We start from the raw sequence: 113867 nt of genomic DNA on the forward strand, positions 1-113867 counted from the left end.
TTTTCCGCGCCCCCGCGGCCCCACAAAACCGGGAGGGAAGAAGCCGGCTCAAAGCGATCTCGCGCGCCTCGGCGGAGCCGAGGCCTAAACAACAGTCCAGGTGTCCTTGCCGCGCAGCAGGCCCTGCAGGTCGGGCTTGCGGGCGGCGCGGGCCTCTTCCACCTGGGCGCGGGCGCCGTCGTCGTAGGTCGGGCGCTCGACCTGGCGCAGGATGCCCGTGGGGACGTGCGTCAGGTTCTGGTCGCCGAGGCGGGTGAGTGCGAAGGCGTACGACGTGTCCGCGATGGTCGGGTCGTGGACGACCAAGTTGTCCTCGCCGATGTCGCTCACCTTGGCGACGTCCAGGCCACCCCACTCGCTGCGGCGGACGCCGAACTCGCCCTCGGCGCCGAAGCGCATCGGCTCGCCCGCCTTCAGCGGGATGAGCCGGGAGGCGGCCTCGTCCTTGTCCTTCAGGACGTCGAACGCGCCGTCGTTGAAGATGGGGCAGTTCTGGTAGATCTCGACGATCGCCGAGCCGCGGTGGCGGGCAGCCGCCTCGAGGACCTCGGTGAGGCCCTTGCGGTCGGAGTCCAGCGCGCGGCCCACGAACGACGCCTCGGCGCCGATCGCCAGCGACAGCGGGTTGAACGGTGTGTCCACCGAACCCATCGGGGTCGACTTGGTGACCATGCCCTGGCCCGAGGTCGGCGAGTACTGGCCCTTGGTCAGGCCGTAGATCCGGTTGTTGAACAGCAGGATCTTGATGTTCACGTTGCGGCGCAGCGCGTGGATCAGGTGGTTGCCGCCGATGGACAGCGCGTCGCCGTCGCCGGTGACGACCCACACCGACAGGTCCGGGCGCGTGGTGGCCAGGCCGGTCGCGATCGACGGCGCGCGGCCGTGGATCGAGTGCATGCCGTAGGTGTTGAGGTAGTACGGGAAGCGCGACGAGCAGCCGATGCCCGAGATGAACACGATGTTCTCGCGCTTGAGGCCCAGCGTCGGCAGGAACGACTGCACGGCGTTGAGCACCACATAGTCACCGCAGCCCGGGCACCAGCGCACTTCCTGGTCGGACTTGTAGTCCTTGGCCTTCTGCGGTTCGTCGGTGGTGGGAACGAGGTCCAGACCGCCGAGCTGCGGCAGTCCGAGGTCGATGGCGGTCACTTGACGCCCTCCGGGATGGTGCTGGTGATGATGTCGGCGAACACGTTCTGCAGCTCTTCGGCCTTGAACGGCAGCCCCGCCACCTTGGTGTACGAGTGCACGTCCACCAGGAACTTCCCGCGCAGCAGCAGCGCGAGCTGGCCCAGGTTCATCTCCGGCAGCACGACCTTGTCGTAGGACCGGAGCACCTCGCCCAGGTTCGCGGGCAGCGGGTTGAGGTGCCGCAGGTGCGCCTGCGCGATCGGCATGCCCAGCTTCCGCACGCGCCGGCAGGCCGCGCCGATCGGGCCGTAGGACGAGCCCCAGCCGAGCGCGAGCACGCGCGCCTTGCCGCCCGACGGGTCGTCGACCGCCAGATCGGGCACGTCGATGCCGTCGATCTTGGCCTGGCGCAGCCGCACCATCTTCTCGTGGTTGTCCGGGTCGTAGGAGATGTGCCCGGTCCCGTCGGCCTTCTCGAGGCCACCGATCCGGTGCTGCAGCCCCGGCGTGCCCGGCACAGCCCACGCGCGCGCCAGCGTCTCCGGGTCTCGCACGTACGGCCAGAACTCACCGGATCCGTTGTCGGAGTTGGGTTCCTGCGCGAACTCCACACTCAGGTCCGGCAGGTCCTCGACGTTCGGGACGAGCCACGGCTCGGAGCCGTTGGCGATCGCGCCGTCGGACAGCAGAAGCACCGGCGTGCGGTACTTCAGCGCGATCCGCGTGGCCTCCAGCGCCGCGTCGAAGCAGTCGGCGGGGGAGAGCGGCGCGATGATCGGCACGGGCGACTCGCCGTTGCGGCCGAACATCGCCTGCAGCAGGTCGGCCTGCTCGGTTTTGGTCGGCAGGCCCGTGGACGGGCCGCCGCGCTGCACGTCGATGACCACGAGCGGCAGCTCCGTCATCACGCCGAGCCCGATGGTCTCCGACTTCAGCGCGATGCCCGGGCCGGACGTCGAGGTCACGCCCAGCGCGCCGCCGTACGAGGCGCCCAGCGCCGCGCCGATGCCGGCGATCTCGTCCTCGGCCTGGAACGTGATGATGCCGAAGTTCTTGTGCTTGGACAGCTCGTGGAGGACGTCCGACGCCGGGGTGATCGGGTAGGTGCCCAGCAGGATCTGCAGCCCGGACTGCTGCCCGGCCGCCACGATCCCGTACGCCAGCGCCGTGTTGCCGGTGATCTGCCGGTAGGTGCCCTGGTCGAGCTTCGCCGGCGCGACCTCGAACGTCGTGGCGAACGACTCGGTGGTCTCGCCGTAGTTCCAGCCCGCGCGGAAGGCCAGGATGTTGGCCTCGGCGATGTCCGGCTTCTTCGCGAACTTCTCGCGCAGGAACCGCTCCGTGCCCTCGGTCGGCCGGTGGTACATCCACGACAGCAGCCCGAGCGCGAACATGTTCTTGGACCGCTCGGCGTCCTTCTTGCCGAGACCGGTGTCGGCGAGCGCGCCCTGTGTCAGGGTCGACATGGCGACCCGGTGGACCTGGAAGGCCGACAGCGTGTCGTCGTCGAGCGGGTCGTTGTCGTACCCGACCTTCACGAGGTTGCGCTTGGAGAACTCGTCGGTGTTGAGGATGATCGTGCCGCCCTGCGGGACGTCGCGCAGGTTCGCCTTCAGCGCCGCGGGGTTCATCGCCACCAGCACATCGGGCCGGTCGCCGGGCGTGAGGATGTCGTAGTCGGCGAAGTGCACCTGGAACGACGAGACGCCCGGGATCGTGCCTTGTGGCGCGCGGATCTCGGCGGGGAAGTTCGGCATCGTCGACAGGTCGTTGCCGAAGGCCGCGGCCTCGGACGTGAACCGGTCGCCCGTCAGCTGCATGCCGTCGCCCGAGTCACCGGCGAACCGGATGACCACCCGGTCCAGCTTGCTGACTTCGGTCGACCTCGAGCTGGTCAGGGAAGCGCTGCTGTGACCGTTGCCGGCCGCGGTGCTTCCCGGACCGCCGTTCGCACTCGTGCTCATGGGTCAGGGAATCCCTCTCTCCCGACGTGCTGCGACCCCGGGTCGGCCCCCGGGGAAACGCCCGCCCGGCGATGTCGGCTGGATCACCAGGCCACCCCCGAGGCTACTCGTCGAGGACTCGGGAGTTCCCGAAGTGTGGGGTACCCGGAGTGGAAGCCTTCATCCCGTTACCGGCGGCAAGCGCCATTTGTTACCTGTAACCGATGGTAACGGGATTTCCGGGGGATCCGCAGTGACGCACGTCTCCCTCTGATGGGCCACACAAACCGGATTTCCCGGTCTGTGGCATGGACGATGCCACCGAATGGACTGGTCCCGCATCTGCGTCCCGGCATGTGGATAAGTTCATTCGAGTTCCCGATGAAGCCCGGTGGTTCGGACAGGTCCGCCGGTCAGCTCTGCGGGTTCGGCGGCCGTTCCAGCAGCCGCGACAGGACGACCGTCGAAACGGTGCGGTCGATGATCTCCAGCCCCCGCAGCCGCTCGAGCGCCGTCTCGAGGTGGTGGATGTCGGCGGCGCGCAGGTGCACGATCGCGTCGGCCGCGCCCGAGACCGTGTAGGCGGCCACGACCTCCGGCAGTGGTTCAAGCCGCGCGCGGATGCGTGCGGGCGTGACGTTGCCCTGGCAGTGCACCTCTACGAAGGCCTCGGTGCCCCAGCCGAGCGCCTCCGGGTCGACGACCGCCGTGAAGCCGCGCAGCACGCCGGTTTCCAACAGCCGGTCGACGCGGCGCTTGACCGCCGGGGCGGACAACCCGACGACTTTGCCGATCTCGGCGTAGCTGGACCGCGCGTTGGCCACCAGGCAGGAAACGATTCGCTGGTCGATGGTGTTCACACGCAATGTTTAGCAGGTATGTGCGCAGCGAACAGTGATTGATTGCGCGGTTAGGCCGACCTTACCCTTCAATCATGCAGGCAGAGTCTGTGCGGCGAGTGCCCACCACCCGCCGTTACCTGATGTGCCCGCCGCGGTTCTTCGCGGTGGACTACGTGATCAACCCCTGGATGGACCCGACCGCGCCGGTCAGCGCCGACGTCGCGGTGGCGCAGTGGACCGAGCTGCGCGACACCTACCGCCGTCTGGGCCACACCGTCGAGGAGATCGCGCCGCAGCCGGGCCTGCCCGACATGGTCTTCGCGGCGAACTCCGGCACCGTCGTGGACGGGCGCGTGCTCGGTTCGCGCTTCCGGGCGCCGCAGCGCGCGGCCGAGGCCGAGCACTTCCGCCGGTGGTTCGTGGAGCACGGCTACCGCGACCTGACGATGCCGGAGCGCATCAACGAGGCCGAGGGCGACTTCGCCTGGACGGGCAAGCTGCTGCTCGCCGGCACCGGCTTCCGCACCGACCCGGCCGCGCACGCGGAGGCGCAGGAGGTGCTCGGCGTGCCCGTGGTGTCGCTGAGCCTCGTCGACCCGCGGTACTACCACCTCGACACGGCGCTGTTCGTGCTCACCGAAGCCGATACTGGGACCGACACCACGGCGGCGCAGATCGCCTACTACCCGGAGGCCTTCTCGCCGGGCTCGCAGCGCGTGCTGCGGCGCCTGTTCCCCGACGCCGTGATCGCCACGGCCGCCGACGCCGAGTGTTTCGGCCTCAACGGCGTCTCCGACGGGCGCAACGTCGTGCTGCCCCTGGAGGCCGTCGGGCTGGGTGCGCAGCTGGCCGCGCGGGGCTACGAGCCCGTCTACCAGGACATTTCCGAACTGCGGAAGGCCGGCGGCGGGCCGAAGTGCTGCACTTTGGAGATTCGCAAATAACTTTGTGTAGATAGTGTAACTACTCCATTTGCCAATTCGATTAATCGACGTACAGGAGGTCCGACGCTCCGAACCGGGACGAGGTGCGATGGTCAACTTCACCGTGCACGGCATCGGCAGACCCCAGCGCGCGCTCGATCCGGGCGAAGACGAGCGCTGGATCACGGTGGAGCAGTTCGAGACCTTGCTGGACGTCGTCGCGAGGTGCCCTGAATCGCGGCTGACCTTCGATGACGGCAACATCTCGGACGTCGAGGTCGCGTTGCCGAAGTTGGTGCAGCGCGGGCTGCGGGGGGAGTTCTTCCCGCTCGCCGGCCGGGTCGGCTCGCGGGGGTTCGTGGATCGTGCCGGGTTGCGTGAGCTCGTCGCGGCCGGGATGGACGTCGGGTCGCACGGCTGGGACCGGTTCGGTGCGCGGCGGTTCGAGGAACGCGTGTTGCGGCGGGAGCTTGATGCGGCGCCGCGGTTGCTGGGGGAGCTGAGTGGGCGGGCGGTGTGCCGGTACTCCCTGTCCGGGCGTCGGGTGGACCGGCGCGTGCTGGGGCGGTTGAGGGCGGCCGGTGCGACGCGGGTGTATGCCGGTTCCGGTCCTGGTAGTTCGGGTGTTCGCGGCGGCGAGTGGTTGCAGAACCGCGTCGAGGTGCGTCACGACCTCGACCGCGAGTGGGCAGAGGGTGTGCTGGTGGGTCGGTACGGGCACCGCTGGCCGGGCCGGTTGACGGGACTTCTGACGTTCTGAGTCCGCGGTCCTTCGCGGGGCGGCTCACGGTGGTGCCGGGCGGGGGCCTGGTGCTGGGGGCGGTGCGTCGTCGGCTTGCGTTGGGTGGGTGGGGGTCCGCTGCGCTGAGCTGTGTACCGGTGTTCGGGACTTCGGTTTTCCGGTTTCGTGAACGGTTTCCTGGTGCACCAGCGGTTTCGTCAAGCGTTGCCAGCTGGTGGGAAAACCACTGACGGCCGGCCCTTGTCACCGTGCGCGCCCGGGTGCATCCTGTGCGCTACGCCGCAACCAGTAAGGAAACTTTCCTAACTAACAGTTTCTCTTGACTGACAGGGAGCCTCGATGAGGAAGCTGATCCTGTTCGCGACCATGGCGATCGCCGCCGCGGTGATGCCGGCGGCGGTGGCGTCGGCCTCGGCAGCGCCGGCGGGTCCGGACCACGCCCAGGTCGCCGCGGCACCGGCCGCGGGCCCGACGGCGGCGCAGCTACTGGCGAAGACCAACAGCTGCAACCAGATCTCGAACGGCAAGTACAAGACCGACGAGGACGCGGGCTCCAAGACCGTCGCGGTGTGCGACGCCAACGGGGCCGTGTTCTGGAAGGCCGACATGGACATCGACTGCGACGGGCAGCGCACGTCGCAGTGCAACGAGGACACCGACTGCTGTTTCCAGGGCGACACGGCGTTCCACCAGAGCGACGGAAAGCCGCTGAATGCCGCGACGCTGCCCTACATCGTCGTGCCGAGCTCCAGCGGCACGTGGAACTACTCGTCCTCCGGTCTCAAGGGCGGCGGTTCCTGCGCGGTGATCTACAACGGGAAAGTCGAATACACCGTCATCGGTGACACCGGGCCGACCGGGATCATCGGCGAGGCTTCGTACGCGACGGCCAAGGACCTCGGAATCAACCCCGACCCGTCCAACGGTGGCACCGACTCCGGCGTGACCTACATCTGCTTCAAGAACTCGAAGGTCTCGCCGATCGAGAACCACGGCACGGCCACGAGCACCGGGCAGAACCTGGCCGGCACGTTCGTGAACAACAACTGAACCTGACGGACAACGGCGCCGGGGAAGCTTTGTCGAGCTTCCCCGGCGTTTCGTCGATTCCTGGCAGAAATGGCGCTACGGCAACGAAAAATGTTGTCGAGACCACTACGAGAGGCCGAAAAAGCGCACAATCGATACGCAAATCCGGTTGCCATTTCTCCACTGGCCTGAACGGGTAACGAACTGCGTCCGCGCGCCGACCAAGGGATCAGCGAATGCGGGCGGAGGTTCAAGCGTGAGGATCAGTGTCTTCGGGCTGGGGTACGTGGGGTGTGTGTCCGCGGCCTGTCTTGCGGGGAACGGGCACGAGGTCGTCGGGGTCGACGTGAACCCGGTGAAGGTCGACCTGGTGACGCGCGGCAACGCGCCGGTGGTCGAGGAACGCATCGGTGAGCTGACGGCCGAGGTCGTGGCGTCGGGGGCGCTGCGCGCGACGACCGACGTGGCCGAGGCGGTGGCGGCGACCGACGTGTCGCTGATCTGCGTGGGCACGCCTTCGGCGCCCAACGGCAGCCTCTCGACCGAGTACCTCGAGCGTGTGGCCGACGAGATCGGCGAAGCGTTGGCGCACAAGGGGTCCCGACACACGGTGGTGTTCCGCAGCACGATGCTGCCGGGCACCTGTCTCGACCTGCTGGTGCCGATCCTGGAGAAGTCCAGCGGCCGCACCGCGGGCGTCGACTTCGGTGTGGCGGTGAACCCGGAGTTCCTGCGCGAGGGCACCAGCGTGCGCGACTTCTTCGACCCGCCCAAGACCGTGATCGGCGAGCTCGACACGGCCAGCGGCGACATCGTAGCCGAGCTCTACACGGGCCTGCCCGGCGACGTTTTCCGCGTGCCGATCCCGGTGGCGGAGATGACCAAGTACGCCGACAACGCCTTCCACGGCTTGAAGATCGGCTTCGCCAACGAGCTCGGCGCCGTCTGCCGCGCACTGGGGCTCGACTCGCACAAGGTGATGGACGTCTTCCTCGCCGATCGCAAGCTCAACGTGAGCCCCGCGTACCTGCGCCCGGGCTTCGCGTTCGGCGGTTCGTGCCTGCCGAAGGACCTGCGCGGACTGGTCTACGCCGCGCGCCGCGCCGACGTGTCGGTGCCGATCCTCGAGCACGTGCTGCCCTCGAACGAAGATCACCTGCAGCGCGCGTTCGACCTCGTCGCGCGCACCGGCAAGCGCAAGGTGGGTCTGTTCGGCCTGTCGTTCAAGCCCGGTACCGACGACCTGCGCGAGAGCCCGCTCGTCGAGCTCGCCGAGCGGCTGCTGGGCAAGGGCTTCGAGCTCAAGATCTACGACGCCAACGTGAGCCTCTCGCGGCTCATGGGCGCCAACCGCGAGTACATCGAGAGCCGGCTGCCGCACCTCGGTCAGCTGCTCGCGAGCTCGGTCGAAGAGGTGCTGGAGCACGCCGAGGTGTGCCTCGTCGGCACCGCCGACCCGGCCGTGCTGGCCGCTCTTCCCCACGGCGGCGAGCAGACGCTCGTCGACCTCGTCCGCCTCCCCGACGCCGAGGTGCGCCGGGCCGAAGAGGGATATGTCGGCCTTGCCTGGTGACAAGAAAAAAGCCCTGATCCTGGTCGAGAACCTCTCGGTTCCGTTCGACCGCCGCGTGTGGCAGGAGTGCCAGACGCTGCGCGACGCCGGCTGGGAGGTGCACGTGATCTGCCCGCAGGGCACGAAACGCGACACCGAACCCGAAGCCGTGATTGACGAGGTGCACATCCACCGCTACCCGCTCAAGGCGGCGACCGGTGGCCCCGCCGGCTACCTGCAGGAGTACGGCTCCGCGGTGTGGCACACGTTCCGGCTGGCCCGCAAGGTCGGCCCCGTCGACGTGGTCCACGCCTGCAACCCGCCGGACCTGCTGTTCCTCGTGGCACGGATGCTGAAGCGCCAGGGCGCGAAGTTCATCTTCGACCAGCACGACCTCGTGCCGGAGCTGTACTTGTCGCGCTTCGACCGTGGTCAGGACCTGCTCTACCGCGGCGTCTGCGCGCTCGAGCGCTCCACCTACCGCGCGGCCGACGTCGTGATCGCCACCAACGAGAGCTACCGCCAGGTCGCCCTCATCCGCGGCGGCAAGCGGCCCGAGGACGTGTTCGTGGTCCGCAGCGCGCCCGTGGTCGAGCGCTTCCACGAGGTGCCGGTGGAGCCGGAGCTCAAACGCGGCAAACCGCACCTGCTCTGCTACCTCGGCGTGATGGGGCCGCAGGACGGCGTGGACTACGCGTTGCGCGCGCTGGCTTCCCTGCGTGACGAGATCGGCCGCGACGACTGGCACGCCGTGTTCGTGGGCGCCGGCGACGCGTTCGACGACGTGGTGGCGCTGTCGAAGGAATTGGGCCTGGAAAACCAGGTCGAGTTCACGGGCCGCGTCTCCGACGCCGACCTGCTGCGCTACCTGTCCGCGGCCGACGTGTGCCTTTCGCCCGACCCGCTCAATCCGCTCAACGACGTCTCGACCATGAACAAGATCATGGAGTACATGGCGATGAGCAAGCCCATCGTCTCGTTCGAGCTGCGCGAGGCCCGCGTCTCCGCGGGTGAGGCCGCGCTCTACGCGCCGGCCAACGACGTCACCGAGTTCGCGAAGCTCGTCGCCGTGCTGCTCGACGACCCGGACGAACGCGTCCGGATGGGGGAACTCGGCAAGGCGCGGGTCAGCGGGCCACTGGCCTGGGCGAACTCACAGAAAGCCCTGCTCGCCGCGTACGAGCGGGCTGTGCGCTGAGCCCACGTGCTTCATCGCGGTTTGAACAAGGTTCGTGCGTTCGGTGTAACCAACGCCTCCAGCACGACGACGGGGTCAGTGACCGGTACGCCACTTTCGGAGGGGAGACCCCGGTTTTGAGTGACGACACGGTACGACTCTCGATGGTGGGACAGGTTCTGCGCAGACGCTGGAGGGCGCTGCTGATCCTGGTGGTCGTGGGGGCGGGCGTCGGTGCGGGTGCTTCTGTTGTGCTCTCGCCCGGTTACGAGACCACGGCGAGCGTGCTGCTGCAGGGCCCGCGCCAGGCCGACGAGCTGCTGACGCAGGCCCAGGTGGCCACCAGCTCGGTGGTGCTGGACCGCGCGGCTGCGGCGCTCGGCATGCGCGAGGCCGGTCCGGACCTCCAGAAGAAGGTCACGGCCTCGGTGGCGCAGGGCAACGTCGTGGCGATCAGTGCTTCGAGCGACAGCCCGGAGCACGCGCAGCAGCTGGCCGACCAGGTGGCCAAGGAGTTCGTGAAGTACTCCACGCAGCTGCTGTCCAACTCGGCCGGCTCGTCGGCCCAGCTCGCGCAGGAGCAGCGGGAGGCGCTGCGCCAGCAGGTGGCGCAGACCAACCAGCGCATCCTCGACCTGTCCCGTTCGGTGTCCGACGGCCAGACGGTGGAGGGCGTGCAGGTCCGCACGGAGCTGCAGGGCCTGCGCACCTCGCTGGAGCAGGCGATGAACAACCTCGACGCGGCCGACGCGGCCACGGGCGCCGGCAACATGGTCGTGATGGGGCCGTCGGAGAAGCCGACCTCGCAGGCTGCGCCCACGCTGCCGCAGCTCGCCGGGGGCGGCGCGATCCTGTTTTTCCTCATCGGCCTGCTCAGCTACCTCTTCGGGGCGCGCAGCGACCGCCGGCCACGCAGTGAGACGGAGATCGGCTCGGCGCTGGGCGCGCCGGTGCTGGCGAGCGTCGACGTGCCGGAGACCGGTGAGCCTGAGCGCACCGCCGGCTTCCGGGGCGCGCTGCGCCGGATCACGGGCAGCGACAAACCGTGGAACCTGCCGGAGGTGCCGGTTTCGGCCGACGAGTCCAGCCGTGAGGTGCGGTACCGCCGGGTGTTCGCCCGGCTGGGCACCGACCGCGACGGCGTGCTGCGGCTGCTCGTGCTCGTCGCCGCCGGCGACAGTGCGGCGCGGCGCGCGGCGACGCAGTTCGCGAAGGTCGCCGAGACCGAGCGCGTGCGGGTGGAGCTGACGATCACGGAGGTCACCGTGGGCTCCGGCGTGCAGCCGACCGTGCCCGACGGCACTGCCGGGGTGCTCGTGGTGCTCTCGGTCGGCAGCCGCAGCGCGTGGGAGCTCGTGGCGATCGCCGAGGCGTGCGCCGACGCGGGCCACGAGGTGCTCGGCGCCGTGCTCACGCGTCAGGTCCGTGTCACCGGGAAACCGCGCAGAGAACCCGCCTCGGCGGATCCACCCCAGGTCCCGGTGGACCGTGACGCGATGGCAGGTTCGTCATGACCAGTTCGCAGAGCTCCTCGCCACCACTGATCGACCTGCAGAGAATCGTCGTCGCGGTGCGCCGGCACCGCCGGCTGTGGGTCGCCTTCGCGTTGCTGGGCCTGGTGGTCGGCGGCGCGGTGGCCGTGCTGCTGCCGGCCCCGCCGACCGCGGTCACCAAGGTGATCGTGATCCACCCGGACGACTCGCCGACCGACAGCGGCACGCTGATGCGCACCGACGTCGCCGTGCTGGAGACCGCGAAGATCGCGTCGGAAGCGCTGAAGAAGGTGCACAGCACCGAGGCGACCGAAGACTTCCTGAAGGACTACACCGGCCTCGGCCTGACCAACAACGTCATGCAGGTGACGGTCACGGCCAAGACCAAGGAAGACGCCGTCGCCAAGGCGCAGGCGCTGGCCGACGTCTTCATCGCCGACCACGTGCAGCGCAACCAGGCCGCCGCGACCGCGCAGGCCAAGGCGCTGCTCGACCAGCGCACGCAGGCGCAGCAGGAGCTGGCGCAGATCGACTCGCAGGCCGCCACCGAGGCGGACAAGGGCAGCCGCGCGAACGCCGGCACGCTGGAGCAGCTGTACACGCAGCGCGCGGACCTCGTGTCGAAGATCGCCGACCTGCAGAACCAGGCGCAGCAGGCAGGCATCGGCACACCGCAGGTGGCCGCGGGCACGCAGATCGTGGACGCGCCGGCGATCCAGAAGGTGTCGTTGCTCAAGACGGTCGCCACCAACGGCGCCATCGGCTTCGCGCTCGGCCTCGCCCTCGGGCTGGCCCTGGCGATGGTCACCGCGCTCGTGCGCGACCGGCCGGTGCTGCGGCGCGAGGTCTCCGAGCACCTCGGTGCGTCGGTGATCGCGCAGCTGCCGTCGAAGCTGCGCGGCCCGAAACGGTTGTGGGCCAAGTCGAAGCCGGTGGTCGAACGCAAGCGCGTGGCCGTGACGCTCGTGCGGGCGGCCCGGGCCGAACGCGGGCCGCTGTCGTTGCTGGAGCTCGGCGCGCCCGGCGTGGCCGCGGGGCTCGCGGTGGACATGGCGGCGGAGCTGGCCGAGGACGGGCCGGTCGTGGTGATCGACGACCTGCCGCGCCACGACGCGAAGCGCCTGGCGGTGGCCGGCGACGTGAAGGTGGTCGAGGTCGGAGACCCGTCGATCAAGCGCGCGGTGTACCGGCTCGGCGTCGGCACGGTCGCGCCCGGCACGGCGTGGACGGACCTGGAGTACCTCGGCACGGAGACGGTGCTCGTCGTGCGCTCGGGCCACGCGAACACGCTGTGGCTGCACACCGTGGCCCGGCAGCTCGCCGACTGCGGCATCCCGATCCTGGGTGTGGTGCTCGTCGATCCGGACCCGAAGGACCAGACCGACGGGACGCTGTGGGACGGCCTGCACACCGCGTTGCGCGGGCGGGCGTCCGTGGTGGCGGCCAAGCAGACGGAGCGCCCCAGCGTGGCATTGGGTGCGTTGAACGCACCGAACGCCACATTGGGGTCGGGCGGGGAGACGCCGGCCGAGCCGCTGCGGAAGTTCGTGGAGCAGGAACCGGAGAAGCCGATCGACTGGCCGGTCGAGCACGACGTGAACGACGCGGCGACCACCATCGAGGCGTCGGTCGTCAAACCGGCCAAGCCCGCCGTGCCCGTCGAAACGAACGGCCACCTCGAAGCGCCGACCCGCCGGCTCAGCCCGGTGCCGCGCAAGCCCGAGGAGCACGCGCCGGAACAGCGCAAGTCCGAGCCCGGCAACTCCGAGATGCCGACCAAGAAGTTCGCGCCCGTCCAGTCCGGTCCGGAAAGCTAGAGAGGGTCACGAACATGTGCGGCATCGCAGGTGCCTACCACTGGCCGGACGGCGGCCCGCTCACCGATCGGCTCACGAAGTGCCTCGCGCACCGAGGGCCGGACGGTTCGGGGCGCTACGACCACCGCGCCGGCACCGGGGAAGTCCACTTCGGACACCGCAGGCTGTCGATCGTCGACCTGTCCGAGACGGGCGCGCAGCCGATGGTGGCCGAGGGGCTCGCGCTGACGTACAACGGTGAGCTCTACAACGCCCCGGAGCTGCGCGCGGAGCTGGAGGGCAAGGGCGTGCGGTTCCGCGGCACGTCCGATACCGAGGTGCTGCTGCGCGCGTGGCGCGAGTGGGGCGTCGACTGCCTGCCGCGGCTGCGCGGGATGTTCGCGTTCGGCGTCTTCGACGAACGCACCGGTGAGCTCACGCTGGTGCGCGACCAGCTGGGCATCAAGCCGCTGTTCTTCGTGCAGCGCAACGGTGGCGTCGCGTTCTCCTCGGAGCTCAAGGCGCTGGCCACCGAGCTCGGCGGCACGCTGGAAGTCGACAAAGCGGCGCTCATCGCGTCGCTGCTGTACTACTGGGTGCCCGACAGCCGCTGCGCGTACCGCGAGGTCGAGAAGCTGCAGCCCGGCACGTGGGTGCGCTTCCGTCCGGACGGCACGAGCGAGCGCGGCGCCTACTGGTCGCTCCGCCAGGTCGCCGAGGAAGGCGAGGCGTACCGGGTTCAGGGGGGTGGCGACGTCGACCTCCACGAGGTGATCGCCGACTCCACGAGCAAGCACCTGCTCTCCGACGTCCCGGTCGCCACGTTCCTGTCCGGCGGCCTCGACTCCAGTTACCTCACCGCGCTCGCCGCGCGGCAGCAGCCCGGGATCTCCGCGTACACCATCGGTTTCCGCGCCGAGGACGCCAAGTTCGAGGCGATGCCGGACGACTTGAAGTACGCCAGGATCGTCGCCAAGCAGTTCGGCGTCGACCTGCACGAGATCGAGATCGCGCCGCAGGTGCTCGACCTGTTGCCGCGCATGACCTACCACCTCGACGAGCCCATCGGCGACCCCGCGGCCATCAACTCGTTCCTCATCTGCTCGGCGGCGCGGGAGGCCGGCGTGAAGGTGATGCTGTCCGGGATGGGCGCCGACGAGATGTTCGCCGGCTACCGCAAGCACTACGCGAACCAGCTCGCCCTGCGTTACCAACGCGTTCCCGGCCTGGTGCGCAAGCCGATCGAAACCGTCGTGGACCGCCTGCCCGTCGCGTCTGCCAGCCGTGGTTACCGCACGGTGCGGTTCGCCAAGCGGTTCCTGTCGTTCGCGGAGCTGCCGGAGGAGACGGCGTTCCGGCGCAGCTACACGATGTACGACCGCGGCGAGCTGCTCGACCTCGTGAACCCGGACCTGGCCGCCGACGTCGACGACGTGCTCACCGAACACGCGGACACCTACCACGACCAGGCGCTGAGCGACTACGTCAACCGCATGTGCCTGGCCGACACGCGGATGTTCCTGCCCGGCCTGAACCTCACCTACACCGACCGCTCGACGATGGCCGCCTCCACCGAGGTGCGCACGCCGTTCGTCGACGTCGAGGTGGTCAAGGCGGCGTTCCGGGTGCCGGGAAACAAGAAGATCGCCGGCCGCCAGGGCAAGGCGGCGCTCAAGGAAGCCGCGCTGGCGATCCTGCCGAAGGAGATCGTCTACCGCCCGAAGGGTCTCTTCAGCGCCCCGCTGCGGGCCTGGATGAGCCGCGACCTGGCCCCGCTGGTGCGGGAGGTCGTGAACGAGGGCGTGCTCGTCGAATCCGGGTTCCTGCAACGGGAGGCCCTGCAGAAGCTCGTGGCCGAGGACGCCGCCGGGCAGCAGGACCGCGCGAAGCACCTCTGGCACGTGTTGACCCTCGAGTACTGGTACCGCGCCGCGTCTTCGACGACTATTCCGAGCAGCTAGGAGTGCTGTGAAGCAGGTAGTGCAGAACTACAAGAGCGGGGAGCTGGCCCTCCTCGACGTCCCCGTCCCGGCCTGCAAGCCGGGCGGCGTGCTCGTGCGCACGGTGTACTCGCTGATCTCGACCGGCACCGAGATGATGAAGGTGTCCGAGGCGAGCATGTCGATGATCGGCAAGGCGCGTTCGCGGCCGGACCAGGTCGCCAAGGTGATGCAGAGCGTCGCGACCAACGGCCTCGCCGCCACCTACCGCAAGGTCACCAGCAAGCTCGACTCCTACACGCCGCTGGGCTACTCGCTGTCCGGGGTGGTCGTCGAGGTCGGTGCCGGGTTGGATGGCGCAGGCGACGTGTCCGTTGGAGATCTCGTGGCGTGCGCCGGCAACGAGCACGCGCTGCACTCCGAGCTCAACTGGGTGCCCAAGAACCTCTACGCGCGCGTGCCCGCCGGCCTCGAACCGCGCCACGCGGCGTTCGGCACGGTCGGCTCGATCGCGATGCAGGGCGTGCGCCGCGGCGAGCCGCAGCTCGGTGACCTCGCGCTGGTGATCGGCCTCGGCCTGATCGGGCAGCTCGTGGTGCAGCTGCTGGTCGCCTCCGGCGTGCGCGTCGTCGGCGTGGACCCGGACCCGTCGCGGTGCGAGCTGGCCGAGCGGCTCGGCGCGCTGACCTGCGCGCACCCGGGCTCCGGCACGGTGGACAACGCCGTCGCGGAGCTGTCGGGCGGCCACGGTGTGGACCAGGTCTACCTGGCCGCGGGTGGCGCCTCGAACGACCCGGTGGAGCTGGCCGCACGGCTCGCGCGCGACCGCGGCCGCGTGGTCGACATCGGCAAGATCTCGCTCAACCTGCCGTGGAACGCCTACTACGAGAAGGAACTCGACGTCCGCTTCTCGCGTTCGTACGGGCCGGGCCGCTACGACCCGGAGTACGAGCTCGAGGGCCGCGACTACCCGATCGGCTACGTGCGCTGGACCGAGCGCCGCAACATCGAGTGCTTCCTCGACCTGGCCGCGCGCGACAAGCTCGATGTCGAACCGCTGATCACGCACACCGCCGACTTCTCGACGGCCGTGGAGACGTACAAGTCGCTGCAGGATGGTGACCTCAAGGCCGTCGCGGTGCTCTTCCAGTACCCGGACGGCCCGGAAGGCGAAGCCGACCCGGTGGTTTCCTCGGTCGCGCTGCCCGCGGAGACGGGCACCCGCGCGACTCCGCGTGGCCGCCTGCGCGTCGGGTTCGTGGGTGCCGGCAACTACGCGTCGTCGATGTTGCTGCCGCACCTGGTCGCCCACGACCGCGTGGCACTGTCCGAAGTGGTCACCACGTCGGCGCTCTCGGGTGCCAACGCCAAGCGCAAGTTCGGCTTCGCTCGCGCCACCACGGACCTCGACGCGCTGCTCGCCGACGAGTCGGTGGACACCCTGTTCGTGGTGACGCGCCACAGCTCCCACGCCGAGCTCACCCGCCGCGCGCTGCTCGCCGGCAAGGCCGTGTTCGTGGAGAAGCCGCTGGCGCTGTCGGAGAAGGAGCTGCGCGGGATCGTCGAGGCCATCGAGGAGTCGGGCAACAACCGGCTGCAGGTCGGCTTCAACCGCCGCTTCGCGCCGCTGCTCAACGAGGCCAAGGTGCAGTTCGGTCCCCGGTTGGGGCCGGCTTCGGTGCGCTACCTCGTGAACGCGGGCCGTCTGGAGTCCACCAGCTGGTACAACCAGGCCGACTCCGAGGGCTCCCGGTTCGTCGGCGAGGGCGGCCACTTCATCGACACGGTGAGCTGGTTCCTCGGCAGCGACCCGATCTCGGTCTACGCCACCGCGACCCCGGGCAACGACGACCTGCAGGTGCTGCTCCGCTACGCCGACGGCTCGACCGCGGCCATCAGCTACGTGACCAGCGGCTCCACGTCGTTCCAGAAGGAGACGTTGGAGGTGCTGGCCGACGGCAAGGTGCTGAAGTTCGACGACTTCGCCCGCGCCTCGGTGTACGGCAGGAAGCGCTGGGCCAGCTCGCGCATCCCGAAGGGCCGCGACAAGGGCCAGAAGGCCGAGATCGACGCGTTCGTCACGGCGCTGACCACCGGCGTCGCGATGCCGATCGGTGCCGAGTCGCTGGTGAACACCACGCTGGCCACGCTCGCCGTGAACCGCAGCCTCGAGACCGGCGCGCCGGTGCGGCTGGAGCCGAAGGAGGTGCTCGGCTGATGGATCCGGCCTGGTACCTGCGAAGACTTTCGGCCATGAGCCCGGCCGAGATGGCCGGTCGTGCCACCGACGCGTTGCGTAAGCAGCAGTGGCGTGGGGTCGCGAAGCAGAAACCGGAGTGGCTGTCGCACCGCACGTTCGCGGCGCTGCCCGAGCCGCTTCCCGAGATGAGCGTCGACCGGCGGCACGACCTCCTGCACGCCGCCGACCGGCTGATGGACGGGCACGCCGAGTACTTCGGCGTTGAGCGCACCGATCTCGTGGCGCCCGACTGGTCCTTCGACCCGAAGACCGGCCGACGCGCGCCCGCCGACGCGTACTCCTTCGACATCGCTTACCGCGACGAGGACGCGGTCGGCGACATCAAGCAGATCTGGGAGCCCTCGCGCCACCAGCACCTCACCGTGCTGGCGGCCGCGTACGCGCTGACTGGCGAAGACCGCTACGCCCACCGCGTGGCCGACCACCTGAAGTCCTGGTGGGCGGCCAACCCGCCGATGCGCGGCGTGCACTGGGTGAGCGGCATCGAGCTCGGCATCCGGCTCCTGTCGTGGGTGTGGGTGCGCCGGCTGCTCGACGGCTGGACGGGCGCGTCCGGCCTGTTCGAGGACAACCCCGAGGCACTGCACCAGATCTGGCACCACCAGCGCTGGCTCGCGGCGTTCCCGAGCCGGGGTTCGTCCGCGAACAACCACGTGATCGCCGAGGACGCCGGCCAGCTGGCGGCCGCGTGCGCGTTCGGCTGGTTCCCGGAGTCGGAGGGCTGGCGCGATGCGGCGCTGTGCTCGCTGGACACGCAACTGCAGGCCAACACGTTCGCTTCCGGGCTCAACCGCGAGCTGGCCACGGAGTACCACGGCCTGGTTCTGGAATTGGGTCTCGCGGCCGCGCTGGAAGCCGGCTCGGTCGTGCCGGAGTCGACCTGGCTCGTGCTGCGCCGGATGTGCGACGCGCTGGCGTCCATTGTGGACTCCCACTTGCGGCCGCCGCGCCAGGGCGACGCCGACGACGGCTACGGCCTGATCGTCGACGGCACCGGCACCAGCCGCTGGGCTTCGCTGCTCGCCACCGGCGACGCGTTGTTCGGCCGGCAGGAGTGGTGGCCGAAGGTGCCGGGCGGCGACGTGCGCACCAGGGTGTTCGCCTCGCTCGGCGGTGTCCCCGAGCTCACCGATCCGCGACCCCCGCGGCGGATGGACGACCTTTTCGACGCCGGCATGACGATCCTGCGCACCCCGGCCGAGAACACCGCCGAGCCGGAGATCTGGGTCCGCTGCGACGGCGGCCCCCACGGCTTCCTCGCCATCGCCGCCCACGCCCACGCGGACGCGCTGGCGCTGGAGGTCCGCCACGACGGCGTCGACATTCTCGCCGACCCGGGCACCTACTGCTACCACGGCGAACCCGAGTGGCGCTCCTACTTCCGCTCGACGCTCGGCCACAACACGTTGCAGCTCGGCGACACCGACTCCTCGGCGTCCGGCGGGCCGTTCCTGTGGACCCGGCACGCGCAGACCCGCACGCTCGCGGTCGGCCCGGTGCGCTGGCGCGCCGAGCACGACGGCTACGCGCCGGCCGTGCACCGCCGCTGCGTGGAGCTGGAGGACCGGACGCTGACGATCCTCGACGAGGTCGACGGCGACCTGACGCTGCCGGCGAAGCTGGCCTTCCACCTCGGCCCGCTCGTCGAGGTCACCCTCGACGGCAGCACGGCGCGGCTGAGCTGGCCCGGCCACACGGCAACCTTGGCGCTGCCGCCGACGTTGACTTGGACCGCGCACCGCGGCGAAACGAACCCGCCGCTCGGCTGGTACTCCGGCGGCTTCGGCCGGCGCGAACCGTCGACCACACTGATCGGCACTGGTCCGGCCGCGGAACCCTTGACCACCACGCTGAGTTTTTACCAATCCGACCAAAAGTAGGCCGACCCCCGCGCGGCACGTGACCGTTGCCGCGAAGCCATTCGGCCGTGGCTGTGGTCGGATTGGTAACAATCGGCACAGCAAAAGATCGAGAGGATCCACCCGGTGCGATCGACCAGCAGGCTTTTGCTGTTCCTGGGTCTGCTGTGCCCGCTCGTCCTCGCCGGGTGCACGAGCGCGCCCGACGACGACGCCGCGTCGAGCCAGGCCGCGTCGACGTCGGCGGCGCCGTCCGGGCCGGTGGCGGCGGTGTGCGACAAGATGCCGCCCGGACCCGCCACCGCGCCCGCGGGCGCGCAGGCCGTGGCGGTGACCGACGACTTCGCCGCGAAGGTCCGCGGCGCCGCGGCCGGCACTACGTTCTGGCTCGCGCCGGGCAGCCATCACCTCGGCGACGACCGGTTCGACCAGGTCCAGCCCAAGGACGGCGACGTGTTCGTCGGCGGGCCGGGCGCGGTGCTCGACGGGCGCAAGATCAACCAGTACGCCTTCACCGGCCACGCCAAGAACGTGAAGATCACCAACCTCACCGTGCAGAACTTCGTCGCCCCGCGCGATGAAGGCGTGGTCAACCACGACTCCGGCGACGGTTGGGTGATCCAGCACGCCACCCTGCAGGACAACGACGGCGCCGGCCTGATGGCAGGCAACAAGCAGCAGGTGCTCGACAACTGCCTGCGCCGCAACGGCCAATACGGCATGAACGCGTTCTCCGCCGACGACGACATCACCGGGCTGGTGGTGCGCGGCAACGAGATCACCGGCAACAACACCGGTGACTGGGAGAAGAAGATCGACGGCTGCGGCTGCACCGGCGGCATCAAGTTCTGGGCCGTCAACGGTGCCGACGTCGTCGGCAACTGGGTGCACGACAACCGCGGCACCGGCCTGTGGGCCGACACGAACGACAACGACTTCCTCATCGAGGGCAACCTCATCGAGAGCAACGACAGCGCGGCGATCATCTACGAGACCAGCTACAACGCCGTGATCCGCAACAACACGATCCGGCGCAACAACCTCGTCGACGGCCGCGACTACGCCGACCGCGGCGACTCGTTCCCGACCGCGACGATCTACATCTCCGAGTCCGGCGGCGAACCGCGCGTGAAGGCCCGCACGTCGAAGCTCGAGATCTACGGCAACGTGTTCGAGAACAACTGGAACGGCATCACCCTGTGGGAGAACGCCGACCGCTTCTGCAACAGCCCGGCCAACACCTCCAGCGGCGTCTGCACGAAGCTCCAGCCCGACACCGCCAAGTGCGCCGCGCCGGCGATCGCGCAGAAGCCGCTCTACGACGACTGCCGCTGGAAGACCCAGCGCGTGGACATCCACAACAACCGTTTCACGCTGCAGCCCTCGGCGATCGGCTGCGAGGAGACGTGCGGGCGCATGGGACTGCTGTCGAACTTCGGCACCTACCCGGACTGGTCGCCGTACAAGGGTGACGTGGTGCAGAACGCGATCACCTTCAAACAGGGCAACAGCTGGCACGACAACGCGTACGTGGGGCCGTGGACCTTCATCGCCACCGACATGAGCCACGTCCTCGGCATCGGCGAGTGGGAGGGCGCGCCCTACAACCAGGACGCGCGCACGACGTATGAGCGCGGCGGGGGAGGGTGACCATGGCGGTACTGGCCGACATCCGGCGACCGACACCGGCGGAGACCGGCGAGCGCACCCCGAAGCTCGTCGGGGCCGCGTGGGCGCTGCTGATCCTCAACACGCTCGGCTCGACCGGCGCGGAGACCGTGATCCCGATGCCGCGCGCGGTGAGCCAGCTCGTGACCATGGGCGCGCTGATGACAGCGTTCGTGATCGCGCTGGCGCTGAACCCGCGGCTGAAGATCCGGCCGAGCGCGTATCTGCTGCTGCTCACGCTGCTGCTGGTCACGAGCACCGTCGCGAGTCTGCACCTGGAAGCCGGGTTCGGGTCGCTGTTCCGGTGCTTCCGCTTCGGGGTGTTCCTCGCGACGCTGTGGCTGCTCACGCGCTGGTGGAACGGGTCGTTCACGTTCGTGCGCCACCACATCAAGATGTTCAGCGCCGTGCTGGTGTCGGTGGCGATCGGGCTCGTGATCGCGCCGGGCAAGGCCATGCCGGAGAGCTACGGCGGCCGGCTCGCGGGCGCGGTGTGGCCGCTGACGCCGCCGCAGGTCGGGCAGTACGCGGCCGTGATCGCGGGCCTGGCGGCGCTGCTGTGGCTGGGCAAGCGCACGACGATGACGAGCGCGTTGATCGTGATCGTGCCCTCGCTCGGGCTGCTCCTGCTCTCGCACACACGCACGGCGACGCTCGGTCTCGTGGCCGGGCTCGTGGTCGCGCTGCTGTCGCTGGCCATGACGAACTCCCGCGCGCGCAAGGTGTTCACCACGTTCGTGCTGGTGGCGGGCTTCTCCGTGGTGGTCCTCGGCGGGCTGCTGCAGGCGTGGTTCCTGCGCGGGCAGAGCGAGGAGAACTTCTCCAGCCTCACCGGCCGCGCGAAGGTGTGGGACGCGCTGCTGGCCGCGCCGCGCACGGTCAACGAGTACATCTTCGGCGTGGGACTCACCGACAAGTCCTACGACGGGCTGCCGATCGACAACAGCTGGCTCGCCGTCTACCACGAGCAGGGGTTCACGGGCATCGCGATCGTCGCGGCGTTCCTGCTGGTGCTGGTCGCCGTGGCCGTGCTGCGGCCGCCGTCGCTGGCGCGCGCGTGTGCGATCTTCCTGATCACGTACTGCATTTCCGCGTCCTACACCGAGGCCGGGCTCGGTGACGCGTCGCCGTACCTGCTGCACCTGGCGCTGGCCGCGTCGCTGCTGGCCCAGGGCACGGTGCGGGCCACTTCCGACGAAGAGTTCATTCCGAAGGGGCAGCCCGCATGAAGGTGCTCGTGGTCCACAACCGCTACCGCTCGGAGCAGCCGAGCGGGGAGAACAACGTGGTCGACGCCGAGACGGCTTTGCTGGCGGCCGGCGGCGTTCGGGTTTCGTTGTTCGAGCGGCAGAGCGACGACATCGCTGCGATGTCCTTGCCCCGCAAGGCTTTGGTGCCCGTGCAGGTGCCGTGGAACCGTTCGGCGCGGGCTGAGCTGACGGCTCGGTTGCAGGTCGAGCGGCCGGATGTGGTGCACGTTCACAACACGTTCCCGCTCCTGTCGCCCTCGGTGCTGGCGGCGTGCGCGGACGCGCGGGTGCCGGTGGTGGCGACGCTGCACAACTACGGCATGGTCTGCCCGCCCGGCACGCTCTACCGCGACGGGCGGATCTGCACGGACTGCGTGGGTGGCGCGCCCGTTCCCGCCGTTCGGCACGGGTGTTACCGGGGCTCGCCCGCGGCGACGGTGCCGATGGCCGCGAACCTCCTGCTGAACCGCTCGCGGTGGCGCAGCGACGTGACGCGCTTCTTCTGCATCTCCGACGCCCAGCGGCGGTTGCTCGTGGACGCGGGGATGCCGGCTTCGCGGATGACGGTGAAGCACAACTTCGTGACCGATCCGGGCGTTCGGCGGGTGGGCGATGGTTCGCACGTGCTGTTCCTCGGCCGGCTGACGGAGGAAAAGGGCGTGCCGCTGCTGATGGCGGCGTGGGACCTGCTCGGCGGTTCGCTCGGCTCGCCGCTGGTGATCGCGGGCACCGGGCCGCTTTCGGACGACGTCGCCGCTTGGGCTTCTTCACGCTCGGACGTCTCGTACGTCGGGCTGCAGGACAAGGCGGCTTGCCAGAAGCTGACCGCCTCGGCGGCCGCGGTGGCCGCCCCTTCGGCGTGGCTGGAGGCGTTCGGCCTCGTCGTGGTCGAGGCCATGGCCGCCGGCGTGCCGACCCTCGCACCCGCCCACGGCGCCTTCGAAGAACTGATCTCCGACGGTGTCACGGGCGTCCTTCACGAGCCCGGCTCCGCTTCGGCGCTCGCCGACGCCCTTCGCGACGTCCTCGCCGACCCCGAACGCAACCACAAGATGGGCGACGCCGCCCGCCGGCGCTACGACGAGGACTTCACCCCCGCCGTGGGATTCCGGCGGTTGGTCGAGGGATACGAGGCCACGATCGCCGCCTACCGCCCGGCTTGACACCGAGGTGACGAAAGCCGCCGTACGGTTCTCCTCGGCGGGTTGTCCGCTTGCTGCTCGGTCCGGTCAGGGTTCCGCGGGTGAAAGGGCGCTCGGCTCGATGAGAGATTCCGCTCGATGAGATCCGCCGTCCGCGCGGCGCCGCCCGCGCTGCCGGTGTCCGTGCGCACGCCGGTGTTGGTCGCCGCCGGCCTGGGTTTGGTCGTGCTGGTGGTCCTCGCCGTCCTCTTCGCAGGGGAGTCGCAACCCACCGCGTTCGACACCCCGCTCCTGCCTGGCCCTGACTTGCTGCCGGATCCTTGGTGGTACCTCGCCACGGCCGTGGACTTCGTCGGGGAGCCGGCGGGCTCGGCGATCGTGATCGTGCTCATCACCGGCGGCGCGCTGCTCGCCCGCCGCCCCCGCACGGCCGTGCTCACGCTGGTCGGCTGCGGGCTCACGGTGGCGGTGACGTCGCTGCTCAAGCCCATCACCGGCCGCACCATCCACGGCCACTTCCTGTCCTACCCGAGCGGCCACACCGCCTTCGCGACCGCCCTGGCGCTGATCGGCGCGTTCGTACTGGCCGACCGCCTGCACCGCGCCGCCGCCATCACCCTGACGCTCACCCTCGCGCTCATCTGCGGCGCACTGATGGCCTGGGCCGAAGTCGGCCTCGGCGCCCACTACCCGACCGACACCATCGGCGGCTTCGCGGCGGCGCTCGCCATCATCCCGGCCACCGCGTTCGCCATCGACCGCGTCGCCGTGCGGCTTTAGGCCCTGTTCTCCTCAAGCCTGCGCCGCTGCGAGCCGCACGCGGAGGCCGTCGACGAACAGCTCCAGGCCGAACGCGAACCGAGCCTCGGGGGCGGCCTTGCGCACGCTGTCCATCGCGTGGTGCAGCCGATCGTCGGACCCGGCGCCGCGCGCCCGGTCGCCGGAGCGTTCAGCTTGCTCTTCGATCGTGTGGCCGAGCACGTAGTGCAGGAGCGCGAAGACGACCCAGCCAGCGCGTTCGATCGGCAAGCCGGCGTCGGCGAGGGCACGGAGGGCCGCTTCGCCGCCGCGGACGATGTTCGGCTCCACGACGGAGGTGCCGGCGACCACCCGCGCCCCGTCGCGGTGCGCGAGGAGGGCGCCGCGTGCGCGGTGGGCCAGCTCGACCAGTTGCGCGTCCCACGGACCGTCATCGAACGGCGTGTCCGTGATCGCGGCCGTGATCCGGTCGGCCATCGCGCCGAGCAGCGCGTCCTTGTCCTTGAAAAGCTCGTGGATCGCGTCGGTCCGAACGCCGAGGCGGGCGCCGATCTCGCGCATGGTCAGCCCGTCGAGTCCCTCGGCGTCGAGGAGTTCCAGCGCCGCCGTGACGAAGTCCGTGCGCTTCAGCGGCATGTCACCAGTCTGCGCCTGAATCGACCGCGTCAGAACTTGCTGCCCTGGTCCTGCCCGTACGGCCCCGCCTGCCACTGCTCCGGCGTCAGCACCCGGCTGGTGTCGTGGGCGACGAACATCCACGGACCCGAGTACGTGTTGTCGCTGAAGTGGTTGTTCTGGTCGAAGGTGATGGCCTGCTGCACCACGCCGCCCTTGTACGGGGACCAGTCGGGGTAGCTGCCGTAGTTGGACAGCACCGCCATGCGGCCGCAGAACTGCGTGCAGCCCAGGTGCGCCGGGTCGAAGGTGAACGTGTTGTCGTGCACCGTCACGTTCTGTGTCTTCCAGCGGCAGTCGTCGTACAGCGGCTTCTGCGCGATGCCCGGCGCGCTGCACTGGGCCTTCGTGGCGAACGGCGTGCAGTAGCCCGTGGACGTGTTGGCCGGGCTGTTGCAGAAGCGGTCGGCGTTCTCCCACAGGGCGACGCCGCCCCAGTTGTCCTCGAAGGTGTTGCCGCCGATGTCGATCTGGTGCGTGCGCGCGCCCAGCCGGGGTTCGCCGCCGGACTCGGAGAGGTAGATCGTGGCGACGGGGAAGTTGTCGCCCTTGGCGGCGCGGGCGCGGCCGGCGACGAGGCCGTTGCGGCGGAACACGTTGCCGCTGACGGTGAGGTTGTGGCTGATCTCGTAGAACAGCGCCTCGGCGTCGTTGTCCTCGATCACGTTGTCCTGCACGAGGAAGTCGTTGTCGTTGGTGTCGGCCCACAGACCGGGGCCGTGGTTGCCGTGGACCCAGTTGCCGGTGATGTCGGCGCCGTTCACGGCCCAGAACTTCACGCCGCCGCTGCAGCCGCAGCCCGGCGCCTTGGTCTCCCAGTCGTCGGTGTTGTTGCCGGTGATCTCGTTGCCCTCCAGCACGAGCCCGGTGATGCCGTCGCCGGCGCGGTAGGCGTTCATGCCGTACTGGCCGTTGTCCTTCAGGCAGCTGCCCCGGACTTCCTGCCGGTCGCCCGCCATCAGCGCGGCGCCGCGGTTGTCCTCGACGGTGCTGTCCTCGATGACCCAGTGCGTGCCCGAGTCGTGGTTCACCACGCCCTGGTCCTGCGGCGCGGCGAAGCCCCGCACGGTGAGGCCGCGGATCGTCACATCCTTGGCCTGTCCGGTGAACGCGGCCTGGTTGACGCCGCGGCCATCGAGGACGGCGCCCGGCGCGCCGAGGTAGGTGTCGCCGTCCTTGGGCTGGACCTGGCCGAACGCGTCGGTGCCGAGCGTGTGCGTGCCGGGCTTGAGCCAGAACGTGGTGCCCGCCGGGCTGTCCGACGTGCGCTGCGCGAGCTCGCTGTCGTGCGCCGGGTCCACCACCACGGCCCCGGACGGCGCCGATGCGTACTCCGTCACCGTCGTGCCGCACACCGCCGCGGGCCCGGCCGAGGCTGTCGTTGCGGCTGCGGCTTCACCCGCGCCACTCGCCAGCAGTACGAGCCCCACCACGACGGCCACGGATCTACCCATGGCCCCACGCTACGGTCCGCCGGTACGCCCGTAACTTCCCTGATGGGGTCCGCCGACTGCCCCGACGAGTGAATCTTCCTTGCCCGACAACACATTTCCGCGAAATTGCGCACTTGGTGGATCATTTCCGAAGTGGACTGATCAGCTCAGGTCCGTCGAATCGTTGATCCGCTGAAGCGAGCCTCCCGTGCCGTCGCCCTTCACCTGTGGCACGCCCAGCAGGTCGCCGATCCCCGCCGACCTCGGCGGCAGGTCGACGCCGCCGACGTTGACGGGTGAGGCACCGTTCCACGTGTGCGGTTTGCCGTGCGCCTCACCGATCTCCATCACGTACTTGCCCGGGTTCTGGGCCTGGTGGTGCTGCACCGACTCGGCGCCGTAGGAGTTGAACATCGCGTGGCGCTGGAACAGCCCGGCGCCGCCGTCGAGGTCGCGCCGCGCCGGGTTGCCGCCGATGCCGACCACGTCGACGCCCTCCTTCTTCGCAGAGTCGATCACCTGGCCCACCAGCTTGCCGTTCGGACTGGAGTCGAGGTACTTCTTCAGGTCCGGGTGCATCTCGCTGCCGGGCGGGGAGTTGAGGTAGTCCTTGACCATGCCGTTGTGCGCGTCGTCGCGCAGGCTTTCCAGGTAGACCTTGTTGACGCCGTTGTTCTTCAGGTCGCCCATGTTGTCGCGCATCATCTCGAGGCCCGGGTGCTTGCCGTCGTGCTTGCCGCCGACGACCACGCCGTCGTACTTGTCCAGCAACGAGCCGGTGGCCTCGTGCTTGTCCATGACGGGGCGCAGCCGGTCGTCCACTTCCTGATCGCGGCCCGCGTCGCGGTGGTCCTGCTTGTTGTTCTCGGTCACCTGGTTCGCCGTGTGCTGGTCGCGGCGGTCCTGCTGCTCCCAGAAGTTCCTCGTGTTCGGGTCGTTGCGGCCCAGCGCATCGACGGCCTGCCGGTCCTTGGACACCGGTGAGACCAGGCCGTCGCTGCGCGCTTGTTCGTGCAGCTTCCCGCCGAGCCCGCGGTTGTTCTCCAGCATCGTCTGGGCGTCGCCGTTGAGCGTCAGGCGCTGCTTGTTCGGGTTCGGCACACCGGCCTTCTCCGCGATGTCGTTGAACTTCTGCTCGTCGCGGATCTTGTTCGGCGTCCGGCCGGCCTTGCCCGACTTGCGCGGCCCGCGCAGGTTCAGCGAAGGTCCGTCCGGCGTGCTGTGCGCCTGGTCGAACGAAAGCTTGCACGGCGCCAGCCCGAGCGGGTCGGTCCAGCCGACGGGGTCGGCGACGTACGCGTACGGGTTCGTCGCCGGGCTCAGGCCCGACGGGTCGGGGCTGAGGTAGCGCGCCGCGGCCGGGTCGTAGTAGCGGTGGAAGTTGTAGTGCAGGCCGGTTTCGTCGTCGTGGTACTGCCCGGCGAAGCGCAGTGGCGTCGGCATCGGACCGGTCGCGGCGCCCCACGCGGTGAGCGTGCCGTGCCAGACCAGGCCCTGTTCGGCGTCGAGCAGCTCGGTCGGGGCACCGGCGAGGTCGGTGACGACGCCGCGGAGGCGGTGGTCGCGCCATTCGCCGCCGGCCTGGTGAAGCACGCGTTCGGTCTGTGTGAGCACGCGGCCGCTGCCGGGTTCGGTGTGCCAGACCAGGGCCCGCACGCCGTCGGTGACCTGCTCGGCGAGCTGTTCACCGTCCCAGGTGAACTCGGTGCGGGTGCGCAGGGTGCCGGCGGCGTCGAGGAGCTCCTTGGCGGCACGGCGGCCGAGTGCGTCGTAGCGGTAGCGCCAGTGGTGGCCGGCCGGGGTGTGCACGGCGACGAGCCGCTCGTGACCGTCCCACTCGTACCGCCATTCGTTGCCTTCGGTCCGGCGCAGCACGAGCTTGCCGTCTGGGTCGTACTCGTACTCCGCGGTGTCGTCGCGCTTGAGCAGGCTGCCGGCGTATACGCGGTTGCCGGGCTGCACGAGGTTGCCCGCCGCGTCGTAGCCGTAGGTCTCGCGGCTCGCCGGGCCCTCGACGGCCAGCGGACGGCCGATCGGGTCCAGCCGGAGCTGCCGCCGCCCGGTCAGCGCGTCGTCGACCGCGGTCACGGTGTCGTCGTGGCGGTAGTGCAGCGAGCGCTGCTGCAGCGGCCTGCCGTCGGCAAGGGTCTGCGTGACGAGCCGGTCGCGCGCGTCCCAGCCTTGGCGCAGCTGCACCTTCCCCAGCCGCCGCTCGACTTCGCGGCCTTCGAGGTCACGCACGGAGGTGAGCTCACGGCCCGCGGTGAGCAGCGCGATCGGCCGGCCCGCCGCGTCGTGGCGCCATTCGGCACGAGCGCCGGTCGGCGTCGTACGCGAGGTGCGTCGGGCCGAAGCGTCGAAAGTGGACGAAAGCAGGCGGCCGTTCACGGACTCCTCGACCAGGCGCCCGGCTGGGTCGTAGGTGCGGCGCAGGTCCGCGTCCTCGTTGACGGCCCGGACGAGCCGGCCGGCGGGGTCGTACTCGTAGGTGGCGACGGCGCCGTCGGCGTCCAGCCGCACGATCCGGCCGGCCGCGTCGTAGCCGAAGCGCAGCACACGGCCGCTCGCCGAGGTCTGCTCGACCAGCCGGCCCGCGGCGTCGTAGCGGAAGGCGCGGCGGCGGCCGTCGTAGTCGGTGTCGGCGGCGAGCCGGCCGGCGGCGTCGTACTCGTAGCGCCACTGCGCGCCCAGCTCGTTGCGCACGCCCGTGACGCGGGTTTCGGTGTCGTAGCTCAGTTCCACGCGCGAGCCGTCGACGGCGGTCAGGGCCACCGGCCGGTCGAACCCGGAGTAGTCCGTGCGCGAGACCGTGGTGGCTTCGCGGGTTTCGCGGAGGTTGCCTTCGCCGTCGTGGCGGTAGGTCACGCTCGTGCCGTCCGGGCGCGTGACGCTCAGCCGCTCGCCCTCGACGGTCCACGCGGTGCGCGTGGTCGCACCCAGCGCGGTGGTCTCGGCGGCGGGGCGGCCGAAGCGGTCGAACACGGTGCGCTGCGTCGCGCCGACGGCGTCGGTCACCGCGATCGGCAGCCCGGCGGCGTCGTACTCGTAGCGGGTCACCTCGCCGAGTGGCCCGGTGACGCTGGCCGGCAGGCCCGGCCGCGCGTAGGTGAAGCGGGTGCGGGCGCCGAGCGGGTCGACGGCCGCCGCGACGTCACCGTCCTCCGTGTACTCCCGCAGCCACACCGCGCCGTCTGCTTCGACGACCTTCACCGGGCGGTGCTCGTCGTCGTACTCGGCGGTGGTGCGCGAGCCGTCGGCGGCGACGATCTCCACGAGGTCGCCGGCCTCGTCGTAGTGGTTGCGGGTGGTGGCGCCGAGCGCGTCGGTGCTCGAGAGCAGCCGGTCGCGGTCGTCCCACTCCATGCGCGTGGTGAAGCCGAGCGGGTCGGTGACCGCGACGACCTGGAACGCGTCGTTGAGGTCGAACACCGTGGTGGCCCCGAGCGAATCGACGGCCGTGGTGCGGCGCGGCTCGTACGCGAGGCTGTAGCGCAGATCGCCGTCGCGGCCTTCGGCGCGTACGCAGCGGCCCTGCGCGTCGTAGGAGTAGCGGTACCACATGCCGTTGCGGTCTTCCCAGCTCGCGAGCCGGCCCTCGGCGTCGTAGCCGAAGCGCAGCGGGAGGTCCGAGGAGTTGCGCACCTCGGCCAAGTTCGCGCGCTCGTCGTAGGCGTAGCGCACGAGGACGACCGGCGCGCCGCCGCTGAGCAGCGTGAGCTCCGTTACGCGGCCGTCGTCGGTGGTCACGCCGACGTGGTGGCCCGCCGAGTGGGTGAGGTCGGTCAGCGTGCCGGCGTCGTCGTAGGACAGGCGGAAGTACTGGTCGCCGGTCATCGTGCTCACGGTTACCAGGCGCCCGGTCGCGCCGGAGAACAGCAGCGCGCGGCCGCGGTCGGCCTGGGTGAGCACGTAGGAGCCGTCGATGGCGCGCGTCAGCGGCCACGCCGGGCCGGTCACCGGCAGCACCTCGCCGCCGACCACGGGCTTCGGGTACTCGAGGAAGGTGCCGTCTTCGGCCGCGAAGTGCACGGCGTCGCCGTCGGCTTCGAGCCGCTGGTCGAGCGTCGAGGCCCACGAGGAGCCGAAGGCGCGCCCGATCCGGTACGACGACAGGTGCGTGCGCGAGAGGACCAGTGGCAGCGTCGCGTCCAGCCGGACGTCCTCTTGAGTGAGCATGACCCGGCCCGTGGAGACGTCGATCGGGTCACCGCAGGCGAGGCGGTCGGCCGTCGGAGTGTCGTTCGAGCGCGGGGTGGTGTTGGTGTCCTTGATCGAGCTCTGCTTGGTGGTGGTGTCCTTGGCTCCGCCGCCCTTGCCGGCGCTGCTGCCGCCGCCGACGCCGCGGTCGGCCGGCGGCGGGTCGAGCGGCGGCGGGTCGCTCTTGGCCGGATCGGTTTTCGCCGGCGGCGGGGTGCTCTTGGCCGGCGGCGGGGTTTCCCCGGCGCTCGACGCGTGGGTCGAGTCGTCGCCTGATTTGCCCGCCTTGCCCGGGGGCGGCGTGTAGTCCGTGCCCGAGCCGCTGTAGCCGGATCCGCCCGAGCCGGCGTCGTCGGCGCCCTTCGAGGCGGGTGGCGGCGTGTAGTCCTTGGGGGTGCCCTCGTAACCGGAGGCGTGGGTGCCGTCGTCGCCGCCCTTCGAGGCGGGTGGCGGGGAGTAGTCCTTCGGCGTGCCCTCGTAACCGGAGGCCTTCGTGCCGCCGCTGTCGGCGCCACCCGACTTCACCGGCGGCGCGTCCGGCGTGCCGCTGAGGTCCTTCGTCTTTGCCGGCGGCGTGATCTTGCCGCCCTTGAGCCCCTTCAACGCCTTGCCCGCGTCCTCGAACAGCGTCCCCGCCTTCTTCAGCAGCGGGATCAACGCCTTCAGCGCCTTGACCAGCTTCGTCACGACGTCGGTGATCTTCGACGCGGTCTTCGCGACGGCGTTGATGACCTGCGGCACCACCCACGTCAACCCGATCCCGAGCGTGAACACCACCTGCAACGCCCAGCTGATCATGTGCCCGATCAGGTCGGCGATGATGTCGCGCACCAGCGCGCGCACCGCGCCGACGACCTCGCCGGCCGTCTTCACACCGCTGGCCGCGCCCTCGGTGCCCTTCTGCGCACTTCCCAGCAGTGCCGCCAGATCCTGGCTGCGCTGGCGGTACGCGTCCGCCGCGGACCCCGTCCACGACTGCAGGTCCGCCTGCACCATGTCCTGCAGGTCCGACGCCACGGCCTCCAGCTCACCCGCGACGTTCTTCCAGGTCTCCGACTGCGCGGCGATCTGGTCCGCGTTGCCGGTCAGCCCGTTGAGCGCTTCCTTGAGCGGCCCGACGTGCTCCATCAGCCAGCCGACGCCCGCCGCGAGGATCGCGCCGAACGGGTCCATGGCCATCGACAGCGCGTCGAGCGCCGTCCCGACCGCTCCCATCGCCACCGACGCCCAGTCGCCGGTCTCGATCGCCGTCTTCAGGTCGTTGGCGTCTTCAAGCAGCGTGATGCCCGAATACGCCTTCGTCGAGTCCTGTGTCGGCGCGATCAAGGGATTGCTCATGAATGAGACACGGTGCCAGAAACCCCTGCGGTTCACCTCACGTTCAACCGAGATGTCGATCACTCCGGCCGCGGAAAACCACGTGACACCCTTGGACCCGGCAGCGAGGCTGTCGCCCGTGCCCGACGACTTCACGCTCTCCCGCCGCTCCGCGATGCGCTGGAACGCCCCGCTGGACGAAACCCACGCCGCGTTGTTGCTCGACCGCCTCGACGTCACCGACGGCACCGTCGTCGACCTCGGCGCCGGCTGGGGTGAGCTGCTGATCCGCGCGGTCGACGGCACGGCCGCGCGCGGCATCGCCGTGGACACCGACGAGGTGGCGATCGAACGCGGCCGCCGCGCGGCGAAGGAACGCGGCGCGCAGGTCGAGTTCGTCGAGCAGGACGCCGCGTCTTGGCAGGGCCGGGCCGACCGCGCGCTCTGCATCGGCGCGTCCCACGCCTTCGGCGGCACCCGCCAGGCCCTGGCCGCCCTCGCCGGCGTCACCGACCACCTGCTCTACGGCGACGGCTGCTGGTCAGCCGACCCGACGCCCGCCGCTCACGAAATCTTCGGCGACGACGTCCTCCCGCTGCCCGGCCTCCTCGAAGCCTGCCGCGACACGGGCTGGCGCGTGCTCCACCTGAGCACCGCCGACCAGCGCGAATGGGACGACTTCGAGTCCACCTCCCGCGCCGGCCGGCTTCGGTGGCTGCTGGCCAACCCCGACGACCCGCGCGCCGCCGAGACGCGCGAGTGGCTCGACACCCGCGAACGCGAGTACGTCACCGCCTACCGGGGAGTGCTGGGGTTCGCCTACCTGGTGCTCGTCAAGTAACTCAGGCCTTGCGGCGGAACACCGGCTTCACCGGCCGTCCGCCGAGCCACGGCGACGGGTCGCCCGCGTCCAGCGCCTTGCGGTAGACCACGCAGGCCCTGGCCACCGCCTCGACGGTGTGGTCGATGTCGGCGTCCGTCACGGCCGCGCTGACCACGAACGACGGGCCCAGCACGCCGCCCGTCACGAGCTGGCGCAGGAACAGCGTGCGGTAGTCCTGAGACGGCGCGCCGGACGCGTCGAGCGTGCCGAAGACCAGGTTGCTTTCACGGCCGCGCACCACCACGTGGTCGGCCACGTTGTGCGCCGCGGCCACCTCTCGCACACCGGCGGCCAGCCGCGCGCCCAGCGCGTGCAGGCGGGCGGTGACGTCCTCGGCCTCGTAGGTGTCCATCACGGCCATCGCCGCGGCGAGCGAGTGCGTCTCGGCGCCGTGGGTCGTGGACAGGAGGAACACGCGCTCGCGCTGGTCGCGCAGGCCACCGAGCTCCATGAACTCGCGCTTGCCGGCCAGCGCGGACACGGCGAAGCCGTTGCCGAGCGCCTTGCCGAACGTGGACAGGTCCGGCGTGACGCCGAACAGCCCCTGCGCGCCGTGCTCCGAGAAGCGGAAGCCGGTGATCATCTCGTCGAAGATCAGCAGCGCGCCGTAGCGGTGGGCGAGGTCGCGCAGACCGGCGAGGTACCCGGAGGGCGGGTCCTGCTGCGTCGCGGCTTCGAGGATCAGGCACGCGACCTGCCCGTCGTGCTGCTGCAGCAAGGCCTCGGTCGCCGCGAGGTCGCCGTACGGGAACCGCACCGTCAGGTCCGTGATCTCACCCGGGATGCCGGCGGGCATGGCCGTGGTGCCGATGAACCAGTCGTCAGTGGAGAAGAACGCGTGGTCGGCGCACAACGCGACCAGCGGCCGCCCCGTCACGGCACGCGCGAGCCGCACGGCGGCCGTCGTCGCGTCGGAACCGTTCTTGGTGAACTTGACCATGTCCGCGGTCGGCACGTTCTCGAGGAACCGCTCCGCGGCCTCGGCTTCCACAATCGACGGACGCGCGAAGTTGCTGCCCCGCTCGATCTCGCGGCGCACGGCTTCGGTCACGCGCGGGTGGGCGTGCCCGAGGCTCACCGATCGCAGGCCCGAGCCGTACTCCACGTACTCGTTGCCGTCGACGTCCCACACGTGCGCGCCGCGGCCGTGGGAGATCACGGGCGCGAGGTGCTCGGGGTACTGGTCCTCACCCTTGGCGTAGGTGTGCGCGCCGCCGGGGATCACCCGGTGCAGCCGCTCGTTCGCGGCACGGGAGCGGGGCAGGTCCATTGTGGTCACCTTCTAGGTCTGCAGCGCCTCAGCCAGCGAGGGCGCGGTCTTGTCGCGTTCGGACATCAGCGTGGGCGGCAGCGGCCACGGAATCGCGAGTTCGAGATCGTTGTAGGCGATACTGACGTCTTCGTCCGGATTGTGCACGCGATCGATGCGATACGAGACGTCAGCGATATCGGAAAGTGCTTGAAACCCGTGCGCGCACCCGGCCGGGATGTAAATGCTCACCTGGGTGTCGCCGGAAAGCCGGAACGTTTCCATGGCCCGGAAAGTCGGCGACTCCGGCCGCAGGTCCACGACCACGTCGAACACCTCGCCGAACGAACACCGCACCAGCTTCGCCTCACCGGCGCCCGAGCGCAGGTGCATCGCCCGCACGACGCCCCGCACCGACCGCGACACGCTGTCCTGCACGAACGCGTCCGGGTCGATGCCGACGGACCGCGCGACGTCCGCGTCGAACGTGCGCGAGAAGAACCCGCGCTCGTCGCGGTGCGGGGTCGGCTGGAAGAGGATCAGGCCGGAGATCGCCGGCACGGGAATGGCTTTCATCGGGCCTCCGAAACGGGGAAGAGCGTGGACGAGAGCACGGCGAACTGGGATTTCAGACGTTGCTTGTTGTCCTCATTGCGTTCGTCCAGCGTCGCTTTCAGTTCCGAGGCGCGGCTTTCCAGCTCCTCGAACTGCGCGATCAGCCGCGGTACGTCCACCGACCGCGCTTCCTGGCAGAACTCGCCGAGGCCCATTTCCGCCATCAGCACGTCGTTCTTCTTCGCGTAACCGATCGCGACGGTCGGTTTCCCGGCCTTCAGCGCGCACAACACGTTGTGATACCGAGTGGCCACGACCGTGCCCACGCCGGCCATCGCGGTCATCAGTTCGCCCAGCGACCCCGGCGGCTCGGCCGTGACCAGCGGCGAGTCCAGCGCGGCCACGATCTCGTTCACCACCGCGAGGTCGGCCCGGTCGCCGATGAACAGCCGCACCGGCCGCCGGTCGGCCACGAGGTACCGCACGAACTCCGTCAGGGAATCCACATAGGACCGGTAGATCTCCTCGCCCCGCGACCGGTCCTGGTTCCCGCCGTAGTAGGCCATCACGCCGACTCCCACAGCCCGGGGATCTTCGTCCGCGACCGGCGTCGGCAACGCGAACGCGAGGTCCGGGTACACGCCGTCACCCGCGGTTCGCACGCCCATGCCCGCCATGGCCGAACGCGACAGCTCGTCGCGGTAGGACCGGTACGCGGCGAGCTGCGCCGCCTGCCGCACCAGGAACCGCGTGGCCGGCATGCTGATCCGGTCCGCGCCCACGCTGACCAGCGCAACCTTCGTGCCGAACAGCCGCCCCAGCAGCGAAAGCAGGAACAACGCGTAGGGGAAACCCCACGGCCGCAACGGGAGCGTCGCCTCCAGCACACCCATGCCCGGCACGATCACCACGTTCTGGCGGCGCACCCAGAGCGCCGTGCGCACCACGTCGACGAGCTTGCCCAGCGCCTTCGTGGCGATCGCGCGCACGCCGGCCGCCGTGCGGTACTCGTCGGAGTACCAGTTCAGCCGGACCGCGGGCACGCCGTAGCGGGCCTGCACGACCTCCGGTCCGCCGCAGAACGCCGTCACCGCGGCGTCCGGGTGTTCCACGCGCAGGAAACCGAGCACGGCTTCCAGCGACCCGTCGTTGCCGAGGTTGCCCGCGCCCAGGAGCCCGAACACACCGACGCGTGTGGTCACGAAACCCGCCGTTCGCGCCCGGCCACCACGAGGTCGACGGTCATCGACAGCTCGTCGGCCGCCACCGGTGCGCGGTCCTCGACTCGCTCCCCGCCGCCGCCCGGGCGCGCCCGGCTCGTGAACCACTCGACCAGCGCGAGGTAGCACGCCCGGCGTTCGCGCGATGACAGCGGCGCCGTGCGGATGCCGTGCACGTAACCCCACACGTACTCGGCCAGCAACCGCGCCGTCGGGTTCGTGACCGGGTTGCCGCGCTTCGGGTCGAGGTTCGCGCACCGCGAGCGCTTGCTCGGGTTCGCGCGCTCGGCGCGGTCCGGGTGGTCGCGGCGGAAGTACAGCAGCTCCGGCACCTGGTGGAACGGCCCGTGCAACGCCAGCTCGGCCACGTACGTGCGGTCGGCGTGGTGGTAGCTGTCCATCGGCGTGACGCGGCGCAGCACGTCGGTGCGCATCACGCCGTAGAAGTCGTCGCCGCCGGGTTCGAACAGCAGGCTCTTGAACCGCGTCGACGGCCGCGGCGCGTCGGTCTTGTGCACGTAGTCCAGCGGCACGGTCACCGCGCCGTTCCCGTCGATGATCGCCTGGTGCGAGTGCGCCACGATGACCTCGGGCCGCTCGTCGAGCACCGCGATGCACTTGGCCAGCAGCTCGCGCCCGTAGAGGTCGTCGTGCGAGGCCCACTTGAACAGCTCGCCGCGCGCCATGTCGAGCAGCACGTTGTGGTTCGGCGTCGCGCCGACGTTGCGGGCCTGGCGCACGTAGCGGATGCGCGAGTCCTTCACCGCGTACTGGCGGCAGATCTCTTCGGTGCCGTCGGCCGACGCGTTGTCGGAGATGACCAGTTCGAAGTCCTCGTACGTCTGACCGAGCAACGCGTCGAGCGCCTCGCCCAGGAACTCCTCGCCGTTGTACACGGGCAGACCGATGGTCAGCCGGGGAACCGTGCTCATCCCGTTCTCATTTCTGTCATTCCGTCTGACGCCGAATGAAGCTCTTCATGGCTGAACGAACCCGACACCGGGTGGAACTCGAGGGAATGCTCGCCGGTGCGCTGCGCCGGCGTGGTGGGCAGGTTGTCGGCGATGGCGAAGTGGTCGCGCAGCGCGATCCGCAGCTGCCACCACCACACGGCCGAACCGGTGATCGTCGCGATCGCGACGCCCCACTCCGACCCGGCCGCACCACCCAGCGCGGCGCCGATCAGGCCGAACACGACGTAGAACACCGAAGCGATCAGCTGTGAACGCAGGCTGCGCTTCGCCGTGCCCAGCGCCCGCAGACCCGCCGTCGCGCCCGTCGTGAAGCTCGCGCCGACCACGGCGAACGTGACCGGCAGGATCAGCAGCGACGAGGTGTCCCACAGCGAACCGAGCACGAACCGGCCGGCCTCGGCCGGGATGAGCAGCAGCAACCCGAGGCCCCACGCCAGCGCGGCCGCGGCCTGCACGCCGCCGAGGACCACGCAGAAGTGCCACAGCCGGTGCGGCGAGCGCTGCAGCACCCGCGCGCCCTCCGCCACCGTGACCAGCGAAAGCCCCATCAGCAACGCGAGGAACGGCCCGAGCAGCTGCTCCGCACCGCGCACCGTGCCGACCGCGGCGAGGCCGGCGACCGCGCCCAGCCCATACGCGCGCAGCTGCGAGGACCCGCTGTTGCTCACGTTTTCCAGTAGGTAGCGCACGCCCAGCTCGCGGTGGTCGCGCAGCCATGAGCGCACCCCGCCCAGCCGCGGCAGCACGCTCGTCTGCACCCACCCGAACGCCGCCGCGACACCGGCCGAACAGCCCCAGGCCAGCAGGAACGCGACCACGGTGCCGTACCGCGCGCCGATCACCAGCGCCGGGAACAGCGCCACGGCCTGGATCCCGTCGTTCACGAACGCCTTCTGCCCGGTGCCCGCGGCGAAGAACCCGAACCGCCACGAGTCCTGCACCAGCAGGAACGGCAGCACCACACCGAGCGCCACGAACGCGCCGCCGAGCGAACCGCCCACGAGAAGTCCGAAAAGGACACTCACGATCCCGCTCGCGACACCCACGAGCAGCGCCGTGCCCACGGCCTGGCCGAGCGCCTCGCGCCAGCGTGACCTGGAGCCACCGGAGAACCGCACCATCAGCGGGTCGGTGGCCAGGCCACGTGAGACGTTGAGGATCACGCCGTAGGTGACCCACGCGATGCTGAACAGGCCGAACGCCGCCGCGCCCAGAGACCGCGCGACGTAGAGGCCCACCACGAAGTTGGTCAGGCTCGACACGGCCTGGTCGCCCAGGCCCCAGCTCAGCCGCCCCGCCATGGCGCGGACGGCCCGCGAACGCAGGATCCCGGGCACAGGCCTCACTCCTTGAGCAGGCCGGCGACCTGCAGAGCCTGGGCGGCGGTGGCCACGGCGCCGAACGGCAGGTTCGCGCGTTCGGCGATGTCGAGGAGGCTGTGCTCGCCGTCGGAGTAGGACAGCACCCAGAGCATCGCCAGCTGCGCCTCCTTGGCGTCGCTGCGGCCGCCGAGCGAGTCGTACAGCCCGCGCTTGCCGAGCTGCGGCTCGCCGTAGGGGCTGAGGTTCACGTAGCGGCGGTTGCGCTCCAGCACGGAGAACGCCGTCTGCAGCGTGTCGAGCGTGTCCTCCATGGCCTCCGGCGAAACGAAGGCCGGGTTGTCGGCCGACGTGTGGTACTCGGGGTAGCCCGCGTACGGCGTGCGCGTCAGGGATCCGACGCCGAGGTTGAAGCCGGGGGAGCAGAACTGCCGCTCGTCGTAACCGTAGGGCGAGAACTCGCGGATCTCGTGCGGCTTGTCCTTGAGCACGTGGGCCATCACGCGGTCGATGTCCGCGTCACCGCGGCGGCTGCGCTTGTACGTGAGCGAGCCGCGGTCACCCGCGCAGGCCAGCACCACGCCGTGCTTCACGCGGTCGACGTGCTCGGCGTTGCGCGCGAGCCACGTGATCGCGCCGATCGTGCCCGGCATGAACAGGAAGCGGTACGTGAAGTACGGCTTCTCGACAGCCAGCTCCTGCGCCAGCGACACGGCCACCGCGATGCCCGCGAGGTTGTCGTTGGCCAGCGACGGGTGGCAGACGTGGCACGACACGATCACCTCGTCGCTCACCTCGCCGGGCACGACGTGCTCGCCGTAGGTGAGCGAGCCGTCGGCCAGCGTCGAGTCGATCTTCACGTGGTAATCGCCCTCGGGCAACGCGCCGAGCACGTCCTGCGCGACGCAGAAACCCCAGGTGGGCGAGTAGTAGCTGGTGCGGTAGGGGACCCAGGAGGGGCTTTCGGGCAGCGTGTGCAGGCGCCCGCGCAGCTCGGCGAGGCTCATCGTCTCGTCCACCGGCACGCTGTAACCGACCACGTGCAGGTTCGACTCGCGGAAGTCGATCACGCGCCGGCCGGAGGCATCCGCGACGTACGCGTCGCGGATGTTCCACTCCTGCGGCACGGTCCAGTCCAGCACCTGCGTGCCGGTGGGCACCTCGTGCACCCGCAGGTCCAGGTGCTCACCGACGATCGCCAGCGTCTGCCGGACGCCGTCCCCCGTGATGCTGCGGCAGAGCGGGTACAGCCGCTCCACCAGCGCGTGCATCTCGCCCCCCGTGAGCATCAGCGCTGCCGCAGCGTGTCGTCGACGGCCCCCTCGGCCTGCCGGTCGGACAGCCAGTTGAGCCGCGTGAAGCGACGCTCGAACTGCTGCTTGGTGAGCTCGTAGGCGCGGTAGGCGTCGATCAGCTGCAGCGCGCCGTCCTTCACACCCCACTCGCACTCGAAGCCCGGGATCGCCTCGCGGAAGCGCGAGAAGTCCACGCGGTACGAGCGCGGGTCGGCGCCGGCCTCGCCGGTGATCCGCAGCTTGGAGCCCGGCACGGCCTCCACGACCTCCTGCGCGATCTCCGCCACCGTCACGTTGTTGCGCTCGGTGCCGATGTTGAACGCCTTGTTGTGCACGGCCTCGCGCGGCGCGTCGAGCACGGCGGCGAAGGCGCGGGCGATGTCACGCGCGTGGACCAGCGGCCGCCACGGCGTGCCGTCGGACAGCACGAGCACCTCGCCCGAGAGGTAGGCGTGGCCGACGAGGTTGTTGAGCACGATGTCCGCGCGCAGCCGCGGCGAGAAGCCGAACGCGGTCGCGTTGCGCATGTACACCGGCGTGAAGCCGTCGTCGGCGAGCTGGGAAACCTCGTCCTCCACGCGCACCTTCGACTCCGCGTACGGCGTGACCGGCCGCAGCGGCGCGTCCTCGTCGACCAGGCCACCGCCGCCCGAGGCGCCGTAGACCGAGCAGGTGGACGCGTAGAGGTACCGGCCGACGCCGGCGTTCTTGGCCAGCTGCGCGAGCCGGACCGACGCGTGGTGGTTGATGTCGTAGGTGAGCTCCGGCGCGAGCGAGCCCAGCGGGTCGTTCGACAGCGCGGCCAGGTGGATCACCGCGTCGAAGCCCTCGACGTGCTCGGGCCGCACGTCGCGCAGGTCCACGTTGATCGTCGGCAGGTCCTTCGGCGCCGGGCCCAGCAGGCAGCTGGCGAAGAGCCCCGAGTCGAGGCCGACGACGTCGTGCCCGGCCTCGGTGAGCACCGGTGCCATCACCGTGCCGAGGTATCCCGTGTGCCCGGTCAGCAACACCCGCATGTCAGTCAGCCCCTCAGGTCGAGAACGAGTTTGTTCACTTCGAACGCTTCCGCGTACCGCTGCTGGCACTCGATGCCGCGGATGCGGGCGAGGCCAAGGAAGGCCTCGCGGTCGTACCAGGGGCGGTGCCGCTGGGAGGCGTAGTGCTCCTGCAGCAGCCGCACCTTCTGCTCGGCCAGCTCGTCCGCGAGCGGGACGTAGGCCGGGAGGCGGCCGAGGTCGCCGTCCCACTTCACGATCTCGTAGCCCAGCGCCAGGTACCCGCGGTAGACCGTGGGCACCAGCTGCGCGAGGCCGCGGTGGTCCTGGTGCGCGTCGGCCGTGCGCGGTGCGAAGACCACGTCCGGGTCGGTGCGCTGCTTGAGCTCTTCCAGCGCGTTCTTGACCTCGTCCCAGTGTGCCGGGAGGCGGCCGTCTGGGAGCTTCAGCACCGTGACGTCGAGGTCCGCGCCCGGGCAGAACGCGGCGAGCGCGGCCCGTTCCTCGGCCTCGCGTTCGGTGCCGCCGCCCGACAGCACCAGCGCGTCGACGCGGAGACCGGGACGCTGCTCGCAGATCGTGAGCAGTGTCCCGCCGGCGCCGATGGCGATGTCGTCGCAGTGCGCACCCAGCACCACGACGCTGTCGAGCTTTTCCGTGCCGAGCTTGATCACGCGTGCACCCGGTCCCGTTCCCACAGCGCCCACGGCCGCTCGCCGCGGGTGTAGCCCTCGTCGAGCGCGAAGCGTTCCTTCACGGTGTCGGTCGGCTTCCAGAACCCGCGGTACGGGTAGGCCAGCAGCCGTCCGCGCTTGGCGAGCTCGCCGCAGCCGTCGGCGACGAGGTCGCCGTTTTCCGGGATGTGGTCGAAGATCTCCTGGCGCAGCACGAAGTACCCGCCGTTCTCCCACAGCGGCATGTCGCTGACCGGGGTGATCGCGCCGATGAGGCCGCCCTCGTCCATCTCCACGCAGTGGAACGAAGACTGCGGCGGCACGACCATCATCGACGCGCCGGCGTCGGTCTGCTCGAAGCGCTCGACCATCTTGTCCAGCGGCGCGTCGGTGAGCACGTCGGCGTAGTTGGCGAGGAACATCTCGTCGCCGTCGAGGTATTCGCGCACGCGGCGCAGGCGCTCGCCGATCGGCGACTCGATGCCGGTCTGCACGAAGGAGATGGTCCAGTCGGAGATGTCGGTGCTCAGGAGTTCGGGTTTTCCGTCGCGGAGCACGAAGTCGTTGGACGTCGTCTCCTTGTAGTTGAGGAAGAACTCCTTGATGTGGTGGGCGCCGTAGCCCAGGCACAGCACGAACTCGGTGTGGCCGAAGTGCGCGTAGTAGCGCATCACGTGCCAGATCAGCGGTCTCGGGCCGACCATGGCCATCGGCTTGGGCACGTCGGAGGCGTCTCCGTTGCGCATCCGCATGCCGTAGCCGCCGCAGAACAGGACTACCTTCACTGTTTCACCTCGACGATCTCGAGACGCGGGATCGGGAACACGAGCCGCCCGCCCCATTCGTCTACATAGGACAGTTGTTCTGTGAGTTCCTTCCTGAGGTTCCAGGGAAGGACGAGGACGTAGTCGGGCTTGTCGGCCGCGATCCGCTCGGGTTCGAGGATCGGCACGCGGGTGCCCGGGGTGTACCGGCCGTGCTTGTACGGGTTGCGGTCGACGGTGTAGGCGAGCACGTCGGGGCGGATCCCGCAGTGGTTCAGCAGCGTGTTGCCCTTGCCGGGTGCGCCGTAGCCCACCACGGTCTTGCCCTCCTTGGCCGCCTTGACCAGGAACTCCAGCAGGTCGAGGCGCACGCGCGTGACGCGCTCGGCGAACTCGGTGTAGCCCGACAGCTCGTGCAGGCCCGCGGCCTTCTCGCGCTCCAGCACGTCGACCATCCGCGCGCTCGGCTCGCCGGCGACCTCCATCGGTCGCGCCCACAGGCGGATCGAGCCACCGTGCGTCGGAAGCAGCTCGACGTCCACAACGGACAGTCCGCCGACCGCTAGCGCCCGGCGCGCGGATTCCACGGTGTAGTACTGGAAGTGCTCGTGGTAGATCGTGTCGTACTGGTTCTCGCTGATCAGCGTGAGCAGGTGCTGCACCTCGATGCTGACCCAGCCGTCGTCGGCCACCAGGGCGCGCAGGCCGTGGGTGAAGCCGATGATGTCGGGGATGTGCGCGTACACGTTGTTCGCCGCGACGAGGTCCGCGGGCCCGTGTTCCTCACGCACGTCGCGCCCCGTCTCGGGACTGAGGAACGCCGTCTTCGTCGGCACGCCCTTGTCGCGCGCCGCCTGCCCGACGTTCACCGACGGCTCGATGCCCAGGCACCGGATGCCCCGCTCGACGACGTGCTGCAGCAGGTAACCGTCGTTGCTCGCCACCTCGACCACGAACGAGCCGGACCCCAGCCCGAGCCGCTCGGCCGATTCGGTGACGTACTGCTTGGCGTGCTCGACCCACGAGGTCGAGTACGACGAGAAGTACGCGTAATCGGTGAACGTGTCCTCGGGAGTGATCAACGGGGGGATCTGCGCCAGCCAGCACTCCGTGCAGACCTGCAGGTGCAGCGGGTAGGTGTTCTCGGGCTCGACCAGCTGTTCCGCGGTCAGGAACCGCTCACACGGCGGGGTCGCTCCGAGATCGACGACACTCACCAGAGCTGTCGAACCGCAGAGTCGGCATGTGGTCATCAACGGGCTCCTCGGCTCGCGGCTTGCGTGCTAGACACGTCGATGACCAGCGGGGGGTCGTTACAGCGAGCGTGTGAGCGGCGGACCACCGTTTTCCGAATGAGATGTGCTCGGCCCGGTTCGCAGCGCTTTTCCCGGCTTGTTCGCCTGGTGGGAGCAGGGGATTGGCGTGGTCTTTACCTTGCCCGGCGGCGTGTGCGGAGAGTAAACGTCGCGCCGGGGTGCGTGGGTTTTTCCCGCACCCCGGCGAGGGATTGTGACTGTGTTGCGGCGGTCGCCCGGGCCATCAGCACGTCTGAACCACCACGCGAGATCGTGCCGACTTCTGGACTGAGCGATTTCGCGCGGCCCGAGGGGCCGCGCGAAATCGGGAGGGAAGAAGTCGGCTCGAAGCGATCTCGCCGCCTCGGCGGAGCCGAGGCAAAATTACAGAGTTGGGATTATGTCGGTGCCGAACTTCTCGATCACCCGTGGATCGGGCACGCCCGGGATCCACCCCATGGCGGCGTGGACGCCGAGCTCGGCGAGCTGCCCCAGCTCGTCGAGGAGCTGCCCGGTCTTCTCGCCGTTCTCGCCGATGTCGAGCCACAGCGCGACGGTTTTGGTGATCTCGTCGTAGTCGCGGCCGACGGCGGCGCAGTGCTGCTTGAGCACGTCGAGCTTGTGCGGCAGGTCCGGGCCCGGGAAGAGGTTGCAGACGTCGGCGTACTGCGCGACGAACCGCAGCGTCTTTTTCTCGCCACTGCCGCCGATGAGGATCGGCGGGTGGGGGCGTTGCAGCGACTGCGGCGAGTTGAGCAGGCGCTCGGCCTCGAAGTGCTTGCCGGAGAACGCGTCGTCGCCTTCGGCCCACATCTGCAGGACGTAGCGCAGGGCGTCTTCCAGCTGTTCGAAGCGCTCCTTGAGCGGCGGGAACGGGAAGCCGAGGCCCTTGGCTTCCTCTTCGTTCCAGCCGGCGCCGATGCCGAGGATCGCGCGGCCGCCGGAGAGCACGTCGAGGGTCGTGACGGCCTTCGCGAGCAGGCCCGGGTGCCGGTAGATCACGCCGCTGACCAGCGTGAGCAGCTTGACCCGCGAAGTGTGCGCGGCGAGGAACCCCAGCGTCGTGTACGCCTCCAGCATTTCGCGCTCGGGCGGGCCGTAGCGCGAGATCTGGAAGCAGTGGTCCATCACCGACAGGTACTCGAACCCGGCCTCGTCCACGGCTTTGGCCACCGTGGCGAGGTCGGGCCCGAGTGCCGCCGGACCGTTCGGCCAGGTCAGCTGGGGGAGTGCAATCCCAGTTTCATGCGAGCTTCTCGACCGCCGGGATGACGTCCTTCGCGAACTTCTCGATCACCGACACATCCGGCAACGTCGGGATGCTGCCGATCGCCGCGTGGAAGCCCAGGCCGTGCAGACGCTCCAGCTCCGCCAGGAGCTCGCCCGTCTTCTCGCCGTCGGGGCCGATGTCGAGGGTGTGGTAGACGGTCTTGGTGATCTCGTCGTAGTCGCGGCCCTCGTTCTCGCAGTGCTGCTTGAGCACGTCGAGCTTGTGCTCCAGGTCGGGGGTGTTGAAGATGTTGCACGCGTCGCCGTACTTGGCGACGAAGCGCAGCGTCTTCTTTTCGCCGCCGCCGCCGATCATGATCGGGGGGTGGGGGCGCGTGATCGGCTGCGGCGAGTTGAGCAGGCGCTCGGCCTCGAAGTGCTTGCTGGAGAACGCGTCGTCGCCCTCGGCCCACATCTGCAGGATGTACTGCAGGTTCTCCTCGAGCAGCTCGAAGCGCTCCGCGGTGGACGGGAACGGGAAGCCGAGGCCCTTCGACTCCTCCTCGTTCCAGCCGGCGCCGATGCCGAGCACCGCGCGGCCGCCGGAGAGCACGTCGAGGGTCGTGATGGCCTTCGCGAGCAGGCCCGGGTGGCGGTAGATCACGCCGGTGATCACCGTGAGCAGCTTCGCGCGCTCGGTGTGCGCCGCGAGGAAGCCCAGCGCCGTGTACGCCTCGAGCATCTCGTTCTCGCTCGGTCCGACGCCGCGGATCTGGAAGAAGTGGTCCATCACCGCCAGGTACTCGAAACCGGCCTGGTCGGCCGAGCGCGCGACGGAGGCGAGGTCGGCGCCGAGCTTCGACGAACCTCCTGGCCAGGTGAAGTTGGGGATCTGCAGTCCGAGTTTCATATGACCGAACGTATACCTGGAGTTACACCAGGTGCGCCGTCAGAAATTGCGGATGACGGAAACGGTTCCGTGCAAGGGATCCGTCACGTAAACGGCGCGCGAACGCTGGTCGACGGCCACGTCGCCCGGGTTCACGCCCAGGCTCAGTTCGCCTGTGAGCACGCCGGCTTTGCCGTCCACTCGGGACAGTCCGTTCTGGCCGCCGTTGGTGTAGATCGTGTCGGTGCCTTGGTGCACGGCGATCGCCGAAGCTTCGCTGCGCAGCAACACGGTCTTGCTCTGCTCGCGGGTCACGGCGTCCACAATGGACATGTGGTGGATCGCCGAGTTGGCCACGAACACGGTGCCGCTCGCCTCGTGCACCACCACACCCGTGGGCGACGCGCCGACCCCGGCGCTGCTGGTGAACTTGCCGGCGTCGATGTCGTACACCTCGACCGAGTCGGTGGTGGGGCTCGTGCAGTAGGCGATGCGCCGCCCGGTGTCGAGCGCGATCCCCGCGAGGCTCGGCTTCGGCGCCGCCACGATCCGCTGCGTGGTGAGGCTCAGGGTGTCGAGGATGGCGAGCGTCCCCAAGGTGTCGCTCACGGCGTAGACCTTGTTCGCCGCCGAGTCCACGGCGAGCGACGACGCGCCGGCGCCCGCGCCGACGACGCTCATCGTCTGGTGGCTGAGCGCGTCGAGAGCGATCACGGTGCCGCCCGGCGGGTTGGCCACGTACACGCGGTTGGCGGCCGAGTCCACGGCGACGTCGCTGGGCTTGCCGCCGACCGTGATGATCGTGGTCACGCGCCCAGCGGCCGGGTCGATCACGGCGACGGAGCCGGAGTTCGAGTCGGTCACGTACACCAGCCCCGTGACCGGATTCACCGCGACGGCCGTGAGTGCCCCGCCGACGTCGACGACGCTCACCTGCTCCGCAAACGCGGTCGCGGGCAGGCAGGCACCTGCTACACCCGCGGTGGCCAGGGCGAACAGCCCTCGTCGGCTCAGTTCGGGACCGTGCATCGCCCACCTCCGCCGAGGATGATCACTTTCCCGACCCTAACCCGGCGGTGGATCATGCGAAGGAACTTCGGGTCGCCCGATCGCGTTGTTTCCGGTGAGTAATCACTCCTGAGAGCGGACGGAGGCGAGCCGCGTGCACAAACACCAGAACGGGCTGAAGACGGCATTGCTGCTCGGTCTGCTGTCGGCGATCATCATCGCGATCAGCAGCCTCTTCGGCCGCGGCGCGCTGATCATCGGCCTGGTGCTGGCCCTCGGGGTCAACGCGTATGCCTACTTCAACTCCGAGAAGCTCGCCCTGCGTGCCATGCGCGCGCGGCCCGTGTCGGAGGTCGAGCAGCCCGCGACGTACCGCATCGTGCGCGAGCTGGCCACCACCGCGCGCCAGCCGATGCCCGCGCTCTACCTCAGCCCGACGGTCGCGCCCAACGCGTTCGCCACCGGCCGCAGCCCGCAGCACGCCGCCGTGTGCTGCACCGCGGGCATCCTCGACCTGCTCAACGAGCGCGAGCTACGAGCGGTCCTCGGCCACGAGCTGTCGCACGTCTACAACCGGGATATTTTGATCTCCTGCGTCGCCGGCGCGCTCGCCAGCGTCATCAGCGTGCTCGCCAACCTGGCCTTCTTCTTCGGCGGCAACAGCCGCGACGGCAACCCGTTCGTGTCCCTGCTGCTCGTCCTCATCGGCCCCATCGCGGCGTCGGTGATCAAGCTCGCCGTCAGCCGCTCCCGCGAATACCAGGCGGACGCCTCGGGCTCCGAGCTCACGGGCGACCCGCTCGCACTGGCCTCGGCCCTGCGCAAACTGGAGGCGGGCACGCGCGCGGCACCTCTGGCCCCCGAACCGGCCGTCGTGTCGCAGTCGCACCTGATGATCGCCAACCCGTTCCGCCCGGGCGCGGGGCTGTCGAAGCTGTTCTCCACGCACCCGCCGATCGAGGACCGCATCCGCCGCCTGGAAGCGATGGCGCGGGGCTTCTGAGCGGAGCTACGCCCCGGTCGCACCCAATGACTGCGCCACACTCATCACGTAATCCCCATAACCAGACTTCGCCAGCTTCGTCCCCAGCGCATAACACTCGTCCGCGCTGATGAAGCCCATCCGCGCCGCGATCTCCTCCAGACAGGCGATGCGCACCCCGGTGCGGTGTTCCAGCACCTGCACGAACTGCCCGGCCTCCAGCAGCGAGTCGTGCGTGCCCGTGTCGAGCCAGGCGAAGCCGCGGCTGAGCTCGATGAGGGCGGCGCGGCCTTCGCGCAGGTAGGTGAGGTTGACGTCCGTGATCTCCAGCTCGCCGCGGTGCGACGGCTTCAGCGCGCGCGAGATGTCGACGACCCCGTTGTCGTAGAAGTACAGCCCGGTGATCGCGTTGTTCGAGCGCGCCTTCACCGGCTTCTCCTCGATCGACACGAGCTTGCCGGACCCGTCGATCTCGCCGACGCCGTAGCGCTCGGGGTCCTTGACGCGGTATCCGAACAGCACGCAGCCGTCGAGGTCGGTCGACGCGTCCTGCAGGGTGCGCGAGAAACCCTGGCCGTAGAAGATGTTGTCGCCCAGGACGAGGGCCACGGAGTCGTCGCCCACGAAGTCGGCGCCGATGACGAAGGCCTCGGCCAGGCCGTTGGGGCTGGGCTGCTCGGCGAAGCTGAACGACAGCCCGAACTGGCTGCCGTCACCCAGTAGACGCCGGAAGTTCGGCAGGTCGGCGGGCGTGGAGATCACCAGGATCTCGCGGATGCCGGCCAGCATGAGCACCGAGATCGGGTAGTAGATCATCGGCTTGTCGTAGACCGGCAGCAGCTGCTTCGACACGGCCTGCGTGATCGGGTGCAGCCGCGTCCCGCTGCCCCCCGCCAGCACGATGCCCTTCATCCGTCTCCTCACTCGTGGCGTTCACCGTCCCGAGTGAGTGTGTCAGCCCATCGGACCTTTGCCGAAGTAGGCCTTGCAGCCGAGGTTGTACTCGGTCGCGACCTCCAGCACGCTCTTCCCGCCGTCGACGGGCAGCAGCGTGGACGAGTAGTTGGGGCAGAAGTTGTTGTAGATGCCGGTGATGAGGATGGGGGCCGGCAGCGGGTACCAGTTGCCGGCGCCGAGGTTGTCGTTGGCGAGCAAGGTCTGGCCGTTGCCGGCGACGGGTGTGCCCTTGGCGTTGGTGTAGATCTGCCCGACCATCACGAGCCGCACTCCGTTGGGCCCGCCGGGGAAGGGCGTGACGGTCTGCGCGTGCTGGAAGTAGTTGCCGCCGGCCGTGTTCACGCGCGTGCCCGGATCGGCCGGATCGCCCCAGTTCGCGCCGTCCGCGGAGATCTTGTAGTACGGGTCGCAGTAGCGGTCGCCGTAGTTGCAGATCTCGTAGCTGAACCAGTACCGGCCGTCGGGCAGGCGCCGGATGATCGGCATGCCCGGGCGGACGCGGTCCGGCGGGATGGCCAGCGTGAGCTGCTTGGTGCCCCAGTGGATCCCGTCGGTGGACGCGACGCGGTTGAGCACCTGCGCGTACTTCGGGGCTTGGGTCTCGTCGGCGTAGTGCAGCCAGAGCGTGCCGCCGGCGTCGACGGTGAACTCGGGTTCCCAGATGCCGTCGTGGTTGTGCGAGATCGCGGCCTCGGACAGGTACGTCCAGCGCTTCCCGCCGTCGGAGCTGGCCCAGACCTTGATGCCGATGCGCCGCTGGGCGCCCGCGTCCTGCCGGTAGCTGGCGGCCCAGAGCACGGTGCCCGCGCGCAGCCGGCCGACGCGTTGGGGCAGCTCGTAGAGGGTGCCGCAGCATTCGCCGAGCTTGCCGTCGGGGTCGCGGATCTCGCCGATCTTGTGGAAGCTCGCGCCCTCGTCGGTGCTCTCCATGATGGGCGTGAACTTGCCCCCGCCGTCTTCACTCGTGAGCGACGCGAGGATGTGCCCCTTGCCGAACGGCGAGTACTGCAGCCGGATCAGCCGCGCGTACGAGCCGTACCCGGGAACCAGCTGCTGCTTGTCGACCACGGCCGACGCGGGCGTGAGGCCTGCGGCCAGCACCACCAGTGACGTGAGGAAGGCGATCACGGGTGTCCAACGGCGCATCGGCGAACCTCTCTCGCGGGCGGGCCGCGCGATTACACCACGCAACCACGTCGGTACCGGCCTCCTTCGCGGCGTCTCCGCAGGTCAGCGCCGGGACTCCACCCGGTCGAGGGGTTTGACCCGCCCGATCGGGTGTCAGGTGGAGGTAACGGATCGTCAAAGGGTGACGAAAGATCACCTGAGAGCCGCGCGGCGGCTCACGAGGGGGAATGTCTGATGACGCGCGTCCGCGGGCGTGTTGCGGTGTTGCTGCTCGCGGGCCTGGTCACGGCCTCGTGCAGCGTCCAGCCGTCGGGGCGCGGGGTGATCCTCGGGTCACTGGGTCTCGACGCGCCTTCGTCGACTTCGGTCGCGCCGCCCCCGCCCCCGCGTCGCCTGGAAGCGCCGACGGAAACCCACACCGGCAAGGGCGACGCCACGGTTCAGTTGTCGTGGCCCACCGACGTCCCCGGCTACCTCACCTTCGACTGCCCGCGCTGCGACTCCAACATCTTCGTCCACACCGACGGCGACGAGAATTCGCTCATCAACGCCATCGGCGCGTACCACGGCACGGTCTGGTTCAACGTCACCGAAGGCCGCGACCCCTCCCGCACCCTCACGATCAACGCGAACTCCTCGTGGACCGCCACCCTCTCCGACCACCGCACCCTCCCCGCCGTGACAGCGGGCAAGCCCTACGCCGGCAAGGGCGACGCTGTGCTGGTGGTCCCCGCGGGCATCACCCACGCGACCTTCAAAACCGGCTCGCGCGGCAACTCCGCCGTCTGGGTCCAGGGCGGCGGCACCATGGACCTCGCGGTCAACGAGATCGGCGCCACCACTTCGGACTTCCCCGTGCCGGGCCCGACCCTGGTGGAGGTCCAGGCGTACGAGGGCTCGTGGACGTTCACGGCGTCGTGACCAGCTCCAGCACCGAGTAACCACCGCCGACCGGATAAGTCTTCGCCCGCCGCCAGCCCGACGCGGCGAACAGGGCGTCGTACTCGTCCAGGTCGCGTTCCATGCCGTCGGTGACGTTGAGCATGTTCATGTCCACGCGCGTCGCGAAGTCCGGCGTGCCGAGCTCGCCGATCACCATCTCGACGACCAGCAGCCGCCCGCCTTCGGTCACGGCGGCGCGGCAGTTGCGCAGGATCGTGAGGCAGCGTTCGTCGTTCCAGTCGTGGAGGATCATCTTCAGCAGGTACAGGTCCGCGGGCGGGACCTCGACGAAGAAGTCACCCGCGACGGCGGTGAAGCGGCCGGCCAGCCCGCGTCGTTCGGCCTCCTTGCGGGCGCCCGGCACGACGTGCGGCAGGTCGAGCACCAGTCCTTCCAGCCGGGGGTTGGCGGCCATCAGGCCGAGCACGAAGTCGCCGTCCGCGCCGCCGGCGTCGAGGACGGTCGTCACGCCCGTCGTGTCCACCGTGGCCACCGCCCCCTGGGTGACCAAACCGGACAGATCTCCCATCGCGCGCGAGAACAGCGCGGCCTCCTCGGCGTTCTCCGGTTGCGCGAAGTAACCAAACAGGTCCACGCCGAGCACCTCGCGCGCCTTCGACCCGCCCGCGCGTACGGCGTCGGGCAGCCGTTCCCACGACTGCCAGTGCGCGTGCTCGTTCTGCACCAGCACGAGCGACCGCATCGAGCCGGGCACACCCGTGCGCAGCAGCTCGCCCGGCCGCGTCAACGCGAAGCGGCGCTCGCCCTCGTACCCGAGCACCCCGAGCGACGACGCGGCGCGCATCAGCCGGTACGTCGTGCGCGGGTCGCTGCGCTCACGCTCCGCGACCTGCTCGGCCGTGGCGGGACCGTCGGCGAGGTGGTCGGCGATGTTCAGCTCCGCCGTGGCGCGCAGGGTCTGGGCGACCCAGCCGCCGGTGAGCAGGTCGAGCATCTGTGCTGCCGGGTCCGCGGTCATGGCGGGTCCTTCCGTACCGGGCCTGCCGGACTCCCCGGCGGCGCTCCGCCTCACGCTAGGAACGCCCCGGTGCCACGCGATTGGACGCGAACGCCGTCTCGGTTGAACCTCAGCGCCGCGTTCGTCCGTGGTGGAGGGTGTGGAGACGCGTCGGAAGTACGCCGTGGACGTGACGGTGCCCGCGCACGCGCGCGACTGGCCCGACGTGCTGCGCCAGGGCTGGGACTCCCAGGTCGGGCGCGTGATCCCCTTGCCGCCCGCGAAACCCGTCGGCGCCGGCGACTACCGCGTGCGCATCCGCCACGCCAAAGTGGACGACGCCGTCATCGAGCGCCTCTACAGCGAATCCGTCGCCGGCGGCACCGGCGGTGAGTTCAACCACCTCAACAACCGCGTCGTGCTCCACGTCGTCCGCCACGGCGAGTGGCGCTTCACCGGCCCGCGCCGCACCACCACGACCGTCACGGGCGGCCAGTTCGTGGTGCGCCTCAACGATCCCTCGTGGACGTTCGAGGTCGAGCCGCGCACGACCGCGACCGTCCTGCAGCTGCCCGTCGACCAGCTGCGCCCCCACCTGACCGACCGGCACGTGATCGGTCTCGCCGGCTCGGCGGAGGTCCGCCTCCTGCTCGCCCAGACCCGCGCCGTCGAGGCCACCGTCGACACCCTCACCCCGGCCGGCCTCATCACCGCGCGCGCGTCCTTGGTGGAACTGGCGAAGGGCGTCATCCTCGGCCACGCTGACTGCGCCGACCCCTTGCTGGCCCCCGCCTTGGCCCAGGCCGCCCGCGACCTCGCCGACGCCCTGCTCCCGGACGCGGACCTCTCGCCGGTCGTGCTGGCCCGCCATCTGAACGTCTCGGTCCGCACCCTCCACCGCGCCTTCGCCGGCTTCGACGAATCCGTCACGGCCTACGTCCGGCGCCGCCGCCTGGAACGCGCGCGTTCGGACCTGGCTACCGGCCGCGCCACCGTCTCGGAAGTCGCGGCCCGCTGGCAGTTCTCGGACAGCAGCCACCTGATCCGCGCGTTCAAATCCCGCTACGGCCAGACTCCGACACAGTTCGTCAGGTCGGCTCAGCAGCAGTGACGTCGGTCCGTTCTTGCAGAGCCCCGCACGACGTCACCATCCTCCGGCCTCGGCCGAGGGACGTCCTCGCCACGATTCGCCGCGGCTGCCTGGTGGTCCGCATGGCGATTCCTCAGCGACAGCCCCGGAGTCGCTCGCCGTCAACGCGCTACGTCACCAGAGGGGACGTCGAGGCGGGCACCCTGCGACCGGATGCCCGCGGCGCGTCAGCGGTAGTTCGTGAACTGCAACGCGATCTCGAAATCCTTGCCCTTCAACAGGGCGATCACGTCCTGCAGCTGGTCCTTCTTCTTGCCCGACACCCGCAGCTGGTCGCCCTGGATCTGGGCCTGGACGCCCTTCGGGCCTTCGTCGCGGATGAACTTGGCGATCTGCTTCGCCTTGTCCGACGCGATGCCCTGCAGGATCTTGCCGCCGATCTTGTAGATCTTGCCGGACAGCGCGGGCTCGCCGGCTTCGAACGCCTTCAGCGAGATGCTGCGCTTGATCAGCTTCTCCTTGAAGACCTCCACGGCCGCGAGCGCCCGCTCCTCGGTCTCCGACTCGATGGTGAGCGCTTCTTCGCCGGACCAATCGATGCTCGTGCCCGTGCCCCGGAAGTCGAACCGGGTGCCCAGCTCCTTGCTCGCCTGGTTCAGGGCGTTGTCCACCTCCTGGCGGTCGACCTTGCTCACCACGTCGAAAGAGGGATCCGCCACGTGTCCTCACACCTCGTACTCGCTCGTCAGGGGCCACCAGCCTAGCCCCTGTCACCTGGTGGGGTCCCCGGTTGATCGGCGCGTCGGACCGTTGGGTATCCTTCTACGCGGCCGGTCACCCGGCCATGGCAGGTTACCCAAGCGGCCAAAGGGATCTGACTGTAAATCAGACGGCTCAGCCTTCGGGGGTTCGAATCCCTCACCTGCCACACCAGCCAAATCACCCCCGTGACCAGCGTCAACAGGTCACGGGGGTGATCTTGTGTTGCGCGGCTGTGCGGCCGTTTCCGGTTGCCCGCCCCGCATACGCCCCACAGATTTTCGAGCCTCACCGGCCGGTGAGGGCCCTTGCCGCGACCACGCGGAACACCTGCTCGGCTGAGTGAGGGGACACCGACATGTACCGAAGATGCACCCTGGGCTTCTCGCTCGCGACACTCACGCTGGCGATCGGCGCATGCTCGGGACCAACGGCTCCAGCGGGAAACCACCCCGCGCCGGCCACGTTCGCGCCACCGGCAACCACGCCGTCCTCAACCGCGACAGCAGCCCCCACGCTGTCCGCTGATGGCTTCATCATCAGGAAGGTCGGCGACCGCGCGGAGGTGAGGACGCCGGACTCGCCCAACCCGGTTTTCGACTTCTGGATCACGAAGATCCAGGTCGACCCCGAGTGTTATCAGGATCGTGTGGAGGGCGTGCACATCCTGCTCCTCGACGTCACCGTCAAGACCTACATGCCCGCCAACCCCGTCGATCTTGAGACCGTTTACGCCCTCCTGAACCCGTCGGCGTTCGAGATCAAGGGCGCGGACGGAGCCACCCAGGTCAGCCAAAAGGGAGAATGCCCGAAGTCCGAGCCGCTGCCGGAGCACTACGCCGCCAACAGCAAGTACACGGGCCAGATCCCGTTGATTTCGCTCGCCGAGTCGGGGACCTTGATCCTTCTTCCGGGCGGGCCGAAGGTCTTCGCTCCGACCGACCCCGATCTGGCCCCGCCGAAGACTCCCGCTCCAGGCGCCGCGAACGGGTGGGAGTGGCGTTTCTAGCAGCAGCGCAGGTGATCGTGGGTCATTCGTGGGTCGCAGCGCCTGTCGCTGGCGCGGCGCGGTCGTGAACGTGCAGGTCAGCCATCCGTCGGGTCTGGATCGCTGTTGCCTGCAATTCAGCAAAGATTCCGGAGTGGGCAAAGGGGGCGGCATTCTTTCGCGATAGGGGTGGATGCTGCGATTGTGAAAGAGATCTCGGGGGATCATGCAGTCCCATTAATCGAGCGCAATACGATCACATTGTCCCGCTGAGCGTCTCTGTCCTGCCGCCTCACACACACCCCACAGCAGAGTCTCGATTCGACAAACGTGCTGTCTCACGAGGTGCTCACCTTCGTCGGCGTCACCACCACCGCGACGGAGAACAACTCGGCGAACCGCTCAGGCGTGTCGAACAGTGCCGCGATGCGTTCGGTGTACTTGGCCAGGTACGCGGGGTTCCGGTCGGCCGGCGGGGCTGTCGCGGGCGTGGCCAGGCCTTCGATCCGCACGACGTTGCGGCCGACGTCGGTTACGTCCAGCACCAGGCTGACCTTCGGGTTGGCGGCGATGTTGCGCAGCTTCCGCGTGTGAGGGCGGCTGTAGAGCAGGATGGTTCCGTCTCCGCGCGTGAGGAACCACACCGGCACGGTGACCGGCTGCCCGTCCGGCCGCACGGTGGTGAGCCACGCCATGAGGTTGTGCTCCAGCCGCGCCTCGACCCGTTCGCGGTCGGCGGGTGGCAGGTGCGTCGTGAGTTCCAAGTGGTCCTCCCCAGTCGGTACACCGCCAGGCTAACGGCGAGGTCCGACAATTTCGGGTGATCAAAAGCCCGACCAGGGGATTCACACCCGGGTGTGATGGCAGACTTCCGAGCATGGGCGAGGTCATCGGGTTCCAGCCGTTCCGCAGCAGCTTCCCCGCACCGCCGCCGGGCTGGCACGAGGCTCACGTCGGCGCCCTCGACGAGTTCGATCACCTCATGGTCTACGTGTGCCGCGCGGCGGTGCCGTCCGACGTGGACGTCGAGGACCCGACGTACGAGGCCTGGGACGACTGGGACGTCCAGGCCCTCATCGACGCCCTCGGCGGCCAGGCGCGGCTCGACGAGCTCCTCCTCGACCCCGCCACCGCGCCCGCCCTGCTCGCCCGTCTGCCGGAGACGCTGGAGCGCCACCGCCAGGTCGTGATCGACATCGACATCTACTACGCCCTCACCAAGCTCGCTTCGATGCTCGGCCGCGTGGAGGCGACGTAAGCTTGTCCCCAAACTAGGGGGAAGTGCCGATGAGTTTGAATCTCGCGGTGTGGTTCGCGCCCGCGGCCATGAGCGCAGCCGACGCGAAGCGGAAGTACGAGCAGCTCTTCGAGATCGAGCCCGGCGAGATACGGCACCCGCAGGTGGCTGCGTTCTACCGTGAGTTGACCGCGCGGTACCCCGAACTCGTCGACGCCCTCGAGACCGGCGATCTCGAAAAGGCGCCTTGGTCGGCGGCCCTCAGTCGCTATGAAGACGCCGTCGTCATGCCCATCTCTTGGTCCTTCGCCGGCGTCGTGCTGCGGGTCGTGCTGGACTTGGCCCGTCACCACGGCCTGGTCGTGTACAACCCGCAGACCGACGACGTCCACAACCCGGCCGCCCTCTCCCTGATCGCGTGCGACGGCTCCCACCTCGAAAACCCCGACCCCGCCGCCATCCGCGCCGCCCTGCAGCGCCTCTCCGCCGCCAACTGGTACGCCGTCCTCGAACGCGGCGACGCCTACGTCCAGGTCGGCCAAGGCCAATACGCCGGCGCCCCCGAAGGCCACTACGCCCTCGAACACCGCGACGGCTCCCCTGACCGCCACTACCGCACCGACGTCCCCTCCCTCGAAGACGTCACCACGGCCTTCCTCGCCTTCGCCACCCACGACGACACCTGGCGCGCCCACTTCGAGTGGCGAAAGCTCGACTTGTGATGACCTACGTCCTGGAAGCCGCCCAGGTGTGGGAATCGGGGGCCGTCGTCTTCGGTCCGATCCACGTCTCCGAAGACGAGCTCGTCAACCCGCCCGAGGGTTCTCCGGCTTCCCAAGCTCTCCGCCACCTAGGCGTCGACGCCGGATCCCACCGCGACGAGTTCGCCGCCGTGGATCTCGGTCGGCACCGGTTCACCGAGCAGTGGGTTCGCCGAGGGCTGTTGCCCTGATCACACACGCGCCTTCGTGCAACATCGGCGAAACGTGAGTGGTGTCCACTCGCGGCAACAGCGAGGAGGCCCCCATGCCCGAGATCGTGTTCCGAGTGCGCTGGCCGGATTCCTCGGTGCAGCGGTGCTATTCACCGTCCACTGTGGTCGAAGAGCATTTCGCCGTGGGGGAGGAGTACCCGGTCGCCGAGTTCGTCGAGCGCTCGCGTGCGGCGTTGACGCTCGCGTCGGAGCGGGTGCTCGCGCGGTTCGGGTTCCCCTGCTCGCGCGCCGCTGCCCAGCTCGCCGATATCGAGCGGCGCGCCGGTGCCTTCGGAGACGAGAGTGCACGGGTTGTGGTGGAGGCCTTCGAAAAGTGAAAGGCCCCCGTTCCCAAGGGAACGAGGGCCTTCCGTCTGTCTACAAGCGACTCACGCCGCCTGCGGAATCTCCGACGAAGCAGGCGTCAACGCCAGCTCCAGCACCTCGCCGACATTCGCCACAGCGTGGACATCCAGCTGCGACAACACCTCGGCGGGCACGTCGTCCATGTCCGGCTCGTTGCGCTGCGGGATGATCACCGTCTTCATCCCCGCCCGGTGCGCGGCGAGCAGCTTCTGCTTCACCCCACCGATCGGCAGCACGCGGCCGGTCAGCGAAACCTCACCGGTCATCGCCACATCCGCGCGCACCACGCGGCCGGACAGCAGCGAGGCCAGAGCGGTCGTCATGGTGACGCCGGCCGAGGGGCCGTCCTTCGGCACCGCGCCCGCGGGGACGTGGACGTGGATGCCGCGGTCCTTCAGGTCGCTGACAGGCAGTTCGAGCTCCGCGCCGTGCGAGCGCAGGTACGACAGGGCGATCTGCACCGACTCCTTCATCACGTCACCGAGCTGGCCGGTGAGCTGAAGGCCCGTCGAGCCGCTCTCCGGGTCGGCCAGCGACGCCTCGATGTAGAGCACGTCGCCACCCGCGCCGGTCACGGCCAGGCCCGTCGCGACGCCCGGGATGGACGTGCGCTGGGTCGAGGTGGGCAGGGACGACTCCGGCACGTGGCGCGGGCGGCCCAGGTAGGTCTCCAGGTCCGCGGCGTCCAAGGACACCGGCAGCGAAACGGAGTCCAGAGCCACCTTCGTCGCGATCTTGCGCAGCAGCTTGGCGATCGTCCGGTTCACGTCGCGCACGCCCGCCTCGCGGGTGTACTCGGCGGCGATCCGGCTGAACGCCGCGTCGGTGATCACCACGTCGCCGGTTGTGAGGCCGGCGCGCTCCAGCTCGCGCGGGAGCAGGTGGTCACGGGCGATCGTCACCTTCTCGTGCTCGGTGTAGCCGTCGAGGGTGACGAGCTCCATGCGGTCGAGCAGCGGGCCGGGGATGGTCTCCAGCGCGTTGGCCGTCGCGAGGAACACGACGTCGGACAGGTCGAGCTCCACCTCGAGGTAGTGGTCGCGGAACGTGTGGTTCTGTTCCGGGTCCAGCACCTCCAGGAGGGCAGCCGTCGGGTCGCCGCGGTAGTCGGCGCCGACCTTGTCGATCTCGTCGAGCAGCACGACCGGGTTCATCGAGCCGGCCTCCTTGATGGCCCGCACGATGCGGCCCGGCAGCGCGCCGACGTAGGTACGACGGTGCCCGCGGATCTCCGCCTCGTCCCGGATGCCACCGAGGGCGACGCGGACGAACTTGCGTCCCATGGCCTTCGCCACGGATTCGCCCAGCGACGTCTTGCCGACCCCGGGAGGGCCCGCGAGGGCGAGCACGGCACCGGAACGGCGTCCGCCGACCGGGCCGAGCCCCGACTCCGCGCGACGCTTGCGCACGGCCAAGTACTCGATGATGCGTTCCTTGACGTCGTCGAGGCCCGCGTGGTCCGCGTCGAGCACGGCGCGCGCGGCGGCGATGTCGTAGACGTCCTCGGTGCGCTCGTTCCACGGCAGCTCCAGCACCGTGTCGAGCCACGTCCGGATCCAGCCGCCCTCGGGCGACTGCTCGGAGGTGCGCTCCAGCTTGTCGACCTCGGCCAGCGCGGCCTTCTTGACGTTGTCGGGCAGGTCGGCGGCCTCCACGCGGGCGCGGTAGTCGTCGTCCTTGTCGGAACCGTCGAGCTCACCGAGCTCCTTGCGGATCGCCTCGAGCTGGCGGCGCAGCAGGAATTCCTTCTGCTGCTTGTCCATACCCTCCTGGACGTCCTTGCGGATGGTGTCGGTCACCTCGAGCTCGGCGAGGTACTCCTTGCTCCACTCCATGGCCTTCTCGAGCCGCTTGCTCACGTCGAGCGTGGTCAGCAGTTCGAGCTTCTGCTCCGTGGCCAGGTACGGCGCGTTGCCGGACAGGTCGGCGACCGCAGAGGGCTCCTCGACCTGCTGGACGGCGTCGATCATCTGCCAGCCACCGCGCTGCTGGAGCAGCGAGATGACCACGGCCTTGTACTCCGACGCGAGCTGCGTGGAGCGGTCGTCGGTGAAGTCGGTGGCCTCGTCTGCGTGGATCCAGCGCGCGGCGCCGGGACCGTCCGCGATGCGGCCCACCACGGCGCGGCCGGTGCCGCGCAGCAGAACGGCGGCCTTGCCGCCGGGAACCCGGCCGATGCGCTCGACGGTGGCGACCGTGCCGATCTCGGCGTACTCGCCGTGGATGCGGGGGACGATCAGCACTTCGGCCTTGGTGGCCGCGCCGGAGCGGATGCCGGGGAACGACGCCGTCGCGGGCGTCTTGGCCTGAGCGGACTCCACTGCGCCCCGGGTCTCGGCGTCGGTGAGGTCGAGCGGGACAACCATGCCCGGCAGCACGACGTCGTCATCGAGCGGGAGAACGGGCAGGAGGCGGGGATCTGACATGTGCACTCCTCGATTAGTTGAGTCTGCCTTGCTCAACTATCCGTGGGGCGGGTTTGTTTCCCGAGGAGTGTTCGCTGGCAGCGATCACGCTCCCGCGCTGGTCAGAGCACCGTGGGCCAGGTCACGGCTTCGCCGCCACCCCGCTCCAGGCGAACGGCCGCGTCTCCGCTTCCAGCGCCGACACCGGACGGTCCGGCCGCCAGTCCGGCAGCGGGGACAGCCCCGGCTCCAGCAGCGGCCAGCCGCCGAACCAGGGCAGGATCTCGGCGTCCGAGCGGAGGTAGGCGGGGTTGGACGTGTCGCGGTAGGCGTCGATGAACGTCTTCACCTCGGCCGCGCGCTCCGGCGGCGCGTCGTCGCGGCACGTGCCGTGCGTCACGGCCAGCCACGAGCCGGGGGCGAGCTTCGCGCGGTAGGTCGCCATGAGCGCGTCGGGGTCGTCGTCGGGGCCGATGAAGTGCAGCACGGTGATCATCAGCAGGCACACGGGTTCGGACCAGTCGACGAGCCGCCGCGTGCTCTCGTCGGCGAAGAGGGCCTCCGGGTCGCGGATGTCTCGCTGCACGAGGCCGGCCCAGTCGCCCGCGTGCTCGCGTTCGAGGATCACACGCGAGTGCGCGGCGGCCACCGGCTCGTAGTCCACGTACACCACGGTCGCGCGCTCGTCCTCCGACAGCCGCTCGCGCACGATCTCGTGGACGTTCCCCGCCGTCGGCACACCCGAGCCGAGGTCCACGAACTGCCGGATCCCGGCGTCGAGCGCCGCCCGCACCACGCGGTTCATGAACGCCCGGTTCTGTCGCGAGATGGGCCGGATCAGCGGCCACACCTTCTCGACGCGACGGCCGAACTCGCGGTCGACGGCCCAGTTCTGCGAACCACCGAGGTACCAGTCGTAGACGCGCGCGGCCGACGGCTTCTCGACGTCCACCCCGGCCGGCGCGTCCGGCGCGGTCACGGCTTCTCCGCGACCCCGCACCACGCGAACGGTCTGGCCTCGGCCTCCACCGCGTTCAGCTCACGCTCCGGCCGCCAGTCCGGTAGGTGCACGATCCCTGGCTCCAGCAACGGCCAGCCACCGAAGAACGGGACGATGTCGTCGCGGTCGCGCATCCAGACGGGGTTGCTGGTCTTGCGGTACTGCTCCACGAACCAGCGCAGGCCTTCGAGCGCCGGGCCGTCGCCGTCGCCCTCGCTCATCTGCGAGATGGACAGCCAGCTGCCCGGCGCGAGCGCGTCGCGGTAGGCCTTGACGAGGCCCTCGGGGTCGTCGTCCGGGCCGACGAAGTGCAGCACCGCCATCATCAGCAGGCACACGGGCTTGCCGAAGTCGATGAACTCGCGCGTGGTCGGCGAGTGCAGCACGGCCTTGGGGTCGCGCATGTCCGCCTGCAGGATGCCGGCCCAGTCGGTGGCGGCTTCTTCCTCGAGGATCAGCGTCGCGTGGGCCACGGCCACCGGCTCGTAGTCCACGTACAACACGGTCGCGCGGTCGTCGTCGTCCAGCTCGGCCTCGATGACCTCGTGGACGTTGCCGGCCGTCGGCACCCCCGAGCCGAGGTCGATGAACTGCCGGATGCCCGCCTTGAGCGCGGCGCGCACCGCACGGTTCATGAATTCGCGGTTCTGCTTCGCGCCCGGCCGCACCAGCGGCCACTGCTGCTCCACGCGCCGGCCGAACTCGCGGTCGACGGCCCAGTTCTGGGTGCCGCCGAGGTACCAGTCGTAGATCCGCGCCGCCGAAGGCTTCTCGGTGTCCACGCCCTCGGGCGCCTTCGGCGCGGCCGCCGGCTGCTCGCTCACGTCGGAACTCCCCTCGTCGCGGAACGCCAAGCCTAGCGAGCTGCGACAACGATCTTCCGACGGCCGAGCAGCAACGCGGGTCCGACGGCGACGATCGCCAGCGTGGCGCTCACCACGAACGCCACGTGGAACGCACCCGCGGCCGCGATCGCCGCGAGCACGGCCGTGCCCGCCGACCCGCCGAGCTGCTGCACCAGCCGCACCACCGCCGCCCCCGACGGCACGTCCTCCCGGGGCAACCGCGTGAACGCGGCCGACGTGACCGCGATGTTCGCCGCGCTCAACGCCCCGCCCCGCACCACGAGCGCGACGCCGAGCACCACGAAACTCGTCGACGGCCCGGCCACCACGAAGGGCACGGTCGCCGCCGCACACCCGGCGATCCCGACGACGGCGATCACGCGTGCCCCCACGCGGTCGACCACACCGCCCACCCACCGCGTCAGCAGCGATCCCACCCCTTGCAACGCAAGGATCATCCCGGCCGCGAACGCACCAAGCCCGCGCTCCTGCTCGAAGTACAACGGGATCAGGAAAAGCGCGCCGTACAACGACAATCCTGTCAGAAACAACACCGCGGCCGAAGCGCCGAACGCCCGGTTGGCGAACAGCCGCACCGGAATCAACCCACGCTCACCCCGGCGCAGGCTCCAACCCACGAACCCGCCGAGCAGCACGACCCCCACACTCAACGGCACCACGAACCCGCTCCCCGACGCCGCGTTGGTGAGAGCGAACAACAACGCGACCACCGCCGGCGCCAGCAAACCCAGCCCCGGCAGATCCAGCCGGCTCCCGCGGTCGGCGGAGTCCATCGGAACGAACCGCCGCGCCAGCACGATCGCCGTCAGGCACAGCGGAACGTTGATCGCGAACAGCCAGCGCCAGCTCCCGCCGTCGACGATCACGCCGCCGACGAGCGGCCCGGCGATGGGCGCGATCACGCTCACCAGCATCACGATCGTCAGCAATCGCGCCGTCTTCGCCGGCCCCGCGGCCCGAACCAGGATCGTCTGCAGCACCGGCAGCAGCACGCCGGCGCCCACACCTTGCAGCACGCGGAACACGAGCAGGCTGCCCAGGTTCCAAGACAGCCCCGACAGCGCGGAGCCGGCGAGGAACACCGCCAACCCGGCCAGCCACAGCCGCGCCGCGCCGAACCGGCTCGTGGCCCACGAAGTCACGGGGATCGCTACCCCCAGCGCGAGCAGGTACCCGGTCGAAACCCACTGGATCGCCGTCGTGCCCACTCCGAAATCGGCGGCGACGGTGGGCAGCGCGACGTTCACGATCGTCGTGTCCACCAGCGGTGCGACTCCGCCGAGCACGATCACCAGCGCCAGCCGCACGAGCGGCCACCCGAGCGGTTCGAGCTCCTCCTCCACGATCGCCCCCATTAGATACACGTGTATCTTATCGAGATTAAGATACACGTGTATCTTCGCGAGGGTGAGCACTGCACAACGGAGAAGGGGCGCGGTCCTCGAAGAAGCCCTTGTCGAAGCCGCCTGGACCGAGCTCAGCCGCACCGGCTACGACGGCTTCACCATCGACGCCGTCGCCAAAGCCGCCGGCACCAGCCGCGCCGTGTTGTACCGGCGGTGGCCCAACCGGGCGGCGCTCGTGCACGCCGCGGTGCGTGCGCACGTCGGCTCGATCGCCGACGTCGTGCCGGACACGGGGGAGCTCCGCCAGGACGTCCTGGTCACCCTGCAGACCATCGCCGACCGCATCGTGCTGGTCGGGATCGACGTGATGACCGGGCTGCTCAGCGAGCTGGCCGAGCTACCGGAGGCCCTCGCGACGACCGTGCCCGACGTCTTCGAGCGCATCGTCCGGCGCGCGGCCGAACGCGGGGAGATCGGGCCGGGCCACATCCCCGACACGGTCCTGCGGATGCCCGCGGTCCTCGTGCGCTACGAGATGATCACCAAGCGCACGGTGCCCGACGTCGAAATCCTGGTGGACGAGCTCTTCCTGCCACTCGTCCGCCACCACGCCACGAACTAGCGCACCGCAGGCCTCCGCTGCCACCCCGTCCACAACGGCCGGTACCCCTGCGCGTACCAAAACGGCGTCGACCGCGGGTTCGGCACCGCCGTGTGCAGCAGCACGACATCCGCCCCGGCCTCGTCGAACACTTGGTGCGCGTGCGCCGCCAGCGCCGTACCCACACCAGCCGACCGCGCGGCCTCCGCGACTGCCAGCGAAGACAGGTACCCGATCCGCGAAGCGGCCACGCGGTGCTGGATCCACGCCGTCTCGTCGGGCATCTGGAGCACGACCATGCCGAGCGCCTTGCCGTACAGCTCCGCGATCCACACCTGGGACTCCGGCCGTTCGAGCTGGCGCAGCAGCCCCTTGCCCACGAGTTCCTCGATACCCGGGCGCACGGTCACCTTGCCGAACTGGGCGTCGTACCGCTGCAGCTCCAGCATCAGGCGCATGGCTGTGTCGAGGTCGTCCGGCGTGGCGTGGCGGATGCAGACGCCGGGGGTCGTCGTGGGGCCCGAGGCGGCCATGCGCTGGGCCGGGCGGACGGCGATCACGCCGACGGGGGCGAAGCCGTGGCGCAGCATTTCGGTCACGCCGGCGGTGTCACGGCTGGGCCGGGAGACCACGGCCGCGCACTCGGGATCCCCCGGACGGGCGATGGTCGACAGGTGTTCATCCCATCGAGTGAGCAACGCGTCGAGGCCGGCGGCGGGGTCCGGACCAGCGAGCTGGACCTCGAGCCGGTGCTCGGTCAGGGCCCGCCAGATGGACTGGGAGCTGTCGGGGCCGAGCTCGGTGCTGGTGGCCAGACCGGCGGCCCTCGTGTCTCCGACCTGCGCCGACAGGAGGGTGGCGTCGTCGTGGACTTCGAAGGGGAGGGGCGCGGGGAGCAGCGCGTCCACCGTGGCGATCCGCGCCGCGTGCCCGGTGGCTGTCACGTCGTTGTGCATGTACTTCATTGTCGCCCCGCAGGACTCGGCAGAACCCCTGAACACACCCCACGGCGTCAGATCAGGCACGAACGGGGAGTTTCACTCCTTGGTCCACGCTGGTCAGCGCCACAAGCCCATTGTTAACCCTGGGGTGATCTCCTACTGTCTCGAAAGGGACACGGGTACGCCCTCCGGGGTACGGTATGGCCCTTGTCCACACCTGACGTCACTGACGAGCGCGACCGGTGGGCAGCCGGGAAGGAAGGTCGGATGCCGGACAGCAACGGCAGGCCTGATGCCGCTCCAGCGGCGAAACAGGCCAAGGGGGGCGCCGTTTCCGGGACCTTCACCGAGGCCCGCACGGACGAACGCCGGTTCCGCATATACACCTTCGCCGTTCTCGGCCTGGGTCTGATCACCGCGTTCGCGGTCGGTTCTTGGTTACCTTTCCACGGCTCGGCCAAGCTCTGGTGGATCGGACCAGTGCTGGCCCTCGCGTTCCTGCTCGCCGAACAGCTGGGCATCAACGTCGACGTCCGAAGCGGCATTTCGTGGACGATCTCGTTCACAGAAATTCCGCTGGTAATCGGTTTCTTCGTCGCTCCGTTCGAGGTCGTGCTGGCCGCGCACCTAGTCGCGGGCATCGGCACGCTGCTGGCCCGCAAGGTCGCCGGTCGCGTCCTCTACAACGCGGGCGCGTTCCTGCTCGAGATCACCGGCGCGTTCGCCGTCGCCGGGCTCGTCAAGCAGGCCGTGGGCGGCGGCGAGGCCATGCCGTGGGTCGCCGCCTTGGCGGGCACGCTCACCGCGCCGCTGGTGAGCACGCTGCTGGCGCTGGCCGCCGTGCGCGTGCTGCGCCGTCGCATGCGCGTGAGCACCGCGATCCGCCTCACCGGCCGCATCCTCGTGGTGGGCTTCGTGAACGCGTCGGTGGGCCTGAGCGGCTACCTCGTGATCGCGAACACCCCGCAGGCGTGGCCGTTGGTGCTGGCCGTGTTCCTCGGGCTGACCGCGCTGTACTGGGCCTACTCCGACCTGCTGCGCGAGCAGCGGGACATGGAGGCGCTGTCCGACGTGAGCCTCATGGTCGCGCGCTCGGGCCAGCAGGCCGCCGCGCGTCCGGCCGGGCGCGCCGACGAGCTCGTGGGCGGCGTCGACGTGCGCGAGTGGGCCACGATCGCCGAGCGGATCAAGGACCAGCTGGCCGCCGGCCGCGTCGTGCTGCGGCTGCGCCTGGAGGCCAAGGACACCATGCGCGTGGTCGTGGCCGGCGACGAGCTGCCGCCCGTCGACCCGAACGCCGACGACCCGCTGCAGCGCCTGCCCGGCGCCCACGTGCGCCACTTCCGCATCACCGAGGCCAACCCCGACGTCCGCGCGGCGCTGCTCAACCGCGGCGCGCAGGAGGCGCTGGTGGTGCCGCTGCGCAGCGCCAACCAGCTGCTCGGCGTCGTCGAGGCCCACGACCGGCTCTCCCGCTGGCGCGGCTTCGGCAAGTACGACGTGCAGCTGCTCGGCACGATGGCCAGCCACCTCGCGACGTCGCTCGACAACCGGCGCCTGCTCGCGACCCTGCGCCACGACGCCTACCACGACCCGCTCACCGGCCACCTCAACCGGCCGGGCTTCCAGCAGGTCGCCAAGGAGCCGCTGCGCGACTTCGCCAACGCCGTGGTGCTGCGCATCGACCTCGACGTCTTCTCGACCGTCAGCGACGCCCTGGGCTACTCGTGGGCCGACCGCATGGTGATCGCCGCCGGCCGCCGGATCCGCGACGCGCTGGGCCCGGACGTGCCGCTCGCCCGCCTGGAGGGCGCGTCGTTCGCCGCCCTGCTCGTGGGCTGCACGCCGGAAAACGCCCACGCCGCGGCCGAACGCCTGCGCGTGCAGCTCTCGGCGCCGTACCCCGTCGACCGGCTTTCGGTCGAAGCCAACGCGATGATCGGCTACGCCACCACCTCCACCGAGGACGGCGGCGAGCCCGTGGACGTCGACGGCCTGCTGCAGCGCGCCGACGTCGCCGTGCGGGCCACTCGCGGCGGCGAAGAGGTGCGCGGCTACGTGCCGAGCATGGGCCAGATCTTCCTGCGCCGCTTCCAGATGGTGACGCAGTTCCGGCAGTCGCTGGAGGACGGGCACGTGTCCGTCCACTACCAGCCGAAGATCACGCTGCCGAACCGTCAGGTGCAGGGCGTCGAGGCGCTGGTGCGCTGGGTGCACCCGGAGTTCGGCCGGCTCGGCCCCGACGAGTTCGTGCCCGCCATCGAGGCGGCCGGCCTCATCGGCGTGCTGACGTCGTTCGTGCTCGAAGCCTCACTCAAGCGCGTACGCAAATGGCTCGACGAGGGCCTGCGCCTCTCCGCGGCCGTGAACCTGTCCGTGCGCAACCTGGCGGACGAGGACTTCCCGGCGAAGGTCCAGCGCGAGCTGGAGCGCTACGACGTGCCGCCCGAGCTGCTCACGTTCGAGCTCACCGAGTCCGGTGTGATGTCCGACCCGCAGAAGGCGCTGCCGATCCTGCGGGAGCTGCACTCGCTGGGCATCGTGCTGGCCGTGGACGACTTCGGCACGGGCTACTCGTCGCTCGCGTACCTGCGGCAGCTGCCGGTGGACCAGGTGAAGATCGACAAGAGCTTCGTGCTCGGCATGGGCACCGATCTCGGTGACCTCGCCGTGGTGCGCTCGATCGTCGAGCTGGGTCACTCACTGGGCCTCACGGTGGTCGCGGAGGGCGTCGAGGAGGACGTCGCGCGCGACCAGCTGGAGGCGATGGGGTGTGACGTTGCCCAGGGCTACCTGATCTCGCGTCCGCTGCCCGAGGACCGTCTGGAGGCTTGGCTGCAGGCCCGTACGGCGCGGTCGCCGGGCCGGCACTCGGAGACGGTGTTGACGCTGCTGACCTGAGGTTTTGTTGTAACCCGACCCCGGTTGCACGCACGGGTGACGGCCCTTGGTAATCTTTTCAAGCCCTCGCAAGAGGCAGGCCCCTTTAGCTCAGTCGGCAGAGCGTCTCCATGGTAAGGAGAAGGTCTACGGTTCGATTCCGTAAAGGGGCTCGCGAGTATGGCGAGCTATGCTTGTGGAAATCGCAAGCCTAGCTCGCTTCGCGGCGTCCATCTGGGGGTCGAACCCCCAGACCCCCGCCAAGGGGCTCCGCCCCCTGGACCCCCATGGGTCGAGTCGGCAGGGTGGGCGTTGGTTATGGCGGTGTAGCTCAGTTGGCAGAGCAAGCGGCTCATAATCGCTGTGTCGCCGGTTCAAGTCCGGCCACCGCTACGCAGCTGAGGGGATTGTGCTCGCAGAACGCGCGAGCCACAGCCGCTCCGCTTGAACCCTGGGGGTCGAACCCCCAGACCCCCGCCAGGGGGCAAGCCCCCTGGACCCTCGCGCCGTGCGGCTAGTGGCGCGGGTGCGGGTTCGGTACTGAGAGAGAAGGAAACGCTGTGGCTGCCACCGACGTGCGACCCAAGATCACGCTGGCGTGCGAGGAGTGCAAGCACCGCAACTACATCACCAAGAAGAACCGGCGCAACGACCCGGACCGCTTGGAGATGAAGAAGTTCTGCCCGAACTGCGGTACGCACCGGACTCACAAAGAGACCCGCTGACGTTAGCGGTTCTCGTCCAGCTTCGAACAGCCGTCCCGGCCCAGTGCCGGGGCGGCTTTTCGCTGTTCAGAGCCAGTTGAAGGCCGGCTCTGGGCCCGTTCGGGGACCTCTCGGACCACCGGCTCGGGTCGGCTAGCCTCAGCGGGTGCCTTTGGACCAGTCGTTCGCCGGGCGGAGCTACCCGCCCGCCGGAAAGTACGCGGTGAGCCGCGAGAAGATCCTTGAGTTCGCCGAGGCGATCGGAGACCCCAACCCGATCTACCGCGACCCGGAGGCGGCCCGCGCGGCCGGTTTCCCGGACGTGGTCGCGCCGCCGACGTTCCTCACGCTCCTGAACCTGCCCAAGGTCAACGGGATCGTGGCCGACCCGGAGCTCGGGCTCGACTACTCGCGCATGGTCCACGGCGACCAGGGCTTCACCTACGAGCGTCCCGTGCACGCGGGCGACGTGCTGGAGATCGGCGCGACCATCGAGAACATCATGGCCCGCGCCGGCAACGACTTCATCAACGTCAGCGCCCGGATCACCGACGCCGACGGCAAGCTGGTCTGCACCACCCGCGCGCAGCTCGTGGTGCGAGGGGAGGACGCGTGAACGTCGGCGACGAACTGCCCTCGCTGCAGGTGCGCGTCACGCGCGAGCAGCTGGTCCGCTACGCGGGCGCCGCGCTGGACTTCAACCCGATCCACTGGAACGAGCGCTTCGCCAAGGAAGTCGGCCTGCCCGACGTGATCGCCCACGGCATGCTCACCATGGCGCTGGCCGGCCGCGTCGTCAGCGACTGGCTCGGCGACCCCTCGCGCCTGCTGGACTTCAGCGCCCGCTTCACCCGCCCCGTGGCGGTCCCCGACGACGCCGAGGGCGCCCTCGTGGAGATGACGGGCAAGGTCGGCGCGATCTCGGAAGACGGCGTCGCCCGCGTGGACCTGGTCGTGAAGTTCGACGGCAAGACCGTGCTGGGCAAGCCGCAGGCGCTCATCCGAGCCTGACGCTCAGCTCACCACCGACTCGACGGCCGTCGCCATCCCCGCTTCACCCCGCGCGTTGGGGTGCAGCGGGGCCGCGGCCGACGTCGGCACCAGGCCCTCAACCCAGCGCGTGCCCGAGCTCGTGCACACGTCGTGGCCCTTGCTTGGCCCGGCCGTGTCGGCGTAGCCCGCGTTGTGGGTTTTGGCCTGCTCTTCGAGCACGTCGTTGAGGTGCTTCAGCGAGTCGCGCAAGTACGCGACATCGCCGGAGCCGACGGGGATCGCGGGCCAGCAGCCGTCGCCGTCGGGCAGCACGGTGGGGTAGCCGACCACGACCACGCGGGCCTTCGGGGCCTTGGTGTGGATCTGGTCGAGCACCGCGCCGAGCTTGCCCGCGACGGCGTCGATGCGGTCGGAGAGCTGGTCGTGCCCGCCCGCGGTGAGCCGGTCGTGGCAGGGCGCGCCGTCGCGGTGCGAGGTGGCGCAGCTGGGTGCGAGGGAAATGAACCCGACGTCGTTGCCCCCGATGCCCAGGGTCACGAGCGTGGTCGCCGACGTCACGGAGTCCAGCTGCGGCGGGTTCGTGCCGTTGTGGGTCGACTGGGAGCCCGTGAGGTCCGCCGTGGTGGCGCCGCTGCAGCTGACGTCCACGAACTGCGCCGGCTTGATCTTCGCGGCCACCAGGTGCGGGTAGTTGTTGTCCGAACGGTCGCAGCCGGCGGGCGTGCCCGCCGCCTTCCCCGTGCGCGGCGCGGAGGTGTACGAGTCGCCGAGCGCCACGTAACGGCCCGTGCCGCCCCCGGTGCCGGCGCCGGCCGGCGGCTCGGTCGACGAACCGTGCTTCGACTTGTAGTACCCCACCCCGAGCAACGCGACCACGACCACCAGGATCAGCAACCCGCATCCGCCGCTCTTCTTCGCCGCCACCTGATCGTTTCTACCGGTCCGCGACCCCGCGTGACGACGGGTATCCGGGTGAGACCGCTACCGGTCGACGGCGGCGCGCAACTGGTCGGCCAGCTCCAGCGCGTGCTCGACCCCGTCGGCGATGTAGTGCAGGTCCACGAACGCCTCGGTGAACCCCTCGTCGGCGGCACCCTTCAGCGCCGACGCGAGGTCGGTCACCGTCACCACGGGCGTGCCCTCGCGCGGGTTGACGCGCAGCGGACGCCGCAGCGTTGCCGGGTCGCGGCCGGCTTCGGTGGCGGCGTCGGCGATCACCGCCCACATCCGGTGGAGGTACTGCGGGGGCAGCAGCGTCGGAAGCCAGCCGTCGGCGCTCGTGCCGACGCGGCGCAGGGCAGGTTCGGACATGCCGCCGAGCAGGATCGGCGGGTGCGGGTTCTGCGTGGGCCGCAGCCCGACGTGCGACTCCGGGATCTGCCAGCGCTCGCCGTCGTGGCCCGCAGGGTCGGCGGTCCAGAGCGTGCGCAGGACCTGGATCAGCTCGTCGAGGCGCCCGCCGCGCCCGGCCCACGGCACGCCGGCGGCGGTGTACTCGTCGCGCAGCCAGCCGAGGCCGAACCCGGCGTCGAGGCGGCCGCCGGAGAGCAGGTCGAGCGACGTGAGCGTCCGCGCGAGCAGCACGGGCGCGTACACGGGCGCCGAGAGCGTGCTCATGCCCAGCCGCGCGGTCTTCGTGGCGCCGGCGGCGGCCGTCAGCGCGACGAACGGGTCGACGAAGTGGATGAACTCCGGCGGGTACGGCCGCTCCGGCGTGCCGCCTCCCGGGTACAGGTCCGAGGGCTCGAGCGGAGTGAGCACGCGGTCACCGACCCACAGCGAAGCGTAGCCGAGCTCTTCGGCCGCGGCGGCGAATCCGGCGATGGCAGTGGGGTCGGCGAGCTTGCCGTACTGCGGCAGGGCGAGTCCGAGTCGCAACGCGGTCACCGGGCCTCCTCGGGGACGACTTCTCTTGTGGGGCAATGGAGATCGCGCGCCGAACCGGGGACCTCGCTGGGGATCACCGGATTCTCGGCCGGGGCGCTGGAATTTCCCCGGTGCGGCAAGGTTTTCCGGCGGCTTCCGAAGTGCCTCGCGAGTACGGGATGAACGACCGCGGAATCCGCGTTGACCACCGTGCGGAGGGTTGTTTCCCGATTAATCGCGGACGGGCGCATGCGGCCATCCTGGCACGGCTCCGCGGCGCTCGCCGGTCACGTTCCCGGCGCGCTGGAGCAGGGACTCGGGGGGTCGGTGCGGGGGCACCCGACTAACGAGGGGGGCGCGGTTGCGGGCCTCGATCCGGCTTGCCGTAGACTTCGGAACTCGGAACGCACTACGGTCATCCCCGCCGGATGGTGGGGACGATGGAATGCGTCCTCCGGAGCCTGGGTGACCAGGGTCCACAGGGGTGTAGCTCAATTGGCAGAGCAGCGGTCTCCAAAACCGCAGGTTGCAGGTTCAAGTCCTGTCACCCCTGCGTACGGGTACTGGTGGAGCGGAGGAGTGGTCGTGAGCGACAGCGACGCCAGCGGCGAGCACGAGCAGGACGAGTCGGGCAAGAAGCCCGGGGTCGAGTCCCGCCCGGCGACCGCCGCGGCTCGGCGTGAGCGCCGCGCTTCCGCCCGCCCGTCCGGCAAGTCCGAGGCGCGTTCGGGCGGCACAAGGCCGTCCGGCAAGGCAGGCGACAAGGTCGCGAAGCCCGCCGACGCCAAGGGCGCGCCGACCCCGAAGCGGGACCAGAAGCCGAAGAAGGCGTCGCCCTTCGCGCGGATCATGCGGTTCGTCCGCGAGGTCTGGGCAGAGCTGCGCAAGGTCATCTGGCCCAACCGCAAGCAGATGGTCACCTACACCGCAGTCGTGCTGGTGTTCGTGGTGTTCATGGTGGCCCTCGTGAGCGGCCTCGACCTGGCCTTCAAGCAGGTCATCGGGCTGGTCTTCGGCTGAGGCCGGAGGCGCGCGCCACCGTGCGCCGCGCGGGCCGGCCTGCCCGAGCCCGGCAAGTGATCAACTGAGAGGACGGAACGTGACCTCCGACAACGGCACAGAGGCCGGTCGCGACCTGACCGAGCTTTCCGACGAGCAGGTGCACGCGGCACTCGGCGACGAGGAGTCCGCTCACCTCGAGCCCGTCGAGGTGCCCGACGCCGGCGAAGAGGTCGACGCAGCCGTCGAAGACAGCGCTGACGAGAGCGCCGACGACGAAGCCGACACCGAGGCTGACGACGCCGACACGGCTGACGACAGCGTTGCCGACACCGAGGCTGACGACGCCGACACGGCTGACGACAGCGTTGCCGACGCCGTGGCCGACGAAGCCGTCGAGTCCGAGCCGGCCGCCGAGTCCGACGACCCCGTCGCCACGCTGCGTGCCGAGCTGATGGCCGCGCCGGGCGAGTGGTACGTCGTGCACAGCTACGCCGGGTACGAGAACAAGGTCAAGACCAACCTCGAGACCCGTACCACGACGCTGGACGTCGAGGACTACATCTTCCAGATCGAGGTTCCGACCGAAGAGGTCACCGAGATCAAGAACGGCCAGCGCAAGCAGGTGCAGCGCAAGGTGCTGCCCGGCTACATCCTGGTCCGGATGGATCTGAACGACGCCTCGTGGAGCGCGGTGCGCAACACGCCGGGTGTCACCGGGTTCGTCGGCGCGACCTCGCGCCCGTCGCCGCTCACCGTGGACGAGGTGCTGAAGTTCCTCGCTCCGCAGGTCGAGAAGGAAGCCCCGGCGAAGGCCGGCAAGGGCGAGTCCGCCGCGGCGTCGACGCCGTCCGGTGGCGGCGCTGTCGAGGTCGACTTCGAGATCGGCGAGTCGGTCACTGTCATGGACGGCCCGTTCGCCACGCTGCCCGCGACGATCTCCGAGGTCAACGTCGACGGACAGAAGCTGAAGGTCCTGGTGTCGATCTTCGGCCGGGAGACCCCGGTCGAGCTTTCGTTCACCCAGGTCTCCAAGATCTGACGGTCGGGAATACCGACCGGCAGTCCCCGCGTACTGGCAGGTGTGCGGGGGACTCACGTCAGTAAGAAGGACACAAGGTAATGCCACCCAAGAAGAAGAAGCTTGCGGCGATCATCAAGCTGCAGATCAAGGCCGGCGCGGCCAACCCTGCGCCGCCGGTCGGCCCGGCGCTGGGCCAGCACGGCGTCAACATCATGGAGTTCTGCAAGGCCTACAACGCCGCGACCGAGTCGCAGCGCGGGGACGTCGTCCCGGTCGAGATCTCCGTGTACGAAGACCGGTCGTTCGACTTCAAGCTGAAGACGCCGCCGGCCGCCAGGCTGCTGCTCAAGGCCGCGGGCGTGGAGAAGGGCTCCGGCGAGCCGCACAAGACCAAGGTCGCCAAGGTCACCTGGGACCAGGTCCGCGAGATCGCCAAGACCAAGGAGTCCGACCTCAACGCCCACGACATCGACCAGGCGGCGAAGATCATCGCCGGCACCGCCCGCTCCATGGGCATCACGGTCGAGGGCTGAAGCTCTTAACGCAACACCGTGGGAGAGCCAGTGCTGGCTCGTCACCACACTGATCCGTTTTGACTAAGTAAGGACAGAAGCATGACCAAGCACAGCAAGGCCTACCGCCAGGCTGCCGAGCTGATCGACAAGGAGCGTCTCTACGCTCCGCTCGAGGCCGCGAAGCTGGCGAAGGAGACCTCCAAGACCAAGATGGACGCGACCGTCGAGGTCGCGATGCGTCTCGGTGTCGACCCGCGCAAGGCCGACCAGATGGTCCGCGGCACCGTGAACCTGCCGCACGGTACCGGTAAGACCGCTCGCGTCATCGTCTTCGCCGTCGGCGACAAGGCCGCCGAGGCCGAGGCCGCCGGTGCGGACGCGGTCGGCACGGACGAGCTGATCGAGCGCATCCAGGGTGGCTGGCTCGACTTCGACGCCGCCATCGCGACGCCGGACCAGATGGCCAAGGTGGGCCGCATCGCCCGCATCCTCGGCCCGCGTGGCCTGATGCCGAACCCGAAGACCGGCACGGTGACCCCCGCGGTCACGAAGGCCGTGCAGGACATCAAGGGCGGTAAGATCAACTTCCGCGTCGACAAGCAGGCCAACCTGCACCTCGTGATCGGCAAGGCGTCGTTCGACACCGAGAAGCTGGTGGAGAACTACGCGGCCGCGCTGGACGAGATCCTGCGGGCCAAGCCGTCGTCGGCGAAGGGCCGCTACGTCAAGAAGATCACCTTCACCACCACGATGGGCCCGGGCATCCCGGTCGACCCGCTGCGGACGCGCAACCTCCTCAGCGAGGACGCGGCCGTCTGAGTCGCACATCACGCGAAAGGGCGGTCACGCAATGTGCGTGGCCGCCCTTTTTTCGTGTCTCATGGACACTATGCCGACGAAGACGTTCACCGCTCCCGACGGGCTCCGCCTGAGCTACACGGTGTGGGAGGGCGACGGACGGCACCGTCGCCCCGTCGTGCTCCAGCACGGCTTCGCGGCCGACGCGCAGGTGAACTGGGTCGGCACCGGTGTCGTGCGCACCCTGGTCGAAGCCGGGTTCACCGTGATCGGCCTCGACGCCCGCGGCCACGGCGCGTCGGACAAACCTCACGACCCGGCCTGCTACGGCCAGGACGTGATGGCCCGCGACGTGTCCGCCCTGCTCGACGAGCTGCGCCTCGACGAGGTCTCCCTCGCCGGCTACTCGATGGGCGCGATCGTCGCCCTCATCGTGGCGACCAAGGACAAACGCGTGCGCTGCCTGGCCACCGGCGGCATCGGCGCGGGCATCATCGACTTCGGCGGCGTGGACACGCGCGTGGTCGAGCCCGAGCAGCTCGCCGACGGTCTCCTCGCCGACGACCACGCCGACGTCCCCGCCCAGGTCCGCCCCTTCCGCCGCCTCGCCCGCCGCACGGGCGGCGACGTCGACGCCCTGGCCGCCGTCCTGCGCGCCTCACGCCGCACGTCCATCCCCCTGACCGAGATCACCGTCCCCACGCTGATCCTCGCCGGCGAACGCGACCAGCTCGCGGCCCAGCCCGAGCGCCTCGCCATCGGCATCGCGGGCGCCCGCCTGGTCCGCGTCCCGGGCGACCACATGACGGCCGTCGCGGACCCCGCGTTCGCCCTGGCGCTGGCCGACTTCTTCGCCTACGCGGACACGGGGGAGACGAGGTTCGCGATCTCCTCGCCGGCGTAACCGAGCTCAGCGAGCAGCTCGCTCGTGTGCTCACCGCGCGCGGGCGTGTGGCGGCGCGCTGACGGCGGCGTGTCCGAGAGGATCATCGGCGGCCCGACCTGGCGGTACGTGCCCTCCGTCGGGTGCTCGGCGAGCGAGACGAGGCCGCTGCCCGTCGGCCATCGGCACCTCCACGCGCCGGCCGCGGCCGGTCGTGCGCTGGTGCACCACGGCGGCGAGCACGGAGTAGACGATGGTGAGCGCGCACAGCTTGTCGGCGAGGATCGTCGGCGCGTAGGTGGGCTTGCCGGTCGCACGGCGCATCAGGTCGGCCATGCCGGAGGACGCCTGCACGATCTCGTCGTAGGCCGCGAGTCCGGCGCGGTTCGAGTCGGTGCGGAAGCCCTGGGCGTTGCAGTAGACGAGCCGCGGGTTGAGCTCCGCGAGCTGCTCGTAATCCAGGCCGAGGCGCTGCAGCGCGCCGGGGCGCATGTTGGTCACCAGCACGTCGGCTGTCTTCACCAGGCGCAGGAAGGCCTAGTTCGACAGCATCACCGCACGGTCGATCGCGTCGCCGCGATCCTGGAGGCCGTCGCGAACAGTGCTTCGGGGCTGACGCTCACGCGGCTCGCACGAGCCGTTCGACTACGCGCCCTCCCGGTCCCTTCGCTCCGCGCTCCCGCGTACGGCGGCTGGGCGCGTGTTGCTCGCTTCGCTACCGGAGGCCGACCGCCGTGCGGTGGTGGCGCAGGAGCCCGACACCCGCGCGGGCGTCGATCTCCTCGCGGAGGCGGCGGAGATCCGTGCGCGGGGCTACGCCGTGGTCGACTCCGGGCACGCCATGGAGACGGTGGCCGCGGTGGCCGTGCCTGTCACGGAGTCGGGGCGCGTGGTGGCGGCCGCGGCGCTGGCCGCACCGTCCGAAGTGGTCGCTGCGCGGCTGCCGGACCTGGTCAGGTCGTTGGAGGAGTGGAGTTCGAAGCTGACGGGGGCCCGCACTTCTCCGGCCCCGGCGAGTGGCCCGTGATCAGCCACTGACCTTTGTCCACTTGGGACACGGTGAACACGCCGAGCGCCGGGCCGCCGGCGATGGTGTAGTCGCAGGAGTCGATCGTCACCACACCCGCGGGCGGGGCGCCGGAGACGTACGAGGGCAGCGATTCGGCGTAGTCGTTCTGGTTGGTGACCTGCGCGTGCAGCTTCTCGACCGCCACCTTGCAGTCGGGCTGGCCGACGTCCTGGGCGAACTTGGTCTGGACGGGCTCGTCGAACCGGCCGCACGCGTCTTCGACCCTGCCCTGCGCGATGTTGTGGAAGACGAAGCGGACGGCCTCGTACGGGTTCGTCGAGAAGATGTGGTTCGTGTGGTAGGTCCCGCCGCCCTCGGCCGCGATCTGGGCGGAGGACTTGCCGTCGTCGCTGGGGAAGTAGTGGCGGTAGGCCCACGTGGCGGCGATACCGAGGATCACCAGCACGATCACCCACCCCAGGATCTTCCCGCCGAGGCGCTTGAGCCAGCGGGGGACCGGCCGGCGACGGCGGGGTTCCTCGTACGGCGCCAGCGCTCCCGGCGGACCCGGAGGTACGGGCGGCTGCCAGCCCGGCTGGGTCTGCGGCTGGCGGGAGCCCGCAGGGACCAGGCCGGCGTCGGGCGTCGCTGCGGGCTGATTGCCTTGCTGGGCTTGGGTGAAGCGGAGGTAGTCCTGGAACTGCTGGAACTGGCGGAACTGTTCCAACTGCGCGGCATCCAGCGGTGGTTCGCCCGGAGTGGGCTGGGACGGCTGCGGCAATGCGGGGAGTTGCGCGGACCCGGCCGGCGGCGAACCCGACGGCAACTGCGGAACCCCAGGCACCGGAGGCTGTTCCGAACCTGGCCACTGCCCGGAACCAGACTGCCCCGATGGCTGCGGCAACCCGCCCGGAATCGGTTGCGAGCCGTCGGCAGGCCGGGGGCCGGGGCCGGTGGGGTTGTCCGGCTGTCCGTGATCACGCTGCTCCGCCACGTCACCAATGATGCCCGCTCGCCGGCGAATCCCCGAGTCCGGGCGGCTTGTCGCTGGTCAGGCAGGGGGGTGGGCGAAAGGCCGGAAACCCTTCACGTATAGTTGTCGACGGTTCTACCGAAGACCGCTGGTTTTCCGGGTGCTCCACGGCGCTCGGAACGAAGGTCCCGCGAGATGAGCGGGCGGCCCGCGCAGGAGGAACGAGGTTCGGCTCTCCCTCAGGGGAAATCGCCGTGTAACGCCCCGTGCTGACTGCGCGTGGGCGTTTTTTCGTCTCAGAGGGCTCTCGAAGGACCAGTGGAATCCACTAGCCAAGAGAGGAGGCGACCATGGCGAAGCCCGACAAGGTGGCGGCCGTCGCCGAGATCGCGGAGAGCTTCCGCAGCAGCTCGGCCACAGTCGTTACCCAGTACACCGGCCTCTCCGTGTCCCAGCTGTCTCAGCTGCGCCGCGCTCTCGGCACCAGTGCCAAGTACCGGGTCGCGAAGAACACCCTCGTGAAGCGTGCCGCCGAGGACGCCGGTGTGCAGGGTCTGGACGACCTGTTCGTCGGTGCCACCGCGATCGCCTTCGTCGAAGGTGAGCCGGTCGACGCCGCGAAGGCGCTTCGCGACTTCGCGAAGGACAACAACGCGCTTGTCATCAAGGGCGGCTACATGGACGGCAAAGCGCTGTCCGTGGACGAGATCGCGAGGATCGCCGATCTCGACAGCCGTGAGGTCCTGCTCTCCAAGGCAGCGGGCGCGTTCAAGGCGAAGCTGTCCCAGGCCGCCGCGCTGTTCCAGGCGCCGGCGTCCCAGGTCGCCCGCCTGGCTGCCGCGCTGGAGGAGAAGCAGCGCAACGCCACCGGTACCGAAGCAGCCGAAGCACCCGCCGAGAGCTGATCCACCCCCACCCCGAACGTCGAGTTCGTTCGTTTTTTCTGAGAGGAAGCCATCATGGCGAAGCTGAGCACCGCCGAGCTGATCGACGCTTTCAAGGAGCTCACCCTTCTTGAGCTGTCGGACTTCGTGAAGGAGTTCGAGACCACCTTCGACGTCACCGCCGCCGCCCCGGCCGCCGTCGTCGCCGCCGGCCCGGTCGGCGCCGCCCCGGCCGCCGCCGAGGAGCAGGACGAGTTCGACGTCATCCTCGAGGGCGCTGGCGACAAGAAGATCCAGGTCATCAAGGTCGTCCGCGAGGTCGTCTCGGGCCTGGGCCTGAAGGAGGCCAAGGAGCTGGTCGAGGCCGCTCCCAAGGCGATCCTGGAGAAGGTCGACAAGGACGCTGCCGCCGCCGCCAAGGAGAAGCTCGAGGCTGCGGGCGCCAAGATCTCGGTCAAGTGATTTCGGGCGCGTAAGCGCCTACTGCACCACCTCGTGAAGGGGCGGGCATCCACTCGGATGCCCGCCCCTTTCTCGTTCGCCGGCCAGGCGACCGACTGATCACCGCTCGTGTCCGATTCGCCCGGTCGGACCAGCCGTAACCCGATCGTTGGGCCATCTGGATCTGCGCCACTGGGTGACGTGCACTACCGTGCTGCCAGCGGTCACCGGACAAGGCCACGAACGGGTGAGGTGCTCACCGGCCTCGCCTGGCCGGAAAACTGGTGAGTAACCTGTTCGCACTCAGCTCGTTGCACCTGGTTGACGCGGAGATCGCGGCGCGCATCGGCGCGGGCTCCGCTGCCAGTCGCGGCGGGGCGGCGGTGCGCGACGACGCGGAACAGCTCCTGGAGGTGTGATGGGCGCCGAGGTGGTCATCGAAGGTCTGACGAAGTCCTTCGGAAGGCAGACCATCTGGCGGGACGTGACGCTGACGCTGCCCCCGGGCGAGGTGTCCGCGATGCTCGGCCCGTCGGGAACCGGCAAGTCGGTGTTCCTCAAGTCCATGATCGGCCTGCTGAAGCCCGACAAGGGCCGCTGCGTGATCAACGGCGTGGACATCGTCACGTGCTCCGAGCACAAGCTCTACGAGATCCGGAAGCTCTTCGGCGTCCTGTTTCAGGACGGCGCGCTGTTCGGGTCGATGAACCTCTACGACAACGTCGCCTTCCCGCTGCGGGAGCACACCAAGAAGTCCGAGTCCGAGATTCGCCGCATCGTCCAGGAAAAGCTGGAAATGACGGGTCTGGCCGGCGCGGACAAGAAGCTGCCCGGCGAGATCTCCGGCGGTATGCGCAAGCGCGCCGGCCTCGCGCGGGCGCTGGTGCTCGACCCGCAGATCATCCTGGTCGACGAGCCGGACTCCGGTCTGGACCCCGTGCGCACCGCGTACATCTCGCAGCTGCTCATCGACCTCAACACGCAGATCGACGCGACGATCCTCATCGTCTCCCACAACATCAACCTCGCGCGCACGGTGCCCGACAACCTGGGCATGCTGTTCCGCAAGGAGCTCGTGATGTTCGGCCCCCGCGAGGTGCTGCTCACGAGCGACGAGCCCGTGGTCGAGCAGTTCCTCAACGGCCGCAAGCGCGGCCCCATCGGCATGTCCGAGGAGAAGGACACCGCCACGATGGCGCGCGAGGAGGCCGAAGCCGCCGCGGGGCACTCCGACGGCTCGCCCGACGAGGACATCCGCGGCGTCGTCCCGCAGATGCAGCCCAGCCCCGGCCTGCCGGAGCGCGCGGGCGCCCGCCGCCGGATGGACCGCGTGATGCGGATCCTCCACACGCTCCCGCCGGCCGCGCAGGAGGGCATCATCGAATCCCTGAGCCCGGAGGAGCAGCGGCACTACAACGTGCACGCCGCCCACGCGCCGGCCCGTCGCCCGGGCCCCGAGGACACGCAGCAGATCCCCCGGATCTCCGACCGTGGCCCCGTGGCGAACCAGCACCAGGGCCAGCTGCCTGCCGACCAAGTCGCCCGGATCCCCGGCGGCTCCGGCCCGCGAGGGCCAGGCGGCGGCTACTCCGGTTCCGGCGGCAACGGGCCGGGTGGCGCGTGAGCTCGAACGCAGCACCGGCGAGGAAAATCCCCGGGCACGGCATGCTCCGCGAGACCGGGAACCTGTTCGCCCTCGGTCTAGACATCATCCGCGGCATGTTCCAGCGCCCGTTCCAGCTGCGGGAGTTCATCCAGCAGGCCTGGTTCGTCGCCAGCGTCACGATCCTGCCGACGGCGCTCGTCGCGATCCCGTTCGGCGCGGTCATCTCGCTGCAGTTCGGTGCGCTCGCGCGTCAGCTCGGCGCGCAGTCCTACACCGGCGCCGGTTCCGTGCTCGCCACGGTGCAGCAGGCCAGCCCGCTCGTCACGGCGCTGCTGGTGGCCGGCGCGGGCGGCAGCGCGGTCTGTGCCGATATCGGCGCCCGCACCATCCGCGAGGAGATCGACGCGATGGAGGTGCTGGGCGTCTCCGCGGTCCAGCGCCTGATCGTGCCGCGCACGCTCGCGATGATGCTCGTCGCGCTCTTGCTCAACGGCATGGTCAGCGTCATCGGCGTGCTCGGCGGTTACTTCTTCAACGTCGTGCTCCAGGGCGGTACGCCCGGCGCCTACCTGGCGAGCTTCTCCGCGCTGGCACAAGAATCCGACCTCTGGGTCGGTGAGCTCAAGGCCCTGATCTTCGGCTTCATCGCCGCGGTCGTGGCGGCCTACCGAGGCCTGCACCCCAGCGGCGGTCCCAAGGGCGTGGGCGACGCGGTGAACCAGTCGGTGGTCATCACGTTCCTGCTGCTCTTCGTCGTGAATTTCGTGATCACGCTGATCTACCTGCAGATCGTGCCCGGAAAGCTGGACTGACATGACGTTCATCTCGGGTGCCAAGCGCGTCGCCCACCGTCCACTGGAGACCCTGGACACCCTGGGCGACCAGATGTCCTTCTACGGCCGCGCGCTGCTGTGGACGCCGCGCACGCTGCGCCGCTACATGAAGGAAGTCCTGCGCTTGCTCGCCGAAGTGAGCTTCGGCTCCGGCTCGCTCGCGGTCATCGGCGGCACGGTCGGCGTGATGGTCGGCCTGACGCTGTTCACCGGTGTCCTCGTGGGGCTGCAGGGCTACTCGGCCCTGAACTCCATCGGCACCTCGGCATTCACCGGTTTCCTGACGGCGTTCTTCAACACCCGCGAGATCGCCCCGCTGGTCGCCGGCCTTGCCTTGAGCGCCACGGTCGGCGCCGGCTTCACCGCGCAGCTCGGCGCCATGCGGATCTCCGAAGAGATCGACGCGCTCGAAGTGATGGGTGTGCCGAGCCTGCCGTACCTGGTGACCACGCGGATCATCGCCGGGTTCGTGGCCGTGATCCCGCTCTACATCATCGGCCTGCTGAGCTCTTACCTCGCGTCACGCCTCGTGGTCATCTACATCTACGGTCAGTCAGCGGGTACCTACGACCACTACTTCGACCTTTTCCTACCACCGCAAGACGTTCTGTACTCGTTCATCAAGGTGCTCATCTTCAGCATCTTGATCATTCTTTCGCACTGCTACTTCGGCTACCGCGCCTCCGGTGGGCCGGCCGGGGTGGGCGTGGCCGTGGGCCGCGCGGTTCGCCTTTCCATCGTCACGGTTTCGATCGTGAACTTCTTCATCGGTTTCGCCATCTGGGGAACCGACGTCACGGTGAGGATTGCGGGATGATCACACTACGGCGCAGGCTCTTGGGCCTGCTGCTCGTGGCGCTGCTCGTGGGAGGTGTGGCCCTGAGCATCGCCTTGTACAACAAGGCGTTCACGAAGTTCGTCACGGTGAAGCTCGAGGCCGACAGCATCGGCAACCAGCTGCTGGAGCAGTCGGACGTGAAGGTGCGCGGCCTGATCGTGGGGTCGGTCAAGACCATCGCGGCTACCGCCGACGGGGCCGAGCTCACGCTGGACCTCCAGCCGGACTACGTGAAGCTGATCCCGGAGAACGTCTCGGCGCGCTTCCTGCCCAAGACGCTCTTCGGCGAGCGCTACGTCTCGCTCGAGATCCCGAAGAACCCGTCGGCCAAGACGCTCGCCGACGGCGACGTGATCCCGCAGGACCGCACCTCGGGCGCGATCGAGCTGGAGCAGGCGCTGGAGCACCTGATGCCGGTGCTGCAGGCGGTGCAGCCGCAGAAGCTCTCGAGCACGCTCACCGCGATCTCCACCGCGCTGCAGGGCCGGGGCAAGCCACTCGGCGAGACGCTCTCGCAGCTGGGCGACTACATCGGCAAGCTGAACCCGCACGAGCCGCAGCTGCAGCACAACCTGAAGGCACTCGCGGACTTCTCCGACAATCTGAGCGCGTCGGCGCCGGACCTGGTGCAGAGCCTCGACAACCTGAGCACGACCACCCGCACCGTGGTGGACGAGCAGCAGAACCTCGCGAGCCTCTACAGCAACCTGACCGCGGCTTCGCAGGATCTGCAGTCGTTCCTGGAAGCCAACTCCCAGAACATCATCAGCCTCGCCGACACCGCGCGGCCCACGGCCGAGCTGCTCGCCAAGTACGCGCCGGAGTACCCGTGCGTGATCGGGCAGATGGCGAAGCTCGTGCCGGTGGTCGACAAGGCGCTGGGCAAGGGCACGAACCAGCCCGGCCTGCACGCGACGATCGAGGTGGTCGTGAACCGCGGTCCCTACAAGGCGGGTCAGGACGAGCCGCGGTTCGAGGACAAGCGCGGCCCGCGCTGCTACGACCTCAAGAACCTGCCGAATCCGTTCCCGCAGGAGCCGCCGGACGGCGCGTTCAAGGACGGCACCAAGCCCACCCCGGGGTCGAACTCCCACGGCCAGGGCCTCAACCCGGCCAACTTCCTCGCCGACGCCGCGGGCCTCGGCGGCGGCACGAGCGGGGGTGACCCGGCGTACTCGGGCGCGGAGAACGACTTCCTCGGCCAGCTCGTGTCCCCGCAGGTCGGGATGCCGGAAGGTGACTTCCCCGGCTGGGGCTCGCTGCTCGTCGGCCCGCTGTACCGGGGCGCGGAGGTGACGGTGAAGTGAGGGGACTGGCCGCACCGCTGATCAAACTGTCGATCTTCGTGGTGATCACCGTGCTGTTCACCGCCGTGCTTGGCATCAGCATCGCGAACATCAACACCACCAGCACCAAGGACTACTCGGCGCGCTTCACCGACGCGACGCTGCTGCTCAACGGCGACGACGTCCGCATCGCCGGCGTCCGCGTGGGCACGGTGAAGGACGTGAAGATCGTCGACAAGCGCCAGGCGCAGGTCGACTTCGAGGTCGACGCCGGGCGGCAGCTGCCGGCGGGTGTCACCGCGCAGATCAAGTTCCGCAACCTCGTCGGCCAGCGCTACCTCTCCCTCGGCGAGGGCACCGACACCTCCGGCAAGACGCTGCCCCCAGGCGGCTCGATCCCGCTCGAACGCACCACACCCGCGCTGGACCTGACCGAGCTGTTCAACGGGTTCAAGCCGCTGTTCACCGCGCTGAACCCCGACGACGTCAACAAGCTCTCCTACGAGGTCATCCAGGTCCTGCAGGGCGAGGGCGGCACCGTCGAGAGCCTGCTGTCGCACACCGCTTCGCTGGCCACCACGATCGCCGACAAGGACAAGGTGATCGGCGAGGTCATCGACAACCTCAACTCGGTGCTCGACACGGTCAACGCGCACACGCCGCAGCTGAGCGACCTGATCGTGAAGCTGCAGCAGCTGGTGTCCGGCCTGGCCGCCGACCGCAAGCCCATCGGCGACGCGATCGACAGCCTCGGCAACCTGGCCCAGACCACCGCCGGCTTGCTCGGCGACGCGCGCCAGCCGCTGAAGGACGACATCAGCGCGCTGGGCGACCTGACCACCAAGCTCAACAAGAACGAGCCGACGCTGGAGCACTTCATCCAGTTCCTGCCGCAGAAGGTGAGCGCGCTGACCCGCACCGCCGACTACGGCTCCTGGTTCAACTTCTACGCGTGCGAGGTCAAGGGCAACGTCGCCCTGCCGCCGCTGATCAACGAACCGATCGACGTGCCGCTGCTGCCGTCCAACCGGGAGAGGTGCAGCGGATGAAGTCCTTCCAGAAGCGCAACCCCGTCCCGATCGCACTGGTCGGGCTCGCGGTGCTCGTGCTCGGCTTCGTCGCCGCGCTCAACTCCGACGACCTGCCGGTCATCGGCGGCGGCACGACCTACAGCGCCGAGTTTTCCGAGGCCGCCGGGCTCACGACCGACAACGACGTGCGCATCGCCGGCGTGAAGGTCGGCAAGGTCTCCGAGATCAAGCTCGACGGCGCCAGCGTGAAGGTGTCGTTCAAGGTCAAGGACGCCTGGCTCGGCGACAAGACCTCGGCCGCGATCAAGATCAAGACGTTGCTGGGTCAGAAGTACCTGTCGCTCGACCCGCAGGGCGTCGGCACGCTCAACCCGGGCCAGCCGATCCCGCGCGACCGCACGATGTCGCCCTACGACGTGCTCGACGCGTTCCGCGGCCTCTCGCAGACCGTCGACGACATCAACACCGACCAGCTCGCGCAGAGCTTCGACACCATCACGCAGACCTTCGCCAACACGCCCGAGGACGTGAAGGGCGCGCTCTCGGGCCTGTCGAAGCTGTCGGACACGATCGCCTCGCGCGACTCGCAGCTGTCGAACCTGCTGGCCAACACCCGCGAGGTGTCGCAGACGCTGGTCGACCGCGACGCCGAGGTGCAGAAGCTGATCACCGACGGCAACCAGTTGCTCGACGAGATCTCCAAGCGCGAAGAGGCCATCACCGCGCTGCTCGACGGTTCCAAGGAACTGGCCACGCAGCTGCAGGGCCTGGTCGACGACAACGACAAGCAGCTCGACCCCGTGCTCACGCAGCTGGACCAGCTCACGTCGATGCTGCAGCGCAACCAGGACTCGCTCGCGCAGGGCATCGCGAAGTTCGCGCCGTTCGTGCGCGTGTTCACCAACACCATCGGCACCGGGCACTGGTTCGACAACTACATCTGCGGTCTGGTGGCGCCCTCGGTCGGCCCGCTCAACCAAGAGGGGTGCTACACGAAATGAGTGACACCCGGTTCGGCCAGTCGCTCCTGCGCGGCGCGTCCGTCGCCGTCGTCCTCGCGCTCGTCATCGCGGGCGGCCTCTGGTGGACGCTCAAGGACGCGGGGCGCAACCACCTCACCGCGTACTTCTCCGGCGCCGTCGGCCTCTACGAGGGCAACAGCGTGCGGATGCTCGGCGTCGACCTCGGCACGGTCACCAAGGTCCAGCCTATGGGCAACCAGGTGCGCGTGGACTTCGAGTACGACCGCACGGTGCCGGTGCCCGCCGACGCGAAGGCGCTGATCGTGTCGCCGTCGCTGGTCAGCGACCGCTACATCCAGCTCGCGCCCGCGTACACCGGCGGCCCGAAGATCTCCGACGGCGCCGTGATCCCGCTCAACCGCACCGAAGTGCCGCTCGAGGTCGACCAGCTCGCCGCGAGCCTCGCGAAGGTGAGCGAGACGCTCGGGCCCAACGGTGCCAACAAGAACGGGTCGCTCTCGGACCTGCTCAACACCGTCGCGAAGAACGTGGACGGCAACGGCCAGGCCCTGCACGACACGATCGCCAAGCTCGGCCAGGCGTCCGGCACGCTCGCCGGCAACAAGGACGACCTGTTCCAGACCGTGCAGAACCTTGGCCAGTTCTCGCAGACGCTGGTCAACAGCGACGGCCAGGTCCGCCAGTTCGAGAGCCAGCTGGCCGACGTGAGCGGGTACCTGGCGGGGGAGAAGGACGACCTCGCCGCCACCGTGCAGCAGCTGAGCACCACGCTGCAGTCGGTGCAGACCTTCATCGAGCAGAACCGCGGCCGGCTCAAGTCCAATGTGGACAAGCTGGCCAGCGTCACCAAGGTGCTCGTGGACCAGCGCAGCGCGCTGTCGGAGATCCTCGACGTGGCGCCGGTGGCGCTGTCGAACCTCGTCAACGTCTACAACGGCTCCGCGGGCACGCTCGACGCGCGGCCGAACCTCAACGAGCTCACACAGCCGCCGCTGGTGATGGTCTGCAACCTGCTCAAGCAGACGCCCGACGCGCTCAAGCTGCTCGGTGACACGTGCGGCTCGATCGCCGGTGTGGTCGACGGCGCGGTGCCGCTGCCGTCCACCGCGCAGGTCGTGCAGGCCATGTCCAACGGCAAGCTGCCGCCACTGCCGCTCCCGCTCGCGGGCCAGGTCTACGGGACGGGGAGCTGAGCATGAAGCGCCTCAGGAGGTTCACCGCCGCCGGCGTGGTCACCACGGTGTCCGCGCTGGTGCTGTCCGGCTGCGGTTTCACCGGGATCTACGACGTGCCGCTGCCCGGTGGCGCCGACCTCGGCAGCCACCCGTACAAGGTCAAGGTGCAGTTCTCCGACGTGCTCGACCTCGTGCCGCAGGCCGGTGTGAAGGTCAACGAGGTGCCCGTCGGCCAGGTCGAGTCCGTGGGGCTCACCCCCGACGGCTGGCACGCCGAGGTCACCGTGGAGATCAACGGCGACGTGAAGCTGCCGGCCAACGCGCTGGCCAACGTGAAGCAGTCGAGCCTGCTCGGCGAGAAGTACGTGGAGCTCTCCTCGCCCGGCGACGGCCAGGCGCAGGGCACGCTCGCGAACAACGCCACGATCCCGCTCGCGCGCACCGGCCGCGACGTCGAGGTCGAAGAGGTGCTCGGCGCGCTGTCGCTGCTGCTCAACGGTGGTGGGGTGGAGCAGCTCAACACCATCACCAAGGAGCTCAACAACGCGACGGCGGGCAAGGAGCCCGACATCAAGGCGTTGCTGGACAACGCCAACGAGCTCGTGACGAACCTCGACGAGCAGTCGCGCAACATCACCCGCGCGCTCGACGGGCTCGACCGGCTGTCGATGACGCTGAAGGACCAGAAGGACAAGCTGGTGGGCGCCGTCGACAACCTCGGCCCCGGCATCGGCGTGCTGGAGCAGCAGCGCGGCCAGCTCGTGACCATGCTCAACGCGCTGAACAACCTCTCCGGCGTCGCCACCGACACGGTGAACAAGAGCAAGGCGGACCTCGTGGCCGACCTCAAGGCCCTCACTCCGACGTTGCAGAAGCTCGGCGAGGCGGGCAACGACCTGCCGCAGGCGCTGCAGATCCTGCTGACCTTCCCGTTCACCGACCAGGCCTACAACGACGTGAAGGGTGACTACTTCAACCTCTTCGCGAAGGTCGACCTGAACCTCAAGGACGTCATCGACAACCTGGGCCGCAGCCGGGACAACCCGCTGTCGAACCTGCTGCCGGTGCCGGGCCTTACCGGTGGCACGCAGGGCGACCAGCCGCCGCTGCTACCGCTCGGGGGCCAGTCGGGGTCGAACGCGAAGCCGAACTCCAGTGGTGGCCAGGGCGGCGGGCAGCCGTCGCAGGGCGGGCTGTCCGGGCTCTTCGGGATCCTCTCGGGAGGTGCGGGCTGATGTTGCTGCGCAAGACGAAGTTCCAGCTCGTCGCCTTCGTGATCATCTCGGTCGTGGCGCTCGTCTACGCCCTGGTCCGCTTCGCCGGCCTCGGCTCGGTGTTCGGCGACAGCGGCTACACGGTGAAGCTGCAGCTCAACGAGTCGGGCGGCATCTTCACCAACGCCGAGGTGACCTACCGCGGCTTCAACATCGGGCGCGTCGGCCAGCTGCGGCTCACGCAGAGCGGCCTGGAGGCCGACCTCGACATCGACCCGTCGGCGCCGCAGGTGCCCGCGGACCTCGACGCCGTGGTCGCCAACCGCTCGGCCGTGGGTGAGCAGTACGTGGACCTGCGGCCGAAGAACGACAAGGGCCCGTACCTCGCGGGCGGTTCGGTGATCCCGGCGTCGAAGACCACCGTGCCGGTCAGCACCGACCGGCTGCTGTCGGACCTCGACTCGCTCGCGGCCTCCGTGCCCACCGACTCGCTGCGGACGGTCGTGGACGAGTCCTACGACGCGTTCCGCGGCACAGGCGCGGACCTCCAGCAGCTGCTCGACACCGCGCAGAGCTTCACGGCCACGGCCCAGCAGTACCTGCCGCAGACCGTGCAGCTGCTCGACGCCGGCGGCCAGGCGCTGGACACGCAGAACCACGAGGCGTCGAACTTCGCGGACTTCTCCAAGAACCTCAACGAGCTCACCGGCACTCTGAAGAACTCCGACGGCGACCTGCGCAAGCTGATCGGCATCACACCGCAGGTCGCGGCGCAGATCGACCAGGTCGTCAACGAGACCGGGCCGGGTCTGGGCGCGCTGACGGCGAACCTGCTGACCACGGCCAACGTCACCGTGACCCGCCTCGACGGCATCGAGCAGGGCCTGGTGACCTACCCGGCGCTGGCCGGCGCGGCCGCCAGCGTGGCGCCGGGCGACGGCACCGCCCACCTCGGGCTCGTGCTGAACCTGTTCAACCCGCCGGCCTGCACGAAGGGCTACCTGCCGTACAGCCAGTACCGCACAGGTGCCGACACGTCACCGCGGCCGGCCGACGACAATGTGTACTGTGCCGAGCCCAAGGGCAGCCCCATCAACGTCCGCGGCTCGCAGAACGCACCGTACGGCGGGGCCCCGGTCGCGCCGTCGCAGTCCGATGTGGACGCCAACGCGGGCCGTCCGGCCCAGGAACTGCAGGACATGCGCGACGCCGCCGTTCCGGGCGTAGCCGGAAGCCCGGGTGTCTCGTTGAACAGCCTGGGAGCGCTGCTCGGTCTCTCAGGCTGAGCCGCGTGGGCGTGGATTCGATGACCGTTACCTACCCTGGAGTGATATGAGTTCCGAACAGGCCGCCGCCGAGGAAGGGGTGACCTCGTCGCCGCCGGAAGCCCCGGCTTCCGCTTCGGAGACTGCTTCGACCGGTGCCGCCTCGCCGGCCAAGCGGTCCCTGCCGGGCTCGCCGCGCGTGTGGCTCTTCGGCGCCGGGGCGTTCGCGCTCGCCGCCTTCGTGGTCGCGGTGGTCTTCGGGATCATGTGGTGGGTCGCGGGCACGGGGGAGAACGCGGCCCTGGCGCAGTCGCGTGACGACGTCGTGAAGGCGGGCGCCAACGCCGTGAAGGCCTACACCGAGGTGGACTACCAGAACCTCGACGCCGTCTTCGCCCGCCAGAAGTCCGTGTCCGACGACGACATGGCCAAGCAGATCGACCAGCTGAAGCCCACCTACGGCAAGGCGCTGACCGACGCGAAGACGAAGGTCACCACGACCGTGCAGGACATCGCGGTCGAGGAGCTCGACGACCACGAGGGCAAGGCCAGCTTCCTGGCCGCCATCACCACCGACGTCACCCAGGGCGCGCAGAGCTCCGCGAAGGCGCTGCGCCTGGAGGTCTCGATGACCCGCGTCGGGAACGACTGGAAGCTGTCCGGCATCGACAACGTCCCCCTCGTCGCCTCCGGCCAGTAGCTTCACCGCAGAACGGAGTTCTCCTAGTGCCCCCCTCCCGCCGCCAGCCGCCCCGCAGCAGCACCCCGCCGGCCCGCCGGCCGAGGGTCGCCGGGCTGCGCAAGCCGTCGAGCGAGGACGGCGCACCTGCGTCCACCGACGAGCGGCCGACCCATGCTCCGGCGCCCGCCGCGGCCAAGCCGCGTCCGCGTCCGGTGCCACGGACCGGCCCGCTGACCAGCGCGGATCCGTCCGAGGTCACCCAGGAGATCCGGTTCCCGAAGAGCGCGGGGATCTCGCGGTCGCGGGGGCTGGCCACCGAGGACCCCGAGGACGCTGCCGACGTGGATACCGCGGCCCCGGTCGAGGACGAAGCCGAGGTCGACACCCTCACCGGCGAGGCCGTCGACGCTCCCGAGGAAACCGACGAGACGGTCCGCGCGGCTCCCCGCCGTAAGCGCCGGGACTCGGGCCGCGCGAAGCCCGTGGACGTCGACGAGGCCGAGCAGGAGGCCGCCGGCGCGCCCGCCGTGCCGCCGCCGTGGGCGAGGCAGCAGCCGCGCCAGGACCGCACGGTCGTGCTGACCGTCGTGCTGCTCGTGGTGGGCCTGGTGTTGGCCGCGGGCGCGGTGTTCTTCAAGCTTGGCTTCGACGACGCCTCCGACTCCACGAGCAACACCGCGCTGCTGGACGTCGCGAAGACCGCGCAGGTCAAGGACCAGGTCTCCAAGGCCACGGAGGCCCTGTTCTCCTACGACTTCAACAACATCAAGAAGACCGAGGACGCCGCCAACGGCCTGCTCGCCAACGACAGCGTCAAGGCCAAGTACAACTCGCTCATGGGCGAGGTGAAGCGCCTCGCGCCGCAGCAGAAGATGGTGGTGACCTGCAAGGTCACGCGCAGCGCCGTGATCATGCTCAACGGCGACCTCGCGCGCGTGATGGTGTTCGTGGACCAGACCTCCACGCGCGCCGACACCAAGCAGACCACCGCCGGCTCGGCCCAGCTGCACGTCGACGCGCAGCTGCAGGGCGACACGTGGAAGATCACCGACCTCGACACGTACAAGGCCCCGGCGCCGCCCGCGGCCAACGCGCCCGCTTCCTCGGCCCCGGCCTCGCCGCCGCCCTCGAAGTAAGTCCAAGCAGAAGGCCCGGTGCCCGCTCGAGCGGGCACCGGGCCTTCTGCTTTCGTTCAGGGCCTCAGCAGAGCGACTGCAGGGCCGTGCGCAGCGCGGTGCGGTGCAGCTCGTCGAGGTGGTCGACGACGTCGGCCGAGATCTGCGCCTCGAGCACGTCCACTCGGCACGGCACGCCGTGCTCGCGAACGTCGTTCGTGGCCACCAGCTCGGTCAGCAGCGACGTGGTCAGCTCGTCCAGCTCGGCGCGGATCTCGGTGAGGTCCGGGCGGGTGGTGGGCGCCTGCTCGGGGTGCGCGGTCCAGCGGTCGAACAGCCCGCGCTGCACGACCTTGCTCGCGGTGATCTGGTCGGAGAAGAACGCGGCCGTGCGCTCGGGATCGAGGCCCAGCGCGAACGCGCGCGTGCGCACCGCGGCGAGCTCCTGCTCCTCGCGCGCCGGGTCGTCGATGGGCTTGTCGGTGCCGAACTTCGACGCGGCCACGCGGTCACCCACCCGCAGGCGCTCGACCACGAGGTCGGCGAGCGGCCCGAGCCGGCCGAACGCGCGGCCCGCGGTGCCGGCGGTGTCTGTGGCGGTCTTTTCGGATGCGGCCATGGCCTGAGTGCCTCCGACGGTGAGTGCGGCCAGCGCGACGGCAAGGATCACGGTGGAGCGACGAGCAGTCTCGTTCCCGAACATGAGCACTCCGTCGTGGGCCGGCGACCAGGATCGGATCCGATTTTAGCGGTGGGGAATTCACGAAACCCGGACAATCTCGCCGGATGGACACGCAATCGTGCCGATGCCGGATTTGTCTGCCCGGACGTACAGCGGGGCTCGGCCCCACGGGTCACGCCGGCTTCCGGCGGTGGGTGCGACAGCGCTGCCACCCTGGCTGCTCGGGATGATCACGGCGCCTTCGGCGAGTGAACCGGCGGTCAGCTCATCGCGAACGAACGTCGGTAGCGCCGTTCCGGCGGCTGCTCCGAGACCGTGGGTCGGGCACCGGCCTGCTCTCGACCCGCCGCGCCGCCTCCCTGCCGCCGCACTCCAGCCCGCACGCGCCGCCACCAAACGTCGGCCACGCCCGGACGCTCGCCGAACCCGCACTGACGCGGCCCGATCCCGATGCCCCGGAGCCATCGACAACTCTCGAACGGCTCCCGTCGTGCAAAGCCCCGCGCTCTTGCCGGACAACCCCCGCCCTCCCAATGGGGGGCGTCCCCATCCCAGTCTATCGGCCCCTGACCTCGAAAAATGCCCGGAACGAAATCTGTGGACAACTCCGGAGTCAGCCGGGTGCCTGTGGACAACCCCGGAGTCGGCCGAGGCCTGTGGACAAGCCGAGCTGCCTGTGGCGTGCCGAGCTGCCTGTCGACAAGCGCCGAACTGCCCGTGCCGGGCCAAGCTGCCCGTGACACAAGGCACCCGCGCCCCCAGCCGGGCACCGCGCCCGGCCCCGCGGTTCACCGGACCAGCCCTCCCAGACCGCCCCGAACAGACCGCCACGAGTAGCCCGCCACGAGCAGTTCTCCTCCGGACCACCCGGATCAGCCCCTGGACCGCCACGAGCACCCCGCCACGAGCAGCTCTCCTCCGGACCACCACGGATTCAGTCCCTCGGACCACCCCGAGCAGGCCTCTACCGACCCCTCAACCGCGCTCCACGCCACACCCCGGGGCCGACTGGACCACTCGCCCCACGGCCCCTGTTCGTGACGCAGGACACCGTTTGAAACCCTCCCCGATCCACTCCCAGACCACGATTCCGCAGGTACCGGTGGGTAACCGGGATGATCATCCCGCTTGTCACCCTCCGCATGCCCCGGTCGACGCTGCGCCAACCGGTCCGACCCCCGAGTGGCATCTTGACTCGAAGGCGTCGTGGGTTCAGGCTTACTGCCAACGGTCACGGCCGGGAGCGCGAACCTTGCGGGAGGGACGCAGAACCCGGGCAGGCCGGAGGCATTGCTACAACGCCGCGAGGCAGGCTGGGCCCCATCAGGAGCGCCCCCTGGACAGACCGCGTCGTTCGGGCTAGACTGCCTCTTTGCGCTGCCCTCTTTCAGGCTGCCCGGAGCCGGTAGTTAGGATAGTGGGCACACGGCACCCCTGACAGTCCGCGACGGCACCTGTTGCCATTGCGGCTGCTCACCGCTCATTGTCCCCGGAAGGACGCATCTTGGCAGTCTCTCCCGCGAACCAGGCCACTGCTGCGACCACCTCGGCTGTATCCCGCTCGGAGTCCACGGGTATCCCCGGCGCGCCCGTGCGGGTCTCTTTCGCAAAGATTCGCGAACCCCTTAACACCCCCAACCTGCTGGACGTGCAGCTCCAGTCGTTCCAGTGGTTCACCGGAGCCGAGGCGTGGTTCGAGCGCCGCGTCAACGAAGGTGACGAGAACCCGGTCGGCGGCCTGGAAGAGGTCCTCAACGAGATCTCCCCGATCGAGGACTTCTCGGGTTCCATGTCGCTGTCCTTCTCCGCTCCGCGCTTCGACGAGGTCAAGGCCTCGATCGAGGAGTGCAAGGACAAGGACATGACCTACGCGGCCCCGCTGTTCGTCACGGCGGAGTTCGTCAACAACAACACCGGTGAGATCAAGAGCCAGACGGTCTTCCTCGGCGACTTCCCGGTGATGACGGACAAGGGCACCTTCATCATCAACGGTACCGAGCGGGTCGTCGTGTCCCAGCTCGTGCGTTCTCCGGGTGTGTACTTCGACAGCAGTGTCGACAAGACGACCGACAAGGACGTCTTCAGCGTTCGCGTGATCCCGAGCCGCGGCGCGTGGCTCGAGTTCGACGTCGACAAGCGCGACACCGTCGGCGTGCGCATCGACCGCAAGCGCCGCCAGCCGGTCACTGTGCTGCTGAAGGCGCTGGGCTGGACCACCGAGGCGATCCGCGAGCGCTTCTCCTTCTCGGAGACGCTGCTGGCGACCCTCGAGAAGGACCACACCGCCGGCACCGACGAGGCGCTGCTCGACATCTACCGCAAGCTCCGTCCGGGCGAGCCGCCCACGAAGGAGAGCGCGCAGACGCTGCTGGAGAACCTGTTCTTCAAGCCGAAGCGCTACGACCTGGCCAAGGTCGGTCGTTACAAGGTCAACAAGAAGCTCGGTCTCGACACCCCGTACGACACGGGCACGCTGACCGAAGAGGACATCGTCTCGGCCATCGAGTACCTGGTCCGGCTCCACGCCGGCGACGACAAGATGACCAGCGTGTCGAACGTCGAGGTGCCGGTCGAGACCGACGACATCGACCACTTCGGCAACCGCCGCCTGCGCACGGTGGGTGAGCTGATCCAGAACCAGATCCGGGTCGGCCTCTCCCGCACCGAGCGCGTCGTGCGCGAGCGCATGACCACGCAGGACGTCGAGGCGATCACGCCGCAGACCCTGATCAACATCCGCCCGATCGGCGCGGCGATCAAGGAGTTCTTCGGCACCTCGCAGCTGTCGCAGTTCATGGACCAGAACAACCCGCTGTCGGGCCTGACCCACAAGCGCCGCCTGTCGGCGCTGGGCCCCGGTGGTCTGTCCCGTGAGCGTGCCGGCATGGAGGTCCGCGACGTCCACCCGTCGCACTACGGCCGCATGTGCCCGATCGAGACGCCGGAAGGCCCGAACATCGGCCTGATCGGTTCGCTCTGCTCGTACGCGCGGGTCAACCCGTTCGGTTTCATCGAGACCCCGTACCGCAAGGTCGTCGAGGGCCAGGTCACCGACCAGGTCGACTACCTCACGGCCGACGAGGAAGACCGCTTCGTCAAGGCGCAGGCCAACGCGCCGCTGACCGAAGACAGCCACTTCGTCGAGAACAAGGTCCTGGGTCGTCGCAAGGGCGGCGAGGTCGAGCTGATCGACCCGCTCGAGATCGACTACATGGACGTGTCGCCGCGGCAGATGGTCTCCGTCGCCACCGCGATGATCCCGTTCCTCGAGCACGACGACGCGAACCGCGCGCTGATGGGCGCGAACATGCAGCGCCAGGCCGTGCCGCTGCTGCGCAACCAGGCCCCGTACGTGGGCACGGGTGTGGAGCTGCGCGCCGCGGTCGACGCCGGTGACGTCCTCGTGGCCGAGCAGTCCGGCGTGGTCGAGGAGCTGTCCGCGGACATCATCACGATCATGCACGACGACGGCACGCGGAAGAGCTACGGACTGTACAAGTTCCGCCGCTCCAACCACGGCACGTGCTTCAACCACCGCCCGATCGTCGACGAGGGTGACCGCGTCGAAAAGGGCCAGGTCATCGCCGACGGCCCGTCCACCGAGAACGGTGAGATGGCGCTGGGCAAGAACCTGCTCGTGGCGGTCATGCCGTGGGAGGGCCACAACTACGAGGACGCGATCATCCTCTCCGAGCGCCTGGTGCAGGACGACGTGCTCACGTCGATCCACATCGAGGAGCACGAGATCGACGCCCGCGACACCAAGCTGGGCGCCGAGGAGATCACCCGGGACATCCCGAACGTCTCCGAGGAGGTGCTCGCCGACCTCGACGAGCGCGGCATCATCCGCATCGGTGCCGAGGTCCGCGACGGCGACATCCTGGTCGGCAAGGTCACGCCGAAGGGCGAGACCGAGCTGACGCCGGAAGAGCGCCTGCTGCGCGCGATCTTCGGTGAGAAGGCCCGCGAAGTCCGCGACACCTCGCTGAAGGTGCCGCACGGCGAGACCGGCAAGGTCATCGGCATCCGCGTGTTCTCGCGCGAGGACGACGACGAGCTGCCCCCGGGTGTCAACGAGCTGGTCCGCGTCTACGTGGCCCAGAAGCGCAAGATCCAGCCGGGCGACAAGCTCGCCGGCCGCCACGGCAACAAGGGCGTCATCGGCAAGATCCTGCCCGCCGAGGACATGCCCTTCATGGAGGACGGCACGCCGGTCGACATCATCCTGAACACCCACGGTGTTCCGCGACGGATGAACATCGGCCAGATTCTCGAGCTGCACCTGGGCTGGCTGGCCTCACAGGGCTGGACGATCGAGGGCAACCCGAGCTGGGCGGCCAACCTGTCCGAGGAGCTCTACGACGTCGCGCCGAACACGAACACCGCCACCCCGGTGTTCGACGGCGCGAAGGAAGAGGAGCTCACCGGGCTGCTGGGCTCGACCAAGCCGAACCGCGACGGCGAGCGCATGGTCAAGGAGAACGGCAAGGCCACGCTGTTCGACGGCCGCTCCGGCGAGCCGTACCCGTACCCGGTGTCCGTCGGCTACATGTACATCCTGAAGCTGCACCACCTGGTCGACGACAAGATCCACGCCCGCTCCACCGGTCCGTACTCGATGATCACGCAGCAGCCGCTGGGTGGTAAGGCGCAGTTCGGTGGCCAGCGCTTCGGTGAGATGGAGTGCTGGGCGATGCAGGCGTACGGCGCTGCCTACACGCTGCAGGAGCTGCTCACGATCAAGTCGGACGACGTGGTCGGCCGCGTGAAGGTGTACGAGGCCATCGTCAAGGGGGAGAACATCCCCGAGCCGGGTATCCCGGAGTCGTTCAAGGTGCTCCTGAAGGAGCTCCAGTCGCTGTGCCTGAACGTCGAGGTGCTCTCCAGCGACGGTGCGGCCATCGAGATGCGCGACTCCGACGACGAGGACCTCGAGCGCGCTGCGGCCAACCTCGGCATCAACCTGTCCCGCAACGAGTCGCCCTCGGTGGACGACGTCGTGCACTGATCGCGTGCTGAGCCGGGACCTGCCTCCCGTGGGTCCCGGCTCGCCCGCCAATTCCTCTAGTCGATACAACCCCAAGGGGATGCAAAGACGTGCTGGACGTCAATTTCTTCGATGAGCTCCGCATCGGTCTTGCCACCGCAGATGACATCCGTCAGTGGTCGTACGGCGAGGTCAAGAAGCCGGAGACCATCAACTACCGGACTCTCAAGCCTGAGAAGGACGGTCTCTTCTGCGAGAAGATCTTCGGTCCCACCCGGGACTGGGAGTGCTACTGCGGCAAGTACAAGCGCGTCCGCTTCAAGGGCATCATCTGTGAGCGCTGCGGCGTCGAGGTGACCCGCGCCAAGGTGCGCCGCGAGCGGATGGGCCACATCGAGCTGGCCGCGCCCGTCACCCACATCTGGTACTTCAAGGGTGTTCCCTCCCGCCTGGGCTACCTGCTGGACCTGGCGCCGAAGGACCTCGAGAAGATCATCTACTTCGCGGCCTACGTCATCACTGGCGTGAACGCGGAGCTGCGCCACAACGACCTGCCGACCCTCGAGAACGAGATCGGCGTCGAGCGCAAGAACCTCGAGACGAAGCGTGACGCGGACATCGAGGCTCGCGCGCAGAAGCTGGAAGCCGACCTGGCCGAGCTGGAGGCGGAGGGCGCCAAGTCCGACGTGCGCCGCAAGGTCAAGGAAGGCGGCGAGCGCGAGATGCGTCAGCTGCGCGACCGCGCCGGCCGCGAGCTCGACCGCCTCGAGGAGGTCTGGACGACCTTCACGAAGCTCGACGCGCGTCAGCTGATCGCCGACGAACTGCTCTACCGCGAGCTGGTCGACCGCTACGGCGAGTACTTCACCGGCGGCATGGGCGCGGAGGCCATCCAGAAGCTGGCCGCCGAGTTCGACGTCGCTGCCGAAGCCGACAACCTGCGCGACACCATCCGCAACGGCAAGGGCCAGAAGAAGCTGCGCGCGCTCAAGCGCCTCAAGGTCGTGGCCGCCTTCCAGGCGACCGGCAACGACCCGCGCGGCATGGTGCTCGACGCCGTGCCGGTCATCCCGCCGGACCTGCGCCCGATGGTGCAGCTCGACGGTGGCCGGTTCGCGACGTCGGACCTGAACGACCTGTACCGCCGCGTGATCAACCGCAACAACCGCCTCAAGCGACTGATCGACCTCGGCGCGCCCGAGATCATCGTGAACAACGAGAAGCGGATGCTGCAGGAGGCCGTCGACGCGCTGTTCGACAACGGCCGCCGCGGTCGTCCCGTCACCGGCCCGGGCAACCGGCCGCTGAAGTCGCTGTCCGACCTGCTCAAGGGCAAGCAGGGCCGGTTCCGCCAGAACCTGCTCGGCAAGCGCGTGGACTACTCGGGCCGTTCGGTCATCATCGTCGGCCCGCAGCTGAAGCTGCACCAGTGCGGTCTGCCGAAGGACATGGCGCTCGAGCTGTTCAAGCCGTTCGTCATGAAGCGGCTGGTCGACCTGAACCACGCTCAGAACATCAAGTCCGCCAAGCGGATGGTCGAGCGTTCGCGCCCGCAGGTGTGGGACGTGCTCGAAGAGGTCATCACCGGTCACCCGGTGATGCTGAACCGCGCACCGACCCTGCACCGCCTCGGCATCCAGGCCTTCGAGCCGCAGCTGGTGGAAGGCAAGGCCATCCAGCTGCACCCGCTGGTCTGCGAGGCGTTCAACGCGGACTTCGACGGTGACCAGATGGCGGTGCACCTGCCGCTGTCGGCCGAGGCGCAGGCCGAGGCCCGGATCCTGATGCTGTCGGCGAACAACATCCTGTCGCCGGCGTCGGGCCGCCCGCTCGCCATGCCGCGTCTGGACATGGTCACGGGCCTGTTCCACCTGACCCGCCTCAACGAGAAGGCCGAGGGCGCGGGCAACGCGTACTCGTCGCCGGCCGAGGCGATCATGGCGTACGACCGCAAGGCGCTGAGCCTGCACGCTCCCATCAAGATCCGCGTCACGGACCGCCAGCCGGCCAAGGCCGACGAAGCGCGGCTCGCGGAGAAGGGCTGGGAGCCGGGCAAGATGTGGCTGGCCGAGACGACGCTGGGTCGCGTGCTGTTCAACGACCTGCTGCCGGCGGACTACCCGTTCGTGAACGAGCCGATGCCGAAGAAGCGTCAGGCCGCGATCGTGAACGACCTCGCCGAGCGGTACTCGATGACGCAGGTGGCGCAGACGCTGGACAAGCTCAAGGACGCCGGCTTCTACTGGGCGACCCGCTCGGGCGTCACGGTGGCCATCTCCGACGTGCTCGTGCCCGAGGGCAAGAAGGCCATTCTCGACGAGTACGAGGGCAAGGCCGACCAGGTCGAGAAGCGGTACCAGCGTGGTCAGCTGTCCCACACCGAGCGCAACAACGAGCTCGTCAAGGTGTGGACGCAGGCCACCGAAGAGGTCCACAAGATCATGGAGACGGCGCTGCCGGACGACAACCCGATCGCCATGATCGTGAAGTCGGGCGCGGCGGGCAACATGACGCAGGTCCGGTCGCTGGCCGGTATGCGTGGCCTGGTGTCGAACCCGAAGGGTGAGTACATCCCGCGTCCGATCAAGGCCAACTTCCGTGAAGGCCTGTCGGTGGCGGAGTACTTCATCGCGACGCACGGTGCCCGCAAGGGTCTGGCGGACACGGCTCTGCGTACCGCCGACTCGGGCTACCTGACCCGTCGTCTGGTGGACGTCTCGCAGGACGTCATCGTCCGCGAGGTCGACTGTGGCACCACGCGCGGCATCATGATGGTCGTCGGCGAGGACGTCGGCGACGGCAAGGTCGTGCCGGACCAGCACGTGGAGACCAGCGTGTACGCGCGGAACCTCGCGACGGACGCGGTGGACGCCAAGGGCAACGTCGTGCTCAACGCCGGCGACGACGTGGGCGACCCGGCCATCGCGAAGCTGCTCTCCAGCGGCATCACGAAGGTCAAGGTCCGCTCGGTCCTCACCTGCGAGTCGGCCGTCGGTGTGTGTGCGACCTGCTACGGCCGCTCGATGGCGACGGGCGAGCTCGTCGATGTCGGCGAGGCCGTCGGCATCGTCGCCGCCCAGTCGATCGGTGAGCCGGGTACGCAGCTGACGATGCGTACGTTCCACCAGGGTGGTGTCGCCGGTGACGACATCACGACCGGTCTGCCCCGTGTGACCGAGCTCTTCGAGGCCCGTGTCCCCAAGGGCAAGGCGCCGATCGCGGACGTCGACGGCCGCGTGCGGATCGAGGAGAGCGAGCGGTTCTGGAAGATCACCCTGATCCCGGACGACGGGTCGGAGGAGATCGTCTTCGACAAGCTGTCCAAGCGGCAGCGGCTCGCCAACACCCCGAACGGCCCGCTGGGCGACGGTGACCACGTCAACGTCGGGCAGCAGCTGCTCGAGGGCACGCCCGACCCGCACGAGGTGCTCCGCGTGATGGGCCCGCGTGAGGCGCAGATGCACCTCACCGACGAGGTCCAGAAGGTGTACCGCGCGCAGGGTGTGTCGATCCACGACAAGCACATCGAGGTCATCGTGCGGCAGATGCTGCGCCGCGTGACGGTCATCGACTCGGGTGGCACGGACTTCCTGCCGGGCGAGCTGCCCGAGCGGACCAAGTTCGAGGCGCGCAACCGGTCGACGGTGTCCGAAGGCGGCGAGCCGGCTTCGGGTCGTCCGGTGCTGATGGGCATCACGAAGGCCTCGCTGACCACGGACTCGTGGCTGTCGGCGGCCTCGTTCCAGGAGACCACGCGTGTCCTGACCGACGCGGCCATCAACGGCCGTTCGGACCGGCTCGTGGGCCTCAAGGAGAACGTGATCATCGGTAAGCTGATCCCGGCCGGTACCGGCATCAACAAGTACCGGAACATCCAGGTCCAGCCGACCGAGGAAGCCCGGGTCGCGGCTTACGCGATCCCGTCCTACGACGACGGCTACTACACCCCGGACGTGTTCGGTTCGGGCACCGGTGCCGCTGTTCCGCTGGACGACTACGACTTCGGCCGCGACTTCCGCTGACCGTTCCGTAGCTGAGAAGGCCCCCGTCCCGGGTTTCCGGGGCGGGGGCCTTTCTCGTGTGTCGGCTGTCGTCCGGCTGGCTTTAGCTGAGATGGATGCGGCCGGTAGTCGCGTTGTTGTCGGCACTTCTACGGTCTCGGCACCGGGGGAGCGCGCCTACCTTGGCAGCCGTGGCTGACGTCGTGCCGTTCACGGACAACTTCTCGGATATCTCCAACACCCAGGGCTACCAGTTCGAGTTCCGCTGTGAACGCTGCGGGAACGGCTACCGGTCGGCCTTCCAGCGCGACGCGGTCGAAACGGGCCGCGGCGTCCTGCGGGCAGTGGGCTCGTTCTTCGGCGGCAAGCTGCAGGACCTGAGCTACTCCGCCGACCAGTGGCGCTACGACCGCGCCACGAACTCGTCGGCGAAGGACCGCGCGCTCGCGGCCGCGGTCAAGGAGATCTCGCCGAGCTTCCGCCAGTGCCGGGGTTGCAGCGACTGGATGTGCGCGGACCAGTGCTGGAACACCGAGATCGGGCAGTGCCTGCGGTGCTCGCCGAGCGTCGCGGAGGAGATCTCGCGCGCCCAGGCTTCCGCGCAGCGCGACCAGATCTGGGACCGCGCCCGCGACCGCGACTGGACCCGCGACCTCGACCTGGACACCCGCGCCCACCTCACCTGCCCCAGCTGCGGTGTGAAGTCCGAGGGCGGCAAGTTCTGCGCCTCCTGCGGCTCGTCCCTGGCCCCCACCGTCCACTGCACCGAATGCGGCAAGCCCTCCACCGCCGGCGCCATCTTCTGCGGCGACTGCGGAACACGGCTGTAACCACGAGCGACGGCTACGAGACGGGCGCTTCCTGGGCCTTGCGCAGCTTCCTGACGCGTCTGGGCGGCCTCGGTCGGTAAGTGGCCTTGGCGAGCAACGCGCCCGCGAGAAGCGGCAGCAGGGCGACCAGCAGCACGTAGATCGCCGCGAGGCTGCTCTCCAGGACCGGGTGCCACCAGATCGGGCCGATCTCCACGTCGAGGACATCGCCCTTGGCGGGCAACGTGTCGATCCATTCGGTCGACACGACGTGGGTCGTGCCGTCGAGCACATACTTGCCGCGGACCCAGTCGCTGCTGCCGGTGCAGCCGCCGCGTCGGGGGCTGCAGTCGCCTGCAAAGCCTTCGTGCGCTTCGAGAACAGTCAGCTGAGTCTGAGGCGACACGTTGACCAGCGCGGCCAGGGAGTTCAGGACCGGGAGCAGCCCGAGCACCACCAGGGCCAGCGCGATGACCGTGCGCGTGGTCAGCGACACCGAGGTGACCGGCTGCCGGTCGGCCGCCTCGCGGAACCGGTTGACCGGTGTCCGCAGGAACCCGCCGCGGCCGCCGTTCCAGGAGTTGTAACTCGTGTCGGACCCGGCGGCCACCGCGGCGAACGCCTTGTCCCCGCCGCACACCTCCCACACCGGCGCGGGCACGGCCGCGGCCAGCATCGCGAGCCGACGCGAGTTGCCGAACATGCGGTCCTCGGTGAGCGCGCCCGACTCGGTGGTCCACATCGCGTCGCCGTGAAAGGCCACCGAGCGCACGCGGAACCACAGGTCACCGAGCAACAACGTGCGAACCTCGTCGGTGAGCACGGCCGTGGCGAACTCCGGATCGGACGTGGTCACCGAGAAGCGGCGGTCGAACTCGGCGTCGACCTCGAACGTGTCCAGCGCGAGGTCGGGCTCCAACCAGCCGAACGAGTTCCGGGTGATCCGGGCGTCTTCCAGCGGCGTGAAGTGCTCCGGCTCGAACGCCCCGGTCCGCGGCGAGATCACCAGCGCCGGCACCTTCGGGATCCGGATCTGCACTGCTGAGTTGATCGAGTCGATCTGCTCGGCGACCTTGGCCACCTCGGCAAACTGCTCCTCCTCGGTGTGTCGGGCGGTCGAGTACTCGATGCCCAGCACGCGGTGACCCTGCTGGTCGAACTCGACCGTCGTGCGCACGGGACCGGGGTCCGGGTGGTCGCGGTCCACCCCTCGGCCGAGGTGGGGGAGCACGCCGAACGTCTGCCGGCCGTCCGAGGCCGTGCGCGCGACCCACGTGCGCTGCCGCCAGCCACGCCACGCCACCAGCGCCGCGAACGCCACCGGGAACGCGATCCAGATCAGCTGGGGCACGACGCTGCCGGTGCCCGCGGAAAGCCAGTACAGCGCCGTCTCGGAGAAGGCCACACCGCACAGGACGTAACACACCGTCGCGGCCGTGCCGCTGCGTCGCTCAAGTCTCCCGGCAAGCCACAGCAGCAAGGAACCGAGCACGAAACCGCCGACGATGAACCACGGCTCGAACAGGTCCATCTACTGATCCATGTCCAGGTTCTCGCGGGTGTCCTCTTCGGAGTGGTATCCGGCGGCGTCGCTCCCGCCGCGGGACTCCAGGATGTCGCGGGTGTTGTCGATCGCCTTGTTGGCGAAGTCGAAGCCGGCCTTGCCGTTGTAGGCCGAGCCCTTGTCGAGGTCGCCGAGCTTCACCCCGGTCACCTGCTTGAGGGCTTCCTCCCCGCCGGCCTTCACCGACTCCTTCAGCGCCTCGACCGTCGCCATGCCGCGCGAGTTCGTCGCCGAGGCGAGTGCGCCGGTGGCGGCCTTCTCCATGCCGGGCGTCATGCCGGGGGCGCCCGACGGGGTGAGCTTGCGGCCCTGCTTGATCAGGTCGTCGGTCCACTTCGAGAGAAAGGTCATGAACTTCTGGAGCAGCTCGCCCAGCTTCCCCAGCTTCGAGGTGATCCTGGTGAACGCACTGGCCGCCTTGGCGATCGAGGCGGTCATCGCGGCGGCGACCGACGAGCCGAGGCTCACGATCGAGGCGGCCAAAGCCGGCAGCCAGATGTAGATCAGCCAGCTGACCAGCTCGCTGATGATCGCCTTCACGACCTCTTCGATGACGGTCATGACCATCGACCACATCTGGAGGGTCTCGCCGACCCCGCCGGTGGTCGAGCCGATGCCCTTGATTCCCTCGGAGAACTGGTCGAGCGAACTGCGGGCCGCGTTGCCGCCGTCGCCCTGCCAGGTCCGCAGCTCTTCCTTGCCCTTCTTGGCGAAGTCGTCGCCGAGCTTGACGAAACCGACGCCGATCTCGCTGAAGTTGCCGGCCGCCTCCTTGAGCGCCGGGCCGTCGCCCGTCACGAAGTGCAGCGCGTCCTGCAGCGGCGAGATCAGCTCCAGGAGCATGTTCAGGCCGTTGCTGACCAGCCAGCCGACGGGGTCGAGTGCGAAGCTCGCCACGTCCACCGCGGCGCCGGCGACGAAGCCCGCGCCGTCCTGGAGCATCTGCCCGGTGGCCGCCGCGAACTCGCCGGCGTCGTCGGCTTCGCCGAAGCCCTTGATGCCTCGTTCGACGCCCTCGACCCCCTTGCCGATGATCGGCGCCTTCTTGGCGGCTTCGTTGGCGTCGTGGACGAAACCCTCGTCCTCGTGCTCCAGCTTTACGCCGTCGGCGATGCTGTCGGCCATTTCGGTCTCCCCCTGCTCAGAGCGGTCCGTCGATGTTCGCCTTGAACTTGCCGAAGGTCACGACGGTGTCCTTCTCATGGCCGTCGTAGATCTCCGCGGCCTGGTTCACTTTCCCGCCCAGCGTGTCGACGCCGGTCTTCATCAGTTCGAGCATCTGGCGGAGGTCGTCGAGCTTGCTCGTGTACGTCTGCTTCACCGCCAGCCCGATCAGGCCCCACGACTTGTCCGTCACGTCGGCCTGGCTGACGAGGTTGCCGAACTTCGTGGCCTCGTCCTTGTAGTGCGGCAACGTGCCGGAGGCGTAGGTCTTCAGGATCTGGGGGTCTACGTCGTGGCTCATCGGTCCTCCTCGTGGTCCCACAGGCGCCGGACGCCGTCTTCGGCGGGGCGGGCCGGGGGAGGCGGCGGGGCCGCGGCCGGGGGCTCGTCGCGGCGCAGGATGTCGCCGTGTTCGAGGTCTTCGTCCGTGAGCCGGCGCGGGGCCGGCTGCGCCTCCGAATTCGACACAGCCTTGGACTTCAGCTCTTCGGCCGTGGTTCCCATTGCCTCGGCCTGGGCCTCGAGGACCTGGCCCGACACGTCGAGGCCGAAGGCGGCGCCCACGTGCGCGTCGACGATGCCGGCCTGCTTCAGCGTGGCGTCGGCGACGGCGCGGTGAAGCGTCGCCAGGATGGCTGACGCCAGCTGCTGGGGCTGCTGCTTGAGGGCGTCGGCGGTGAGCCGGATGTCCTTCACTGAGCCGCCGGCGCCCGCGACGACCGTTATGGCGCGGTCGGGCGACATGGCGGTGGCCTCGAGGGCGGTCACCTCGTCCTGCATGTCGCCGACTTTGGCGAAGCTCGCCTCGGCCTGTTTGATCTTGCTCTGGAACTTCTCGAACTCGGCGACGAGACGATCCATCTCAGCCGACACGGCGGCCCCCTCACGTGCACGACGGGTGTGCGGACGTGCGGATTATGCCGGTTCTGTCGCGTTCGCGCTGCGGAGTCGTGAATGTTTTCCCAAAAGGGACGACGGCGTCGTCCTTGTGCCCGGCTGCCCGGAGTGGTCCGTTGTAGATGAACAAGATCCAGTGTGGACGGAGCGGAACCCTTTCACCCCAGCGACTTCGAGAACCAGTGCTCCGCGTACTTGTCGTCGTTGAACGGCTCGACCTCGAAGTAGCCCACCCGCGCGTACAGCGCCCGCGCCTCGACGAGGTCGTGCCGGGTGTCGAGCCGCAGCGTCTCGGCTCCCAGCGACCGCGCCGCCTCCTCGGCCGCCGCCACGAGGCGTGCGCCGCCGCCCTGGCCGCGGTGTGCAGGGCGCACGTACACCTTCGTGAGCTCATTCAGTCCGGGCCGCACCACGCGCGTGCCGGCGCAGCCGGTCACGGTGCCGTCGGGCAGGCGGGCGACGAGGAACGCGCCGGTCGGGGCGACGAGATCGTCGCCTGGCTCCTCGGCCAGGACCTGGTCGACCTCCGTTTCCGTGGCGGGTCGGCCCCAGTAACGGCTCGCGACGTCCGTGAGGTACTCGCGCACGATCGCGCGCGCGTCAGGGTGATCGACGGGCATTTGCGTGATAGTCCAGTTCACGGTCACGAGATCATCGTGTCCGGTTCGTCCACTGGTTAATGGGGAAGTCGATCACCTGGGGAAAGCGACGTTCCATCCCCGTGTGTCACCCGATAGTGGAAATAGGTAGCGTGCGAGCCGCAGGGAAACCGACTTGAGGAGTGCGTGATGGACGGCAACGGCACCGCCGACCGGCCTGAAGAGGGGCAGAAGGACACCAAGGGGCACCACGCCGCGCCTGAGGGGGCCGGCGTTCACCCGCTGATCGACCTGTCGCGCGACCCCCACCCGGGGCGGCCCGACCACGCGAAGCCGGACGAGGAATAGCCGAGGAATAGGGGGGACGTCCGTCACGTTCTGGATGATGGGTTCTCCGCGCGGCTCTAGGCGCAGGGCCCTCATCTGGGGATACGATGGGCGGTCACCGTCAGTTCGGACCCCCCCGCCCGGACCGCCCGTCAAGTGGCCGGGTATCTTTGGAGACCGTGCCCGGCAGGCGTCGGGCCGCTCCGCGTGCCGTACGGCATGAGCGGGGTGCTCGCGCACCCGGTTCACCGGCCTCGTCCACGTGGGGTTCCGACGGAAAACCCCTTCGGGAAAGTACCGGTCGAGAGACCGTGACGCGGGCCGACACGCCCGACCGCGGGGGCCGGTGAAGACACGAAGAAGCAGCAAGAACGCGACAGAAAGCTGGTCCATTGCCCACGATCCAGCAGCTGGTCCGCAAGGGCCGCCAGGACAAGGCTGCCAAGCAGAAGACCGCGGCCCTCAAGGGGAGCCCGCAGCGTCGTGGCGTGTGCACCCGCGTGTACACCACGACCCCGAAGAAGCCGAACTCGGCGCTGCGCAAGGTTGCGCGTGTGAAGCTGACGAGCGGCATCGAGGTCACGGCGTACATCCCCGGTGAGGGCCACAACCTGCAGGAGCACTCGATGGTGCTCGTGCGCGGTGGCCGGGTGAAGGACCTGCCGGGCGTTCGCTACAAGATCATCCGCGGTTCGCTCGACACCCAGGGTGTGAAGAACCGCAAGCAGGCGCGCAGCCGCTACGGCGCGAAGAAGGAGAAGAGCTAATGCCCCGCAAGGGTCCGGCCCCCAAGCGGCCTCTGATCTCCGACCCGGTCTACGCCTCCCCGCTGGTCACCCAGCTGGTGAACAAGGTGCTGAAGGACGGGAAGCGGTCGCTGGCCGAGCGCATCGTGTACGGCGCGCTGGAAGGCGCTCGCGAGAAGACCGGCACCGACCCGGTCGTCACGCTGAAGCGCGCGCTCGACAACGTGAAGCCCACCATCGAGGTGAAGAGCCGCCGCGTCGGTGGTGCCACCTACCAGGTGCCGATCGAGGTCAAGCCCGGCCGTTCCACCACGCTGGCGCTGCGCTGGCTGGTCTCCTTCTCGCAGGCTCGCCGCGAGAAGACCATGATCGAGCGGCTGCAGAACGAGCTGCTCGACGCGAGCAACGGTCTTGGCGCCAGCGTCAAGCGCCGTGAAGACACGCACAAGATGGCCGAGTCCAACAAGGCCTTCGCGCACTACCGCTGGTGATGACCGCCCGGCTGCCGATCCAAGCCATGCCGGGCCCCACGTTCGAGACAGGGGAACACTCTCGTGGCACGTGAAGTGCTGACCGACCTGAACAAGGTCCGCAACATCGGGATCATGGCGCACATCGACGCCGGTAAGACCACCACCACCGAGCGGATCCTGTTCTACACCGGGATCAACTACAAGATCGGCGAAGTCCACGACGGCGCCGCCACCATGGACTGGATGGAGGAGGAGCAGAAGCGGGGTATCACCATCACCTCGGCTGCCACCACCACGTTCTGGGCCGATCACCAGATCAACATCATCGACACCCCCGGGCACGTCGACTTCACCGTCGAGGTGGAGCGCTCGCTCCGCGTGCTCGACGGCGCCGTGGCCGTCTTCGACGGCAAGGAAGGTGTCGAGCCGCAGTCCGAGCAGGTCTGGCGGCAGGCGGACAAGTACGAAGTTCCGCGCATCTGCTTCGTCAACAAGATGGACAAGCTGGGTGCCGACTTCTACTTCACCGTGCGCACCATCGAGGAGCGCCTCGGTGCCCGGCCGCTGGTCATCCAGCTGCCGATCGGCGCCGAGAACGACTTCGAGGGCGTCATCGACCTGGTCCGCATGAAGGCGCTGACCTGGCGTGGCGAGGTGAGCAAGGGCGAGGACTACTCGGTCGAGGAGATCCCGGCCGAGCTGGCCGACCGCGCCGCCGAGTACCGCGAGAAGCTCGTCGAGGCCGTCGCCGAGACCGACGACGCCATGATGGAGAAGTTCCTCGAGGGCGAGCAGCTCACGGAAGCCGAGATCAAGGCCGGCATCCGCAAGCTCACCGTCGCGCGCGAGGCGTACCCGGTGCTCACCGGCTCCGCCTTCAAGAACAAGGGCGTGCAGCCGATGCTGGACGCGGTCATCGACTACCTGCCGTCCCCGCTGGACGTGCCGGCCGTCGAGGGCACGCTGCCGGACGGCGAGACCCCGGTCCTGCGCAAGCCGTCGGTCGACGAGCCGTTCGCGGCCCTCGCCTTCAAGATCGCGGCGCACCCGTTCTTCGGCAAGCTGACCTACATCCGGGTCTACTCGGGCAAGGTCTCCGCGGGCACCCAGGTCGTCAACGCGACCAAGGAGCGCAAGGAGCGCATCGGCAAGCTCTTCCAGATGCACTCCAACAAGGAGAACCCGGTCGAGGAGGCCCAGGCCGGCCACATCTACGCGGTCATCGGCCTGAAGGACACCACGACCGGTGACACGCTGGCCGACCCGCAGAACCCGGTCGTCCTCGAGTCGATGACCTTCCCGGATCCCGTTATCCGCGTGGCCATCGAGCCGAAGACGAAGGCCGACCAGGAGAAGCTGTCGCTCGCGATCCAGAAGCTGGCCGAGGAAGACCCCACCTTCCAGGTCCAGCTCGACGAGGACACGGGCCAGACGATCATCGCCGGCATGGGCGAGCTGCACCTCGAGGTGCTGGTGAACCGCATGAAGTCCGACTACAAGGTCGAGGCGAACATCGGTAAGCCGCAGGTCGCCTACCGCGAGACGATCAAGAAGACGGTCGACAAGCTCGACTACGTGCACAAGAAGCAGACCGGTGGTTCCGGCCAGTTCGCGAAGGTCATCGTGAAGCTGGAGCCGCTCGAGACGACCGACGGTGCACTCTACGAGTTCGACAACAAGGTCTCCGGCGGCCGCGTGCCGCGGGAGTACATCCCGTCGGTCGACGCGGGCGGGCAGGACGCCATGCAGTACGGCGTGCTGGCCGGCTACCCGCTCGTCGGGTTGAAGTTCACCTTGTTGGACGGCGCGTACCACGAGGTCGACTCTTCGGAGATGGCGTTCAAGATCGCCGGTTCCATGGCGATGAAGGAAGCCGCGAAGAAGGCCGGCCCGGTCATCCTCGAGCCGATGATGGCCGTCGAGGTCACGACTCCCGAGGATTACATGGGTGACGTGATCGGTGACCTCAACTCCCGCCGTGGCCAGATCCAGGCCATGGAGGAGCGCGCCGGTACCCGTGTCGTCAAGGCAGTGGTACCGCTGTCGGAGATGTTCGGTTACGTCGGTGACCTGCGGTCTCGCACCCAGGGTCGCGCGAACTACTCCATGGTGTTCGACTCCTACGCCGAGGTTCCCGCGAACGTCGCGAAGGAAATCATCGCGAAGGCGACGGGGGAGTAGTTCCCCTTCGCTCGCGGGCATAAGGAACACTCCTGAACGTCCGCAGCAAAGACGAGAAACAATCAGCGGTTGGCAGCCACGCCGGCCGGTGAGCACAAAGCGAAATCAGTCCAGGAGGACATTCCAGTGGCGAAGGCGAAGTTCGAGCGGAGCAAGCCGCACGTCAACATCGGGACCATCGGTCACGTCGACCACGGCAAGACCACGCTGACCGCGGCGATCACCAAGGTTCTGCACGACAAGTACCCGGAGCTCAACGAGTCGCGTGCGTTCGACCAGATCGACAACGCGCCCGAAGAGCGCCAGCGCGGTATTACGATCAACATCTCGCACGTCGAGTACCAGACCGAGAAGCGTCACTACGCGCACGTCGACGCCCCCGGTCACGCGGACTACATCAAGAACATGATCACCGGTGCCGCCCAGATGGACGGTGCGATCCTGGTCGTGGCCGCCACCGACGGCCCGATGCCGCAGACCCGCGAGCACGTGCTGCTCGCCCGCCAGGTCGGCGTGCCCTACATCGTGGTCGCGCTGAACAAGGCCGACATGGTCGACGACGAGGAGATCCTCGAGCTCGTCGAGCTGGAGGTCCGCGAGCTGCTGTCCTCGCAGGAGTTTCCGGGCGACGACGCGCCGGTCGTGCGCGTCTCGGGCCTGAAGGCTCTCGAGGGCGACGCCAAGTGGGCCGAGGCTGTCCTCGAGCTCATGACCGCCGTCGACGACAACGTGCCGGACCCGGTGCGTGAGCTCGACAAGCCGTTCCTCATGCCGATCGAGGACGTCTTCACCATCACCGGTCGCGGCACCGTCGTCACCGGCCGCGTCGAGCGTGGCGTGGTCAACGTGAACGAAGAGGTCGAGATCGTCGGCATCAAGGAGAAGTCGACCAAGACGACTGTCACCGGTGTCGAGATGTTCCGCAAGCTGCTGGACCAGGGCCAGGCGGGCGACAACGTCGGCCTCCTCGTCCGCGGTATCAAGCGCGAGGACGTCGAGCGCGGCCAGGTCGTCGTGAAGCCGGGTACCACCACCCCGCACACCGACTTCGAGGGCCGGGTCTACATCCTGTCGAAGGACGAGGGTGGTCGTCACACCCCGTTCTTCAACAACTACCGCCCGCAGTTCTACTTCCGCACCACGGACGTGACCGGCGTCGTGACCCTCCCCGAGGGCACCGAGATGGTCATGCCGGGCGACAACACCGACATTTCGGTGGCGCTGATCCAGCCCATCGCCATGGACGTGAACCTGCGCTTCGCGATTCGCGAGGGCGGCCGCACCGTGGGTGCGGGTCAGGTCACCAAGATCATCAAGTGATTTCGACGCCCTTGACCGGGCTACTACACCCCCCGGTCAAGGGCGTCAACTCACGTGTGCGACACTATTCAGGTTGCTCGTCCCGGGGCGGCCGAATCCTCGAGTTGTTCGATTGACTCACGGGGTTCCGGCCGCCCCTGTACGAGTGGCCACGGTCCGTCCAGCTCTTCCTTCGGGGTGAGGCTAGCGGGCAAAGGCCAAGTGGCCGGCGGTGCTTGCAGTTGATGCGGCACGGCGGGCTCGCGGCCTCCTCACGTTGAGGAAGACCAGGCAGGACGATCCCACGGGATCCGTCTGTGCGTCGGGCGCGACACGCCCGACCGCGTGGACCGGGGACAGGGCCGTTGAACTGCTGAAACCGGGGCCTCAGGCCCGGGTTGACGAGACAAAGCGGCACGAGACGACGAAGGAACGAGCAGCCACCATGGCGGGACAGAAGATCCGCATCCGGCTCAAGGCCTACGACCACGAGGCGATCGACACCTCGGCGCGCAAGATCGTGGAGACGGTCACGCGCACCGGTGCCCGTGTTGTCGGGCCGGTGCCGCTGCCCACCGAGAAGAACGTTTACTGCGTCATCCGCTCGCCGCACAAGTACAAGGACTCGCGCGAGCACTTCGAGATGCGCACGCACAAGCGTCTGATCGACATCCTCGACCCGACGCCGAAGACGGTCGACGCGCTTATGCGCATCGACCTGCCGGCGAGCGTCGACGTCAACATCCAGTAGCGGCTGGCGAGCGGCGGAGAGTAAGAGACTCATGTCTGACAGGCAGATGAAGGGCATCCTGGGCACCAAGCTCGGCATGACCCAGGTCTTCGACGAGCAGAACCGGGTTGTCCCGGTCACCGTCGTGAAGGCCGGTCCGAACGTGGTCACCCAGGTTCGGACCCAGGACAAGGACGGCTATGCGGCCGTGCAGCTGGCTTTCGGTGCGGTCGACCCGCGCCGGGTGAACAAGCCGCGCACCGGCCACTTCGACAAGGCGGGCGTGACCCCGCGGCGCTTCCTCGCCGAGCTGCGTACCACCGACGCGGACACCTACGAGGTCGGTCAGGAGATCACCGCCGAGGTGTTCGCCGCCGGCGTCGAGGTCGACGTCACGGGTACCAGCAAGGGCAAGGGCTACGCCGGTGTCATGAAGCGCCACGGCTTCAAGGGCCAGGGCGCGAGCCACGGTGCTCAGGCCGTGCACCGCAAGCCGGGTTCCATCGGTGGCTGCGCCACCCCCGGCCGCGTCTTCAAGGGCCTGCGCATGGCGGGCCGGATGGGCTCCGACCGGGTCACCACGCAGGGTCTGACCGTGCACGCGGTGCGTGCCGAAGACGGCCTGCTGCTGATCAAGGGCGCGGTGCCCGGTCCCAAGGGCGGCCTGCTGTTCGTGCGCAGCGCCGCGAAGGGTGGTAACTCCGAATGACAAGCGTCGAGCTGAAGACCCCGGCCGGTAAAGCCGACGGCACGGTCGACCTCCCCGCGGAGATCTTCGACGTGCAGGCCAACATCGCGCTGATGCACCAGGTTGTGATCGGCCAGCTGGCCGCCGCGCGCCAGGGCACGCACGACACGAAGACCCGTGGTGAGGTCTCCGGTGGCGGCAAGAAGCCGTACCGGCAGAAGGGCACCGGTCGTGCCCGCCAGGGTTCGACCCGCGCGCCGCAGTTCGCCGGCGGTGGCGTCGTCCATGGCCCCACGCCGCGTGACTACACGCAGCGCACCCCGAAGAAGATGAAGGCCGCCGCTCTGCGTGGCGCCCTCTCCGACCGGGCTCGCGCCGGCCAGCTGCACGTCGTGACCGAACTGGTCACCGGCGAGAAGCCGTCGACCAAGGCCGCCAAGACCGCGATCGCCGCCGTGACGCAGGCGAAGCGCGTGCTCGTGGTGCTGCACCGGGCCGACGAGCTCAGCTGGGTCTCCCTGCGGAACCTCCCCGAGATCCACATTCTCTGGGCGGACCAGCTCAACACCTACGACGTGCTGGTCAACGACGACGTCGTGTTCACCAAGGCCGCGTACGACGCGTTCGTCGCAGGCCCCGCCAGTGGCAAGGGCGTCAAGGCCTCCGCTCGGTCGGGCGAAGTTTCGGAAGGGAGTGACGAGAAGTGAGCTCGATCGCCATTCCGGACCACCGCGACATCCTGCTCGCGCCGGTCATCTCCGAGAAGTCCTACGGGCTGCTCGAGGACCACAAGTACACGTTCATCGTCCGCCCGGACGCCAACAAGACCCAGATCAAGATCGCGGTCGAGAAGGTGTTCGGTGTCAAGGTGGTCAGCGTCAACACGGCCAACCGTCAGGGCAAGCGGAAGCGGACTCGCGCAGGCTTCGGCAAGCGCAAGGACACCAAGCGCGCCATCGTGACTCTTTCGCCTGAAAGCAAGGCGATCGAGATCTTCGGCGGACCCACCGCGTAAAGGACTGAGCTGACAATGGGCATCCGCAAGTACAAGCCGACGACCCCGGGTCGTCGCGGTTCGAGCGTCTCGGACTTCGCCGAGATCACCCGCTCCACGCCGGAGAAGTCGCTGCTGCGTCCGCTGAGCGGTTCGGGCGGTCGTAACTCGTCGGGCAAGATCACCACCCGTCACAAGGGTGGCGGCCACAAGCGCGCCTACCGCGTCATCGACTTCCGTCGTAACGACAAGGACGGCGTGCCGGCCAAGGTCGCGCACATCGAGTACGACCCCAACCGCACCGCGCGCATCGCGCTCCTGCACTACGCCGACGGCGAGAAGCGCTACATCATCGCGCCGGACAAGCTGAAGCAGGGCGACACCGTCGAGAACGGCCCTCGCGCCGACATCAAGCCGGGTAACAACCTGCCGCTGCGCAACATCCCGGTCGGCACCGTGGTCCACGCGATCGAGCTCCGCCCCGGTGGCGGCGCGAAGATGGCGCGCTCCGCCGGCGCCAAGGTGCAGCTGGTGGCCAAGGACGGGCCTTACGCCCAGCTCCGGCTGCCTTCGGGCGAGATCCGCAACGTCGACGTGCGCAACCGCGCGACCGTCGGCGAGGTGGGCAACTCCGAGCACGCGAACATCAACTGGGGCAAGGCGGGTCGTAACCGCTGGCGCGGCAAGCGCCCCACCGTCCGTGGTGTCGTCATGAACCCGGTCGACCACCCGCACGGTGGTGGTGAGGGTAAGACCTCCGGTGGTCGCCACCCGGTGAACCCGAACGGTAAGCCCGAGGGTCGCACGCGTCGCCGCAAGGCAAGTGACGCGATGATCGTCCGCCGCCGCCGTACCGGCAAGAACAAGCGCTGAGCAGGGAGGTAGAAGAACATGCCACGCAGCCTTAAGAAGGGGCCCTTCGTGGACGACCACCTGCTCAAGAAGGTGGACGCGCTCAACGAGGCCAACAAGAAGACCGTGATCAAGACCTGGTCGCGTCGCTCGACGATCATCCCGGATTTCCTGGGTCACACGATCGCCGTGCACGACGGCCGCAAGCACGTCCCGGTGTTCGTCACCGAGGCCATGGTGGGTCACAAGCTGGGCGAGTTCGCCCCGACGCGGACCTTCAAGGGTCACATCAAGGACGACCGCAAGTCGCGCCGCCGCTGAGCGGGCACGAAACAAGACAAGGGAAGTAGCGATGAACGCCCAGAACGACGCGACGGTCGAGGCTCTGCCTACGGCTTACGCGCGGGCTCGCTTCGTCCGGGACTCGCCGACCAAGGTGCGCCGGGTGATCGAGCTCATCAAGGGACGTAGCGCCGCCGACGCCTTGGCCGTGCTCCGGTTCGCCCCCCAGGCGGCCAGCGAGCCGGTCGCGAAGGTGCTCGCCAGTGCCGTGGCCAACGCCGAGAACAACCTTCAGCTCGACCCGGAGACGCTCTGGGTCAAGAACGCGTACGCCGACGAGGGCCCGACCCTCAAGCGCATCCGCCCGCGGGCCCAGGGCCGCGCGTACCGGATCCGCAAGCGGACCAGCCACATCACCGTCGAGGTGGAGTCGCGTCCGAAGGCCGACGTGAAGAAGGCGCAGAGCAAGAAGAAGGCAGGTGGCCGGTAGTGGGCCAGAAGATCAACCCGCACGGCTTCCGCCTGGGTATCACCACGGACTGGAAGTCGCGCTGGTACGCCGACAAGCAGTACTCGGAGTACGTGGCCGAGGACGTGAAGATCCGCAAGCTGCTGTCCACGGGCATGGAGCGCGCCGGCATCTCCAAGGTCGAGATCGAGCGCACCCGTGACCGCGTTCGCGTCGACATCCACACCGCCCGGCCGGGCATCGTCATCGGCCGTCGTGGTGCGGAGGCCGACCGGATCCGTGGCGCGCTGGAGAAGCTGACCGCCAAGCAGGTCCAGCTGAACATCCTCGAGGTCAAGAACCCCGAGTCCGACGCCCAGCTCGTTGCGCAGGGTGTCGCGGAGCAGCTGAGCAACCGCGTGGCGTTCCGCCGCGCGATGCGCAAGGCGATCCAGACCTCCATGCGTTCGCCGCAGGTCAAGGGCATTCGCGTGCAGTGCGGCGGTCGTCTCGGCGGTGCCGAGATGTCCCGCTCCGAGCACTACCGCGACGGCCGGGTTCCGCTGCACACGCTGCGTGCCGACATCGACTACGGCTTCTTCGAGGCCAAGACGACGTTCGGTCGCATCGGCGTGAAGGTGTGGATCTACAAGGGCGAGCTGGTGGGTGGCCTCAAGGCCCGCGAGGCGCGCGACGCCGCCGCGGCTGCCGAGCGGGCCCCGCGCCGCGACCGCGGTGACCGTCCGTCCCGCCCGCGCCGCTCCGGCGCCTCGGGCACGACGGCGACCTCGACCGAAGCCGGTCGCGCTGCTGCCGCCGCGAAGAACGAAGACGCGGCACCCGTGGCGACCGAGGCGGCCCCGGCTGCCGAGACCGCAGAAAAGACGGAGGGCTGAGACGTGCTCATCCCGCGCAGGGTCAAGCACCGGAAGCAGCACTCCCCGAAGCGCCACGGCGCCGCCAAGGGCGGTACGAAGGTCAGCTTCGGCGAGTACGGCATCCAGGCGCTTGAGCACAGCTACGTGACGAACCGGCAGATCGAGTCCGCTCGTATCGCCATGACCCGTCACATCAAGCGTGGCGGCAAGGTGTGGACGACGATCTACCCGGACCGCCCGCTGACCAAGAAGCCGGCGGAAACCCGCATGGGT

The 113867-nt window shown here is 69.2% G+C and carries 102 protein-coding genes, 4 tRNA genes and 2 pseudogenes (1 of these 108 running past the window's edge); 69 read left to right on the plus strand and 39 right to left on the minus strand.

Features of this window, described 5'->3' with window-relative positions:
- Positions 1–84 precede the first annotated feature (84 nt).
- The 3 genes from ABZU76_RS36705 to ABZU76_RS36715 form a co-directional block, all read right to left on the minus strand.
- Complete coding sequence (locus tag ABZU76_RS36705; protein ID WP_354878273.1) at positions 85–1149, minus strand: 2-oxoacid:ferredoxin oxidoreductase subunit beta; 1065 nt, start codon at positions 1147–1149, stop codon at positions 85–87.
- Positions 1146–3095, minus strand: a complete 1950-nt coding sequence (locus ABZU76_RS36710) for a 2-oxoacid:acceptor oxidoreductase subunit alpha (protein ID WP_354878276.1) — start codon at positions 3093–3095, stop codon at positions 1146–1148. Before ABZU76_RS36710 ends, ABZU76_RS36705 begins: the two co-directional genes overlap by 4 nt.
- Positions 3096–3487: 392 nt before the next feature.
- Positions 3488–3934, minus strand: coding sequence for an Lrp/AsnC family transcriptional regulator (locus tag ABZU76_RS36715; protein WP_220245995.1), 447 nt, complete (start codon positions 3932–3934; stop codon positions 3488–3490).
- 74 nt (positions 3935–4008) lie between these two features.
- Between ABZU76_RS36715 and ddaH the strand changes: the two genes are divergently transcribed.
- The 14 genes from ddaH (at position 4009) to ABZU76_RS36785 (ending at position 23527) form a co-directional block, all read left to right on the plus strand.
- Positions 4009–4860: a dimethylargininase gene (gene ddaH, locus ABZU76_RS36720; RefSeq protein ID WP_354878279.1), complete on the plus strand. Its 852-nt coding sequence runs from the start codon at positions 4009–4011 to the stop codon at positions 4858–4860.
- Positions 4861–4948: 88 nt separating this feature from the next.
- Positions 4949–5599: a polysaccharide deacetylase family protein gene (locus ABZU76_RS36725; protein ID WP_354878282.1), complete on the plus strand. Its 651-nt coding sequence runs from the start codon at positions 4949–4951 to the stop codon at positions 5597–5599.
- 321 nt (positions 5600–5920) lie between these two features.
- Complete coding sequence (locus tag ABZU76_RS36730; RefSeq protein WP_354878285.1) at positions 5921–6631, plus strand: glycoside hydrolase family 75 protein; 711 nt, start codon at positions 5921–5923, stop codon at positions 6629–6631.
- Positions 6632–6866: 235 nt separating this feature from the next.
- Positions 6867–8183, plus strand: coding sequence for a nucleotide sugar dehydrogenase (locus ABZU76_RS36735; RefSeq protein WP_220245998.1), 1317 nt, complete (start codon positions 6867–6869; stop codon positions 8181–8183).
- On the plus strand, positions 8164–9360 hold the full coding sequence (locus ABZU76_RS36740; RefSeq protein ID WP_354878288.1) for a glycosyltransferase family 4 protein: 1197 nt from the start codon (positions 8164–8166) through the stop codon (positions 9358–9360). The genes ABZU76_RS36735 and ABZU76_RS36740 overlap by 20 nt, the downstream gene beginning before the upstream one ends.
- 143 nt (positions 9361–9503) lie before the next feature.
- Positions 9504–10853, plus strand: a complete 1350-nt coding sequence (locus ABZU76_RS36745; protein ID WP_354878291.1) for an exopolysaccharide biosynthesis protein — start codon at positions 9504–9506, stop codon at positions 10851–10853.
- On the plus strand, positions 10850–12649 hold the full coding sequence (locus ABZU76_RS36750) for a Wzz/FepE/Etk N-terminal domain-containing protein (protein ID WP_354878294.1): 1800 nt from the start codon (positions 10850–10852) through the stop codon (positions 12647–12649). Before ABZU76_RS36745 ends, ABZU76_RS36750 begins: the two co-directional genes overlap by 4 nt.
- 14 nt (positions 12650–12663) lie before the next feature.
- Entirely contained in the window at positions 12664–14589 is a 1926-nt protein-coding gene (gene asnB, locus ABZU76_RS36755; protein WP_354878297.1) for an asparagine synthase (glutamine-hydrolyzing), read from the plus strand.
- A 7-nt stretch (positions 14590–14596) separates the two neighbouring features.
- The gene (locus ABZU76_RS36760; protein WP_354878300.1) at positions 14597–16786 is read left to right on the plus strand and encodes a bi-domain-containing oxidoreductase; all 2190 of its coding nucleotides are present in this window, start codon (positions 14597–14599) and stop codon (positions 16784–16786) included.
- Positions 16786–18708, plus strand: a complete 1923-nt coding sequence (locus ABZU76_RS36765) for an alginate lyase family protein (RefSeq protein ID WP_354878303.1) — start codon at positions 16786–16788, stop codon at positions 18706–18708. Before ABZU76_RS36760 ends, ABZU76_RS36765 begins: the two co-directional genes overlap by 1 nt.
- A 261-nt stretch (positions 18709–18969) precedes the next feature.
- Positions 18970–20337, plus strand: a complete 1368-nt coding sequence (locus ABZU76_RS36770) for a right-handed parallel beta-helix repeat-containing protein (protein WP_354878531.1) — start codon at positions 18970–18972, stop codon at positions 20335–20337.
- Positions 20338–20339: 2 nt separating this feature from the next.
- A complete protein-coding gene (locus tag ABZU76_RS36775; RefSeq protein ID WP_354878306.1) occupies positions 20340–21584 on the plus strand; it encodes an O-antigen ligase family protein in 1245 nt (414 codons plus the stop codon).
- Complete coding sequence (locus tag ABZU76_RS36780; protein ID WP_354878309.1) at positions 21581–22768, plus strand: glycosyltransferase family 4 protein; 1188 nt, start codon at positions 21581–21583, stop codon at positions 22766–22768. The genes ABZU76_RS36775 and ABZU76_RS36780 overlap by 4 nt, the downstream gene beginning before the upstream one ends.
- 117 nt (positions 22769–22885) lie before the next feature.
- Complete coding sequence (locus ABZU76_RS36785) at positions 22886–23527, plus strand: phosphatase PAP2 family protein (RefSeq protein WP_354878312.1); 642 nt, start codon at positions 22886–22888, stop codon at positions 23525–23527.
- Between the two features lie 12 nt (positions 23528–23539).
- Here ABZU76_RS36785 and ABZU76_RS36790 read toward each other — a convergent pair whose 3' ends face one another.
- The 3 genes from ABZU76_RS36790 to ABZU76_RS36800 all read right to left on the minus strand — a co-directional run bounded on the left by ABZU76_RS36790 (position 23540) and on the right by ABZU76_RS36800 (position 31149).
- Positions 23540–24142 carry a TetR/AcrR family transcriptional regulator C-terminal domain-containing protein gene (locus ABZU76_RS36790; RefSeq protein WP_354878315.1) on the minus strand — a complete coding sequence of 201 codons (603 nt, stop codon included), beginning with the start codon at positions 24140–24142 and terminating at the stop codon, positions 23540–23542.
- 29 nt (positions 24143–24171) lie between these two features.
- Positions 24172–25635 carry a right-handed parallel beta-helix repeat-containing protein gene (locus ABZU76_RS36795; protein WP_354878318.1) on the minus strand — a complete coding sequence of 488 codons (1464 nt, stop codon included), beginning with the start codon at positions 25633–25635 and terminating at the stop codon, positions 24172–24174.
- Between the two features lie 141 nt (positions 25636–25776).
- A complete protein-coding gene (locus ABZU76_RS36800) occupies positions 25777–31149 on the minus strand; it encodes an RHS repeat-associated core domain-containing protein (RefSeq protein WP_354878321.1) in 5373 nt (1790 codons plus the stop codon).
- 52 nt (positions 31150–31201) lie between these two features.
- On the opposite strand from ABZU76_RS36800, the gene ABZU76_RS36805 reads away from it, so the two are divergent.
- Positions 31202–31969, plus strand: coding sequence for a class I SAM-dependent methyltransferase (locus ABZU76_RS36805; protein WP_354878324.1), 768 nt, complete (start codon positions 31202–31204; stop codon positions 31967–31969).
- A gap of 1 nt (position 31970) precedes the next feature.
- Here the strand turns inward: ABZU76_RS36805 and ABZU76_RS36810 are convergent, their stop codons facing one another.
- The 13 genes from ABZU76_RS36810 to ABZU76_RS36870 form a co-directional block, all read right to left on the minus strand.
- Positions 31971–33281, minus strand: coding sequence for a glutamate-1-semialdehyde 2,1-aminomutase (locus tag ABZU76_RS36810; RefSeq protein ID WP_354878327.1), 1311 nt, complete (start codon positions 33279–33281; stop codon positions 31971–31973).
- A 12-nt stretch (positions 33282–33293) separates the two neighbouring features.
- Positions 33294–33836 (minus strand): dTDP-4-dehydrorhamnose 3,5-epimerase, encoded by a 543-nt coding sequence (rfbC, locus tag ABZU76_RS36815; protein WP_354878330.1) that lies wholly within the window; start codon positions 33834–33836, stop codon positions 33294–33296.
- Complete coding sequence (locus tag ABZU76_RS36820) at positions 33833–35017, minus strand: polysaccharide pyruvyl transferase family protein (RefSeq protein ID WP_354878333.1); 1185 nt, start codon at positions 35015–35017, stop codon at positions 33833–33835. Before ABZU76_RS36820 ends, rfbC begins: the two co-directional genes overlap by 4 nt.
- Complete coding sequence (locus tag ABZU76_RS36825) at positions 35014–35967, minus strand: glycosyltransferase family A protein (protein ID WP_354878336.1); 954 nt, start codon at positions 35965–35967, stop codon at positions 35014–35016. The genes ABZU76_RS36820 and ABZU76_RS36825 overlap by 4 nt, the downstream gene beginning before the upstream one ends.
- Positions 35964–37310, minus strand: a complete 1347-nt coding sequence (locus ABZU76_RS36830) for a hypothetical protein (protein ID WP_354878534.1) — start codon at positions 37308–37310, stop codon at positions 35964–35966. Before ABZU76_RS36830 ends, ABZU76_RS36825 begins: the two co-directional genes overlap by 4 nt.
- Positions 37311–37351: 41 nt before the next feature.
- Positions 37352–38617, minus strand: a complete 1266-nt coding sequence (locus ABZU76_RS36835; RefSeq protein WP_354878338.1) for a DUF4910 domain-containing protein — start codon at positions 38615–38617, stop codon at positions 37352–37354.
- Positions 38617–39639, minus strand: coding sequence for an NAD(P)-dependent oxidoreductase (locus ABZU76_RS36840; RefSeq protein WP_354878341.1), 1023 nt, complete (start codon positions 39637–39639; stop codon positions 38617–38619). The genes ABZU76_RS36835 and ABZU76_RS36840 overlap by 1 nt, the downstream gene beginning before the upstream one ends.
- 5 nt (positions 39640–39644) lie before the next feature.
- Positions 39645–40292: a PIG-L family deacetylase gene (locus tag ABZU76_RS36845; RefSeq protein ID WP_354878344.1), complete on the minus strand. Its 648-nt coding sequence runs from the start codon at positions 40290–40292 to the stop codon at positions 39645–39647.
- Positions 40289–41077: a glucose-1-phosphate cytidylyltransferase gene (locus ABZU76_RS36850; RefSeq protein WP_354878347.1), complete on the minus strand. Its 789-nt coding sequence runs from the start codon at positions 41075–41077 to the stop codon at positions 40289–40291. Before ABZU76_RS36850 ends, ABZU76_RS36845 begins: the two co-directional genes overlap by 4 nt.
- Positions 41074–42309, minus strand: coding sequence for a class I SAM-dependent methyltransferase (locus ABZU76_RS36855; protein ID WP_354878350.1), 1236 nt, complete (start codon positions 42307–42309; stop codon positions 41074–41076). Before ABZU76_RS36855 ends, ABZU76_RS36850 begins: the two co-directional genes overlap by 4 nt.
- A gap of 426 nt (positions 42310–42735) precedes the next feature.
- Positions 42736–43587: an LLM class F420-dependent oxidoreductase gene (locus ABZU76_RS36860; RefSeq protein WP_354878537.1), complete on the minus strand. Its 852-nt coding sequence runs from the start codon at positions 43585–43587 to the stop codon at positions 42736–42738.
- Positions 43588–43594: 7 nt separating this feature from the next.
- Positions 43595–44470, minus strand: coding sequence for an LLM class F420-dependent oxidoreductase (locus tag ABZU76_RS36865; RefSeq protein ID WP_354878353.1), 876 nt, complete (start codon positions 44468–44470; stop codon positions 43595–43597).
- 39 nt (positions 44471–44509) lie between these two features.
- Positions 44510–45478, minus strand: coding sequence for a YncE family protein (locus ABZU76_RS36870; protein WP_354878356.1), 969 nt, complete (start codon positions 45476–45478; stop codon positions 44510–44512).
- A gap of 133 nt (positions 45479–45611) precedes the next feature.
- On the opposite strand from ABZU76_RS36870, the gene htpX reads away from it, so the two are divergent.
- Positions 45612–46460 carry a zinc metalloprotease HtpX gene (gene htpX, locus ABZU76_RS36875; protein WP_354878359.1) on the plus strand — a complete coding sequence of 283 codons (849 nt, stop codon included), beginning with the start codon at positions 45612–45614 and terminating at the stop codon, positions 46458–46460.
- 6 nt (positions 46461–46466) lie between these two features.
- Here the strand turns inward: htpX and rfbA are convergent, their stop codons facing one another.
- Both rfbA and ABZU76_RS36885 read right to left on the minus strand, forming a co-directional pair.
- Entirely contained in the window at positions 46467–47351 is an 885-nt protein-coding gene (gene rfbA / locus ABZU76_RS36880; protein ID WP_354878362.1) for a glucose-1-phosphate thymidylyltransferase RfbA, read from the minus strand.
- Positions 47352–47393: 42 nt separating this feature from the next.
- Positions 47394–48542 (minus strand): sialidase family protein, encoded by a 1149-nt coding sequence (locus ABZU76_RS36885; protein ID WP_354878364.1) that lies wholly within the window; start codon positions 48540–48542, stop codon positions 47394–47396.
- A 216-nt stretch (positions 48543–48758) separates the two neighbouring features.
- Here ABZU76_RS36885 and ABZU76_RS36890 point away from each other — a divergent pair, with 216 nt between their 5' ends.
- Complete coding sequence (locus ABZU76_RS36890; protein WP_354878366.1) at positions 48759–49445, plus strand: hypothetical protein; 687 nt, start codon at positions 48759–48761, stop codon at positions 49443–49445.
- Here the strand turns inward: ABZU76_RS36890 and ABZU76_RS36895 are convergent.
- On the minus strand, positions 49432–50445 hold the full coding sequence (locus ABZU76_RS36895) for a methyltransferase (RefSeq protein ID WP_354878368.1): 1014 nt from the start codon (positions 50443–50445) through the stop codon (positions 49432–49434). The two genes, ABZU76_RS36890 and ABZU76_RS36895, sit on opposite strands and share 14 nt — an antisense overlap.
- A gap of 139 nt (positions 50446–50584) precedes the next feature.
- Here ABZU76_RS36895 and ABZU76_RS36900 point away from each other — a divergent pair, with 139 nt between their 5' ends.
- Complete coding sequence (locus ABZU76_RS36900) at positions 50585–51535, plus strand: helix-turn-helix transcriptional regulator (RefSeq protein ID WP_354878370.1); 951 nt, start codon at positions 50585–50587, stop codon at positions 51533–51535.
- Positions 51536–51741: 206 nt separating this feature from the next.
- Here the strand turns inward: ABZU76_RS36900 and ABZU76_RS36905 are convergent, their stop codons facing one another.
- Positions 51742–52233, minus strand: coding sequence for a YajQ family cyclic di-GMP-binding protein (locus tag ABZU76_RS36905; protein ID WP_220246029.1), 492 nt, complete (start codon positions 52231–52233; stop codon positions 51742–51744).
- A 127-nt stretch (positions 52234–52360) separates the two neighbouring features.
- Here ABZU76_RS36905 and ABZU76_RS36910 point away from each other — a divergent pair.
- Positions 52361–52442 (plus strand) — tRNA-Tyr (locus ABZU76_RS36910).
- Between the two features lie 396 nt (positions 52443–52838).
- Entirely contained in the window at positions 52839–53282 is a 444-nt protein-coding gene (locus tag ABZU76_RS36915; protein ID WP_354878372.1) for a hypothetical protein, read from the plus strand.
- A gap of 317 nt (positions 53283–53599) precedes the next feature.
- Here the strand turns inward: ABZU76_RS36915 and ABZU76_RS36920 are convergent, their stop codons facing one another.
- On the minus strand, positions 53600–54025 hold the full coding sequence (locus ABZU76_RS36920) for a TIGR03667 family PPOX class F420-dependent oxidoreductase (RefSeq protein WP_354878374.1): 426 nt from the start codon (positions 54023–54025) through the stop codon (positions 53600–53602).
- Between the two features lie 113 nt (positions 54026–54138).
- On the opposite strand from ABZU76_RS36920, the gene ABZU76_RS36925 reads away from it, so the two are divergent.
- The 4 genes from ABZU76_RS36925 to ABZU76_RS36940 all read left to right on the plus strand — a co-directional run bounded on the left by ABZU76_RS36925 (position 54139) and on the right by ABZU76_RS36940 (position 55809).
- On the plus strand, positions 54139–54519 hold the full coding sequence (locus tag ABZU76_RS36925; protein WP_354878377.1) for a hypothetical protein: 381 nt from the start codon (positions 54139–54141) through the stop codon (positions 54517–54519).
- A gap of 29 nt (positions 54520–54548) precedes the next feature.
- Positions 54549–55220, plus strand: a complete 672-nt coding sequence (locus ABZU76_RS36930; protein WP_354878380.1) for a hypothetical protein — start codon at positions 54549–54551, stop codon at positions 55218–55220.
- Entirely contained in the window at positions 55220–55450 is a 231-nt protein-coding gene (locus tag ABZU76_RS36935) for a hypothetical protein (RefSeq protein WP_354878383.1), read from the plus strand. Before ABZU76_RS36930 ends, ABZU76_RS36935 begins: the two co-directional genes overlap by 1 nt.
- Positions 55451–55524: 74 nt before the next feature.
- A complete protein-coding gene (locus ABZU76_RS36940) occupies positions 55525–55809 on the plus strand; it encodes an MSMEG_0570 family nitrogen starvation response protein (protein WP_354878386.1) in 285 nt (94 codons plus the stop codon).
- Positions 55810–55860: 51 nt separating this feature from the next.
- Here the strand turns inward: ABZU76_RS36940 and lon are convergent, their stop codons facing one another.
- From lon to ABZU76_RS36960, 4 genes are all read right to left on the minus strand, one after another.
- On the minus strand, positions 55861–58263 hold the full coding sequence (gene lon, locus ABZU76_RS36945; RefSeq protein WP_354878389.1) for an endopeptidase La: 2403 nt from the start codon (positions 58261–58263) through the stop codon (positions 55861–55863).
- A gap of 121 nt (positions 58264–58384) precedes the next feature.
- Entirely contained in the window at positions 58385–59221 is an 837-nt protein-coding gene (locus tag ABZU76_RS36950; protein WP_354878392.1) for an SAM-dependent methyltransferase, read from the minus strand.
- Positions 59218–60066: an SAM-dependent methyltransferase gene (locus ABZU76_RS36955; protein WP_220246038.1), complete on the minus strand. Its 849-nt coding sequence runs from the start codon at positions 60064–60066 to the stop codon at positions 59218–59220. Before ABZU76_RS36955 ends, ABZU76_RS36950 begins: the two co-directional genes overlap by 4 nt.
- Before the next feature lie 32 nt (positions 60067–60098).
- On the minus strand, positions 60099–61463 hold the full coding sequence (locus tag ABZU76_RS36960; RefSeq protein ID WP_354878395.1) for a DHA2 family efflux MFS transporter permease subunit: 1365 nt from the start codon (positions 61461–61463) through the stop codon (positions 60099–60101).
- Between the two features lie 52 nt (positions 61464–61515).
- Here ABZU76_RS36960 and ABZU76_RS36965 point away from each other — a divergent pair, with 52 nt between their 5' ends.
- A complete protein-coding gene (locus ABZU76_RS36965; protein WP_354878398.1) occupies positions 61516–62076 on the plus strand; it encodes a TetR/AcrR family transcriptional regulator in 561 nt (186 codons plus the stop codon).
- Here the strand turns inward: ABZU76_RS36965 and ABZU76_RS36970 are convergent.
- A complete protein-coding gene (locus ABZU76_RS36970) occupies positions 62073–63011 on the minus strand; it encodes a GNAT family N-acetyltransferase (RefSeq protein ID WP_220246042.1) in 939 nt (312 codons plus the stop codon). The two genes, ABZU76_RS36965 and ABZU76_RS36970, sit on opposite strands and share 4 nt — an antisense overlap.
- Before the next feature lie 252 nt (positions 63012–63263).
- Between ABZU76_RS36970 and ABZU76_RS36975 the strand changes: the two genes are divergently transcribed.
- The 6 genes from ABZU76_RS36975 (at position 63264) to ABZU76_RS37000 (ending at position 67591) form a co-directional block, all read left to right on the plus strand.
- Positions 63264–65897 (plus strand): EAL domain-containing protein, encoded by a 2634-nt coding sequence (locus ABZU76_RS36975; RefSeq protein WP_354878401.1) that lies wholly within the window; start codon positions 63264–63266, stop codon positions 65895–65897.
- 79 nt (positions 65898–65976) lie between these two features.
- A tRNA-Thr gene (locus ABZU76_RS36980) sits at positions 65977–66049 on the plus strand.
- A 147-nt stretch (positions 66050–66196) separates the two neighbouring features.
- Positions 66197–66269, plus strand: a tRNA-Met gene (locus tag ABZU76_RS36985).
- A gap of 167 nt (positions 66270–66436) precedes the next feature.
- Positions 66437–66601: a 50S ribosomal protein L33 gene (gene rpmG, locus ABZU76_RS36990; RefSeq protein ID WP_020668467.1), complete on the plus strand. Its 165-nt coding sequence runs from the start codon at positions 66437–66439 to the stop codon at positions 66599–66601.
- 145 nt (positions 66602–66746) lie between these two features.
- Entirely contained in the window at positions 66747–67196 is a 450-nt protein-coding gene (locus ABZU76_RS36995; protein ID WP_285970696.1) for a MaoC family dehydratase N-terminal domain-containing protein, read from the plus strand.
- Positions 67193–67591 carry a MaoC family dehydratase gene (locus tag ABZU76_RS37000; protein ID WP_220246045.1) on the plus strand — a complete coding sequence of 133 codons (399 nt, stop codon included), beginning with the start codon at positions 67193–67195 and terminating at the stop codon, positions 67589–67591. Before ABZU76_RS36995 ends, ABZU76_RS37000 begins: the two co-directional genes overlap by 4 nt.
- A 3-nt stretch (positions 67592–67594) precedes the next feature.
- On the opposite strand, the gene ABZU76_RS37005 is transcribed toward ABZU76_RS37000, so the two are convergent.
- The gene (locus tag ABZU76_RS37005; RefSeq protein ID WP_354878405.1) at positions 67595–68497 is read right to left on the minus strand and encodes an SGNH/GDSL hydrolase family protein; all 903 of its coding nucleotides are present in this window, start codon (positions 68495–68497) and stop codon (positions 67595–67597) included.
- Between the two features lie 57 nt (positions 68498–68554).
- Positions 68555–69460, minus strand: coding sequence for a TIGR03619 family F420-dependent LLM class oxidoreductase (locus ABZU76_RS37010; protein WP_354878407.1), 906 nt, complete (start codon positions 69458–69460; stop codon positions 68555–68557).
- A 459-nt stretch (positions 69461–69919) separates the two neighbouring features.
- On the opposite strand from ABZU76_RS37010, the gene ABZU76_RS37015 reads away from it, so the two are divergent.
- The 6 genes from ABZU76_RS37015 (at position 69920) to ABZU76_RS37040 (ending at position 73679) form a co-directional block, all read left to right on the plus strand.
- Positions 69920–69992: transfer RNA gene (locus ABZU76_RS37015), tRNA-Trp, on the plus strand.
- Positions 69993–70024: 32 nt separating this feature from the next.
- Entirely contained in the window at positions 70025–70459 is a 435-nt protein-coding gene (secE, locus tag ABZU76_RS37020) for a preprotein translocase subunit SecE (protein ID WP_220246048.1), read from the plus strand.
- Positions 70460–70538: 79 nt separating this feature from the next.
- Positions 70539–71480, plus strand: coding sequence for a transcription termination/antitermination protein NusG (nusG, locus tag ABZU76_RS37025; RefSeq protein WP_354878410.1), 942 nt, complete (start codon positions 70539–70541; stop codon positions 71478–71480).
- 80 nt (positions 71481–71560) lie between these two features.
- Positions 71561–71995, plus strand: coding sequence for a 50S ribosomal protein L11 (rplK, locus tag ABZU76_RS37030; protein WP_220246050.1), 435 nt, complete (start codon positions 71561–71563; stop codon positions 71993–71995).
- Positions 71996–72076: 81 nt separating this feature from the next.
- A complete protein-coding gene (gene rplA / locus ABZU76_RS37035) occupies positions 72077–72796 on the plus strand; it encodes a 50S ribosomal protein L1 (RefSeq protein WP_220246051.1) in 720 nt (239 codons plus the stop codon).
- A gap of 70 nt (positions 72797–72866) precedes the next feature.
- Positions 72867–73679 carry an alpha/beta fold hydrolase gene (locus ABZU76_RS37040; RefSeq protein WP_354878414.1) on the plus strand — a complete coding sequence of 271 codons (813 nt, stop codon included), beginning with the start codon at positions 72867–72869 and terminating at the stop codon, positions 73677–73679.
- A 153-nt stretch (positions 73680–73832) separates the two neighbouring features.
- Here ABZU76_RS37040 and ABZU76_RS37045 read toward each other — a convergent pair.
- Positions 73833–74189, minus strand: a pseudogene (locus tag ABZU76_RS37045) (CoA transferase); the annotation flags it as partial.
- A gap of 154 nt (positions 74190–74343) precedes the next feature.
- Here ABZU76_RS37045 and ABZU76_RS37050 point away from each other — a divergent pair.
- Positions 74344–74685 (plus strand): annotated as a pseudogene (locus tag ABZU76_RS37050) (IclR family transcriptional regulator C-terminal domain-containing protein); the annotation flags it as partial.
- Here ABZU76_RS37050 and ABZU76_RS37055 read toward each other — a convergent pair.
- Positions 74612–75511, minus strand: coding sequence for a hypothetical protein (locus ABZU76_RS37055; protein ID WP_354878417.1), 900 nt, complete (start codon positions 75509–75511; stop codon positions 74612–74614). The pseudogene ABZU76_RS37050 and the gene ABZU76_RS37055 sit on opposite strands and share 74 nt — an antisense overlap.
- 479 nt (positions 75512–75990) lie before the next feature.
- Here ABZU76_RS37055 and rplJ point away from each other — a divergent pair, with 479 nt between their 5' ends.
- The 14 genes from rplJ to ABZU76_RS37125 all read left to right on the plus strand — a co-directional run bounded on the left by rplJ (position 75991) and on the right by ABZU76_RS37125 (position 89014).
- Complete coding sequence (gene rplJ / locus ABZU76_RS37060; RefSeq protein ID WP_220246056.1) at positions 75991–76545, plus strand: 50S ribosomal protein L10; 555 nt, start codon at positions 75991–75993, stop codon at positions 76543–76545.
- 54 nt (positions 76546–76599) lie between these two features.
- A complete protein-coding gene (gene rplL, locus ABZU76_RS37065; RefSeq protein WP_354878420.1) occupies positions 76600–76986 on the plus strand; it encodes a 50S ribosomal protein L7/L12 in 387 nt (128 codons plus the stop codon).
- Between the two features lie 263 nt (positions 76987–77249).
- Positions 77250–77384 (plus strand): hypothetical protein, encoded by a 135-nt coding sequence (locus tag ABZU76_RS37070; RefSeq protein ID WP_255638634.1) that lies wholly within the window; start codon positions 77250–77252, stop codon positions 77382–77384.
- On the plus strand, positions 77384–78589 hold the full coding sequence (locus ABZU76_RS37075; protein ID WP_354878423.1) for an ATP-binding cassette domain-containing protein: 1206 nt from the start codon (positions 77384–77386) through the stop codon (positions 78587–78589). Before ABZU76_RS37070 ends, ABZU76_RS37075 begins: the two co-directional genes overlap by 1 nt.
- A 41-nt stretch (positions 78590–78630) precedes the next feature.
- Positions 78631–79383, plus strand: a complete 753-nt coding sequence (locus ABZU76_RS37080) for an ABC transporter permease (protein WP_354878540.1) — start codon at positions 78631–78633, stop codon at positions 79381–79383.
- A gap of 1 nt (position 79384) precedes the next feature.
- Positions 79385–80221, plus strand: coding sequence for an ABC transporter permease (locus ABZU76_RS37085; RefSeq protein ID WP_220246059.1), 837 nt, complete (start codon positions 79385–79387; stop codon positions 80219–80221).
- On the plus strand, positions 80218–81549 hold the full coding sequence (locus ABZU76_RS37090; RefSeq protein WP_354878427.1) for an MCE family protein: 1332 nt from the start codon (positions 80218–80220) through the stop codon (positions 81547–81549). The genes ABZU76_RS37085 and ABZU76_RS37090 overlap by 4 nt, the downstream gene beginning before the upstream one ends.
- A complete protein-coding gene (locus tag ABZU76_RS37095; RefSeq protein ID WP_354878430.1) occupies positions 81546–82577 on the plus strand; it encodes an MCE family protein in 1032 nt (343 codons plus the stop codon). Before ABZU76_RS37090 ends, ABZU76_RS37095 begins: the two co-directional genes overlap by 4 nt.
- Complete coding sequence (locus tag ABZU76_RS37100; RefSeq protein WP_354878433.1) at positions 82574–83560, plus strand: MCE family protein; 987 nt, start codon at positions 82574–82576, stop codon at positions 83558–83560. Before ABZU76_RS37095 ends, ABZU76_RS37100 begins: the two co-directional genes overlap by 4 nt.
- Complete coding sequence (locus ABZU76_RS37105; protein ID WP_354878436.1) at positions 83557–84735, plus strand: MCE family protein; 1179 nt, start codon at positions 83557–83559, stop codon at positions 84733–84735. The genes ABZU76_RS37100 and ABZU76_RS37105 overlap by 4 nt, the downstream gene beginning before the upstream one ends.
- Positions 84736–84737: 2 nt before the next feature.
- Entirely contained in the window at positions 84738–85952 is a 1215-nt protein-coding gene (locus ABZU76_RS37110) for an MCE family protein (RefSeq protein ID WP_354878439.1), read from the plus strand.
- On the plus strand, positions 85952–87217 hold the full coding sequence (locus ABZU76_RS37115; protein ID WP_354878442.1) for an MlaD family protein: 1266 nt from the start codon (positions 85952–85954) through the stop codon (positions 87215–87217). The genes ABZU76_RS37110 and ABZU76_RS37115 overlap by 1 nt, the downstream gene beginning before the upstream one ends.
- Before the next feature lie 46 nt (positions 87218–87263).
- The gene (locus tag ABZU76_RS37120) at positions 87264–87896 is read left to right on the plus strand and encodes a hypothetical protein (protein WP_255638635.1); all 633 of its coding nucleotides are present in this window, start codon (positions 87264–87266) and stop codon (positions 87894–87896) included.
- Positions 87897–87922: 26 nt separating this feature from the next.
- Positions 87923–89014: a hypothetical protein gene (locus tag ABZU76_RS37125; RefSeq protein WP_354878445.1), complete on the plus strand. Its 1092-nt coding sequence runs from the start codon at positions 87923–87925 to the stop codon at positions 89012–89014.
- Between the two features lie 64 nt (positions 89015–89078).
- Here the strand turns inward: ABZU76_RS37125 and ABZU76_RS37130 are convergent, their stop codons facing one another.
- Positions 89079–89696, minus strand: a complete 618-nt coding sequence (locus ABZU76_RS37130; RefSeq protein ID WP_354878448.1) for a chorismate mutase — start codon at positions 89694–89696, stop codon at positions 89079–89081.
- Positions 89697–91179: 1483 nt separating this feature from the next.
- Between ABZU76_RS37130 and ABZU76_RS37135 the strand changes: the two genes are divergently transcribed.
- From ABZU76_RS37135 to ABZU76_RS37145, 3 genes are all read left to right on the plus strand, one after another.
- A complete protein-coding gene (locus ABZU76_RS37135) occupies positions 91180–94683 on the plus strand; it encodes a DNA-directed RNA polymerase subunit beta (RefSeq protein ID WP_354878451.1) in 3504 nt (1167 codons plus the stop codon).
- A gap of 89 nt (positions 94684–94772) precedes the next feature.
- Positions 94773–98684: a DNA-directed RNA polymerase subunit beta' gene (locus ABZU76_RS37140; protein ID WP_220246068.1), complete on the plus strand. Its 3912-nt coding sequence runs from the start codon at positions 94773–94775 to the stop codon at positions 98682–98684.
- A 170-nt stretch (positions 98685–98854) separates the two neighbouring features.
- Entirely contained in the window at positions 98855–99493 is a 639-nt protein-coding gene (locus ABZU76_RS37145; protein WP_354878454.1) for a zinc ribbon domain-containing protein, read from the plus strand.
- A 13-nt stretch (positions 99494–99506) separates the two neighbouring features.
- Here the strand turns inward: ABZU76_RS37145 and ABZU76_RS37150 are convergent, their stop codons facing one another.
- The 5 genes from ABZU76_RS37150 to ABZU76_RS37170 form a co-directional block, all read right to left on the minus strand.
- Positions 99507–101003: a hypothetical protein gene (locus tag ABZU76_RS37150; protein WP_354878457.1), complete on the minus strand. Its 1497-nt coding sequence runs from the start codon at positions 101001–101003 to the stop codon at positions 99507–99509.
- The gene (locus tag ABZU76_RS37155) at positions 101004–102161 is read right to left on the minus strand and encodes a hypothetical protein (protein ID WP_354878460.1); all 1158 of its coding nucleotides are present in this window, start codon (positions 102159–102161) and stop codon (positions 101004–101006) included.
- A 16-nt stretch (positions 102162–102177) separates the two neighbouring features.
- On the minus strand, positions 102178–102501 hold the full coding sequence (locus ABZU76_RS37160; RefSeq protein WP_220246071.1) for a hypothetical protein: 324 nt from the start codon (positions 102499–102501) through the stop codon (positions 102178–102180).
- The gene (locus ABZU76_RS37165; RefSeq protein WP_354878462.1) at positions 102498–103073 is read right to left on the minus strand and encodes a YbaB/EbfC family nucleoid-associated protein; all 576 of its coding nucleotides are present in this window, start codon (positions 103071–103073) and stop codon (positions 102498–102500) included. The genes ABZU76_RS37160 and ABZU76_RS37165 overlap by 4 nt, the downstream gene beginning before the upstream one ends.
- 182 nt (positions 103074–103255) lie before the next feature.
- Positions 103256–103717, minus strand: coding sequence for a GNAT family N-acetyltransferase (locus ABZU76_RS37170; RefSeq protein WP_354878464.1), 462 nt, complete (start codon positions 103715–103717; stop codon positions 103256–103258).
- A 168-nt stretch (positions 103718–103885) separates the two neighbouring features.
- Between ABZU76_RS37170 and ABZU76_RS37175 the strand changes: the two genes are divergently transcribed.
- From ABZU76_RS37175 to rplP, 14 genes are all read left to right on the plus strand, one after another.
- Positions 103886–104044, plus strand: coding sequence for a hypothetical protein (locus tag ABZU76_RS37175; protein WP_354878467.1), 159 nt, complete (start codon positions 103886–103888; stop codon positions 104042–104044).
- A gap of 371 nt (positions 104045–104415) precedes the next feature.
- The gene (rpsL, locus tag ABZU76_RS37180; protein ID WP_003102113.1) at positions 104416–104790 is read left to right on the plus strand and encodes a 30S ribosomal protein S12; all 375 of its coding nucleotides are present in this window, start codon (positions 104416–104418) and stop codon (positions 104788–104790) included.
- Positions 104790–105260 (plus strand): 30S ribosomal protein S7, encoded by a 471-nt coding sequence (gene rpsG, locus ABZU76_RS37185; protein ID WP_007031033.1) that lies wholly within the window; start codon positions 104790–104792, stop codon positions 105258–105260. Before rpsL ends, rpsG begins: the two co-directional genes overlap by 1 nt.
- A 63-nt stretch (positions 105261–105323) precedes the next feature.
- Complete coding sequence (fusA, locus tag ABZU76_RS37190; protein ID WP_354878470.1) at positions 105324–107423, plus strand: elongation factor G; 2100 nt, start codon at positions 105324–105326, stop codon at positions 107421–107423.
- Positions 107424–107549: 126 nt separating this feature from the next.
- Complete coding sequence (gene tuf, locus ABZU76_RS37195) at positions 107550–108743, plus strand: elongation factor Tu (protein ID WP_220246077.1); 1194 nt, start codon at positions 107550–107552, stop codon at positions 108741–108743.
- A 424-nt stretch (positions 108744–109167) separates the two neighbouring features.
- Positions 109168–109473: a 30S ribosomal protein S10 gene (gene rpsJ, locus ABZU76_RS37200; protein ID WP_003102098.1), complete on the plus strand. Its 306-nt coding sequence runs from the start codon at positions 109168–109170 to the stop codon at positions 109471–109473.
- A 31-nt stretch (positions 109474–109504) separates the two neighbouring features.
- Positions 109505–110161 (plus strand): 50S ribosomal protein L3, encoded by a 657-nt coding sequence (rplC, locus tag ABZU76_RS37205; protein WP_220246078.1) that lies wholly within the window; start codon positions 109505–109507, stop codon positions 110159–110161.
- On the plus strand, positions 110158–110847 hold the full coding sequence (rplD, locus tag ABZU76_RS37210; protein ID WP_354878474.1) for a 50S ribosomal protein L4: 690 nt from the start codon (positions 110158–110160) through the stop codon (positions 110845–110847). Before rplC ends, rplD begins: the two co-directional genes overlap by 4 nt.
- Positions 110844–111155 carry a 50S ribosomal protein L23 gene (rplW, locus tag ABZU76_RS37215; RefSeq protein WP_354878477.1) on the plus strand — a complete coding sequence of 104 codons (312 nt, stop codon included), beginning with the start codon at positions 110844–110846 and terminating at the stop codon, positions 111153–111155. Before rplD ends, rplW begins: the two co-directional genes overlap by 4 nt.
- Before the next feature lie 15 nt (positions 111156–111170).
- Positions 111171–112007, plus strand: a complete 837-nt coding sequence (rplB, locus tag ABZU76_RS37220; protein ID WP_354878480.1) for a 50S ribosomal protein L2 — start codon at positions 111171–111173, stop codon at positions 112005–112007.
- Positions 112008–112025: 18 nt separating this feature from the next.
- Positions 112026–112307: a 30S ribosomal protein S19 gene (gene rpsS / locus ABZU76_RS37225; RefSeq protein WP_153035997.1), complete on the plus strand. Its 282-nt coding sequence runs from the start codon at positions 112026–112028 to the stop codon at positions 112305–112307.
- A 31-nt stretch (positions 112308–112338) separates the two neighbouring features.
- Positions 112339–112758 carry a 50S ribosomal protein L22 gene (gene rplV / locus ABZU76_RS37230; protein ID WP_220246082.1) on the plus strand — a complete coding sequence of 140 codons (420 nt, stop codon included), beginning with the start codon at positions 112339–112341 and terminating at the stop codon, positions 112756–112758.
- Positions 112758–113612: a 30S ribosomal protein S3 gene (gene rpsC / locus ABZU76_RS37235; RefSeq protein WP_220246083.1), complete on the plus strand. Its 855-nt coding sequence runs from the start codon at positions 112758–112760 to the stop codon at positions 113610–113612. The genes rplV and rpsC overlap by 1 nt, the downstream gene beginning before the upstream one ends.
- 3 nt (positions 113613–113615) lie before the next feature.
- Positions 113616–113867: the 5' portion of a 50S ribosomal protein L16 gene (gene rplP / locus ABZU76_RS37240; protein WP_004558864.1), read on the plus strand. 168 nt of this gene lie beyond the right edge of the window; 252 of the gene's 420 nt are visible here — the first part of the coding sequence; the start codon lies at positions 113616–113618; its stop codon lies beyond the right edge, outside the window.

It is taken from the genome of Amycolatopsis sp. NPDC005232 (assembly GCF_040607795.1).
GTDB lineage: Bacteria > Actinomycetota > Actinomycetes > Mycobacteriales > Pseudonocardiaceae > Amycolatopsis.

Excerpts from the sequence above, each read along its gene's own strand:
- ABZU76_RS36775 (WP_354878306.1), top strand. The coding sequence starts at position 20,340 with ATGGCGGTACTGGCCGACATCCGGCGACCGACACCGGCGGAGACCGGC.
- ABZU76_RS36825 (WP_354878336.1), bottom strand. The coding sequence starts at position 35,967 with ATGAGCACGGTTCCCCGGCTGACCATCGGTCTGCCCGTGTACAACGGC.
- rplB (WP_354878480.1), top strand. The coding sequence starts at position 111,171 with ATGGGCATCCGCAAGTACAAGCCGACGACCCCGGGTCGTCGCGGTTCG.
- ABZU76_RS37150 (WP_354878457.1), bottom strand. The coding sequence starts at position 101,003 with ATGGACCTGTTCGAGCCGTGGTTCATCGTCGGCGGTTTCGTGCTCGGT.
- ABZU76_RS36930 (WP_354878380.1), top strand. The coding sequence starts at position 54,549 with ATGAGTTTGAATCTCGCGGTGTGGTTCGCGCCCGCGGCCATGAGCGCA.
- ABZU76_RS37130 (WP_354878448.1), bottom strand. The coding sequence starts at position 89,696 with ATGTTCGGGAACGAGACTGCTCGTCGCTCCACCGTGATCCTTGCCGTC.
- ABZU76_RS36940 (WP_354878386.1), top strand. The coding sequence starts at position 55,525 with ATGCCCGAGATCGTGTTCCGAGTGCGCTGGCCGGATTCCTCGGTGCAG.
- ABZU76_RS36780 (WP_354878309.1), top strand. The coding sequence starts at position 21,581 with ATGAAGGTGCTCGTGGTCCACAACCGCTACCGCTCGGAGCAGCCGAGC.
- ABZU76_RS36740 (WP_354878288.1), top strand. The coding sequence starts at position 8,164 with ATGTCGGCCTTGCCTGGTGACAAGAAAAAAGCCCTGATCCTGGTCGAG.
- ABZU76_RS37120 (WP_255638635.1), top strand. The coding sequence starts at position 87,264 with ATGAGTTCCGAACAGGCCGCCGCCGAGGAAGGGGTGACCTCGTCGCCG.
- ABZU76_RS37085 (WP_220246059.1), top strand. The coding sequence starts at position 79,385 with ATGACGTTCATCTCGGGTGCCAAGCGCGTCGCCCACCGTCCACTGGAG.
- rplV (WP_220246082.1), top strand. The coding sequence starts at position 112,339 with ATGAACGCCCAGAACGACGCGACGGTCGAGGCTCTGCCTACGGCTTAC.
- ABZU76_RS36725 (WP_354878282.1), top strand. The coding sequence starts at position 4,949 with ATGGTCAACTTCACCGTGCACGGCATCGGCAGACCCCAGCGCGCGCTC.
- rplL (WP_354878420.1), top strand. The coding sequence starts at position 76,600 with ATGGCGAAGCTGAGCACCGCCGAGCTGATCGACGCTTTCAAGGAGCTC.
- ABZU76_RS36770 (WP_354878531.1), top strand. The coding sequence starts at position 18,970 with ATGCCGCCCGGACCCGCCACCGCGCCCGCGGGCGCGCAGGCCGTGGCG.
- ABZU76_RS37160 (WP_220246071.1), bottom strand. The coding sequence starts at position 102,501 with ATGAGCCACGACGTAGACCCCCAGATCCTGAAGACCTACGCCTCCGGC.
- ABZU76_RS36970 (WP_220246042.1), bottom strand. The coding sequence starts at position 63,011 with ATGCACAACGACGTGACAGCCACCGGGCACGCGGCGCGGATCGCCACG.
- ABZU76_RS36745 (WP_354878291.1), top strand. The coding sequence starts at position 9,504 with ATGGTGGGACAGGTTCTGCGCAGACGCTGGAGGGCGCTGCTGATCCTG.
- ABZU76_RS36765 (WP_354878303.1), top strand. The coding sequence starts at position 16,786 with ATGGATCCGGCCTGGTACCTGCGAAGACTTTCGGCCATGAGCCCGGCC.
- ABZU76_RS36855 (WP_354878350.1), bottom strand. The coding sequence starts at position 42,309 with ATGACCACATGCCGACTCTGCGGTTCGACAGCTCTGGTGAGTGTCGTC.
- ABZU76_RS36885 (WP_354878364.1), bottom strand. The coding sequence starts at position 48,542 with ATGCGCCGTTGGACACCCGTGATCGCCTTCCTCACGTCACTGGTGGTG.
- ABZU76_RS36935 (WP_354878383.1), top strand. The coding sequence starts at position 55,220 with ATGACCTACGTCCTGGAAGCCGCCCAGGTGTGGGAATCGGGGGCCGTC.
- ABZU76_RS36810 (WP_354878327.1), bottom strand. The coding sequence starts at position 33,281 with ATGGACCTGCCCCGCTCCCGTGCCGCGAACGAGCGGCTGCACCGGGTG.
- ABZU76_RS36795 (WP_354878318.1), bottom strand. The coding sequence starts at position 25,635 with ATGGGTAGATCCGTGGCCGTCGTGGTGGGGCTCGTACTGCTGGCGAGT.
- rpsJ (WP_003102098.1), top strand. The coding sequence starts at position 109,168 with ATGGCGGGACAGAAGATCCGCATCCGGCTCAAGGCCTACGACCACGAG.
- ABZU76_RS37100 (WP_354878433.1), top strand. The coding sequence starts at position 82,574 with ATGAAGTCCTTCCAGAAGCGCAACCCCGTCCCGATCGCACTGGTCGGG.
- rplD (WP_354878474.1), top strand. The coding sequence starts at position 110,158 with ATGACAAGCGTCGAGCTGAAGACCCCGGCCGGTAAAGCCGACGGCACG.
- ABZU76_RS36805 (WP_354878324.1), top strand. The coding sequence starts at position 31,202 with ATGTCGATCACTCCGGCCGCGGAAAACCACGTGACACCCTTGGACCCG.
- ABZU76_RS36960 (WP_354878395.1), bottom strand. The coding sequence starts at position 61,463 with ATGGGGGCGATCGTGGAGGAGGAGCTCGAACCGCTCGGGTGGCCGCTC.
- rplJ (WP_220246056.1), top strand. The coding sequence starts at position 75,991 with ATGGCGAAGCCCGACAAGGTGGCGGCCGTCGCCGAGATCGCGGAGAGC.
- ABZU76_RS36925 (WP_354878377.1), top strand. The coding sequence starts at position 54,139 with ATGGGCGAGGTCATCGGGTTCCAGCCGTTCCGCAGCAGCTTCCCCGCA.
- ABZU76_RS36730 (WP_354878285.1), top strand. The coding sequence starts at position 5,921 with ATGAGGAAGCTGATCCTGTTCGCGACCATGGCGATCGCCGCCGCGGTG.
- ABZU76_RS37155 (WP_354878460.1), bottom strand. The coding sequence starts at position 102,161 with ATGGCCGACAGCATCGCCGACGGCGTAAAGCTGGAGCACGAGGACGAG.
- ABZU76_RS36790 (WP_354878315.1), bottom strand. The coding sequence starts at position 24,142 with ATGCCGCTGAAGCGCACGGACTTCGTCACGGCGGCGCTGGAACTCCTC.
- ABZU76_RS37090 (WP_354878427.1), top strand. The coding sequence starts at position 80,218 with ATGATCACACTACGGCGCAGGCTCTTGGGCCTGCTGCTCGTGGCGCTG.
- ABZU76_RS36865 (WP_354878353.1), bottom strand. The coding sequence starts at position 44,470 with ATGAAACTCGGACTGCAGATCCCCAACTTCACCTGGCCAGGAGGTTCG.
- ABZU76_RS36870 (WP_354878356.1), bottom strand. The coding sequence starts at position 45,478 with ATGCACGGTCCCGAACTGAGCCGACGAGGGCTGTTCGCCCTGGCCACC.
- ABZU76_RS37175 (WP_354878467.1), top strand. The coding sequence starts at position 103,886 with ATGGACGGCAACGGCACCGCCGACCGGCCTGAAGAGGGGCAGAAGGAC.
- ABZU76_RS36840 (WP_354878341.1), bottom strand. The coding sequence starts at position 39,639 with ATGCGGGTGTTGCTGACCGGGCACACGGGATACCTCGGCACGGTGATG.
- ABZU76_RS36785 (WP_354878312.1), top strand. The coding sequence starts at position 22,886 with ATGAGATCCGCCGTCCGCGCGGCGCCGCCCGCGCTGCCGGTGTCCGTG.
- ddaH (WP_354878279.1), top strand. The coding sequence starts at position 4,009 with ATGCAGGCAGAGTCTGTGCGGCGAGTGCCCACCACCCGCCGTTACCTG.
- ABZU76_RS36710 (WP_354878276.1), bottom strand. The coding sequence starts at position 3,095 with ATGAGCACGAGTGCGAACGGCGGTCCGGGAAGCACCGCGGCCGGCAAC.
- ABZU76_RS37040 (WP_354878414.1), top strand. The coding sequence starts at position 72,867 with ATGCCGACGAAGACGTTCACCGCTCCCGACGGGCTCCGCCTGAGCTAC.
- lon (WP_354878389.1), bottom strand. The coding sequence starts at position 58,263 with ATGTCAGATCCCCGCCTCCTGCCCGTTCTCCCGCTCGATGACGACGTC.
- ABZU76_RS37170 (WP_354878464.1), bottom strand. The coding sequence starts at position 103,717 with ATGCCCGTCGATCACCCTGACGCGCGCGCGATCGTGCGCGAGTACCTC.
- ABZU76_RS36890 (WP_354878366.1), top strand. The coding sequence starts at position 48,759 with ATGACGCGCGTCCGCGGGCGTGTTGCGGTGTTGCTGCTCGCGGGCCTG.
- rplA (WP_220246051.1), top strand. The coding sequence starts at position 72,077 with ATGACCAAGCACAGCAAGGCCTACCGCCAGGCTGCCGAGCTGATCGAC.
- ABZU76_RS37115 (WP_354878442.1), top strand. The coding sequence starts at position 85,952 with ATGTTGCTGCGCAAGACGAAGTTCCAGCTCGTCGCCTTCGTGATCATC.
- ABZU76_RS37105 (WP_354878436.1), top strand. The coding sequence starts at position 83,557 with ATGAGTGACACCCGGTTCGGCCAGTCGCTCCTGCGCGGCGCGTCCGTC.
- rpsS (WP_153035997.1), top strand. The coding sequence starts at position 112,026 with ATGCCACGCAGCCTTAAGAAGGGGCCCTTCGTGGACGACCACCTGCTC.
- ABZU76_RS37075 (WP_354878423.1), top strand. The coding sequence starts at position 77,384 with ATGGGCGCCGAGGTGGTCATCGAAGGTCTGACGAAGTCCTTCGGAAGG.
- asnB (WP_354878297.1), top strand. The coding sequence starts at position 12,664 with ATGTGCGGCATCGCAGGTGCCTACCACTGGCCGGACGGCGGCCCGCTC.
- ABZU76_RS37080 (WP_354878540.1), top strand. The coding sequence starts at position 78,631 with ATGCTCCGCGAGACCGGGAACCTGTTCGCCCTCGGTCTAGACATCATC.
- rfbC (WP_354878330.1), bottom strand. The coding sequence starts at position 33,836 with ATGAAAGCCATTCCCGTGCCGGCGATCTCCGGCCTGATCCTCTTCCAG.
- ABZU76_RS36975 (WP_354878401.1), top strand. The coding sequence starts at position 63,264 with ATGCCGGACAGCAACGGCAGGCCTGATGCCGCTCCAGCGGCGAAACAG.
- ABZU76_RS36835 (WP_354878338.1), bottom strand. The coding sequence starts at position 38,617 with ATGCTCACGGGGGGCGAGATGCACGCGCTGGTGGAGCGGCTGTACCCG.
- ABZU76_RS36750 (WP_354878294.1), top strand. The coding sequence starts at position 10,850 with ATGACCAGTTCGCAGAGCTCCTCGCCACCACTGATCGACCTGCAGAGA.
- rfbA (WP_354878362.1), bottom strand. The coding sequence starts at position 47,351 with ATGAAGGGCATCGTGCTGGCGGGGGGCAGCGGGACGCGGCTGCACCCG.
- rpsG (WP_007031033.1), top strand. The coding sequence starts at position 104,790 with ATGCCCCGCAAGGGTCCGGCCCCCAAGCGGCCTCTGATCTCCGACCCG.
- ABZU76_RS36800 (WP_354878321.1), bottom strand. The coding sequence starts at position 31,149 with ATGAGCAATCCCTTGATCGCGCCGACACAGGACTCGACGAAGGCGTAT.
- rplK (WP_220246050.1), top strand. The coding sequence starts at position 71,561 with ATGCCACCCAAGAAGAAGAAGCTTGCGGCGATCATCAAGCTGCAGATC.
- ABZU76_RS36830 (WP_354878534.1), bottom strand. The coding sequence starts at position 37,310 with ATGGCGGGGCGGCTGAGCTGGGGCCTGGGCGACCAGGCCGTGTCGAGC.
- rplC (WP_220246078.1), top strand. The coding sequence starts at position 109,505 with ATGTCTGACAGGCAGATGAAGGGCATCCTGGGCACCAAGCTCGGCATG.
- ABZU76_RS37110 (WP_354878439.1), top strand. The coding sequence starts at position 84,738 with ATGAAGCGCCTCAGGAGGTTCACCGCCGCCGGCGTGGTCACCACGGTG.
- ABZU76_RS36895 (WP_354878368.1), bottom strand. The coding sequence starts at position 50,445 with ATGACCGCGGACCCGGCAGCACAGATGCTCGACCTGCTCACCGGCGGC.